Origin of the sequence: Streptomyces sp. NPDC007189 (assembly GCF_040703635.1) — a bacterium.
Lineage (GTDB): Bacteria > Actinomycetota > Actinomycetes > Streptomycetales > Streptomycetaceae > Streptomyces.
The window spans coordinates 112,498-225,680 of sequence record NZ_JBEYEY010000008.1; the positions used below are offsets into that span (position 1 = coordinate 112,498).

The window sequence follows — 113,183 nt, forward strand, 5'->3', positions numbered from 1 at the left end:
CCCTCGGCAGTGGTGGTGGACCGGGCTCCGGTCACCTCGAAGATGCGACTGGTGATCTCCAGGGCGACCTCGGTGGCGCGGGCCTTGACGGCCGCCACACGCACCTCGAACGCGCCGCGGGCCTGCTCGGTGACCGCGTCGGGGTCGTCGTGCAGCTTCTGTCCCTCGGCGGCGACGGCGTCGGCGAGCGCCTCGGCCGCCCAGAGCTTCGCGGTGAGGTCACCGTAGGCGTCGATGACGTGGGGCTCGTCGACCGCGCGCTCGTGGCCGCCGTGCAGCCAGGGCCGGGTCCTGCTTCGCGTGTAGGCGGCCGCCGTCTCCAGCGCGCCACCGGCGATGCCGAGGTAGAAGCTGACGAAGACCAGCTGGATGGTGGGCACGTTGAGGGTGTTGTAGGTGCGCGGCTGGAACTCCCTGTCGACATAGCCGGCCGCAGAGGACCACGGTGTGCGGACGCCGTCGATGGTGACGCTCCCGCTCTCGGTGAGCCGTTGGCCGATGTTGTCCCAGTCGTCGTGGAAGGTCAGGCCCTCGCTGTCGGAGGGCACGATCGCGAAGACATGCTGGTCGGTGCCGTCCAGGACGCCTTCGAGGACGGTGACGTCGGAGACCTTGCTGCCGGTGGAGAAGGACTTGCGGCCGGTGAAGACCAGATCGTCGCCGTCCTCGGTGACGACGACGTCCTTGTCACGCGGGTTGACGGCTCCGCCGAAGAACCAGCGGTTGCGCGCGGCCTCGGCCTCGACGTGCTCCCACTGCTCACGGGTGCCGACCAGGCGGGCGGCCCAGTTCCACAGGTAGTGGTAGCCGAGGAGCTGGCCGATGGAGCCATCCGCCCTGGCGACCTCGCGTACGACGCGGTAGGCGGTGGTCCAGTCCTGGCCGGCTCCGCCGTGCTCGACGGGGCCGAGCAGGGTGACCAGGCCGGAGTCCTTGAGGAGCTGGACCTCGGCGTACGGGGTGGCGCCGGCCCGGTCGCGTGCGGCGGCGTCGGTGCCGAGGACCGCCGCGACCTCGGCGGCGCGTGCGATCCAGTCCTGGGCGGTCGTCGGGGCGGGGCGGGTCTGCCATTCGGTGGCCGTGGTGGCGCTCATGCGGGTGCCCTCTTTCGCGGTGCGGAGCGGTGTGGGAGAGGAGGTGCAGATCAGACCGGCGCGGGGACGGGGCGGGGCTCGTCCTCGGGAAGCTGCGCTTCCAGTTCCCGTACGAGAGGCAGCACGCGCTTGCCGAAGTACGCGACCTCCTCGTGGTAGTGAAGAAAGCCGAGGAGAAGGAGGTCGACGCCGAGCCTGCGGTAGGCGACGATGCGCTCGGCGATCTGCTCGGGAGTGCCGATCAGTCCCGTGCGGAAGCCGTCGTTGTACTGGACCAGGTCCTCGAAGGTCGAGTCCTGCCACATGCCCTTGCCGTCGGCGGTGGACCGGCCCGCCTGCTTCACGGCCGCACCGAAGCCCTCGACCGCGTCGGAGTCGGCCTTGGCGACGATCTCCCGGAGGGTGTCGCGGGCCTCGGCCTCGGTGTCGCGGGCGATGAGGAAGCCGTTGAGGCCGAACTTGGGTGCCGTGCGGCCCGCCCGGTCCGCCGAGGCGCGTACGTCGTTGATCTGCTCGACGACTCCGTCGAAGTCCTTGCCGTTGGAGAAGTACCAGTCCGAGACCCGGCCGGCCATCTGCCGGGCGGCGGTGGAGTTGCCGCCCTGGAAGATCTCCGGGTGGGGGCGCTCAGGGGTGTTGAGCGGCTTGGGCTTGAGCGAGAAGTCACGCAGCCGGTAGAAGTCACCGGCGAGTTCGGTGTGATCCTCGGTCCAGATCTGGCGCAGGGCGCGGATGAACTCCTCGGAGCGGCGGTAGCGCTCGTCGTGCTCCAGCCAGGGCTCGCCGAGGGCGGTGAACTCGTCCTTGAACCAGCCGCTGACGACGTTGACGGCGAAACGGCCGCCGGACAGGTGATCGGCGGTGGCGCCGAGTTTGGCGAGGACGCCCGGGTGCCACAGGCCGGGGTGGACCGCGGCGATGACCTTCAGGCGCTCGGTGGCGAGGAGCAGGGCGAGGCTGAAGCTGGTCGACTCGTGCTGGAACTCGGCACCGTAGCTGGCCATGTAACGGACCTGGCTGAGCGCGTACTCGAACCCGTTGTTCTCTGCGAGGACGGCGAGTTCGCGGTTGTAGTCGTACCCCCAGTCCGTGCGCTGCTCGATCTTGCTGGTGACCAGTCCCCCGCTGACGTTGGGGACCCAATAGGCGAATTTGACGGGCGCGGGCATGCGGAACTCCTGTTGCGGAATGCGTGGTGGAATGCGTGGTCATCCAGGGGATGCCATATCCCGGAAATGTGCGGGCGCGGCAGCGCACAGTTCGGGCAGCGCGGTGAAACGCGGCAGTGGCCTGTGCGGCGGCAGCTGTGGCGTGGAAGTGGAGCGGCGGATCGAGAGGATCAGGCCGCTGAGCAACAGGAGGCGCTGGAGACGCGCGCGAGGTCGACATGGCGTCGCCGCGTGAGGTCCAGTCGCATCTTCATGGCATCGATCGTGGCAGTCGCCGCTCGGGGCAGTCAAGGGAAATCCGACCGGTTTCGTATCGCGGACCACTGAATTTCACGAAGGTGTGACAGGGAAACCCTTGAACCGGTCCCGGGGCGAGGGAATTCTGCTGCCGTGCGGACAGAACAACTGGAATACATCGCCGCGGTGACGCGGCTGGGCTCGCTGCGAAGGGCCGCGGAGGAACTCCGCCTGTCGCAGCCCGCGTTGAGCGAAACGGTCCGGAACCTGGAACGGGAACTGGGAGTCGATCTGCTGGAACGCAAACGCACCGGGGCGACGATGAGTGCGGAGGGCCGGGAGCTGCTGCCGCACATCGTGGGCGTGCTGGAGGCGGTGGACCGGCTGCGTGCCGCAGCGGGCGAGCAGCACCGCATCAGCCGCATGGTGCGGGTCGGTACGGTCAACGCGGCTACCGTGCCGCTGCTCATTCCGGTGGTGCGCGCCTTCCGTGCCGCGCATCCCGTCACCCAGGTGGAGGTGGTCGCCGCGCAGCAGACGGACATCCACCGGGCCCTGATCGAGGGCGGTTTCGACCTCGGCCTCGTGAACCACCTGGAGGGCGACGACGTACCGGCCGCCCTGGAGTCGACGCAACTGCTGCACGGGCAGCCGGTGGTGTGCGTACGGCCGGACAGCCCGCTCGCCTCCCGTGCCGCGGTGAGCGTGGACGACCTGCTGACCCAGCCCCTGATCGCGATGCGCTCCGGTTACGTCATGAACCGCTATGTGCACCGGCTCCTGAACGGCCGCGCCCCGTCCTTCTCGTACTCCACCGACGGAGCGGAGATGGGCAAACTGATGGTCGCCGAGGGCCTTGGGGTCACCGTACTGCCGGACTTCAGCATCATCGGGGACCCGCTGGAACGGCTCGGCGCCATCACGTACCGGCCGCTGGCGTGCGCCCCGACCCGGGTGCTGCTGATGCTGCAAGGGCGCAGGGCCGAGTCCGTACCGCGGGCGGCGCGTGACCTGCGGGAGACGTTCGAACGCCGGGCCGGGGAACTGGGCGGGACGCTGAGTTCGTCACCGGACCAGGAGGCTGTGCAGTCGTCCTCCACCAACAGCGGGTAAGGCCGGTCCACGGGTTCGTGGCCGGGAAGGCGTGCGCCTCACGTCCCGGGCTATGTCGTGCTGGAATCGTCGTCGCGCGCCTCTGCGGATCCGCGCTGGCCTCGGTCCTGCGGAACCGCAGACGGTGGTGACGGCGGGACGCACAGGTCGAGCACCCGGTGGAACGGCCTGCGCAGGGCCACGGCAACGGCCTGCGGATCCTCGGTCCGGTACCGGTCCAGCAGCCGACGGGCTGCCGCGGCGTCCCCGGCCGGGTCCCGCCCCGCCAGCAGCCCGTCCACGACACGCCCGGTCGCCTCGACGACGGCGGGCAGTTCGGCCCTGGCCCTGCGCAGTGCTGGGCTCTGCCCGTCCCTGGCGCTCAGCGCCTCAGCCTCCACCGCGAGGAGGTCGGCGTAAGGGCCGGCCTGAGCGACCGTCCGCAGCCGGGCGGCAAGGTCGGCCACCTGCGCCCGCTGCTTCCTGCGCAGGGGATTGAACCGCATCGCCCGTTCCGCGTCGCGCGTCTGCTCGCGGAGGCGCAGGAGCCACTCCGCCTCGGCCGCGACGGCGATCCGGTTGTCCTGGGCCGCGGCGGTGTCACCGAGGGCCGCCACGCTGCCCATCAGCACCACCGGCAGCCTCTCGGCGCATTCCCGCGCCAAGGCCGTCAGCTCGCGGTGCGGATGCGGAGGCCACAGAAGCGGGGCGAGCACCATGGTGACCAGGCCGCCCATCGCGGTCTCCCAGACCCGGGTGATCCCATAGGCGTCGGGGGCCGGGTTGGACAGCACCAACAGGGAGGAGAGGCCGACCTGGGGGTTCAGCACCGGCCCGGGCCCGACAAACATCCCGACCAGCAGCGCCAGTCCCAGCACGACCACGAGGGCCGCCAGGGAGGGCGTGAGCAGGGTGACCACGGACAGGCCCAAGGCCACGCCCGCGATGACCCCGACGATGCGCAGCGCCACCGCCGTCAACGAGGAGAACGGATCGCTGCGCAACGCCATGAGCGGGGCGAACGCGGCGTAGATCGGCGGGTTGCGGGCGCCTGCCCACACCGTCACCTGCCAGGCGACGGTCCCGATGACCAGGACGCGAGCGGCCATGGGCACCTGGCCCCGCAGGCGACGCCCGATTCGGATCCACAACGAGGCGGGGAGTGCGGTCCTCACTGTGCAACCGTACGGCCCGGCCGCCCAGGCCGCCTTCCGATAGGGCGGCCCGCCGACGGCAGGCGTCCCGCTTCGTGCGGCGGCGGGTGGCACACCGTCGTGGATGGCCGTCTGGGTCCGCTCGGCGGCCGCCGATCCCAGGCGTAGGCGACGGTCGCAGCGATCAGCAGCCTGCAGCCGACCTCGACGCGGTCCGCCTAGCCGGATCGATGGTCGAAGATCTCCAGCGGTCAGTGCTCCCGAGCTCGCAGGCGGCGCAGCATGCGGGGGTCCGCGAAGCCGACCGCGCGGGCGGCGGCATCGACCGTGGCGCCGTGGCTGATGAGGTGCTCGGCGCGTTCGAGACGCAGGGTTTGCTGGTAGCGCAGTGGGGTCAGGCCGCCGGTGGCGCGGGTGAAGAGGCGGGTGAGGGTGCGTTCGCTCACGCCCACGGTCGCGGCCAGGGCGGACAGGGGCAACGGCCGGTCGAAGTGGGCGTCGAGCACGTCCTGGGCGTGGTGGACCGTGTCGTCGAGGTGGGACCGGTACCGGAGCATTGCGCTGGCCTGCGGTTCATGGCCGTTGCGCCGTGCGTAGACGACCATGTCCCGGGCGACCTGGGCGGCGACGGCGGGGCCGTGCCGGGACGCGATCAAGTGCAGGGCCAGGTCGATGCCGCTGGCGATGCCGGCCGAGGTCACCACCCGGTCGTCGGCGGTGTACAGGACATCGCGAACGACCGTCGTCCCGGGATAGCGGCGTGCGAGCTCGTCCTGCACATCGTGGTGGGTGGTGCAGCGGCGGCCGTCGAGCAGGCCGGCTTGGCCGAGCGCCTCGGCTCCGGCGCAGACGCTGGCTACGGTCCCTCCCCTGGCGTGGTGGTCCCGGAGAGACTCCAGGGAGGCCGTGCCGATGGCAGGGCCGCCGGCCAGGGTGGGCGCCCGCCAGCCGGGCACCACGAGCAGGTCCTCGGGGCCGAGCTCGGGCCACTCGAGACGGGCCACCAGGGGCAGGCCCTGAGCGGTGAGGACCACCGGCTCCTCGGAGAGGTAGCTGAGTGTGTAGGGGTGCCCGAAGTCGGAGGCGGTGGAAAAGACCTGCGCGGGGCCTGCCAGGTCCAGCAGATGGACTCCGGGCACCAGGAGAAAGACGATGTGGCTCACTATCCGGTCATCATGCCCGACGCCCGGCCGAGGCCTCCAGCTGCCCGACCGTGGTGATGGTGGCAAAGCGTCCGGCAAGGGCGTACTCAGTGCGCCTGATGATCTCCTCGGCGCTCAGGGTGCGGGGGTCCGCCAGCAGCTCGGCGACGCTCTGGTCGGCGGGAGCATCACGGTGCGGGATGGGATTCGTCGCGGTGGCGTCGATGACGAAGGTGACCCGGTAGCCGAGGTCGCTCGCGACGCGGGTGGTGGTCTCGACGCACTGCTCGGTTCGGATGCCGCAGACCGTGAGCTCCTGGATGCCGCGCTCGGTGAGGAGTTGCTGCAGGTTGGTGGTGGTGAAGGCGTTGTGCGAGGTCTTGTGGATCAGCGGTTCGGTGTCCCGGCGCTCCAGCTCCTCCAGCAGCCGGACATGGCCGAGGGCGGGGTCGAAGACATCGCCGCTGCCGGGCTCGGAATGCAGCACCCACACCACCAGGTCCCCGGCCTGGCGGGCGAGCCGGACCAGTCGGTCGACCTGGTCGGCGATCTTCGGGTTCGAGATGGTCTCCCACAGCGGGCGCGCGCGGAAGGATTCCTGGACGTCGATGACGATCAGTGCTCGGGTCATGCTCCCAAGCCTGACCGGCGGGGCGGGAGTGGCGACAGGCCTCATCGGGTCCGGGGACGGACCGATCCGGTCACAGCGGGAGCCCTGACCGCTCAACGCCGGGTGAACCGACGCTTCGGCCTGGCCTGCGCCGGAGCGGAACGGAAGGGCTCGTTTCAAGCGGCTCAACGAGCCGTATCGGCCGGTGCGTCCTGGCCGAAGTACAAGGTGCGGGTCACCCTGCCGGGGGCAGGCGGTGGGCCGGCATCCGGCCGCGCGGCGTCTTCGACTCGCTGATGTCCAGGCAGCGTGCGGTGAGCGCGGCGTCCATGATCCGCTTGTCAAGGTTCGGACCCGTTCAGGTCGACCGGCTGTCGGCCCGGCGAGCGCCGCCAGCCGGGGGCCGACAGCTTCGCACAAGGCACGTCATCGGGATGCGAGACGCCCCTGCCGCTGTTCACGCCGACGAAGGCGCGACAACTGCTGGGCGTCCTGCGGCACTTCGGCACGGTGGACCACGGCTGGAGCGCCCAGGACGCCGTGACCGCATCTCCGCACTGCGCCACCGCCGGTGCCCGAGTGGGCCCGGCCGCCTTCCCCCTCCCCCGATCTCACCGGCTCACACCGGCGGCAGCGACGACCGCACAACCGCGGTCGCACGGGTCCGTCCCGCCCCGCCGGTGCCGCACACCGAGGGGTGCTCACCGGTCCAGCGGCGCCCGGACCGCCGGGGTCTGTGGGGCGGCGGGCGCGGGTGGCGCGGTGGGGCGGCCGTGGCCGAAGGCGGCCTCGACGAAGCACTGGTCGTGGGCCGACTGCGTGCCGTGTTCCAGGGCGCGTTCGAGGCGGGGGCGGGACGGCGGGTTGCCGCGCGACCAGCCGTCGCGCAGCAGGGACACCGCGAAACCGGCGAGGAACGCGTCGCCGCAGCCCATGGTGTCGGCCATGGACCGCGCGTCCGCGGCGAGAGCCGGTGCCGTCACCAGGGTCCGGCCGTCGTACACGGTGGCCCCGGCCAGGCCCCGGGTGGCCAGCACCATGCGTGCTCCCCGCGCCGCCACCGCCTCCAGCAACCGCTGGGTGGCGGCTTCGTCCAGGTCCGAGCAGGACAGCAGGGCCAGGTCGAGGTGGGGGCAGACACGGTCGAGGTAGGCGGGGGCGCGGAACTCCTCGTCGTCGGAGAGGTCGAAGCTGACCAGCGGGCCGGCCGCGGAGAGCTTGGGCAGTTCGCTCTCGGTGCGCGAGTAGACGCTGGAGTGCACGAGCGAGAACGACGCCGCGTACGCCAGCAGTTCGCCGTCCAGGACCAGCGGTTCGCTTACGGTGACACCGCCGCCGTTGTAACCGAGGAAGACCCGGTCGCCGTCCCGTACATGGAGGGTGGAGACACCGGACTCGCCGTGGCGCACCACGCTGTGCTCGACGGCGACGCCCTGGGCCGCCACGGCCGTACGGAGGAAGGCGCCGAGGTCGTCGTCGCCGAACACCCCCAGATAGGCGGCGTCGAGACCGAGGCGGCGGGCGTAGACGGCCACGTTGACGCAGTTGCCGCCCGGATAGTCGATGCCGCGGTCCACGAAACGGTCCACGACGTTGTCGCCGAAACCGAGGATGTTCATCAAAGTCTCCAACGGGCGCGGGCGCCGCACGGGTGCGCGGCGCCCGCTTGGGGCGGATGGACGGGGGTGGGACGGACCGCGGTCAGTAGTCCATGACGCGGTAGTAGCGGCGCAGGTCCAGGGAGTGGTCGCGCACCCGCTCCAGGTGCTTGCTGACCCGGTCCATCACGGTGTCCATGACCAGCGGCGCCAGCAGCCCACGGAACTCGGGGCTGATGCCGTCCAAGGTGTAGTCGCGGGTGTCGAAGACGGTGACGTCCTTGGAGACGCGCCGGGCGAACGCCTCGGCCCGGTCGGTGAGCGGGCGGGTCTCGTCCTCGCCCTGGAAGAGGATCACGCTGGTGTCCTCCTCCAGCAGCTCCAGCGAGCCGTGGAAGAACTCGGCGCTGTGCACCCGGGTGGTGCGCAGCCACTGCATCTCCTCGAGGATGCACATGGAGTACAGGTAGGTGAACCCCCACAGGTTCCCGCCGCCGATGAGGAAGTGGTAGTCGGTGTCCTTGTGGGCCTCGGCGAAGTCGGAGGCCACCGGCTCGGCCTGGCGGGCGACGTCCACCAGGACGCGCGGCAGGGCGGCGAGTTCGCCGGCGAGGCGGTCGTAGCCCTCGAACTCCCCGCGCCGGGACAGCAGCCGGCCCATGAACAGCAGCATCTGGACGTCGAACGGCCACGCCTTGGGCGCCGAGACCAGCGCGGTGTCGACCTGCTGGGCGACGCGGCTGTCGGGGTGGCCGGTGAAGCCGATGGTGTACGCGCCGCGTTCCTTGCAGTAGTCGATGGCCTTGATGCTGTCCTCGGTGGTGCCGGAGACGGAGGTGAAGACGGCGGCGGTGCGCTCGCCCAGCCGGGCGTCGCCCGAGACGACCAGCTCCGCGGCGATGGCCGCCCGCACGGGCAGCACCGAGGTGCGCCGGGCGAGGTGTTCGTAGGGCCACATCTGCGCGTACGTGCCGCCGGCGCCCACGAGGAGGACGTTGTCGTACCCCTCGTCCACGAGACGGTCGACGACCTCCTCGATCCGGGGGCGCAGCGCCAGGAGGCTTTCCGTCTGGGCGACGAACTCGGCTTCGTTGAAAGAGAGCACGGTGATGGTTTCCTTCGAGGGGTTGTGTCCGCACCGGCCGTGGCCGGGCCGGTGTCCTGGGGGCGCGGGGATCGGTGTCAGGCCGCGCGACGCCGTGCGAACAGGACGTTCGCACCGGCGAAGATCAGGCCGCCGGCGAAGATCAGCGTTCCCATGACGTTGACCTGCGGGGGCACGCCGGTACGGCCGGCGCTGTACACCCACAGCGGGAAGGTGACCGTACGGCCGGCGTTGAAGCTGGTGATGACGTAGTCGTCGATGGACAGGGCGAAGCACAGCAGGGCGCCGGAGACCACGCCGGGCAGCAGCATCGGCAGGGTGACCAGCCGGAACGCCGTCCAGGGTCCGGCTCCGAGGTCGCGGGCGGCCTCCTCCAGCGTCGGGTCGTGCCCGGCCATGCGAGCCCGTACGGTGATGGCGACGTACGGGATGCAGAAGGCCACATGGGCGATGAGGACGGTCCCGTAGCCGCGGGGCACGCCGAGGACGATGAACAGCGACAGCAGGGCTGCGCCCAGGGCGATTTCGGGGGCGGCGATGGCGGCGAACAGCAGCAGGTCCACGGAGCCGCGGCCGCGGAAGCGGTGGCGGCCCAGGGCCAGGCCGATCGGGGTGCCCAGCAGGGTGGCGACCACCGCGACGACCAGCGCGATGGTGAGGCTGTTGACCAGCGCGGAGGTCAGGTTGGGGATGGCGAACAGGTGCCGGTACCAGGTGAGGGTGAAGCCCTGCCAGGTGAAGTTCACCTTGCTGCGGGTGTCGTTGAAGCCGAACAGGACCATGACGGCGATCGGCAGCAGCAGCCAGGCCAGCACCAGCCACGTGTAGACGGTGAGCGTGGGGCGGCGGCGCGGGCGGCGGCCGCTGCCCGGCCGGTGGGCGGTCGTCTCGTCGGCGGGGGCGACGGTGTGCGTGGTCATCGCGCGGCCACCTCCAGCACGTCCTCGGTGCCCAGGGCGCGGGCGTAGGCGAACACGGCCAGCAGAAGGGCGCCCATGAGCACGAAGGACAGGGCGGCGGCGGCCGGGTAGTCGAGGTTGGTGAAGTACTCGGTCTGGATGATGTTCCCGATCATGGTGGTCGAGGGACCGCCGAGGATGCCTGCGTTGACGTAGTCGGCGGAGGCGGGCACGAAGGTCAGCAACACACCGGCGAAGACTCCGGGCAGGGACAGGGGCAGTACGACGCGCCAGAAGGTCTGCGCCCGGGAGGCGTACAGGTCGGTGGAGGCCTCGATCAGCTTGGCGTCCACCCGCTCCAGGGCCACGTACACGGGCAGCACCATGAACGGCAGGAAGTTGTAGGTCAGTCCGCCGATCACCGCGTACGGGGTGGCCAGCACGTGGAAGCCGACGGGCAGCAGCCCCAGGTGCTTGAGCGGGCCGAGCAGGACGCCGTTGTCGGCGAGGACCACGTTCCAGGACTGGGTGCGGATGACGAAGGAGACGAAGAACGGCAGCAGGAGCAGGAAGAGGAACACCGACTTGTGCCGGCCGGCCCGGAAGGCGATCCAGTAGGCCACCGGGTAGCCCACGAGGGCGCAGCCGACGGTGGCCGCGGCGCCGTAGAGGAGGGAGCGGACCAACTGCACGTGGTAGGTCTCCACGACGGCCGCGTAGGTGTGGAAGTGGAAGGTCTGGCGGAAGCCGTCGATGAAGTCGCCGGTCTGCAGGGACAGCGACACCATGACGATCACGGGGGTCACGAAGAAGGCGGCCAGCCACAGCCAGCCGGGCAGCACCAACAGATACGGGGCCAGCGCCGCGCCGGGGCGCCGCCTTCGGCGGGTCAGGACTGGTAGATCGGTTCGAACAGCGCGTTCCACTGCTTCTCCTCCGCTTCGTCGAGCACCCGCAGGTGGCGCAGTCTGGATTCGTCGGCCTCGGTCGGGAAGACCAGGGGGCTGGTGCTCAGGGAGTCGAGCAGGGTCCGGCGCTTGCCGGTGGCGGCGGCCGCGTCGCGCGCGATGGCCGCCCGGGCGCCGGGGACGGGGCAGACGAACTGCACCGTCTCGCTGATCCTCGCCGCGACCTCGGGCCGGTAGACGTAGTCCATGTAGGTCAGGGCGTCGACGGGGTGGGCGGCCGTCGAGGGGATGCAGAGGTTGTCGGTCCACAGCAGTCCGCCCTCGTCGGGGATGACGAACTCCAGCCGTGAACCGCTCTGGTTGGCCTGGAAGACGTCACCGGAGTACACCAGCGAGGCGTAGAGGTCGCCGCGTTGCAGGGAGGACTGGTAGGTGGCGGTGCTGTAGGAGCGCACCAGGCCGGCGTCGCGCTGCCTGCGCAGCCAGGCGGCGGCTTTGCGCCAGTCGGCGTGGGTGGACTTCTCCGGGTCGACGCCGATGGCGAGCAGGGCGATGTTGCCCATCTGCACCGCGTCGTTCCACATGCCGATCTTGCCGCTGAGCTTCGGGTCGAGCAGGTCCTGCCAGCTGGTGATCTTCCGGCCCACCTTGGCCGGGTCGTAGCCGATGCCGGTCATGCCGGACTGCCAGGGCATGGTGTAGACGTTGCCGGGGTCGAAGGAGGAGTTCTTGAACGCGGCCCCGCCATACCTGGCGACATGGGGCAGGCGGCTGTGGTCGAGCGGGGCGAGGTAGCCGAGTTCGATGTACTTGGTCAGGTAGCTGTCGCCGCCGACCACCATGAGGTCGTAGCCGATGCCCTGTCCGGAGGCGAACTCCGGCTGGATCTTGCCGAACCAGGAGGCGCTGTCGTCGATCACCTCGTCATAGGCGACCTTGATGCCGGTCGCGCGGGTGAACGCCGTCAGGGTGGGGTGCCGGCTCTGGTCGCCGGGGTCGGTGTCGATGTACTGGGTGTAGTTGGCGAAGCTGAGCCGGCCCTTCTTCGTCCGTCCGGTCCAGAAGCTGTTGACCGCGGCGGCTATCTCGGCTGCTGTGCGGGGTACGGGCTTGCGGGCGCCCGGCACACTGCACGCGGCGAGCGGGGCCAGGGCGGCGGCGCCGAGCGCGGCGCGCAGCAGACCGCGCCGGGAGCAGCGGCGCTCGGTCAGTCCGCGCACCCAGGGCGCGGGAGGTGTGGGCTGCAGGGGCATGGTGGGTCGACCTGTCGTCAGCTCGGGGTGAGGGAACCGGAGTCGGGCATGACCCGGCCGGCGGTGGCGGGCGTGGCCGGGGCGGCGGGCGCGGCGCCGAGCGGGTAGGAGTGGGCGGTGGCCCAGGACAGCCAGACGGTGTCGCCGCGGGCCGGGACCACGCCGGCGGTGCCGTCGTTGGGCTGGAAGACGGTCATCTCCGCGCCGGTGCTCGTGGCCACCGTGTAGCTGGTGGAGGTGCCCAGGTACACCACCTCGCGCACGGTGCCGCGGATACGGCTGGCGGTGCCGGCCGCCCCGCTGGTCAGGGTGATCTTCTCCGGCCGTACGGTGACCTGGACGTCCGATCCGACGCCGGGCGCGGCGGAGGCCGGGACGGTGATGCGCTGGCCGTCGCCGAGGTCGATCACCCCGCCCTCGGGTCCGGTGCTGGTCAGGCGCCCGCTGATCAGGTTCGAGGTGCCGATGAAGCCGGCGACGAACGCGGTGGCGGGCCGCTCGTAGACCTCCTGCGGGGAAGCGACCTGCTCGATCAGGCCGCCGTTCATCACCGCGATCCGGTCCGACATGGTCAGCGCCTCGGCCTGGTCGTGGGTGACGTAGATGAAGGTGATGCCCACCTCGCGCTGGATCCGCTTGAGCTCCAGCTGCATGGACTGGCGCAGCTTCAGGTCGAGTGCGCCGAGCGGTTCGTCCAGGAGCAGGGCGCGGGGGCGGTTGACCAGGGCCCGCGCCAGGGCCACGCGCTGCTGCTGGCCGCCGGAGAGCTGCCGGGGGCGCTGGTCGGCCTTGTCGGCGAGTTCGACGGTGTTCAGGATGCGGTCGACCCGGTCGTGGATCTCGCCCTTGGCCACGCGTCGGCGGCGCAGCCCGAACGCCACGTTGTCCGCGACGCTCAGGTGCGGGAAGAGCGCGTAGGACTGGAACACCATGTTGATGTCCCGCTTGTTGGCCGGGACGCCGACCATGTCCCGGCCGTGCAGCAGGATCTGCCCGCTGCTCGGCTCCTCGAACCCGGCGATCATCCGCAGGGTGGTGGTCTTGCCGCAGCCGGACGGCCCCAGCAGTGAGAAGAACTCCCCCTCGGCGATGGTGAGGTTCACCCCTCGTACCGCCGCTGCGTCGCTCGCGCCGCCGAAGTCCTTGACCACGTCGACGAGGGTGATGGCCGGGCCTGCGGCGGCTGGTGGCGGCGAAAGGGTGTCGGTTGCCATCGCGGAGACCTCCGGAGTTCGGGTGGGAGAGGAGCGGGCGGCCGTCCGGCGGGGCGCGGGGACGGCCGTCCGGAAGACGGCGGGCGGATGCGTTCCGGCGAGAGTTGATAACGTTACCAACGCGGTCGTACCTTACCCACGGCCCGAGGTCTCGCGTCAATGGTTGAATGGCGCTGAATTCCACCGCCCCGTTGCCCGGAGTTCGCCGGGCCGACATGGAGAGAGCCGGACATGCCTCCAGAAGCGCAGCCGCGGCGCCGCGTGACCATCCCGGACGTCGCCCGGCACGCCGGCGTGGGACAGGCGACGGCCGCGCGCGTCCTCGGCGGGTACGGCTCGGCGAGCGCGGCCACCCGGGAACGGGTGCTGGCCGCCGCCGCCGAGCTCGGCTACAGCACCAACGCCGTGGCCCGCAGCATGATCAGCGGCCGCACCGACACTCTCGGAGTGGTCGTCGCCGACGTGGAGAACGCCTACTTCGCCCGCGCGGTGCGCGGCGTCTCCGACGTCGCGGCCAAGGCGGGGCTGCAGGCCATCCTCGCCAACAGCGACGAGGACAGCGACAAGGAGAAGGCCGCGGTCCAGCTGTTCATCGAGCGCCGCGTGGACGGACTCGTGGTGGCACCGGCCGCCACCGACGACGCACACCTCGCCCGGGCCGTCTCCGCCGGCATCCCGGTGGTCCTGCTCGACCGTGTCCTCACCGGAGCCGCGCTGGACACCGTGGTCGTCGACAACCGGGGCGCGGTCAAGGCGGCGGTGACCCGGTTCACCGACGCCGGACACACCCGCATCGCGGTGATCACCTCCGCCATGCCCGGCGACGACGGCACCAGTCTCGCGCCGGGCGCGGACATCTGGACGACCACGGAACGCGTCGCCGGCTACCGCCAGGCCCTGCGCGGGGCCGGCATCCCGCGCTCGGCGGAACTGATCCGGCACACCGGCTACGAGCGGGCCTGGGCACGCTCGGCCGTACTGGAACTGATGACCTCGGACGACCGCCCCACCGCCCTGTTCACCACCGACAACGTGGCCACCCTCGGCACCCTGGACGCCCTGCTCGACCTCGACGCGCGCATTCCCGGCGACGTCTCGGTCATCGGCTTCGACGACGCGGAGTGGACCACACTCATCCGGCCCCGGCTCAGCGTGGTCAGCCAGCCCGTGCAGGAACTCGGCGGACTGGCCGCGGACATCCTCATCCGCCGCATCAACGGAGCCACCGCCCGCCCCCGCCGGCACACCCTGCACACCACGTACATCGACCGCGAGTCGACGGGCCCGGTCCCCGCCCGCGTACGGCGCCTGCGCGCCCCGGTGAACCGCCCCTGAAACGACAACGGCGCCGGCTGCGCCCGCCTACCGGCCTCAGGCTGGAAAGCTTTTGCGTATGCCGCCGTCCGGATGTTGAGGTGGCACGGTGACCGACCACGATGAGGCGGCGGCTGTCCGACCGTTGACACTGGCTTGGGTGAGCCGGCACCTGGAGGCCGGCGAACGGATCGTCAGAACCGACGTGCTGTACGGCGGGATCACTGCGGAAATGCGGAGGCTGACCATCGGCACGCGGGAGGGAGGTACCCGTGACCTGGTGCTGCGGACCTTCGTCGACCCGTTCTACGTGGAGCGCGCCGAGGACTGGCTGAGCAGGGAGGCCGGCGCCCTGACCCTGCTCGCGGGGACCGGCGTACCGGCTCCTGGACTGGTCGCGGTTGATCCGACCGCCGCGCATTGCGAGTATCCGTCGCTGCTGATGACACATCTGGCGGGCCGGCCGGTCATCGACGATGCGGGAGTGGAGACGCGCGTTCCCCTGCTGGCCCGTCAGCTTGTGGGGATCCACGCGTTGCGACCTGCCGAGCGGCCCCGGGAGTATGTGACGTTGACGACCGCCGACACTGTCGTGGTTCCGAAGGGCGCCCACGCGGCGGCATGGGCCGCGGCGATCGACGTGATCCGCAAGCCCGCGCCGCACTATGAAGGGCGATTCCTGCACCGGGACTTTCAACCCGGCAACGTGCTGTTCGACGTGCCGCCCTCAAGCCCGGCAGGTGCCCGGATCACAGGGGTCGTCGACTGGGCGGCGACCTCCTGGGGCCCGGCGGACCTCGATGTGGCGCACTGCTCGACCAATCTCGCGCTGCTGCACGGACCGGGGTGGGGTCAGCGGTTCGCCGAGGCGTATGAGGAGGCCGGCGGGGTGCTGGCCGGGGCCGCGAGCGAGCGGCTGTACTGGCGGGTGCGGGATGCACTGGCGTGCTCGGAAGAGGTGCAGTTGGTGGCGCGGTCCTGGCGGGAGGCGGGGAGGACAGAGCTGACGGCGCGAGTCGTGGAGGAGCGGCTGGATGCCTATGTCACCGCCCTGATGGACGCGCTGGGTTGAACCACAGCGGCCTCGGGCGCGGGTGCGGTGGCGAGCGGCGGGTCCGGCTGCCGTGTCCGGGAGCGGAACCGTTCGCACACCGGCACTTGGGCACCCCGGGGTGAGGGCTGACTCCCGGTATGGGCTGGCTCCCGGGTCGATCTGTACGCGGCGAACCGCCGGACGCCAGGACCGGAATGTCGACGCGCGCGCTCATGGGTGCTGCTGCCGCGCGATGTCGATGCTCGGTCCTCGATCCTGGATGGGTCGTGTCCATACGTGTACGGCGGTGACGCCCGGGGCCGCGCTGCCCCAGACGATGCGGTCTCCGCTGCGGGCCTGCCGAACTCTGGGTGAGACGGCTGGGCGGGCTGGCGTTGCGGTGGGTGATCGGTGTGGTTACGGAATCAGGACGACCTTGCCGTTGACCGTGCCCGACTCGGCCAGGCGCAGGGCCTCGGCGATGCGGCTGAGGGGCAGTTCGGCGGCGATGGCCGGGGTGATGTCACTGCGGTGCAGGGCGGCGAAGACCTGGGTGAGGTCATTGCGCAGGCGGGCGCGGAAGCGGTTTTTGGACAGGGCCCTGCCCGCCCAGACGTTGAAGAAGTAGGCGTTGCGGCCGTTGGGGAGGGTGTTCCACAGCCATACGCGGGCCAGGAGTTTGAGCACGGGCCACTGCTTGGAGCCGGTGTCGTCGCGGGTCGCGGCGCTGCCGTAGGAGACGAGGGTGCCGCCGGGGGCGAGGAGGTGCCAGGAGTCGGTCACGCTGCGGCCGCCGACGTGGTCGAAGACCGCGTCCACTCCGCCGGGCGCCAGTTCACGGACGCGGGCGGGGATGTTCTCGGTGCGGTAGTCGACGGGGGTGACACCCAGGGCCCGGAGCGCTTCATGGTGGCGCGCGGAGGCGGTGCCGATGACCCGTATCCCGGCGGTGAGCGCGAGCTGGACGAGGATCGAGCCGACTCCGCCGTTCGCGCCGTGCACCAAGACGGTCTGGCCGGCCCGTACGCGTGCCTTGCGGTGCAGCATCTGCCAGGCGGTGATGCCGTTGACCACTGCGGTCTCCGCCTGGGCCGCACCGACGCCGTCGGGTACCTCGACCAGGTCCGCGGCCTCGAGCACGACGTGGGTGGCCCAGCCGCCAGTCTTCGTCAGCGCTGCCACGCGTGTGCCCACCAGGGCGGGGTCGACGTCGGCGCCGACCGCGTGGACGGTGCCGACCAGGTCGTAGCCCGGCACGAACGGGAACGGCGGCTGGTCGTAGTAGCGGCCCCGGCGCATCTGCTGCTCGGCGAAGGAGACACCGGTCGCCTCCATGCGAACGAGGGCCTGGCCCGGACCGGCGGCCGGAACGGCCCGCTGCCGCACCTGCAGCCCCTCCGGCTCGACCTTCCCGGGCAGCACGACCTCGACCATTTCTCCCACGTTCATGGCGACCTCCATCGGACACGGCAGTTAGCGGATGACACGTTCGTTAGAAGTTATAACTGACGCTTGCGTGACGGTCAAGAACATTCGTTATAGGCTCTAACTCGCGGCGGCGCGGACCGGCAGCCCTGTTCGGCTCCGCCAAAGCCGACGGCGAGGCCGACGAAGGGACAAGTACGTGACCGTTGCGGGCAAGGAGACACCACGCGAGCGCTACCGGGCCCAACTGCGGGCCGAGATCAAGGAACGCGCCTGGGAGCAGATCGCCGCCGCCGGGGCGCCAGGACTCTCCCTGAACGCCATCGCCAAGCAGATGGGCATGAGCGGCCCCGCCCTCTACCGGTACTTCGCCAGTCGCGACGAGCTGATCACCGAACTGATCCGGGACGCCTACCGCAGTCTCGCCGACTCCATCCGCGCCGCTGCCGCCTCAGGCGCGGATCTGGCCGGACTGGGACACGCGCTGCGCACATGGGCACTGGACGACCCTCAGCGCTACTTCCTCATCTACGGCACACCCGTCCCCGGCTACCACGCACCCGACGACACCACAGCGATCGCCTCCGAAATCATGGAAGCCCTCCTCGACGCCGCCCAGTCGAGCAGTACCGCCGTGGACATCCCCGACGACGCCCGCCTCGAAGACCACCTCGCCGAGCACCGGCAGTGGGCGGCCGACCATCCCGCACCCCCAGCCGCCCTGCGTCGCGCCCTCCTCTTCTGGACCCGCCTGCACGGCATCCTCTCCCTGGAACTGGCAGGCCACTTCACCGGCATGGGACTCGCCCCGGCCGAGCTGTACGACAGCGAACTACGGCACCTGACGCGATAAACGGTCGTCCTGTCGGCCGCCGGCTCCGGTCGTCGTCCTGAGCCGCTTGGAGACACTGCGTGAGCTGACCACACAACGCGCCGCACTCACGGCTGCGGATTGTTCCTCGATCTTGGGCATGCGTAGATCACTGATCTTGACTCGTTGCCCAGGAGGGAGCCCGATGGCCATACCGACGCGCCCCGTTCGCCGCGCACATCGAGAACGACGGTTCGATCTGCGCGCGACCGCTCTCTTCTTCACCCTGCTGGCGATCATCTTCTGCGTCCTGGCGTTCTTGGTGCGCACCGCGGCCGACGTCATCGAGCGCCGCCCCCTGTGGGCCGTAACCCTGGCCCTGCTCGGCCTCGCGGGCGCCTTGGTCTCCCGGTCCCGGTGGCGCAAGGCGTCTTTCACGCGCTGCGCCGGCCGGGCCACCCGGGCGCTGGAGGAAGCAGCCGAGCTGGCGTCCGACGACCTGCGCGAGACAGTGGTGGTGGAAGCCGGCCGGCCGACGGTACGGACCGGTGGAGCGGCAGAGCATGTCGCTGACGCAATGACAACGCCCACGTGCGCCTGCTTGGCCGACTACGCCGACCTGGACCCCGACGACTTCGAGCGCGCCATAGCCGACCTGTGCGCCGACCGTGGCTGTCGAGAGGTGGAAGTGGTGGGAGGCGCGGGCGATTTGGGGGCGGACGTCGTCGCGGTCACGCCGGACGGACGGCGCCTGGTCATCCAGTGCAAACAGTACGGCGACAGCCACAAAGTCGGCTCACAGGAGGTGCAGCGCTTCGGGGGTACCTGTTTCACCATTCACGAGGCCGATGTCGCAGCGCTTGTCACGACGAGCCAGTTCACCGAACCCGCTCTGGAGTACGCACGGCAGTGCGGAATCGTCTGCGTGGACGGCCCCCGCCTCGTGGCATGGTGCCACGGCACCGGCCCGAGCCCGTGGCAGCCCACCGGTACCGAGTCCTGAGCCCATCTCGCCCGGCGACACGGTAGTGACGTGCTGCCGAGACAGTGAGCAGACAACTGCCACATGGAAGGCCGCGACGTGGGCACCAGTGATCACACTCCGACTTCTGGAGAGGAGATCTTCGTGTACAAGGGAATACACAAGGGGAAGTGGATCACCGGTGGCGCACGCAAGGAACTGGCGGACGTCTTCGCCAGGGAATACCAGGAGGGCCGATCGATCCGGGCCATAGCCGAAGCACACGGTCGGTCCTACGGCTTCGTGCACCGCGTGCTCACCGAAGCGGACGTGCCGCTCAGAACCCGCGGGGGCGATGTGCGCACCGGCACCGCCCGGCAGGCGCGGTGACGACCGCCGCGCCTGCGCGGCCTCCTCGAGATCGCGGCGGCACGAACAGTGCGTACCGTGACCCCGCAGGGGCGGACGAGAGCCGCCGGGCCTTCCTGGAACAACTGCGCGCGGACCGCCATGCGCCCGGTAAAGCCACCTGGACCCTGACGGGCCTGACCGGCAAGCGCCCGGAGCGAACGCGCTGTTGACGCCGCGCGTGTCACTGACGGACGCGCCGGGCGAGGGATGACGCGGTGATCACCCGTACGGCCCCGCATACGGCGGCGTTCCCCGGGCAACCGCCGACGTGTCCCGGGGCGCGTTCCATCGTGGTGTTCCGGGGGAGGTGGGTGCCGTGGCCGAGCCCCGAGCAGGCCGCGGCACCCACCTCGTCATGGCACGGCCGACTTCGCACCCGCCCTGGGAGGCACCATGCGCCCGACCGACGAGCGCCCCCATCCGCGTACCGGACGCCTGCACCTCGACCAGACCATCCACCTGGTCGTCGGTGCCACGGAGGCTCTGCCGGTCACCGTCCGTTTCAGCTACGACGCCGCCGATCCGCTCGCCGTGCGCATGGACTTCACCGGCTGCGCCGACGTGCTCGCACCCTGGGTGTTCGCCCGCGACCTGCTGTACGCGGGCCTGCGCGGGTCGTCCGGCATCGGCCACGTGCGCGTCTGGCCCGACCGCCGCCGACGTGGCGCCGGGTCGGTCCGGATCCTGCTGAGCGACACCGAGGGCACGGCCATGCTGCGCGTGCCGGGCGCCCCGTTCGAGGAATGGCTGACGAAGACCTACTCGGTCGTACCCGCCGGCACGGAGAGGGATCACCTGTACTGGGACGACGTCGTGCGGCAGTTGCTGCGGCAGGACTGAACGGCACCCGGGCGCCGTCGCAGGCAGCAGCGTGGCAGGCGGTCGTGTCTCACGGTCACCGGGAAGCCGGGGCGACGGAGTTCTCGTCTGGCTGGTCGACGCCGCAGCAGGTACGGGCCCCGGCCGTCACTCGGCGTGCAGGACGCGGGCGATGGTCATCGTCCAGCATCCGGATCGGCCATGCCCATAGTCCGGCTCGGTCAGGACTGAAGGTGTGTGAGAAAGCCTTGCAGCGCTGCCGCGACGGCAGCGGGGGCTTCGGCAGGGAGCAGGTGGCCGACGGCAGGGACGGTGGTCAGGGTCGCCTGCGGGATGTGCGGCAGGAGGCACTCGCGCAGCACGGACGGCGGTTCCACCGCGTCCCTCTCCCCGGCCAGCACGGCCACCGGCACCTCGATGTCACGTACATCGCCGGTGATGTCCTGCGCGATCCCGTGCAGCGGCCACTCCCCCCTCGCCTCAGCAGCGGATGCGAGGCTGTCACGCACCGCGGTGGCCCGCACGGTCCCGGGCAGCGGTGTGACGGTCAGGACATGGTCGAGGGCGTCCGCCACCGTCTCGGGTGAGTCGTACGCGTGGGACAGACCCCGCTGGTACTCCTCGGTCACCGTGGCGGGCGGCTGCGGCGGCGCGGGCGCGACGAGCACCAGGCCGACCAGCCCCGCGGGCCGGCGGGCCGCGACCAGCTGGCTCGCCTTGCCGCCCATCGAGTGACCGACGAGGACGAACGGCCCCGGCACGCACGTGTCGGCCACGCGAGCGAGATCGTCGGCGAGCTGGTCGAGGTGCCAGGGCCCGGGAAGGGTGCGGGAGGCGCCCCAGCCACGCTGGTCGAAGCGCACCGTCGCCTGCCCGGACGGCAAGTGGGCGAGCACGCCGCTCCAGGTGTCGGCGGAGCCGCCCCAGTAGTGCGCGAACACCAGCGCCGGTCCGGTCCGGCCGCCGACCCGCGCGTCCAGGGTGCCGCCCGCCACGGGCACCGGCATGGTGAATTCCGTCATCGTCATACCTCTCACCTCGGCTGCGGGAAGCGACCGCCGTCCTGCGCCGCAGCCTCCAACAAGTAATCTGACATGGTCGTCAGATGCTCGTCCGACGGTATGAGCAGCGACGTCCACTCCTCGGTGAAAAGGGACCCGACGATTGTGGAAAACGGACTCACTCCCGTGCGGCAACTGCGCTACCTGCCTGCCGTCGGATCACCGTACGGCGTGGAGGTCCTCGACTTCGCCGCGCTGCGGGCCATGGACACCCACCGCCGTCGCGTCCTCCTGCAGCGCCCCGACTTCCACGTCTTCGCCCTGATCAGCTCCGGCACCGGCACGCACGAAGCGGACTTCCACAGCCACCGGTTGACGCCGGGAAGCGCCCTGTGGATCAGGCCCGGCATGGTGCACCGGTGGAGCGACATCGACGCCTGCGACGGCCCGCTCGTTCTCTTCCGGCCCGGCTTCCTCTCCGGCTTCACAGCGGCAGAGGCGACCGCGCCCGTCTGCTGGCACCTGGACCGGCAGCGCTTGAGCCTCGCCCTGCTCGCAGCCGAACACCTCGGCCGCGAGCACGACGCCGCGTCGACGACACCACGCCTGGCGTCCCCCGCGCTGCTGTCCCACCTGCTGGCCGCACTGATCCTGCGGGCCCTGCCGGACGCACCGGCCTCTGCCGACGCCGTTCGGGCCGGCGACCGGCACACGGAGGTGTTCCGCGACTACCGAGCCGCCGTCGAGGCCCACTTCAGCGAGTGGCACCACGTGGCCGACTACGCGCGGGCGCTGGGCTACGACGTGCGCACCATCACGCGGGCCACGCGCGCAGCCGCCGGTATCGGCGCCAAGGCGTTCCTCGACCAGCGCATCCTGCTGGAAGCCAAGAGACTGCTCGCCCACACCGACCTCCCGGTCACCGGCTGTGCCCGACGCCTCGGCTTCCGGGACGTCGCCAACTTCACCACTTTCTTCCGGCGCCAGGCCGACCTTCCCCCGGCCGCCTGGCGCGCCGCCTACGGCACGGCGCGACCGGCACACTGAGGATGCGCGGTCACTGCGCCGTACCCCTGTGGCCGCCGGGTCGGGCCGCCGTTCCGTGGCCCGAAGAACCTCCTGTCCCGGCAGACGGCCCGCGACGACCGGCGCCCGCGTCACCGCCTACGGCGCTGCAGGTGGGGTCGTCGTGGGACTTGATGTCGAGCAGCACCGAGCGATGCCCTCGACGGCCGACTTGAGGATCTTGGCGTGCTTCGGGCAGAACCGGGAGATGCTGCCCACCTAGGACGTCTCCTCCACCTCCTACCTGGTACCAGGGCGGCAACACGCCCTAATCGCCCTCCTGGTCGGCGGCTTCGTTGGCGCGGTCGATCTCGGCCATGTGCTCCTCCGCCCAGGTCCGCAGCCCCGCAAGCGCGACTTCCAGGGACAAGCCGAGTTCGGTGAGTCGGTAGAAGACCCGCGGCGGTACGGTCGGTTCGACCCGGCGCGACACCAACCCGTCGCGGGTCAGGCTTCGCAGTGTCACGGACAGCATCTTCTGCGAGACGCCGGGCATCCGGCGTCTCAGTTCCGCGAAGCGCACCTCGTCCGGTGCGGCATCGGCGAGCGTCTTGACGGCCATGGACGTCCACTTCGTACCGATGCGGTCCAGCAACTGCCGTGTCGGGCAGTGGGGATCGAACAGATCGCCGCGTACCCCGCGACCGGCGGCGCGGGCCCCTCGGGTGGTCACCTCTGGCTCACCACCTTCCCTGAAAGTGCCGTCTAGGAAGCGATCGGGCAGTTACCTATCGTTCTGTAGTCACCAATGGTAACCACCCCAAGGAGCCGTCATGCCCGTCATCACCGCACACCAACTGCACCGCATCACGACGAACGGCGTCCAACTCAACGTCGCAATCGCCGGGTCCGGACCCGCGGTTCTCCTCCTGCACGGCTTCCCGCACACCTGGCGACTGTGGAGCGGCATCATGGGCCGGCTGGCCGGGCAGTACCGGGTCATCGCCCCGGACCTGCGCGGTTTCGGTGCCAGTGCACGTGCCGTCGAGGGGTACGACGCAGGCACCCTCGCCGCCGACGCAGAAGGGCTGCTCGACGCACTCGGCGAGCCCTCGGCAGCGGTGGTCGGCATCGACGCGGGCACCGCGCCAGCCGTCCTGCTCGCGCTGCGCCGGCCCGCTCTCGTCCGGCGCCTGGTCGTGATGGAGGCACTGCTCGGCCGCCTGCCCGGCGCGGAACACGTCGTCGCGGGCGGCACCCCGTGGTGGTTCGGCTTCCACGCCGTCCCCGGCCTCGCCGAGACCGTCCTGGCCGGCAACGAGGCCCCGTACATCGACTGGTTCCTCGACTCGGGGACACTCGGGCGGGGAGTACCCGACGAGATCCGTACGGCCTTCGTTCAGGCGTACACCGGGAGCGAGGCCCTGCGCTGCGCGTTCTCCTATTACCGGGCCCTGCCCACCAGCGCGCAGCAGATCCAGGACGCCGTCGCGACGGCTCGGCTGACCATGCCCACCATGGCCATCGGCTCTCACCCCATCGGCACCGGGCTCGAAGGCCAACTCCGTCCCCTCGCCGATGACCTGATCGGACACCATCTCCAGGACTGCGGCCACATCATCCCCCTCGACCGCCCCGACGCATTGTTCGCGCTCCTTGCTCCGTTCCTCTCCGCTGATCTGCCGAAGTGACCGGAGCGGGGCGGAAGGATCACGGTCGGCGGTTCGGTGGGTGTACCGCGGCCCGGGACGGGGGCCGGGGCCTCAGCCTGTCGGTGTGCCGATCTGGTTTCCCTGGAGGACGGAGCGCAACGTCGCGAGTGTGTGCGCGGCGGCGGGCGCCGAACTGTCGAGCGCACTTCCCATGAACTCGGTCAGAGCGTCGGTGAAGGTTGTCTCCGCGGCGTTGACGAGTCGTGTGCCGTCTTGGGTCAGGGCCAGCAGTGAGGAGCGGCGGTCGGACGGGTTCGGTTGCCGGACGGCCCACCCCTTCTTCTCGAGTCGGTCGACGCTCTTGCTGGTCGCGCCGATGCCCACGGCGAACTCCGCGGCAAGGTCCGCCACCCGCGAGCCGGGGCGGTCGCGCAGGAAGCGCAGGAACTCGAACTGCGAGGTGACGATCCCGTGCCGTTCACGAAGACGGTCGTTGAGCGCGTTGTACAGACGCGTCTCGCACCGGACCAGGTCGTCGAAGAAGCTCGCGAGGTCGATCGCGTCATCACCCAACTTATATGCCATGGCATATAGTGTAGTGGAAGGTACTTGCGGCAGGAGGGCACGCATGAGCAGGGAACAACGAGTCAAGGTCGACGCAATGCTGCGGCGGCCCCGGGCCGAGGGCCCGCAATCTGTCGAGGTGCTGAGGGCCGGGTTCAGGGCGCTGATGGACCAGATGGTCGTACCCGACAGCATCCGCACCACGCAGACGACGCTCGGCGACCGGCCCGCACTCCACGTGGAACCGGACAACGGCGCCGAACCCGGGACGATCCTGTACTTCCACGGCGGCGGGTGGGTGTTCGGCTCACCGGAAACCGCCCTGTGCCTGACGGGACAACTCGTGACCAAGACAGGCTTCGAGGCGTATTCGGTGGACTACCGGCTTGCTCCCGAGCACCCGTTCCCGGCCGCGATCGATGACACGCTGAGCGCCTATCGCTCCATTCTGGACAGCGGAATCGACCCCTCGGCCATTGCGTTCGCCGGGGACTCCGCCGGCGGCGGCCTCACCGTCACCACCTGCCTCGCCGCCCGCGACGCGGGCCTGCCCCTGCCCGCCGCCATCGTGGCCTTCTCCCCAGGCCTCGACGCCACCCGTACGGGCGAGAGCATGGAAACCAAGGACGGCATCGACCCGATCTTCACCCGCGAGGCCGTGGAGCACACGGGGGCCATGTACCTCGCCGGAGCAGACCCGCACCAGCCCCTTCTCAGCCCGGCAGTCCTCGCCGACCTGACCGGATTTCCCCCGATGTTGATCCAGGTCGGCACCAACGAGATCCTGCTGGACGACTCCGCCCGCCTTGCCGCACGCGCAAGGGACGCCGAGGTGGACGTCATCCTGGACGTCACCGCCGACGTTCCCCACGTGTTCCAGTCGTTCGCCGGCGGCACCCTCGACGAAGCAGACGAAGCGCTGGACCGTGCGGCACTCTTCCTCAACCAGCGCCTCCGCACCAGGAACCCGGTACGAACCTCGGCACGATAGGGCCGGTCGCACACTCGACCAGCACAGCGCCCGCATGGCAGGGCTGCTCCACGACCATGGCGTGAAGCCCGGGGACCGGGTCGCGGTCATGCTCCCCAACGTGCCGGAGTTCGCCCTCGCCTACTTCGGCGTACTCCGGGCCGGCGGCATCGTCGTCCCGATGAATCCCTTGCTCAGATCCCGCGAGATCGCCTACTACCTCGCCGACTCAGGTGCCCGGCTCCTTTTCGCCTGGCACGACGTCGCCGACGAGGCCCACACCGGTGCGCAGCAGGCCGGGGCGGACACGGTCGTCGTCACTCCCAGCGCATTCCACGAGCTACTGGAGTCCACCCCGCCCCTTGAGGACCTGACCGACCGGCACGAGGAGGACACCGCGGTCATTCTCTACACCTCGGGAACGACCGGTCAGCCGAAAGGCGCCGAACTGACCCACGCCAACCTCACCCGCAACTGCCACATCGTGGCCACCGAACTGTTCCAACTCACCGCCGACGACGTGATTTTCGGAGGGCTGCCACTGTTCCACGCCTTCGGGCAGACCTGCACCCTCAACGCCGCCGTCTCCTCCGGGGCGTGCCTCACGCTGCTGCCGCGCTTCGACGCCGCGACGGCCCTGGGAATCCTCGATGAGCACGAGGTGACCGTCTTCGCCGGGATACCGACGCTGTTCAGCAGAGTGCTGCGGCAGCCCGACCGAGAGACCTACGACGTCTCCAGGCTGCGCGTGTCCCTCGCCGGCGGTGCGGCGATGCCGGTCCAGGTGCTGCACGACTTCCAGGCCGCGTTCGACTGCGTCGTGCTCGAAGGCTATGGGCTGTCGGAGACTTCGCCCGTCACCTCGTTCAACACCCTGCAGGCCGGACCCAGGCCCGGTTCGGTCGGCACCCCGATCCCGGGCGTCCAGATGCGGGTGGTCGACAACGGCACGGAGGTGCGGCAAGGGGAGACCGGTGAGATCGCGATCCGCGGCCACAACGTGATGAAGCGGTACTGGCAGCGCCCTGAGGAGACCGCCGCCACCATCCGGGACGGCTGGCTCTACACCGGCGACCTGGGCCGGGTCGACCAGGACGGCTACTTCTGGATCGTCGGGCGGAAGAAGGACGTGATCATTCGGGGCGGGTACAACGTCTACCCCCGTGAAGTCGAAGATGTCCTGTACGAGCACCCCGCGGTCGCCGACGCCGCGGTCATCGGCCTCCCCAACCCCGATCTCGGTGAGGAGGTCGGAGCGGCCGTGGTTCTCACACCGGGCGCCCGAACGACGGCCGAGGAACTGCGGGAGTACGTCAAGCGCCAGGTCGCCGCCTACAAGTACCCACGGAAGGTATGGATCGCGGACGCCCTGCCGAAGGGACCCACCGGCAAGATCCTCAAGAGGCAGATCGTTCCGCCCACCGAGCCGGAAAAGCGATGAGGCAGGGTACATTCGGGGCTCGGGTGCCCCAGGGCAGGCAGCGTTCTCGGACGTCGCGATGCGTCGCTGATGACGCCCAAGCAGCTCGCAGCGGCTGAACAGACACCCAGTCTGTCCAGCCGCTGACATACCGCCGGAACCTTCCCTCGTCACCCGGCAAGACCCGGCCCAACGCCTCGGCATCGCTGCCGGGCCGTGCCCTGCCGAGGCCCGTCTGGCGGCCGGTTTGGACTCAGCCGCCGCTCTTGCGTCGGAACGACCGCTGACTCGCAGCCGGGCCATGGGCGCCGCGGACCTTTGACCCGTCGGTGTTCGCAGCGAGGTCGGAGACGTCCGCCTGCATACCCCGCTTGCGCGCCAGCGCCTCCCGGAACTTGCGCTTCAGGTCGTACTGCCCGTCCTCGTCGGGCGAGAGGGAAGGGCTCTCGACGTCAGCCGACTCCGAACCTTCTTGTGACGGAGACTCTGCGGTCATGGTGACCTCCTGAGGTCGGCAGTGGAGGTCACAGCTTGTCATGCCCGGCGGCATGACGCGTCCACGGCCGGCATCGCCAGCCGTCGTCGCTCGTCGCCATCCCGCAGGCGGCCAGGCGAGCCGCCCCGGTCAACGGTCAGGCGGCGCTGAACTCATGGGCGTGGCCACCGCGCTATTCACCCATTCGGGAGATCGTCCAGGGTGGCCTCGGGATGGGTGATGCCAGGACCTTCGAGGAACACCACCAGGTCGTGGTCGCTGTAGGCGGCCTTAGGCTCTCGTCCTGGCCGTGGCTGTGCATGGTGCCCGCTCAGCTTCGGCTTGAGCCTTGAGGAGACCGCCGACAGCGGCCCGAGGCTGCCTGGCACGCGCGCATCCTCGGGAAGCTGAACAGCTCGTGACTTCGGCTTGATCAGGCGGAGGTCTTCGGCTGAGACACGCCGCCCTGGGTGCGCAATTGCTCGTTGATGCGCTGGGCTTCTTCGAGTTGGTCTTCGAGGATGATGATGCGGCAGGCGGCCTCTATGGGGGTGCCCTGGTCGACGAGTTCGCGGGCGCGGGCGGCGATGCGCAGCTGGTAGCGGGAGTAGCGGCGGTGGCCGCCTTCGGAGCGCAGGGGGGTGATCAGCCGGTGTTCGCCCAGGGCGCGGAGGAAGGCGGGGGTGGTGCCGAGCATCTCGGCGGCCCGGCCCATGGTGTAGGCGGGGTAGTCGTCATCGTCGAGGGGGGTGACGGGGCGGGTACTGCGAGGGGGCATAGACCTCTTCTTTCAAAGGACGCGTCGGGGGGCCCGGGTGCCGTGCGGCACCCGGGCCCCGAGCTTTCAACACCATCTACCGGCTGACTGCGCCAGCCTTCTGTTTCCGCAGGTTCCGCCTGGGAGGGCGGGGCTGCGGGGATCGCGGATGCGTGACCGGGGACCACCTTCCAATCCGGGGCCTGCGGTACCCGGGCGGACTTGTCCGCGCCCGGGCGATCCTGATGGCGTTCTGCTCCTTACCTTCGGTTACACGGTTGTACTGCTGGATAACGCGGGTACTGCTCGCTGCCCCTCTGGGGCCGCGTCCTGCTTGACCTGCATGTACGGCAGTTCGTCTCTGCCGTACCCTCTGCGACTTCCTGGGTACATCCAAAACGGTAAACCCGCGACAGCCCAATGTCTACTGCAGACACGATAGGTTTTCTGCAGAATCGGTGGGTGGAGTTCTGCCGCACATACACCCGGAAGGGCGCTGTCCCGGGTCGAAGCCCCGCCCCAGTGGGCACACGCCGGACCGGGCGGCACAACCGATCCGGGTCCAGGGACGGGATGGCACACGACCGACACGGAGACGCCCCCCGGGGCCCCTGTGGTGGAAGGATTTCAGCGGTCGCGGCGGGGTGAAGCACAACGCGACCTCCGGCCGGGCAGTACGGATCGATCGGCAGCCGGTGAGGACGCCGTTGTTCGGCCCAGCCCGAGCCGGCGGTGGGCCGGATTCAGAGCGGGCCGAACGCGTCGAAGGCGAAAGCCCGGTCCGGGAAGCGGTCAAGGGCGTACTCGATACGGTCCAGCTTCGTCTCCCGTTCGGGGGCCCGGGGACTGCTTCCAGGTCTTGGTGCGCTGGAAGGTAACGGCGCGGCGGGCGAGCAGGCACCGCAGGACTCACGGCCGATGCGGATCACCCCTCTGAGTAGGCCGCTTGACGCCGTCAGAGATGACGGCTGCATTCGCCACGCGGCGTTGGCGCTCCTCGACGGATGAGAAAACAGGTTGGCGGGCTGCCGCTCCGAGCTGGGACGATGCAGCTGTTTCCCCTACGGAGGGCTTTTGTTCGTTTTCGTTTGCGCGCGGTGCGATGCCGAGCTGACCGTCCCCTTGTCCGAGGTCTCCCTTCCGGCCCACGCTCGTCAGACGTACGGGAATGGGGTCCAGCTTCCGGTGCTCATGGAGTCAGGCACATTCGCCGTGGACCCGGACCCCTGGGGAGGGCCGTGGCGGATGTGGGACGAGATCGATCCGGGCGAGGCGGAGGCGCGCGGCATCTACGCGCCGGTCTACGCCCTGTCCGACAGCACGTCCGGGGCGATTGTCATCGCCCCCGGCGATATCCGCGGAACCCGGCTGATCCCCGAGAAGCGCGGCGGTGCCTGCTGTGGCCTCGACGGGGCCGACGGGCCCAACATGGCCTGCGAAGCGTGTGACCTCCCCGTGGCAACCAGGGTCGACGACTGCTCGCTCTGGCAGGCAGTGCGGCTCAGCTCAGACGCCGTGCGCCGCGTCCCCGTCGACGGCATCGATGCTGCGCCGTTCTCTTGGGCGGAGCTGGCAGAGAGAGGGGAGAGCACGCCTCCGTTGGAGCCGATTGCCACATGGGGAGGACGGTTCGGGTCGAGCCATTATTGGTCGTGGAGTCCGCGATGGGCGGCGGCAGCCGGCCAGGCGCTCGCCCACCTGCTCGTGGCCTCCGGAGGGCAGCCGGTCAAGGTCCCCGACGGTCTGACCGCGGACGTGTTCCAACGCGCGCTCGACGCCCTGCTGCCCGCAGGCTCGCCAACGCGGCGCGCCGTCCTGGCCGGACCAGGAGAACCCTCCCCCGACGCGGGCGTCGACATCCTGCTCGTACCGGTCCATCCCCAGACGGGTCAGACCTGGGCCCCCGCCGGCCCGGCTGCATCAGCATACCCGGTGCCCCTGCCGCTGGGGGTGTGGCTGTGGCTGGTCTCTCCCCAGCCGTACATGCCGGTTCCCGCGTCGGGCGGCATACCCCAAGACGTCCTCCGCGACGACCCGCTCCCGCCGCGCCCCAACCACCTTTTCCGGGCCGACCGGGGAACGTTCGAGCACACCTTGGTCCGGCTACCGGCCGTACGCAGCCCGTGGATGCGCACCGTCCTCGAATACCTCGCGCAGGACAGACGGGCCGACGTCTTCTAGGCCTTCTCTCGACTGCGCCATCATCTGCTGGAGGTGGCGCTGCCGGTGCGGGTCGGCAATGACCTGGTCGTGGAGTGGGCGACAAGCCCGCCCTGCCGGAAGGGAGAGGAAACGCCGGGCGACTGAAGCGACTCGAGCAGTTGACTGACGCCATGCGGCTGCGAGCGGTGCTGGACCTGGCTCCCGAGTCGGCGCCGTTTCGGCAGGCCCCGGGCCCGACGGTGTCCGTGGCGGTTCGCGCGGCCGCTTCGACGCCGCGACGGTGACGAAGAGGGCGATGCCGGACGGCGTCGCCCTCCTTGGTGTGCCTGCTGCGTGAACCACGTTCCCGACACTGCCCGTTCCCTGCTGAGGCAGTGACGCTCCGAGCGCGTGGGCAGGCACGGTCCCTTCCCTTCACCCTTGCCAGGAGTGCCTCGTGCCCGTGTCGCTTCCCCCTGCCCTCGAACTGTCCCTCGACCTGCTGCGCTGCCCGACGTGCCGCACGCGCCACCTGCACCCCGGCCGCGGCGCACTGCGCTGCCCGGTGGGCCACACCTTCGACATCGCCCGCCACGGCTACGCCAGCCTGCTGACGGGCAGCCGCGCCACCAGCGGCGACGACGCAGCCATGGTCCAGGCCCGGGAACGATTCCTGTCCACCGGCACCTACGCGCCCCTCCGCAAGGCCGTGGGCCGTCTGGCGGCCGACGCCGGGTCTGAGCAGGCCACGGTTGTCGACGTGGGGTGCGGCACGGGCTACTACCTGGCCGGCGTCCTCGACCAGCTGTCCGGCGGCCGTGGTCTGGGGCTGGACACGTCGGTGCGCGCGCTGCGCTCGGCAGCCCGTGCCCACGACGGAGCCGCCGCGGTGGCCTGGGACGTCTTCCGTCCCTTCCCGCTCGCCGACGGAGTGGCCGATGTCGTGCTGGACGTGTTCGCCCCGCGCAACCCGGCCGAGTTCCACCGCGTGCTGCGCCCGACCGGCCGGCTGATCGTGGTCCGTCCCACCGGGCGGCACCTGGCCGAGCTGCGCGAACGGTTGCCTACGATGGTCGCGATCGACCCGGCCAAGGAACAGCGCCTGCACCGGGCGCTGAACCCCTTCTTCGAGGCAACCGCCACCGAACAGGTGGAGTACCCCGCGACCCTGACCGGGCCGGATGCCCTGGACCTGGTGGCGATGACGCCGAGCGCACGCCACGTGAGCCAAGCAGACCTGAATGATGACGGCTTCCTGCCCGACCAGGTCACCGTCTCCGTGCTGGCCACCACCTACCAGCCTCGGTGGCCACGGTAGGGAAGCGTCATCGCAGGTGGGCAGCTGACGGCGCCCGGCCAGTTCTGGCGCAGCTGACGGCCCAGACGCCGCCACCTGCCCCAGCAGGAGCGGAGCTCCTGTGACCAGGGGTGAGCCAGCGGGCCACGGCGGCTTGCGGCGCCGCCGCGCGGAAGCCGGAGGCTACTTCAGGCCGATTTCGGCGCAGCTCGCCTCGTACTCCGGGGTGCAGATTTCTGCGACAGAGTAGACACCGTCCGCGACCACCGTGCTTTTGACGTTGGCCTTCGTGAGTGCCACCACCGGCAAGAGCAGCGCGGGAATCTTCTTCGTCGTCGGGCTGTGGACGGTGTCGCGAGTGAGCGCGTCGAACTGGATGTCCTTGCCCTGGACCTTGTCCACCGCGATCTGTGCGGCGCCGTCGGCCTCGTCCAGGAACGACTTGTACACGGTCATGTACTGTTCGCCCGAAACGATCCGCTGCACGGCGTCCAGATTTGCGTCCTGCCCGGTCACCGGTGGCATCTCGGTGACGCCGGCCTTCTTCAGCTGGTCGATGACGGCACCCGCCATGCCGTCGTTCGCCGAGTAGACGGCGGCGATGTTGTTCACCCCGATCGACCGGATCGCGTCCTTCATGTTCGCCTTGGCCACTGCGGGCGACCACTTGGCGGTGTCGTACTGCTTGGCGATCCGGACGTCGCCCTGGAGTTCGCCGAGGGCGCCCTTTTTGAACTGTGCCGTGTTCGGGTCGGCGGGGTCGCCGTTCATCATGACGATCTTGCTGTGCGCAGCCTTGGAGCCGAGTGCCTGGACGATGGCGCGGCCCTGCACCTGGCCGACGAGCTCGTTGTCGTGCGAGACGTAAGCGTCGATCGGCCCCTGGGCAAGACGGTCATAGGCGATGACCGGTATACCCGCCTCTTCGGCCTTCTGTACGTCCGGTGCGATGGCTCTGGCATCCACCGGGTCCACCACGATGACGTCGACCTTCTCGTGCACCATCTGCTGGAACTGTCGAGCCTGCGTGGTCGTACTCGCCTCGGCGTTGGCGTAGAGGACCTTTCCCTTGCCGTGTGTGAGGGAAGCGACCTCCTTTTTGAAGATGGGGTAGTCGGACTTCTCGAAGCGTGCCGTGTTCTTGTCGGGGAGAAGCAGGCCCACCGAGACGTCGTCCCCCTTCTTCGATGATGCCGAACTGCCGCTCCCGACGACAGTGCCGGTTACGCCGCATGCGGTGAGTGCGAGGGCCGACGTGGAGGCGGCCAGGACGACCGCGACATGACACGCGGCGGTCCTGTGGTTCGTAGGGGTGTTCACATCACGTGCCTTCCGAGACGGGGATCACGGCAACCCAAGCACGGAAGCAAACACGGCAACGTCAGCGGAGTCCAACGTCTAGGGATAACACGGCAGTTCCACACGTGACCGTCACATCTCCGCCTGCTGAACGGCCGTAGAAGTGTTCCTGCATGTCGGGGGTAACGCTGACGGGGAACGGGCCCGCGAGGCATCGGCCTTCGCCGCTCTCGCGGTAGTGGGAGTCCTCACCTCGGTGCTGGGCAGGGAGCGACCGCCGCACCGTGCTCGGGCAGCCGGCCACCTGGCAGCTGGGGACTGCTGGTCAGCGAGTTGGTCACCCTTGTCGTCCGGCGCGGCGCCGCTCATCGGCCAGTGCGCCCTCGGGGCTCAGGAACCCGCTTCGTTGTATGCGCCCGCGGCCTCCTTGCCGTAGTACGGGTGGTACTCGTAGTCGCCGGCCCCGATGCTGATGTTGCCGATCTGCATGCCGGTGCCGTTGCCGGTGTCGAAGCGGGCCAGGAAGGGGCCGCCGCTGGAGCCGCCCGTCTGCACGCAGTCGATCCCCCAGATGCCGCCGCCGGCGTGCCCGCTCTGGAAGACCTCCGTTCCGGCGCACCAGTTCATCTGCTCGCCGCCTCCCTCGGCCGCGGAGCCGCCGTAACCGAACGAGTACACGTACTGTCCGGGCGTCTGGTCGAAGCCGATGCCCTCGCCGCCCACCGTGTCCACCAGCCTGCGGCCGTTCACCGTGCCGACCGTGGCGAAGGCCGCGTCCCAGGCCGCGTCCGAGTCGCCGATGCGCTGCGGTTCCCAGTGCAGCGACGTCGCGGCGAAGGTGCCGAAGGGGCGGTTGCCGTGGTCGTAACCGGGGATGAAGACCCAGTTCGTGTACGCGGTGCCGTCCGTGTCCACGACGCAGTGGCCCGCCGTGGCCACCACGGACTTGTTGCCGCTGTTCACCGCGTCGCCACTGCAGGCGTACGTGCCGCCGTTCTTCGGGTTGGTGAAGAAGACTTTGCCTGCGGTGGTGGAGATCAGGCCGCCACCGGTCCAGCGCTGCGGTGCGGAGGCCGCGATGTGCGCCGTATGGCCGACACGGTCGCGGGCCCGGTCGGTTCTGGGCATCGCCGCCGGAACGGAGAAGGGCTTGGCGAGGTGGCCGGGTGTGCCGACGGCACTGCCGTGCCGCCCGGCGGCCGTGGGAGCCGCCGCGTCGAGGTCGACGGCGTGCGCCAGGCGGTCGGGGGTCCAGAACTTCAGGGCTGCGGCCTGCTGTACGGCGCTGACGCGCGCCGATGAGGCGGGAGCCTGGCTGGCGGAGGCCTGGGGGGCGGCCAGCGCAACGGACGCGATCACTGCTGCGAGGGCGGCCAAATGCCCTCCACGAAGCGTTGACAACGTTTACCTCCTGGGACTCCGACAACGTTGTCGGAGAAATGTGGGGGCCGATTCGCGAAGGCGTGCGCGGCGGGCTGGCCGGCCAACGGCGACCGGGCCACGCGAAGTCGCGCCCTCGGCGAGCCGGGCGGTGTGCAGGATCATCGAGATGAGAGCATGGTCATGTCAATACTTGGTCTGGTCCTTTGACCCCAGAACGCGTCACTGACTGAAAACCACTGCACCCGTCGACCGCCTCAGCACCACGGTGTTGGGCGCTGGAGACGGCCAACAGCCTGTTGCCATACGCAGGTTCACCGATGCAGTCGGCACCGCACCGCGGCTCTGGACAGACGGACCCGGCCGTGCTGTCATGCCTACGCCACGCTTCTTCCAACGTTGTACGCAACGCCGCAACGGTGCACCGCGAACCGGGAGGAGACCTCAAAGCCATACCCACACCACCACCCGGCCCCGCGAACGCCGGAAGGCAGGTCGACCGTATGTCCCTCAGCAGAAGAACGATCCTCGGTGCGGGCGCCCTGGGGCTGGGTGCCTCGGCGCTCGGCATGCCGTTCGCCCCTGCCGCGCAGGCGGCGCCCGGCCCGAGCGCCGCGGGCCCGGTGCCCGACCGCTTCGAGAAGCTTCCCCCTGGCAGCGTCACCGCGCGCGGCTGGCTGGCCGGCCAGCTCAGGCTCCAACTCGGCGGTCTGTGCGGCCAGTACGAGCGCATATCCCATTTCCTCGACTTCTCCTCCTCCGGCTGGGTGCACCCCGAGAACGGCGCTTGGGAAGAAGTGCCGTACTGGCTGCGCGGCTACCTGCCGCTGGCGATCGCCACCGGCGACAAGACCGCGCTGGCACGCTCGCGCACCTGGGTCGACGCGATCCTGGCGACCCAGGACAGCGACGGCTTCTTCGGGCCTCGCGCCCTGCGCACTTCGCTGAACGGGGGCCCCGACTTCTGGCCCTTCCTGCCGCTGCTGCAGGCCCTCCGCACCCATGAGGAGTATTCCGGGGACCAGCGCGTGCTGCCGTTCATCACCCGCTTCCTGCACTTCATGAACGCGCAGGGGCCGGGCGCCTTCGACTCCAGCTGGGTTTCCTACCGTTGGGGCGACGGCCTCGATGTCGTCACCTGGCTGTACCGCCGCACCACGGAGAGCTTTCTGCTCGACCTGGCCGCCAAGATGCACGCCTACGGCGTCGACTGGACGGGCCCGACACCGACCCGCCACAACGTCAACATCGCCCAGGGGTTCCGGGAGCCCGCCCAGTACGCACAGCTGGCCGGGTCTGCCGACCTCGTCCAGGCGACCTATCGCGCCTACGACGCCGTCATAGGCGTGTACGGCCGGTTCCCGGGCGGCGGGATGGCCGGTGACGAGAACTACCGGCCCGGGTTCGGTGACCCCCGGCAGGGCTTCGAGACGTGCGGCATCGTCGAGTTCATGGCCAGCCACGAACTGCTCACCCGGATCACCGGCGACCCCGTGTGGGCCGACCGCTGCGAGGAACTGGCCTTCAACATGCTGCCGGCCGCCCTCGACCCCGAAGGAAAGTCGACCCACTACATCACCAGCGCCAACAGCATCGACCTGGACAACCGGCCCAAGACGCAAGGGCAGTTCCAGAACGGCTTCGCCATGCAGGCGTTCCAGGCCGGCGTCGACCAGTACCGGTGCTGCCCGCACAACTACGGCATGGGCTGGCCGTACTTCACGGAGGAACTCTGGCTCGCCTCTCCCGACAAGGGCCTGGCCGCCGCCATGTACGCCCCGAGCACGGTCCGAGCCCAGGTCGGCCACGGCACGACGGTGACGCTCACCGAGGAGACCGGCTACCCCTTCACGGACACGGTCACCCTGACCCTGTCCACGCCCCGTCCCGTGTCCTTTCCGCTGCGGATGCGGGTGCCCGGCTGGTGCACGGATCCTGAACTACGGGTGAACGGCACACCGGTCCCCGTCCAGGGCGGCCCCTCCTGGGCTCGCGTCCAGCGCACCTGGAAGGACGGCGACGTCGTCCTGCTGCGGCTGCCTCACCACGCCCGGCTTCGGCAGTGGCCCGACCAGCACCACGCCGTCAGTGTCGACCGGGGCCCGCTGACCTACTCCCTCCAGATCGGCGAACGCTACGACCGCTACGCGGGAGACGACGCCTTCCCCTCCTACGAGGTCCACGCGACGACACCGTGGAACTACGGCCTCCTCGCGGACACGGAGCTCAGTGTCACCCAGGTCGCCGGCGACGTACCGGACCAGCCCTTCACGCACGACGCCACGCCGCTGCGCATCTCCGCCCGGGCCCGGCGGATCCCCGAGTGGATCGCGGACGACGAGCACGTCGTCGCCCCGCTCCAGGACGGGCCCGCCGCGAGCGACTCCCCGGTGGAGACGGTCTCTCTCGTCCCGATGGGCGCGGCACGGCTGCGCATCACCTCCTTCCCCGTGGTGGCGGCCGACGGCCGCAGGTGGGTCCCGGAGCCGCCCTTCCGCAGGATCCTCAACAAGAACAGCGGCAAGGTCCTCGCCGTGGACGGCATGTCGACCGAGAACAGCGCACGTGTCGTCCAGTTCGACAACACCGGAACCGGTGATCACGCCTGGCAGCTCGTCGACAAGGGCGACGGCTGGTACCTGATCCGCAACGGAAACAGCGGCAAGGTGCTCGGCGTGGACCGCATGTCGACCGAGAACAGCGCAATCGTCGTGCAGTACGAGGACAACGGCACGGGCGACCATCTGTGGAGCCTGGTGGAGGACGGCACCGGCTGGTACCGCATCCGCAACAAGAACAGCGGCAAGGTGCTCGGCGTCGACCGCATGTCGACCGAGAACAGCGCGCAGGTGGTGCAGTACGACGACAACGGCACCGCCGACCACCTGTGGCAGTTCCTCTGACCGACGCGCCGGGGCCGGCCTGTGGGCGGTCACCGTCCGGCACCGGCCGCGCCGTCGTTGGTTGCAGCATCCTCGCACGCCGACCGGCTGTGCCGCGCGGACTCGTATGCAGACGGCTTGGACCGGATGCCCTCGGTGAAAGTGGCGAAGATGCGCCGCTTGAAGTTGCGGGCGGGGGTGCAGGGCGCCGATGTCCTGGCGGTCCCTGTCGGAGATGTCCGCATACCCCGATACCGAGGACGTCGTACTCGACACCTGCGGTGACGAGCGCGACTTCCGGTTCCATGAACTCGGGGGGCACCCAATTTCCTGCACATCACGGTGCGCGCCGTGTCCTCCCGCCCGTTCCGTGCCGTTCGACAACGTAACCACTGACGTCTCGTCAACCCCGCCCAGCGCTACGGCTTGCAGGCCGGCCTCTGTCGTCTCGACTGTTTCGTCCCGCCCCATTGTGGTGAGGCTTGTGGCGCTTTACTGTTCGACTTTGCCTGAGTCTGTTTGGTGCTGATTACTCAGTCCTTATGGAGGCCGCAGTGCGGAGTCATCGGATCGGCCCAGAGGTGGAAAGACCCGGTCGCCCTCGCCGACGGAGTGCGCTCCTCGCGGCAGCGGCGACGATCGCCCTCGTCACGGGCATGACGGCGCCCGCTGCGGCACAGGACGCCGGCGGGCGGGCATCCGCCGCCGCGTCGGCCGCCAGTCCGCAGGCGCACACGGTGAGCATCGACGGCTACTCGTTCCTCGTCGACGGCAAGCGCACCTACCTCTGGTCCGGCGAGTTCCACTACTTCCGGCTCCCCAGTCCGGACCTGTGGCGCGACATCTTCCAGAAGATGAAGGCCGCCGGGTTCAACGCCACCTCGCTGTACTTCGACTGGGGATACCACTCGCCGAAGCCGGGCGTGTACGACTTCAGCGGCGTGCGTGACGTCGACAAGCTGCTCGACATGGCCCAGGAGGCCGGGCTGTACGTCATCGCGCGCCCGGCGCCGTACATCAACGCGGAGGTCGACGGCGGCGGCCTGCCCGGCTGGATGACCACCAAGGCCGGGCACAACCGCAGTGACGACCCGCAGTTCCTGGAGTACGCGGACGAGTGGCTGACCCAGATCGACCGGATCATCGCCCGCCACCAGCTGACCAACGGCACCGGGTCGGTCATCGCCTACCAAGTCGAGAACGAGTACTACAACGGCTCGGCCGCCGGCCGCTCCTACATGAAGCACCTGGAGGACAAGGCCCGCGCCGACGGCATCACGGTCCCGCTGACCGGCAACAACAACGGCACCTTCAACTCCGGTACCGGCGCCCTGGACGTGGACGGACCGGACTCCTACCCGCAGGGCTTCAACTGCTCGAACCCCTCGAAGTGGAACGGCGTCCCGGACATCAGTTACGACCACCCGGCCGGCAAGCCGCTGTACTCGCCCGAGTTCCAGGGCGGCGCCTTCGACCCCTGGGGCGGACCCGGCTACGACAAGTGCGCCCAGCTCATCAACGACCGGTTCGCCAACGTCTTCTACAAGCAGAACATAGCCGTCGGCGCCACCGCGCAGAGCTTCTACATGACCTACGGCGGCACCAACTGGGGCTGGCTGGGCATGCCGGAGAACTACACGTCGTACGACTACGGAGCCGCGATCCGCGAGAACCGCCAGCTCGATCCGAAGTACTACGAGGACAAGCTGATCGGCTACTTCACGCAGTCGGTCGCCCCGCTGACCAAGACCGAGGCGATCAGGGCCGTACCGCCGGACGACTCCTCGGTCGTCGACACCGCGCGGATGAACCCCGACACCAAGACGCAGTTCCACGTCCTGCGGCACGGCAACTCCACGTCCACGGCGGTCGACAAGACCCACATCTCGCTCGACTTCAACGCCCAGCCGTCCGCGGACACCACCTACACCTGGGACGACCCCGACTCCGCGCTGCAGTACGCCGGTTCGTGGTCGCACGTGGCCGACCAGAGCTACACCGGCGGCGACTACAAGCACACCGAGTCGTTCTCCAACAAGGCCGGCGACTCGGTCACCGTCCCCTTCGACGGCACCGCGATCCGCTGGATCGGTTCCAAGACCGACAACCACGGCTACGCCGACGTCTATCTCGACGGCACCAAGGTGACGACGGTCGACGACTCCGGCGGCGAGAGCCAGGCGGTGATCTTCCAGAAGACCGGTCTGACGCCCGGCGCGCACACGCTGAAGATCGTCGTCAACGGGAATCACAGCTCGGGGTCCACGGACGACTACGTGTCCATCGACGCCATCGACGTGCCGACGGCCGAGACAGCGACGCCGACCTACCCGGTGGTACCGCAGCAGCCCGGGACCGCGATCACGCTCGACGGGCGCGACTCGCACGTGATCGTGGCGAACTACCGGCTCGGGGACTCGCAGCTGCAGTACTCGACGTCGGAGATCATGACCCAGGCGACCATCGGCAACCGGGACGTCGCCGTGCTCTACGGCGACTCGGACAGCGACGGCGAGACCGTGCTGCGCTACTCCTCCAGGCCCACCGTGACCAGCAGCGGCGGCACGGTCACGACCACGTGGGACGCGGCCACCGGTGACCTTCGGCTCAACTACACGCACAAGGGCCTGATCCGCATCGGCATCACCGGCGGCGGATCGCACCCGCTGCTGCTGCTCGCCGGCGACAAGGCGACGGCGGAGACCTTCTGGCGTCAGGACACGGCGACCGGCCCGGTGCTCGTGCGCGGCTCCCACCTGCTGCGGACGGCGACCAGCGCGGACGGCGGCCACACCGTGGCGCTCAGCGGCGACAACGCCGACGACAAGAACATCGAGGTGTTCACCTCCGCCGACCACGTCACCTGGAACGGCAGGGCAGTGGACACCCGGGCCACCGGCACAAGGAGCCTCACCGGGACGATCCCGGTGGCCGCGCCGATCCACCTGCCGACGCTGACGGACTGGAAGCACGCCGAGGAGTCCCCGGAAGCGGCCCCCGGTTTCGACGACTCCGGCTGGCAGGTGGCCGACAAGACGACCACCAACAGCGTCTCCGGCGTCAACTCGCTGCCGGTGCTCTACGCGGACGACTACGGGTTCCACACCGGCAACACCTGGTACCGCGGCCGCTTCCGCGCCACCGGCAAGGAGACCGGCGTCCACCTGGTCTCGGATTCCGGCGGAAAGGCGCAGGCGTTCTCCGCCTGGCTCAACGGCACGTTCCTGGGCAGCTCCACCACAGGCAGCGCCGACTTCGCCTTCCCGGCCGGTTCGGTGAAGTCCAAGGGGGACAACGTCGTCTCCGTGCTCACCGTGAACATGGGGCACGAGGAGGACTACAACTCGACCAACGGCAACAAGACCGCGCGCGGCCTGACCAGCGCCTCCCTCGTCGGGGCGCCGCTGACCACCGTCACCTGGCGGTTGCAGGGCGTACGGGGCGGCGAGGACCTGCAGGACCCGGTGCGCGGACCGCTCTCGACGGGCGGCCTGTACGGCGAGCGAGCCGGCTGGTCCCTGCCGGGCTACCCGGACGGCACCTGGAACCAGGTGTCGCTGCCGACGACCGACACCCGCCCCGGGGTCTCCTGGTACCGCACCGACGCCGGCCTGGACCTGCCGCACGGCCAGGACACCTCGCTCGGGCTGACGTTCACCGACGACCCGTCACGCAAGTACCGTGCCACGATCTTCGTGAACGGATGGCAGGTCGGCAACTACGTCAACTACCTCGGCCCGCAGCACACCTTCCCGGTCCCCAACGGAATCCTGCACCCGAACGGCCGGAACACCATCGCCATCGCCGTGTGGAACCTGGACGGCAGCACCGGCGGGCTCGGCAAGGTCTCGCTCGTCGACTACGGCAGCTACGCCTCGTCCCTGCACGTCGCGCAGAACGACAGCCCCGGCTACGACCACCACAAGTACGCCATGCCGAAGCGCCCGGGAGCGGATGTCACCCTGGACGTGCCGGACACCGCACAGTCAGGACGGTCCTTCACGGCCGAGGCGACGGTCCAGGTGCCGAAGGACCGGCCGTCTGCATCCCGGCTGACGGCCTCGCTCTCCACGCCCGACGGCTGGAGCGCGCATGCCACGAGCCCCACGTCGGTCAAGCGCCTGCAACCGGGCGCATCGGCCACCTTCACCTGGGTGGTCCAGCCGCCGACCGGAACGCTGCCATCCGCCTCCGCGCTCACCGCCACGGTGCACTACCTGCAGAACGGACGCCGGTCCGCCGACGCTGACGAGCGCATCGTCGGCGGGATCCCACCGGCTCCGCCGGCCGGGAAAAGCGCCCTGAGCGATCTGCCGTTCCTGTCGTCCACCAACGGGTGGGGTCCGGTCGAGCGCGACACCAGTGTCGGCGAGCAGGCCGCCGGGGACGGCCGTCCGATCAGCATCGCCGGCGTCGGTTACGCCAAGGGCCTCGGCACCAACTCGGTCAGCGACGTCGAGTTGTACCTCGGCGGGCAGTGCTCGCGGTTGACAGCGGACGTCGGCGTCGACGACGAGACAGGCGGTGCCGGCACGGTGACCTTCTCCGTGATCGCCGACGGCAAGACCTTGGTGACCACACCGACGATCCGCGGCAAACAGGCCGCACTGCCGATCGACGTCGACGTCAGCGGCGCCCAGGTCGTCGACCTCAAGGTCGGAGACGCCGACGACGGCAACGGCAACGACCACGGCGACTGGGCGAAGCCGACACTGACGTGTGGTTAGACCCGGAAAGCGAGCTCCTTACCGCAAGGGCGACGCCGGGCGGCTTCTTGGACAGCCCGCGGCGGGGGTCGGGGACGCCGGGATCGGGCCCCGTTCCTCGCCGCCTCCCTCGTTCCGTACCCTGGGCGCATGCGCATGCGCCCCACCCTGAGCTGGACCCCTACGGAGGCCCTGCCGCCGGGCACCACGGATCTGGAGCCGGTCGCCGAGGTGCTGAGCACCGGAGGTGTCCTGGTCCTCAGTGGGGCGGGCATTTCCACGGAGTCGGGCATCCCCGACTACCGGGGCGAGGGCGGGAGCCTGGGCCGGCACACTCCGATGACGTACCAGGAGTTCACCGCGAGCGCCCGGGCCCGACGCCGGTACTGGGCGCGCAGCCACCTCGGCTGGCGCACCTTCGGCCGTGCCCGCCCCAACGCCGGGCACCGGGCGGTGGCCGCGTTCGGGAGGCACGGTCTGCTCTCGGGGCTGATCACCCAGAACGTCGACGGCCTGCACCAGGCCGCCGGCAGTGAGGGTGTCGTGGAGCTCCACGGAAGCCTGGGCCGGGTCGTCTGCCTCTCCTGCGGCGACTCCAGCCCCCGCAGTGAACTCGCCCGGCGGCTGGAGGAGGCCAACGCGGGCTTCGAGCCGGTGGCCGCCGGGATCAACCCGGACGGTGACGCCGACCTCACGGACGAACAGGTCGGGGATTTCCGTGTGATGCCCTGCGCGATCTGTGGCGGCATCCTCAAGCCGGACGTGGTCTTCTTCGGCGAAGCCGTTCCGCCTCAGCGGGTCGAGCACTGCCGCGAGCTCGTCCGTGAGGCGGCGTCGCTGCTGGTCCTGGGTTCCTCGCTGACGGTGATGTCCGGGCTCCGGTTCGTCCGCCAGGCGGCCCAGGCCGACAAGCCGGTCGTGATCGTCAACCGGGACCCCACCCGGGGAGACCGGCATGCCCTCACTCGGGTCGCGCTCCCCCTCGGAACCTCCCTCACGACCGTGGCCGCCCGGCTGGGCATCACTGTCGATGCCATCCCCGGCAAGGACTGACCTGGGCGAGGCGGCAGGATGGCGAACCGTGTCTGTACCGTGGGGCACTCGACGCGCGACTTCGGCGAGATGCTGGAGATGCTGCGGAACAACGAGATCACCTGCCTGGTCGACGTCCGTTCCTTCCCGTCGTCCCGGAAGTTCCCGCAGTGGAACCAAGCCGCGATCACCGACGCGCTGCCTCCCGACATCGCATACCGGTGGATTCCGAAGCTCGGCGGCCGGCGGCACACTCCCGGGGGCGTGCCGAGCGAGAACGGCGCATGGCGGGTCAAGGCCTTCCGTGACTATGCCGACTACATGGCCGGTGATGAGTTCGCGGAGGGCCTTGACGAGCTGCTCGAGCTGGCCGAGCGGGAACGGCCGGCGATCATGTGCAGCGAGGCGGTTCCCTGGCGCTGCCATCGCAGGCTGATCTCCGACGCGTTGATCGCCGCCGGGGTGGAGGTCGTGCACATCATGTCGATCACGACCGCGAAGCCCGCGGTCCTGGACAGGCACGCGCGGGTCCGGCACGGGCACCTGACCTACCCACCCGAGCCCGACCCCTCGTCATCTCCGAATGAGCCTCATCGGCGACGTCCGTGACACGGTCCTCGCCGTCCCGGCTGGTTCCGTCGCCGCCCGCCGCGTTGCTGCGGGCTACGACGCCGGGTCGTCGACCTTGAGCCTTGCTCCGGTGTTGGAGACGAAGACGACCAGGAGCTTGGCCCGTTCGGTCCGGCTGGTGTTCTCGGTGAGGACGTGGTGGGCGCCCGGCGGCTCGACCCAGTTGTCGCCCTGGTGGTAGGTGGTCACGGGCTTCCCGGCGAGTTGACTGCGCACGGTGCCCTGGAGGACGTAGGCGTAGACGAATGCCTGGCCGTGCCGGTGCGGCATCGCGCGTGCGTGGGGTGGGAAGTCGACGATCACCGAGGTGAACGTCTTGCCCCTCACATTCGGAAGGGCCTGCTGGAGCAGCGGCTTGAGGGTTTCGGTGGGGCGTGTCGACGCCATGGCCGCAGGAGACGCCGCGGCCGCGGTCGTCCCTTCGGTGTGGGCGGGCTGGTCCGAGGTCGAGCAGGCCGTGGCCGCGGCCAGCGTGGTGACGGCCAGCAAGCCCCCGGCGAATCGCATTCCGATCATGATCGGTCTCCTGTTCAGTCTTCCGTGACGCGGATGATCGTCTTGCCCGGGCTGTGCGTGCCGGGCGCGAAGGCGGAGGGTGCTTCGGCGAGCGGCCGCACAGCGCCGACGGCCGGCTTGAGCCGGCCGTCCCTCACCCGCGCGGCGAGATCGGTGAGCCGGGCGCGGTCGGGTTCGACGACGAAGAAGACGGCCCGCCCGTCCTTGGGCCGGACCTTGGGCGGCATGACGATGGTGACGAGCGTGCCGCCCGGGCGGACCAGGGCGGCCGAGCGGTCGAGGATGTCGCCGCCGATCACGTCGAACACGACGTCGGCCTCGCCGGCGTCCTCCAGCTTCTCGTTGTCCAGGTCGATGAAGGTGTCGACGCCGAGTGCGAGTGCCCTGTCCCGGTCGGAGGCCCGCCCGGTGCCGATGACGCGGGCGCCGGCCTCGTGGGCGAGCTGTACCGCGATCGAGCCGACGCCGCCGGCGGCACCATGGATCAGGACCGTCTGGCCTGTGGTGAGGCGGCCGTGGTCGAACAGCCCCTGCCAGGCGGTCAGCCCCGAGATCGGCAGCGCGGCGGCCACGGTGTGGCCGATGTCCGCCGGCAGCGGAGCGAGGTTGCGGGCCTCCACCGCGGTGTACTCGGCGAGCGTGCCGTTACGGGCCCAGTCGGCCAGGCCGAACACCCGCTGTCCGACGCTCAGGCCGGTGGTGCCGTACCCCAGCTCGGCGACGACACCGGACAGCTCGTGCCCGGGCACGCTCGGCGTCCGGTCGCGGCCGGCGCGGTCGGTCCACGTGGCGGGCCAGTCCAGCTCGCCACGGGTGAAGCCGGCGGCGTGCACCCGCACGATGACGTCGTTCTCGGCCGCATGGGGGTAGGGCATGTCCGTCAGCGACATCCCGGCAAGGCCGGCGTTACGGTCCCGCACAGTAATGGCTTGCATAGAGGTCCTTACGGCGGAGGGGATGCGAGCGCACAACCCGTTCGCGGGCAGGGCTCGTATCGACTGCAGGTGGATGTATGCCGTGCTGCACGCTCGATCTCACCTCCTGCCCTCCGCCTGTGACCGCTCAGACGCGCGGCCTGTTCACGGCGCCACGTCCTCCAGCCGCTGTCCGCTCGTCTCCTCCGCGCCCGCCGCCGCCATGACCGATCCGGCGAGGGCCACTACAGCCAGGGTCACGAAGACGGTGCCGAGCGCGCCGTCCGCGTAGACCGCGCCGACCACGATCGGGCCGAGGATGACGCCGACGCGGTTGAGGGCGCCGCCGACGCTCGCTCCCAGGGCACGCATGCGGGTGGGGAACAGTTCGGGGGTGTACAGGTACAGGCAGATGTTCGCGCCGAAGAGGAAGACGCTCCCCAGCGAGGTCCAGATCAGCACGCCCGTTGCGGAGCCGGCGGAGAGGAGGCCGAGGAGCAGCAGGACGGCGGCGGAAGCGCCCAGGGACCAGATGAGCGTGCGGCGGCGGCCGGCGCGGTCGACGGTCAGGGCCACGGCGAGGCAGCCGACCAGCCCCGCGCAGGACGTCACGGTGGAGTAGCCGAGCGCGGTGGACAGGCCCAGGTGGAAGTGGGTGCGGTAGATGGTGGGCAGCCAGGACGTGATGCCGTAGTTGACGAAGTAGCCGGCGAACCACAGGACGCCCACGACCAGGGTGCGCTTGCGGTAGCGGCCGGAGAGGAGTTCGCGCAGGCCGCCCTTGCCCGCGGTCCGGTGCGTGACAGGGGCCGAGGGTACGGGTTCGGGGAGCGGGCCGCCGGTGATCTTCTCGACCTTCTTCTCGATCGCGGCCATGGTGTCGAGGGCCTGCTCGTGACGTCCGTGGTCGGCGAGCCAGCGCGGCGACTCGGGCACGTATCGGGCGACGACGAGGCACAGCACGCCGGGGATCGCGGCGAGCCCGAACATCCAGCGCCAGCCGAACAGTGGCACCAGCCACGAGGCGAGCAGCGCGCACGCCGTCAGACCGGCCGGGAACACCAGCTCGTACAGCAGGACGAAGCGCCCCCGCTGGTGGGTGCGGGTGATCTCGGCGATGAAGGTGGCCGCGACCGGCACCTCACCGCCGATGGCCAGTCCCTGGACGAACCGGGCGGCCATGAACGGTGCCGGTGAGGTGCACAGGGTGAGCGCCAGGTTGCACAGGCTGGACACGGCGATGCAGACCGCGATGACCTTCACCCGGCCCACGCGGTCGGCCAGGCGGCCGGACAGCAGCGCGCCGGCGAGCATGCCCACCGAGCCGACGGTCATCAGGGCGGTGGTCTGCCCGGTGCCGAGGTGCCACGCGGCGCGCAGCTGGGGCAGGGCATAGGCGATGAGGAGCTGGTCGAAGGCTTCGAAGAAGGTCACCGCGCCGATGACGAGGCGGACGGTGACGTGCCAGCGGCACAGGGGCAGGCGCTCGAAGCGGGCGCCGATGGCGGCGGCGAGCGCCGCGCTGTCCGGGTGGCGGCCCGCGGCGGCATGAGGGGCGTCGATCGTCATAGAGGGGTCCTCCGGCTCCCGCGCGGTGTGTCGGGGACGAGCAGGGTGCGCGCGGGAGGGTTCGGGCCGTGCGGGGCGGGGCCGGGCCGGCCCAGCGTACGCGTGGCGGTGAGGGACGGGGTGGGGACGGCGGTGGGGACGGAGGCCCGGGTTGCGCCGGCAGAACTGGCTGCCGGCCCGATCGGACCGACCCTTATCAGTAAGGGCTGAATCTCTTAGTGCTTAGGTTCTATCCCCTGCACGTCGGGGGTCGTCAAGGGTTGGGCGTCAGCCGGGAGGAAAAAGTTGCCGGGCGCCACCCCTTGCGGCGCATATATTTAAGCCCTTAGATTTCGAGCACTTCGTCATTGCGGCTCCCGGCCCATGAGCCGGCCGCCTGCGGAGGTTTCCCGTACCCACCCCTGTCCGGAGGTTTCGCCATGCCGCGCATCCCAGCCGACGAGATCCTCATCGCGGGCCGGTTCCGGCGCGGCGCGGGCAGGCCGATACGGACCGTGAACCCGGCCGACGGCGCCCTGATCACCACCGTGCACGCCGCCTCGCCCGCCGACGTCGACGAGGCGGCCCGCGCCGCCGCCGACGCCGCGGCCACGCCCGCCTGGCGCGACCTGCTGCCCCACCAGCGCGCCCGCGTCCTGCACCGGATCGGCGACCTGATCGAGGAGCACGCCGCCGAGCTGTCCGCGCTGCAGACCGCCGACACCGGCAAGACCCTCACCGAGACCCGCGCGCTCGCCGTCAGCGCCGCCGGCACCTTCCGCTACACGGCGGCCGCGCTGGAGACCGCCGAGGACTCCCTCACCCCCGCCCGCGGCCCCTACGTCACCATGAGCGTGCACGAGCCGATCGGCGTGGTCGGCGCGATCAACCCGTGGAACTCGCCGATCGCCTCCGACGCGCAGAAGGTCGCCCCGGCTCTCGCCGGCGGCAACGCGGTCCTGCTCAAACCCGCCGAGTGGACGCCGCTGGTCTCCCTCGTCTTCGGCCGCCTGGTCCACCGTGCCCTCACCGAGGCGGGCCTGCCGACCGCGCTGCTGTCCGTGCTGCCGGGCAAGGGCAGCGTCGTCGGGGACGCCATCGTCACCCATCCGCTGGTACGGCGGATCGGATTCACGGGCGGCACCTCCACCGGCCGGAACATCGCCCGGGCAGCCGCCGACAAACTCGTCCCCGCCTCCCTGGAACTCGGCGGCAAGTCACCGACGATCGTCCGGGAGGACGCCGACGTCGAACAGGCCCTCGCCGGCGTCATGTACGGCGTCTTCTCCTCCAGCGGCCAGTCCTGCATCGCCGGATCGCGGCTCTTCGTACACCGGTCGCTGTACGACTCCTTCCTCGGCGAACTCGTCCAGCGGGTGCGGAAACTGCGCGTCGGACCGGGCACCGACCCCGGCACCCAGGTCGCCCCGCTCGTCCACCACCGCCACCGCGACGCGGTCGCCGCCTACGTGGACCTCGCCCGCGCGGAGGGCGGCCGCGTCCTGTGCGGCGGCGCCGCCCCGGAGGGCCCGGAGTACACCGCCGGCGCCTTCTACCTGCCCACCGTCATCGACCACCTGCCCAACTCCGCCCGGGTCTGCCAGGAGGAGATCTTCGGCCCCGTCCTCGTCGCGCTCCCGTACGAGGACGAGGACGACCTCGTACGGCAGGCGAACGACAGCGTGTACGGGCTGGCCTGCGGCATCTGGACCCGCGACGCCCGCGCCGCCTGGCGGCTGGCCCGCCGCATCGAGGCCGGCACCGTCTGGATCAACACCTACAAGCAGTTCTCCATCTCCACCCCGTTCGGCGGGATGAAGGACAGCGGCCTCGGCACCGAGAAGGGCCGCGACCTCATCCGCGCCTACCAGCGGCAGAAGTCCCTGTACTGGGGCACCGACACCACTCCCCTGCCCTGGGCCAACTGACGCACCCCCGGAGACCTCACCATGACACACCCCCCTCGTCCGCCGATCGCCCGCCTGCGCGCGCTGCGCTCGGTCGAACTGCTCACCCCGGACTTCGCCGAGGCGACCGACTTCTACGAAGAGGTGTGGGGACTGGAGGTCGTCGAGTCCGAGCACAGCGCGAGCTGGCTGCGCGGCACCGGCGAGGAGCACCACGCCCTGCAGCTCACCCGCGCCGACCGGATCGGCCTCGGACGGCTCGCCTTCGCCGTCGCCACCCCCGCCGAGATCGACGAGGCGGCACGCCGGCTCGAAGCACGCGGCATCACCCCGGTCACCGGTCCCGGACCGCTCGACCAGGTGGGCGGCGGCTACGGCCTCAGGTTCCACGACATCGACGGCCGGCTGATCGAACTGTCCGCCGAGACCTGGGCGGTCGCGGCCCGCGGAGGCGACGCCGCCGTGCCGGTGGGTGTCACCCACGCCGTGCTCAACACCCCCGACATCGACGCCTCGGTGGCCTTCTACCAGGACGTCCTCGGCCTGCGCGTCTCCGACTGGTCCGAGCACCAGATGGCGTTCCTGCGCTGCAACGCCGACCACCACTGCATCGCCTTCAACCAGGCGCCGTGGGTGTCGCTGAACCACGTGGCGTACGAGATGAGTTCCGTCGACCACTTCATGCGCGGTCTCGGCCGCCTCCGCCACCACGGCATCACCCCGCAGTGGGGTCCCGGACGGCACGGGCCCGGCAACAACACCTTCTCCTACTTCACCGACCCCACGGGCCTGGTGTGCGAGTACACCTCGGAGGTCGCCCAGGTCGTCGAGGACACCTGGATCTGCAAGGTGTGGCGGCGCACCCCCGAACTGTCCGACGTGTGGGGCACCGCCGGGCCGCCGTCCAAGCTGATCCGCGCCCACATGGCGGGCACCCCCGACGGCAGCCCCGTCGTCCCGCCCCTCGATGCCGAAGGAGTCCCCGCATGAGCACCCCCGCCCCGCGCCGTATCGGCCTCATCGGCTGGGGCGCCATCGGCCGCGTCGTCGGCGGCGCGCTCGCCGCGGGCCAGATCCCCGGCGCCGAGCTGGTGTGCGTGGTCGACAACCGGCCCCTCGGGGACTCGGCGCCCGTCCCGCAGTACGCCGTCGAACAGGCCCTGGACCACTGCGACCTGATCGTGGAGGCCGCCGGGCAGGGCGTGGTGCGCGAGTGGGGCGAGACGATCCTCGCCTCCGGCACCGACCTGCTCGTCGCCTCCACCGGCGCCCTCACCGACGACGACCTCGCCAAGCGGCTGTTGCACACCGGACCCGGCCGCGTCTACTTCACCGGCGGCGCGGTCGGCGGCCTCGACCTGTTGCAGGCCGCACGTGCCATGGGCCCCCTGGACGAGGTCCGCCTGACCACCACCAAGCTGCCCTCCACCCTCGAACAGCCCTGGATGGACGAGGAGTTGCTCTCCCGGATGCGGTCGGCCGGCGGGCCGGTGGAGGTGATGGCGGGCACCGCCCGGGACGTCCCGGCCAAGTTCCCCAAGTCGACCAACGTCGCCGCCTCCGTGGCCCTCGCCATAGGCGACCCGGACGCGGTCCGTGTCAGCGTCGTCGCCGACCCGGCGGCCCGGCACACCTCCCACGTGATCGAGGCCAGCGGCGCGCACGGCTCCTACCGCTTCGAGGTACGGCACCTGCCCGACACCGCCAACCCGGCCACCAGCCAGGTCGTCCCGTACGCGGTGCTGCGCTCGCTCGCCGCGCTCGCCGGACGGACGGGGCACATCCTGTGAGCGCCCACGACATCGGCGGACTCCACCTGGAGGAAGCAGGCCACAGCGGCCCGCTGGTGCTGTGCCTGCACGGCATCGGATCCTCCTCGGCTGCCTTCGCACCCCAGCTCGCTGCCCTGAGCGCCGGCTTCCGGGTGGTCGCCTGGGACGCCCCCGGATACGCCAAGTCGGCCGATCCGCAAGGGCCGTTGACGATGGACGACTACGCCGACGCCGCGGCCGAGGTCATTCGCGCGCGCGGGGGCAGCGCCCATGTCCTCGGCGTGTCCTGGGGCGGCGTGATCGCCCTGCGGCTCGCCGTGCGCCACCCGGACCTCGTCGCATCGCTGATGGTCGTCGACTCCACCCCCGGCTCCGGCACGGATCCCGAGAAGGCCGCCGGAATGCGCGCCCGCGCCGACGAGCTGGCCCGGCTCGGCCCGGAGGCCTTCGCCGCCGCCCGCGCCCCGCGTCTGGTGTCCGCCGACGCGCCCGCGGAGCTGGTCGAGCGCGTCACCGCCACCATGGCCGCCTCGATCCGCCTGCCCGGCTACGGATACGCGGCCGAGGCCATGGCCGCCACCGACCTGCGCGGCGAACTGCACCGCATCACCGCGCCCGCCCTCGTCCTGTGCGGCGACCGGGACCACATCACCGGTCCCGGCAGCTCACAGGTCCTGGCCGGCGGTCTGCACAAGACCGCGTACGTGATCGTCAAGGACGCCGGTCACCTGGCCAACCAGGAGCAGCCCGAGCGTGTCAACGCCTGGCTCCTGTCGCATCTGCACATCGCCACCGACCACCGCACGGCCCACCGGAAGGACTGACACACCATGCCTCTGACCACCACCGAGTACGACAACGGCGGCGACCTCGCCAGGTACACCGACTCCCTGATCGCCACCAAGGACTCCCGGGAGCCCGACTGGAACACCCTGTCCTTCCAGGAGAAGGCCGGCCCGCAGTACAAGCGCGCGCAGATCCGCTACGTCGGCTCGGGCGCCACCGGAAACCACGAGAACGACAACCGGATCATCCCCTCCGGCGGCTTCACCTTCTCCAACATGCTGCTGCCGCCCGGCGCCGAGGGCCCCGCGCACACCCACCACGACGTGGAGGAGGCGTTCTTCGTCCTGGAGGGCAAGGTCCGCGTCGGCATCCACCGCGGCCCCGACGAGGTCGAGTACCGGACCCTCGGCTACCGCGACATGATCGTGGTGCCGGCCGGCGTCACCCGCTCGCTGAAGAACGAGGGCGACACCGACGCCCTGTTCTGCGTGATCATCGGCACGCAGAAGCCGCAGGTGCCGACGTACCCCGAGTACTCGCCGCTGTACGGCGTCACCCGTGACTGAGCCGTCGGCCCGGCGCACCGTCGTCGTGACGGGGGCGGGCCGTGGCCTGGGGGAGGCCATGGCCCGCCGGGCGGCGGCGGACGGCTTCCGGGTCGTGGTCGCGGAGCTGAACACCGAGTGGGGCGCACGGACCGCCGAGACGATCCGCGCGGCCGGCGGAGACGCGCGGTTCGTCCCGCTGGACGTGGCCGACCCCGCCTCGGTCGCCGCGCTCGCCGACCGGCTGGCCACCTCCGGCCTCGTGTACGGCCTGGTCAACAACGCGGCCCTCGCCAACGGAGTGGGCGGCAAGGAGTTCCAGGACATCGACGTCGAGGTCTGGGACCGGCTCATGGCCGTCAACGCGCGCGGCCCCTGGCTGGTCGCCAAGCACCTGCTGCCGCTGATGACCCGCCCCGGCCGCATCGTCAACATCGCCTCCGACGCCGCCCTGTACGGCTCGCCGCGCCTGGCCCACTACATCGCCTCCAAGGGCGCGGTCATCGCCCTCACCCGGGGCATGGCCCGCGAGCTGGGCGAGCAGGGCATCACCGTCAACGCCGTCGCCCCGGGCCTCACCGAGGTCGAGGCCACCGCGACCGTACCGGCCGAGCGCCGCGCCCTCTACGCCACGAACCGGGCGATCTCCCGGCCGCAGCAGCCCGAGGACCTCCTCGGCCTGGTCTCCTTCCTGCTCGGCGAGGAGTCCCGCTACCTGACCGGACAGGTGATCGCCGTCAACGGCGGATTCACCATGCGCTGAACCCCCACCCGCACCACTGGATCTGTCTGCAAGGAGTACGTCATGGATCTCGGCCTCGCCGACCGCACGGTACTGGTCACCGGAGGCAGTTCCGGCGTCGGCCTGGCCACGGTCCGCGCCCTGCTCGGCGAAGGCGCCCGCGTCGCGACGTGCGGACGCGACGGCGACCGTCTCGCCAAGGCCGCCGCCCGGCTCGGCGCCGGACCCGACCGGCTGTTCACCGGCGTCTGCGACGTCCGCGACGCCGACGCGGTACGCCGCTTCGCCGACGCCGCCGCCACCCACTTCGGCGGCCGCCTCGACGGCCTGGTCAACAACGCGGGCCAGTCGCGCATGAAACGCCTGGACGACACCACCGCCGAGGACTGGCGAGACGAGCTGGAGCTGAAGTTCGCGGGTGTCCTCAACCCCCTTGCCGCGACCCGTAGTTACCTGCGGGCCTCGGACGCCGCGTCGGTCGTCAGCATCAACGCGGTGCTCGCCAAGCAGCCCGAGACCCGGCTGATCACCACCAGCGCCGCCCGGGCCGGCACCCTCAACCTCTCCAAGTCCCTCGCCCAGGAACTCGCCGCCGAGGGCATCCGCGTCAACTCCGTCTGCCTCGGCCTGATCGACACCGGCCAGTGGACCCGCCGGCACGCCGCCGCGGACAGCGGCCTCACCTACGAGGAGTGGCAGGCCGAGCTGGCCGCCGACCGCGGCATCGCCCTCGGCCGGCTCGGCCGCGCCGAGGAGGTCGCGTACGCCGTCGTCACGCTGCTCTCCCCGCGCGCCTCCTACATCACCGGTACCAGCATCGACGTCTGCGGCGGAGTCGGCCGCGGCATCCTGTGAGGAGCCTCCCCATGCACCACGGGCAGTACGACAACGGAGGCGATCTCCTCGTCGCCCATCTCAAGTCCCTCGGCATCGACACCGTCTTCGGCATCGTGTCGGTGCACAACCTGCCGCTGGTCGAGGCGGTCGACCGCGAGCTGCGGTTCGTGCCGGTGCGCCACGAGGCCACCGCCGTCAACGCCGCCGACGGCTACGGCCGGGCCCGCGGCTCCATCGGCTGCGCCCTGACCTCCACCGGCACGGGCGCGGGCAACGCGGCCGGCTCCCTGATCGAGGCCCTGTCGTCCGGCACGGCCGTCCTGCACGTCACCGGCCAGGTGGAGTCGGCGTACCTCGGCAGCGGACGCGGCTTCATCCACGAGACCAAGGACCAGCTCGGCATGCTGCGGGCCGTGTCGGCGTACGCGGCCACCGTCACCTCTCCGCGGGACGCAGGAAGGCTGCTGCGGGAGGCGTCGGCCGCCGCGCTCACCGCGCCCGGCGGCCCGGCGAGCATCGAGTGGCCCATCGACCTGCAGTACGCCGCCCAGCACGACGACGGCGAACCCCTCCCGGCCACGGCCCCACCGGTGCCCGACCCCGCCGCCCTCGACGCCGCCCGCGAACTGCTGGCCTCCGCCCGCCGCCCGCTGATCTGGGCGGGCGGCGGCGCCACCACCGCACGCGGGGAGCTGCTCGCCCTGCTGGAGGCCACCAGTGCCGGCCTGCTCACCTCCAACTCCGGCCGCGGCAGCGTCCCCGAGGACCACCCGCTGGTCGTCGGCAACTTCGCCACGACCCCGGCCGGCCGCGCCCTGCTCGCCGACGCCGACGTGCTGCTCACCATCGGCACCCACTTCCGCTCCAACGAGACCGCCGACTACACGCTGAAGCTGCCCGCCGCGCACATCCAGATCGACCTCGACGCGGCCGCGCTCGGCCGGGTGTACCCGGCACGCCACGCCCTGCACGGCGACGCGGCCGCCGTCCTGCCCGCGCTGACCGAGACGGCCGTACGCGCCGACGCCGACTGGTCGGCCCGTGTCACCGCGGTCCGCGAGGACGTACGCGCCGCCCTGAACGACAACATCGGCCCGCAGGCCGCCGTGTGCGACGCGCTCGCCGCCGCCCTGCCGCGCGGCGCGGTCGTCGCCCGCGACGTCACCATCCCCTCCTCGTCCTGGGGCAACCGGCTCCTGCCGATCCACGACCCGCGCGCCAACGTCTTCCCGCGCGGCGGCGGCATCGGCCAGGGCCTCGGCATGGGCATCGGCGCCGCGCTCGCCCGGCCGGAGGAGCCGACCGTCGTCATCGCCGGCGACGGCGGGCTCGCCGTACACCTCGGCGAACTGCTCACCGTCGCCCAGGAACGCCCCCGCCTGACCCTGATCGTCTTCAACGACGGCGGCTACGGGGTGCTGCGCAACATGCAGGACAGGTACGGCGAACGCCGCTCCGGCGTCGACCTGTTCACCCCGGACTTCGCGTCGCTGGCCGCCGCCTGCGCCCTGCCCTACGCACGCATCGCGACCGAGGCCGACGCCGCACCGGTCCTGCGGGCCGCCCTCGCCTCCGACGGACCGACCCTCGTCGAGGTCGACCTCGACGCGCTCGGCCCGATGAAGCACCCGTTCACCCCGCCCGTCTCGATCCCCACCGCGTAGGGAGGCCACCGCCATGACCGCCGACCGCGAACACGAACTCGACCTTCTCGTCCGCCGCATGACCTGGGAGGCGGACGGCGTCCTCTCCGTCGACCTGGTCCACCCCGAGGGCAAGCCGCTGCCCGCCTGGACGCCGGGCGCACACCTCGACCTGCACACGGGCGGGCACGTGCGCCAGTACAGCCTGTGCGGCGACCCCGCCGACCTCACCACCTACCGCCTGGGCATCCTCGACGAGCCGTCCTCGCGCGGCGGTTCACGGCACGTGCACACCAGGCTGCGCCCCGGCCAGAGCGTCCGCGTGACCGGCCCGCGCAACCGCTTCGCCCTGGAACCCGCAGCCTTCTACGTGTTCCTGGCCGGCGGCATCGGCATCACCCCGATCCTGGCGATGGCCCGCCAGGCCGACCGGGACCAGGTGCCCTACCGGCTCGTCCACGGCGGCAGGTCCCGCGCCACCATGGCGTTCGGCGCCGAACTGGCCGCGCTGACCGCCGGTGAGGTGACCGTCGTACCGCAGGACGAGCAGGGCCACATCGACCTGGCGGCCGCCCTGCGGGATCTCCCGGATGATGCCCTGGTGTACTGCTGCGGCCCCGAACCGCTGCTGAAGGCCGCCGAAGAGGCCTGCCCGGCCGGCCGGCTGCGCATCGAACGCTTCGCCGCACCGGCGTCCGCCCCGCGCGACGACGACACCGCCTTCGAGGTCGAGTGCCGCTCCTCCGGCATGACCCTGACCGTCGACGCCGGCACCTCCATCCTCGAGGCCGCCGAGAACGCCGGCCTGGCCGTCACCTCCTCCTGCCGCGACGGCATCTGCGGCTCCTGCGAGACCCGCGTCCTCGCCGGCACCCCCGACCACCGCGACCACCTGCTCAGCGAGGCCGAGCACGCCGCCGGCGAGACGATGATGATCTGCGTCTCCCGCTGCGCCTCCGACCGCCTCGTCCTGGACCTGTGACCCGCACGGAGAGCGAGAGACCCATGACCACCGACACCACCGCCTGGCCGTACCTCGACCCGCACCAGAGCCGCGACCACGAACCCACCCCCTACGAACTGAAGCTCGCCCGCACCCTGGAGGAGATCTTCACCGACGACGGCCACGAACTGGCCGACGTCGTGGCCGGGCTCAACGCCCGCCAGGTCCGCACCCCCGGCGGCGAGCCGTGGACCGAGGACACCTTCCGCGCCGAGATGCACCGCCTGGGAGCCTGACATGACCCTCACCACCCGCGACACCGCAGAGCACATCTACGCCCACGGCCTGCGCAACCAGTGGCACCCCGTGGTGCCCTCCCACTTCGTCGAGCCGGGCGGCCTGCGCAAGGTCACCGCACTCGGCGAGAACTGGCTGCTGTTCCGCAGGGCCGACGGCACCCTCTCGATGCTCGCCGACCGCTGCCCGCACCGCGGCGCCCCGCTCTCCCTCGGCAAGCACCTCGGCGACCGCGTCGCCTGCTGGTACCACGGCGTCGAAGTCGACGGCTCCGGCACCGTCACCTCCGTGCCCGGCCTGCCCGGCTGCAACCTGGAGGGCAAGACGCTCGTCACCTCCCTGCCGGTCCGCGAGGTCGGCGGCGCGATCCTCGCCTACTTCGGCGACGAGGAGCACCCCGAGCCGGCCGACCTGACCCTGCCCGAACCGCTCACGAACCCCGGCATCTCCGCGATCCTCTGCTACGCCGAGTGGAACGTGCCGTGGCGCTTCGCCATGGAGAACCTGCTCGACCCGATGCACGGCGCGTTCCTGCACCACGAGTCGCACACCATGTACGACGGCGACACGACGGCCAAGTTCCGCATCCGCGAGACCGACCGGGGCTACTTCTTCGAGAAGACCGACCAGCGCGGCGTCAACTTCGACTGGGTCGAACTGTGCCGCACCGGTGTCGACTGGGTGGACCTGTCCATCCCGTACCCGCCGTCGGCCGGCCCGGGCGGCCCGTTCGGCATCGTCGGCATGGCCTGCCCGGTGGACGCCGAGCGCACCGGCGTCTTCTTCTGGCGCTACCGGAACGTCTCCGGCTGGCAGCGCGACACCTGGCGCTTCCTGTACAAGACCCTCATCGAGGAACGCCACTGGGAGGTCCTGGAGCAGGACCGGGTCATGCTGCAGGCCATGCCCGCCGACGCCGACCAGCAGGAGAACCTCTACCAGCACGACCTCGGTGTGGTCCGGCTGCGCCGCCTGTACCAGGCGCAGGCCCGGCAGCAGTCCAAGGCGGGCGCGGCGGACCCGGCGGCATGAGAGCGACAGCCGCCGCGCGGCGGTGGCCGGGCGTCCTGAGCCTGCTGGTGATCGTCCTGATCAGCTACGTGGACCGGGTGAACGTCTCCGTGCTCGTCACGGACAAGGCGTTCACCGACCACTTCGGCATCACCGGCGACACCGTCGCCCAGGGCGCCCTGACCACCCTGTTCCTGGCCGGCTACGGCATCGCGGCGTTCTTCCTGACCCCGCTGTACGAGACGGTGCTCGGCGTGCGGCGTGGCCTGTTCGTCAGCGTCGGCCTGTGGGCGCTGCTGACCGTCGTCTCCCCGTACGCCTCCGGCGCGCTCGTGCTGGTGGTGTGCCGGGCGCTGCTGGGCGCGAGCGAGGGCCCGCTGTTCTCGCTGAAGACGATGTACGTGCGCGAGCACTTCCCGCCCGAGCAGGCGGGAAAGCCCAACGCGGTCAGCTCCATGGGGGTGTCGCTGGGCACGGCGGCCGGGCTGCCGCTGGTCACGTACCTCGTCTACCGCTTCGACTGGCACGCGTCCTTCCTGCTGCTCGGCCTGCTGAACGCGGCTGTCGGCCTCCCCCTGGTGTGGCTGTTCATCAAGGGCCGAGGGGCGCGGGCGAGGGAGCGGACGTCGTTCGGCCAGACCCTGAGGCTCGCGCTGCGCACCCCGCGGCTCGGGGTGATCCTGCTCATCGAGATCGCCACGCTCGCCTACCTGTGGGGCTCGACGGCCTGGCTGCCCTCGTACCTGCTGCGGGAGCGGCACTTCTCGATCGCCGCGATGGGCGCCGTGTCGTCGCTGCCGTTCCTGATGAGCCTCGCCTCCGGCTTCCTGGGCGGCTGGCTGCTGGACCGGCTGCCCGCCCGGCGCCTGCCGGTGCTGTTCGTGACCGGCTCCCTCGGCACCGCCTGCTGCGTCGTGTTCGTCATCGGCGCGGACACGGCGTGGGCGGCGGCGACCGGGCTGATCCTGGCCAACGGCTTCTGGGGACTGCAGGGCCCGGCGATCCCGACCCTGGTCCAGAGGTGTGCACCGGCCGGCTCGGTGGGCAGCGCCTACGGGACCGTCAACGGCGTCGGCAACCTCGTCTCCGCGCTGATGCCCACGGCGATGGGCTGGGCGATCGCGGCGGGCGGCGGCAGCGGCTTCGGCGCCGGGTTCGGTCTGCTGGCCGGGACCCAGCTGCTGACGCTGGCCTGCGGGATCTGGCTCCTCCTCCGGCCGGCCGTGACTCAGCCCGCGGCCTCCTCCTCCGGCTCGGCCCCGTCGGACTCGACGATGGAGCGCTCCAGCTTGGACAGCAACCGGGCCAGCTGACGGCGCTCGGCGGGTGAGACCCCGCCGAGCATCCGCCGCTCGTTCTCCAGGTGCTCGGCGAACACCTCGTCGACCTTGCGCAGCCCTGCGTCGGTCAGGCGCGAGTAGACGACGCGGCGGTCCTCGGCGTCGCGCTCCCGCACCAGCAGCCCGTCCTTCTCCAGCCGGTCCAGGCGCAGTGTGACGCCCGCCGAGGAGATGAGACCGGAGGCCGCCAGCTGTCCCGCGGTCAGCCGGTACGGCGCCCCGGACCGGCGCAGCGCCGTCAGCACGTCGAAGCCGGCCACGGACAGCCCGTGCCGCTCGATCTGGGAGGTCAGCCGCGAGTGGTACTGCAGGTACGCGCGGTGCAGCCGGGCCAGCACCTCCAGCGGCGCGGTGTCGAGACCGGGCCGTTCACGCGCCCAGTCCTCCACGATCCCCGCCACGGCATCCGGTCGCCGCCCCGCCCTGCGCTGAGTCATGTCATCCCCTCGCGGCTCGTCCCGTCGCGAGTCGCGGACTCACGTGCCCGCGCACCCGCTGAAATCTTAGCCCTAAGAGAAGACGGGACCCTCACTCGCCCGTCGCCCGGTCCGGGGGAAGACGACGCCGTACTCCCGGCCGAACTGGACTCTCAACGGCCGCCACGAACACACCTCCGTGGCCGCTACTGCCCCTTCACTCGTGAAGAGTCCCTTTGATGACCGTCAGTCCACGAGTAGCACGAGTTTGCCGCGCACAGTTCCGGCTTGGCCGACGCGGTGCGCGTGGGCCACCTCGGTCAAGGGGAAGGTCTGGCCGACCTGGATGGAGAATCGTCCCGTTTCGGCCATATGAGCGACCTGGGCCAGCGCGTAGGTGGCGCGGCCGGTGTCGCCGCGGCTGAAGCGGATGCCCGTCTGCTGCGCGCCGCGGAAGTCGGCGACCGTGATCACGTGCTCGGGCGCGCCCGCGAGCCCCACGAGTTCGGGAAGGACGCCGCTGCCGGCGACGTCCAGTGCGAAATCGACACCCGACGGCATGATGGCCCGGACGCGTTCCGGCATCCCGTCGCCGTATGCCACCGGCTCGGCGCCGAGCGCGCGGAGGGCATCGTGCGTGCCTGGACTGCCCGTGCCGATGACGCGCGCGCCGCGCTCCACGGCGAGTTGGACAGCGGCACTCCCGACGCTGCCGGATGCCCCGTTGATGAGCAGGGTGCTGCCCGCTGTTACGCCAAGCTGGTCGAGCGAGCGCGCTGCGGTCTCGGCCGCCGCGGGGATCGCTGCAGACCGCGCATAGTCGAGCGAGTCCGGGATCGGGGCCCAGTAGGACAGCACGGCCAACTCCGCTTGGGCGGCTCCGTATGGTGAGGCTCCGAAGACCCGGTCGCCAACCGTGACACCCGAGACGTCGTCGCCGATCTCGTCAACGACGCCCGCGGCCTCGTAGCCCAGGGTCTGTGGCAGTTCCTGGTCCATCAGGCCCTGACGCTTCTTCCAGTCGCTCGCGTTGATGCCCGCGGCACGGACCTTGATCCGTATCTCCCCGGCGCCGGGATGGGGATCCGGGAGGTCAACGATCTCAAGAACCTCCGGGCCGCCGAACCGGCTGAACTGTGCCGCCCTCATCACGCACTCCTTCCGCGGAAGGAGTGGCGGATCGTCCGATACCGCGTGTGCGCGTACTCCCTGTCCGGCCATCTGCTCGGCCCCAGAGCACGTTTCTACTCCGATACCTCCACACTACGTCATGACCGCCCACGCGTGGCGGGCTGCCTCGTCACCTGATGTGACGTCACCTGACGTCCGTACCGCCCCGGAACGCCCCCGGCGTCACGCCCGTCCGCAGTCGGAAGAACTTGGTGAAGTCGCTGGCGTCGACGAAACCGAGGCGGTCCGCGACCTCTTTCGCCGCAAGACCGCTGTGCCGCAGCAGCCGCTTGGCCTCCAGCAGCACCCGATCGTCGATGTACTGCTTGGCCGTGCGGCCCGTCGCCGCGGACGCGGCCCTGGTCAGCGTGCGCGGACTGTAGCCGAGTGCCGCCGCGTAGTCCTCCACGCGGCGCGTCACCGCGTGGTCTCGCTCCACGGCCGCATGGAAGCGGCGGAACACCTCGGACGGGGCGGCGGGCCGTGGTGCCGGGCCCCGGGCCTGCGCCAGACGCATCACGAGGACGGACAGCAGGGCGCGCAGCACCTCGGCGTGTGTCTGCAGCGGCAGCGAGGCCAGCTGTCCGTACTCGTACCTGAGATGGTCGAGGGCGCGGCGCACGCCCTCCGCGTCCGGGCCCTCGGGTGTGAGCGGCCGCTGCTCGTACGGGGGATCCATGTGCGCTGCCGCCACGGTCGCGGGCGGCAGGAACCCCGCCTCGAACAGCACGACCACCCCGTCCGCCGCCCTCAGATCCGGGCCGAACCGCTGCACCTGCCCCGGCCGGATCCACAGCCACGAGCCCGGCCGCAATGCGTACTCGACGAAGTCCACCGCCATCAGCAGCGGCCGGTCGCGGGCGCCGATCAGCTGGTGGAAGGACGGGCGCAGCGGCGCGTACGGGTCGTTGCCGTGGCGGCGCGCCCGCTCGTACAGGTCGGCGAGCTCCATCACCTCGACCCCGGCCGGTGCGCCGACGGTCGGGGTGTAAACCAGGTCCCTGACGTCAGGGTGCCGATCGTGTCCGTTTTTCCCCATCGCTAGTCCCGAGCGTACCGCCGCCGCGGCCGGACCGCCTCATAGCGTGAAAGCACAGGTCAGCAACGGGTGAGGAGTGGTCCTGTGCGGTTGGTCGTGGGAATGACCGGGGCGACGGGCGCCCCGTTCGGTGTCCGGCTCCTGGAGAATCTGCGGGAGCTGCCGGACGTGGAGACGCATCTCGTCCTGTCCCGGTGGGCGCGCACGACGATCGAGCTGGAGACCGGTCTGTCCGTGGCAGAGGTCTCCGCGCTCGCGGACGTCACGCACCACCCCGACGACCAGGGCGCCACCATCTCCTCCGGCTCCTTCCGCACGGACGGCATGGTGATCGTGCCGTGTTCGATGAAGACCCTCGCCGGGATCAGGACCGGCTACGCGGAGGGGCTGGTCGCGCGCGCCGCCGATGTCGTGCTGAAGGAGCGGCGCAGGCTCGTCCTCGTCCCGCGAGAGACCCCGCTGAGCGAGATCCACCTGCAGAACATGCTCGAACTCGCTCGCATGGGCGTGCAGTTGGTGCCGCCCATGCCCGCCTTCTACAACCACCCGCGCACCGTCGACGACATCGTCGACCACGTGGTGGCCCGCGTCCTCGACCAGTTCGAGCTGCCCGCGCCCGCCGCCAGGCGCTGGGCCGGAATGCGCGCGGCCCGCACCGCTTCCCGCGACGCCGCCTGAAGTCCCCACACCGCCCGAAGTCCCGTAGCCCGCAAAGGAGTTCCCCATGGCTTATGACGATCTGCGCAGCTTCCTCGACACCTTGGACAAGGAGGGGCAGCTGCTGCGCATCACCGACGAGGTGCTGCCCGAGCCCGATCTCGCGGCCGCCGCCAACGCGACGGGCCGCATCGGCGAGAACGGGCCCGCCCTCTACTTCGACAACGTCAAGGGCTTCACCGACGCCCGGATCGCGATGAACGTGCACGGCTCGTGGGCCAACCACGCGCTCGCGCTCGGGTTGCCGAGGAACACCCCGGTCAAGGAGCAGGTGGAGGAGTTCGCGCGCCGCTGGGACGCCTTCCCCGTCGCGCCGGAGCGTCGCGAGGACGCGCCCTGGCGGGAGAACACCCAGGAGGACGACGACGTCGACCTGTTCTCGGTGCTCCCGTTGTTCCGTCTCAACGACGGCGACGGCGGCTTCTACCTCGACAAGGCCGCCGTCGTCTCCCGCGACCCCGACGATCCCGACCACTTCGGCAAGCAGAACGTCGGCACGTACCGCATCCAGGTGATCGGCACCAACCGTCTCGCCTTCCAGCCGGTCCCCATGCACGACGTCGCCCAGCACCTGCGCAAGGCCGAGGAGAAGGGCGAGGACCTGCCCATCGCCATCACCCTCGGCAACGACCCGGTGATGGCGATCGTCGCCGGGATGCCGATGGCCTACGACCACAGCGAGTACGAGATGGCCGGCGCACTGCGCGGGGCGCCCGCCCCGATCGCCACCGCGCCGCTCACCGGCTTCGACGTGCCGTGGGGCAGCGAGGTCGTCATCGAAGGCGTCATCGAGTCGCGCAAGCGGCAGATCGAGGGCCCCTTCGGCGAGTTCACCGGCCACTACTCGGGCGGGCGCCGCATGCCCGTCATCCGCGTCGAGCGCGTCTCGTTCCGTACGAACCCGGTCTTCGAATCGCTCCACATCGGCATGCCGTGGACCGAGTGCGACTACCTCGTCGGCCCCAACACGTGTGTGCCGCTGCTCAAGCAGCTGCGCGCCGAGTTCCCCGAGGTGAAGGCTGTCAACGCCATGTACACGCACGGTCTGTTGGTGATCATCTCCACGGCCAAGCGGTACGGCGGCTTCGCGAAGGCCGTCGGCATGCGCGCCATGACGACACCGCACGGACTCGGCTACGTCGCTCAGGTGATCGTCGTCGACGAGGACGTGGACCCCTTCAACCTGCCGCAGGTCATGTGGGCGATGTCGGCCAAGGTGAACCCGAAGGACGACGTCGTCGTCATCCCCAACCTGTCCGTCGTGGAGCTGGCCCCGGCGGCCCAGCCCGCCGGCATCACCAGCAAGATGATCATCGATGCGACGACGCCGGTCTCACCTGACGTTCGCGGCAACTTCTCCACACCCGCCAAGGACCTGCCGGAGACCGCGCAGTGGGCGGCCCGGCTGCAGAGCATGCTCGCTGGCCGTGCCTGAACGACCTCCCCGATCTTTTCGAAAGGACCACCCCATGAGCAATCCGCCTGCTGAGTGCCCCCGCTGCGCCTTCGAGACGGTCACCCGGCTCGCCACCTCACCCGTCCCCGGAGTGTGGGACGTGCTCCAGTGCGGCCGCTGCCTGTACACCTGGCGCACGACCGAGCCCGCCCGCCGTACGCGGCGCGACGCCTTCCCCGAGAACTTCAAGCTGACCCCGGCCGACATAGCGAACGCTATCGAGGTACCGGAGGTGCCGCCGCTTCTCAAGTAGGGGTCGGCTTCCTCTCTGCGAGGCCGGCCCGGCCAGCGCAGAAGGGCCCCGGCCGGCGAAACGGCCGGTCACGTCATCGGCCGGTCCCGCGGCGGACTGACCAAGAAGGTCGGCCTGCCGCCGATGGGAACTGCCGACCGCCGGCCCTGGTCCTCACCGCCGGGCAGGCCGGTGATGCGCCACTGTGTGGTTCAGTGTCCGATGCTGTCCAGGTCGGCCAGATCCTCCTGGGAGAGGGAGAGCCCGGCGCCCGCGATGTTCTCGCGCAGGTGGGCGGTGGACGAGGTACCGGGGATGAGCAGGATGTTCGGCGAGCGTTGCATCAGCCAGGCGAGCGCGACCGACATCGGCGTCGCCTCGAGCCGGCTCGCGACCCGGGAGAGGGCCTCGGACTGCAGCGGCGTGAAGCCTCCCAGCGGGAAGAACGGCACGTAGGCGATACCGTCGGCGGCGAGGTGGTCTACGAGGTCGTCGTCGTGGCGGTGGGCGAGGTTGTACATGTTCTGCACGCACACGATCGGGGCGATGCCGCGCGCCTCGACGACCTGCTCCGCGGTGACGTTGCTGACGCCGAGGTGGCGGATCAAGCCCTCTCGCTGGAGGTCGGCGAGCGTCTCGAATGCTTCGGCGATCGAGCCGGGCTGGGCACCCTGAGCGTCGCCCATGCGCAGGTTGACCAGGGCGAGGGCCTCGACGCCGAGGGATTCGAGGTTCTCGTGGACCTGCTTGCGCAGGTCTTCGGGGCGCCGAGCCGTGGGCCAGCCGCCCTGTGCGTCGCGGGTCGCGCCCACCTTGGTGGCGATGAAAAGCGACTCCGGATAGGGGTGCAGCGCTTCGCGAATCAGCTCGTTCGTGATGCGCGGTCCGTAGGCGCCGCTGGTGTCGATGTGGGTGATTCCGAGGCTGACTGCCTCGCGCAGGACGGCCAGGGCGCCGTCGTGGTCGGCGGGCGGCCCCACGACCCACGGACCGGCGAGCTGCATCGCTCCGTAGCCGAACCGGGTGACGGTCGAGTCACCCAGCGTCCAGGTTCCGCCCGGAAGCGGTGTGGAGGGCGCGGTCATCGAGTCCCTTTCGCTTCGTCCCAGGGGATGGTGTCTCCAGCCCCCTTGCAGCAGTCTTGAAGAGTCGCTTCCCCTTGGGAAGTAGGCACTCAAAAGTGCGTAACTAACCCAGAGAGTGGGGCGTGATCGGTGACGACGACGAAGGCCGACAGGAAAGCGCAGGCCAAGGCGGAGTACAACGCGTTCCTCGCGGTGTGCCCCAGCCGTCAGCTCCTCGACCGGATCTCCGACAAGTGGGTCGTCCTGATCCTGTGCGCACTGGGCGGTGACGCGTCCGAACAGCCCGGCGCTGCGCACACCCCGAAGGCGATGCGCTACTCAGAGCTCGCCCGGCTACTGGCCGGCGTCAGCCAGAAGATGCTGACCCAGACCCTACGAGCCCTCGAACGCGACGGCTTGCTCGTCCGCACCGTGACGCCCACGGTCCCGGTCACCGTCACCTACGAGCTGACCGACCTCGGTCTCTCACTCCACCACATGACACGCGGGCTCAGACAGTGGGCGCAAACCCATATGGACCGAGTCCTCGCCAACCACGAGAAGCACGACGCACAGGCTTCCTAAGCGGTCGTCGCGACGCGGCCTCGGTCGGTCGGCAGTGTCGCGATCTCACCTTGCTGCCGATAGCGCTGATAGTGCGAATGATTTCGGTGCGGCACTACTGCTCCGAGAGACATTGCTACACGGTCACGGGGTACTCGCGAAGGCGGAGGTTCACCGTGTTTGAGGCAAGCGACATCCGTGAATGGCGTGGCCATGATGTACTCGATCCCGGTCGCCACAAAATCGGCGCCCTAGAGGCGGTATACGTGGACACCGCGACAGACAAGCCGATCTTTGCCACGGTCATGACCGGTTTGCCCACTCGCCGTCGACTGGTGTTCGTGCCACTCGTGGAAGCGACCGTTGGCCCTGGGTACGTGAAGGTCGCCTACGACAAAGGCCTGGTCAAGAAGGCCCCCGCGATAGACACGGACGGCGAGCTCCCGGCTCCGGCCGAGCCCGGTGTCTTCGCCCACTACTCGCTCGATTACGCCCCGGGTGCGGGCGGCGAACGCCGCCTGGCCCGGCGCTGAACCACCGAGGTCACCGGGAGAGTCGATGGTCCTGTTTCTGCTCGTGATCCTCGCAGCCCTCGTACTGGGCATCATCGGATTCGCCGTACACGGCCTCTTCTATCTGCTGATCATCGGGGCCGTCGTACTGCTCGCCGACCTCATTTTCGGCGCGATCCGCTTTCGGCACCGAGGGCAGCGGATCGCTCGCTGAGTGTTGAGGAAGCCCTGCGGAAATCGGGCGGTCACAAGCTGGGCGCGTGAATCTCCCTGTCGAGGACGCTGGCCGTACGGCTGCCTGACGGCCGTACGGCCATGACGCAGCGCTCGGGGCATAGCTGGCCGCTCAGGCCGACTCGCACCTGGCGGCCGCTGACGTCCGAGGTCAGCCTGGGTCGGCAGTTGGGAGCGGACCCTGTCGTTCGGGGCGTCGTCCTGGACCTCTGACACCTGGTTGGCCTCACAGCCTCACACCTTGGACGTACCTGGAATGCCGGTTATGTGAGCTGTCGGTACGTTCATCGCAGGTCGGTCGTCCGGCCAACGCACATAGGAAAGAGAGAGTGCCCATGCCCTCGCGTGCTTTCGTGGTCGGTGCCGGAATAGGCGCGACCGTCCTTGCAGCTGCCGGCATCACCTATGCCTCGCCCGTCGAGTCCACGTCGGCCTCCCCGAACCCCCACCGGGCCTCCCAGCCACTGCACCACCCCACCCGGCCGGCCCACCACGCCACCCTGCCTGTGCAACTCACCGCATTCGCAGCCTCTGCCTCTTCAGCCACGGCACCCTCGGGCGCCAAGACCGGGGACGGAGGCGGAAACCGGGGCCGCGACGGCAACGGTGGACGCGACGGCGGCGGACGTCACGACGACGGTGGACGCGACGGCGGCGGACGTCACGACAGCGGCGGACGCGACGGTGGTGGACGTCGTGGCGACAGTGGACGTGACGGCGGTGGACGTTACGGCGGCGGTGGACGCGGTCACGGCCACGCGAGAGTCGGAAGGATCTTCGTCAACGAACGTTCGTACCCGGCCTTCGTGGAAGGCTGCATCACCGTGGCCAGCGGATTGGGCGCGCACAGCTTCAATGTTCTCAACGAAAGCTGGAGGACCGTCGAGGTCTTCCGGGGCTTCAACTGCGACGGTGGCCCTCCGATCGCCACCGTGGGCCCCCGCAGCGAGACCTTCGGCGTGGTGCCCCGTGACCACGGCGACGGCGGCGACGGCGAGTTCGGATTCCACGGCGACGGCGGATTCGGTCACCACGGCGTCGTGGGCAGCTTCCGGGTGGTCTGCGACCGCGGCTGGCGGTGGTGACGGCACCAGTCGACGCACGGGAAGGCCCCTGGACCGATCACGGTCCGGGGGTCTCCCCCATCCGCTGCTCACCGGCCGCCCGGAGCAGTATCAAGCGCCTTGTTCAGCGGTGCCGGTGACACATCACTCGATGTCCAGAGGACCGATGCCCAGGTCCTCACGCATGAGGCGACGCATCTCAGCCATGGCCGTGCGCCGCCGAGCTATCAGGGGCGCCGATTCGGCGGAATCGACAGCCACCCCTTGGGCGTAGGCGTCACGTATCGCCCGAAGGCTGTGGAACGCCTCGTTCCCCGCGGCCACAACCTGCGGCGGGCCCACGAGCCACAGGCGCTCGCTTGCCGTGTAGATGCCCGTGCCACGGACGGCTTCCCGCACAGCCGCATCACGCGCCGAGTCGGACATGTGATCACCCAGAGCGACCGCACGCATCTCCTCACCTGCGGTTTTGAGGGCAGAAACGAACTCCGTGTACACCCCGCGTCTGACTTCCAGCGCGTGTCTGGCCTCCTCCCGTTTCCACCGGTTGCGATCGGCGATCACAGTGGCCGCGATGCCGATGACGGCACCGGCCAGCGTAGAGAGCAAGGGCATCCAGTCCATGTGCCGAGCTTGTCCGACCCCGCCGCGTCGGCACCAGTGGCTCTGCCGACGACGGCCGGCTGTGTCGCGGGGCGCTGATGGGGATTCTCGAAAGGACCAGGGCCATTAGGCTTGGGTGCTCCGACGGGCGGTCGCATGCCGGCCAGCGACGGTACGGCGCTCGTGCGGCTGCCCCGAACCACCACACCAAGGACGGCAACGAGTGTCCTTCTTCACCATCGGCCACCGCGGTGTCATGGCCGCCGAGCCGGAGAACACCCTGCGCTCCTTCCTCCGGGCCGAACGCGAGGGGCTGGACGGCATCGAACTGGACTTGCACCTGAGCAAGGACGGCGAGCTGGTCGTCATGCACGACGAGACCCTGGACCGCACGACGGACGGCTCCGGTCCCATCGCCGACCAGACGTTGCAGCAGCTCAAGAAGCTCGACGCCGGCCGCGGCGAGCGGATCCCCACGTTCGAAGAGGTGCTGGACGCCGTCGGGCCGACGCTGCCGATCCAGGCGGAGATCAAGGACGCGGCCGCCGCCCGGTCGCTGGCCAAGGTGCTCGCCGACCGCGACCTGCTGCACCGCGTCTCGGTGCTGTCGTTCCACGACGTGGCCCTGATCGAGATCCACACACTGCTGCCGCAGGCCCGCACCGTGCTGGTGGCAGGCCCCAGCGCACACCGCGACACCTTCGTCGGCCGCGCTCAGAAGGTCGGCTCCACCTTGGTCAGCGTGGAACTGCGCCAGCTGAACCGGGCCATCGTGGAGAAGTGCGGCGCCGCCGGCATCGACGTGATGGCCTGGACCGTCAACGACGAGCGCGACCTGGCGCTGGCCCGGACGCTCGGCCTGGTGGGCTGCGTGACCGACCGGCCCGACATGAAGCGGCTGGTCGAGGCGGCCTGACTTGGGGAGGTCCGGCTCGGCCGCCGCCCTGTTCCTTGCGGGTCAGTCATCGTGTCCCTGGGGACGCCTTGCGGGCGTGAGAACAACGTCTGGTTCCCCGGCGATCCCTGGTCATTGGGCCCGGGGAATCCAGGTTCGTGCGAGGTCCGTGACCCAGGTGGCCGCTGCGCGCGGGGTCGGCGGGGCTGCGCTGACGACGACGAGTTCGGTGACGCCCGCCGCACCGAGTGCGGGGAGGTGCTCCGGGGTGCCGTCGCTCAGCGCGACGGCGACCGTGAGCTCGTCAAGAGCGCGGCCGTGGCGGGCGCACTCGTCGGCGAGAACGGAGATCCGCGCCGGTACGTCGGCCGCCGGGACGTTGAAGCCGTACCAGCCGTCTGCGAGCGTGACCGCACGGCGCAAGGCGGCGTCGCTGTTGCCGCCGATCACCACCGGGAGGCGGCCGCCGCGCACCGGCTTGGGGTTGACCCGGATCGCGTCGAAGCGGGTGAACTCCCCGGTGAAGGAGGCCGGGTCCTCGGTCCAGAGGGTGCGCATCGAGGCCAGGTACTCTTCGGTCCGGCGCCCTCGCCCGGCGAAGGGGACACCCAGCGCGGCGAATTCCTCGGCCGACCAGCCGACTCCGACCCCCAGGCTGAACCGCCCGGCGGAGAGTACGTCGAGTGTGGCGGCCTGTTTGGCGACCATAATCGGGTTGTGCTCGGGCAGCAGGAGAACGCCGGTGGCGAGCTCGATCCGGCTGGTGACCGCCGCCGCGAAGCTCAGGGCGAGCATAGGGTCCAGCCAGTCCGCGTCCGCGGGCACGGCGATCCGTCCGTCGAGTGAGTAGGGATAGCGGGAAGCGGGCGCGTCCACGAGCACCACGTGCTCACCACACCACAGCCTCGCGAAGCCGTGCACCTCCGCGGCCATGGCCACCGCGCGGATCACCTCGGGACGGGCGCCGTCACCGATACCGAGCGCGTGCAACCCCACTCGCATTCTCCACCTCCGGGCGTCACCTTAGGCACGGACGCACTCGGGTGACGTGGCACGCCGCGCGGCTGGTGCCCATCCGGTGGACTCCGCCTGCCTCTTGGGGCCTTGAGCCCATACGTCAGTCCGATGCGAGGGCTGTTGAGGGATCACACACTGTTGCCTCCGAGCACACCGGTCGGAATCTTGACTTCCCTCGGCCCCTGCGGGGCGGCCACCGCTGAAGGGCACCCGCACGGTGCCGCCCGCACCCTGGTGATGCCGTGGGTGCGGGCGGATTCGATGTTGTTCCGCTCAATGCAGGGGGCGGACGCGGCGTGGGCTGGTGTTCGTGCGTCGATGGTTCGCCCTGCACGACCGGCAACGGGTGGTTCTCACACCGTTCGTGGTCGGTGAAGGTCCCGCAGTCTCGGAGCCGGGTCGCTGGGGGTTGGCCTGTGCGCTGCGCGATCACGGGCTTCCGAGCGTCGGGCGCGGCGGCGGGGAGGTGCGGAGTCGGCCGGGGGGAGTTGGCCGCCGCTCACCTCGCGCCACACGCTCTCGGCGAACCGGGCCGCCTGCGGGTGCGAGCCGTGCGACGGATAGGCGAGGTGCAGGCGGACGGTGGGGGCGTCGCGCAGGGGGACGAACCGTACGGCGGGATGGTGGTAGCGGCGCGTGGAGTCCTCCGGCGCGGTTCCCACACCCAGTCCCGCCGCCACCTTCTCGAGCCACTCGTCGTAGTTGGAGCATTCCGCGCCCACCACCGGGCGCCGGTCGGCGGGCCACATGTGAGGGAACGTCACCCCGCTGACGGTGTTGACGATGAGAGGCCACTCGGCCAGTTCCTCCCAGGCGAGTTCGTCCCGCTCGGCCAGCGTCCAGTGCGCGGGAACCGCCGCGACCCGCCTCTCCTCGTAGAGGAAGACACCGCGCAGATGCTTGGGCAGGGAGTCGCCGCGCAGGAGTGCGAGGTCCGCCGCTCCGGTGTCCAGTCCGGCGAGCGGTGTGTCGCAGCGGACGTACTCCACCCGGACGCCGCCCTCCTCGGCGAAGGAGGCCGCCATCAGGGACAGGCCGTCGGGCAGTCCCCAGCTGAAGCCCAGCCGCAGCTGCTCGCCCACCCGTATGCCGTCCAGGGTCGCCTGTAACGTCCTGAGGACCGGGACCAGTTCGTCGTGGAGCCGCTGGCCCTTGGGCGTGAGCTGAGTTCTTCGCGTCGTACGGTCGAAGAGCCGGACGCCCAGGGCGTCCTCCAGGGATCGGATGCAGCGGGTCAGGGTCGGCTGGGCCACGTGGAGTCTGCGGCCGGCCGCGCTGAATCCGCCGTCCTCGGCAACGGCGAGGAAGTACCTCAGGTGGCGAAGATCTACATCCATACTTCCAGAGCATAGGTGATCCGGCATAGCTATTTCTCCTCCGTGCGTGGCACATCTAGTGTTTTCGACGGCGCCACGGCCAGAGGGACGATGCGGCGGCGGAGATCGCATCCGCAGCCCCCATCAATCGTCCGTCCGGGCATTGGCGTCGGCATTCGAAGCACTGAGACGGGGGTCGCAGATTTTGTCTATTCCTTACCTATCGGCGTCCTTGTGTGGGCTGCCGACGGCGGGCGGCGCATGCGGCGCCGGCCCGACCGCGGAAGACCGCGTGGACCGCGGACGGCAGTCGGACCGGACTGCCCCGAGTGGACAAATGCACAGGTAGCAGCCGACCTGTGGCGGACCGGCCATGGGGAGTGCGCACGCCGCGCGGTGCACGGTCGCGGCGCTCGACGGCGCTCCGGTGCGGATGCGACCTGGCCGATTCGGCACGTGCCGCGACTGGCCCACCCGGCTTTGCCGCCTATTCTCGGCCGAGCCGCGATAACTCCGTTCCACTAATTGGTTGAACACTGAATCGACCCTGTACTCGATTCAGCGATTCCCTTCCCGGGGATCCGGTGTGCCCTATTTATCAGGGAACGCGCTCCGGGTAATTCATCCTGCCGAAAACCGGGCAGGCACCCTCTTCTCGAAGGAATTGATGTGCCGGTAGCAGACACCCGACACGGACCGATCGAACACGTTGTCATCGACGGCGACCCGTCCCGTTCACCGCTGGTCTTCCTGCACGGCGGTCTCGGCTGTGTCGCCGCCTGGGGGCGCTTCCCCGCCGCGGTCGCCGCCGCGACCGGGCGCCGGGCCCTGGTCTACTCACGTCCCGGCAACGGTGGCTCCGGCCCCGCCAAGTCCCCCCACACCGCGCGCTACATGCACGAACAGGGGCAGCAGTTCCTGCCCGAACTGCTCGACCTGCTCGGCATCCACGACCCGGTCCTGATCGGACACAGCGACGGCGCCTCCACAGCCCTGCTGTACGCATCCGTCCGGCCGGCCGAGGCCGTGATCGTCATGGGGCCGCACCTGTACTTCGAAGAGGCCAACCGCACCGGTATCGAGGCCGCACGCGCCGCCTACGCGGCCGGACCGCTGTACCGCAGGCTCGCCCTGGTCCACGACGACCCGCACGGCGTGTTCACGAACTGGAGCGAGCTGTGGCTCTCCGACGAGTTCCGGTCCTGGTCCATCGAGAACGACCTGAACGTCACCGCTCCGGTCCTCATGATCCAGGGCGACCGTGACGAGTACGGCACGCTCGGCCAGCTCGACGCCCTCGAGCGGGCGGTACGCGGTCCGGTGCGACGCCTGGTGCCCGAAGGGGTCGACCACTACCCGCACCTCGTCTGCCCCGACCTCGTCATCGAAGCCATCACCGGTTTCCTCGCCGAGCACACGACGGGCCTGCCCGCCACCGGAGGGATCCGATGACGACGTGGACCACCACACCACGGCTCGACGACCTGCTCGCCGATGCCGCCCGGCGCCACCCCGACCGCCCCGCCCTCGCCGGGCAGGGCGCCACCTGGACGTACGCCGAGCTGGAGCGGGCCGTGGCCGCACTCGCCGCCGAACTGACGGCGGCCGGCGTCCACCGGGGACAGCGCGTCGGCGTCTACGCGCCGAAGACCCCCGCGACCGTCATCGCGCTGTACGCGGCGCTGCGCGCCGGTGCCGTGGCCGCCCCGATGGACGTCGCCGACCCTGCGCTGCGTACGGCCCGGATGCTGCGCAACGCGGGCATCTCCCTGCTGCTCACCACGGAGCGGTTCCGGACCGCCGCCCGCACCGCCGCGGCCGGGGCCCGCGACGCCGTACCCGACGGCGACCGGCGCGTCCCCGCCGAGCGCGAGTTCGGCCACGGGCTCGCCGCCGTCGAGGTGCTCCGGCCGGCCGAGCAGCCGGTGACGCTGCCCGCGCCGGCCGACCGCGGCGGGTACATCCTGTTCACGTCCGGCAGCACGGGCTGGCCGAAGGGCGTCCTGCTGTCCCACGAGAACGTGGCGCACTACGCGCTCTGGGCGGCCGAGGAGTTCGGGCTCACGCCCGAGGACCGCATCGGGTCGCAGGCCGCGCTCACCTTCGACCTGACCACCTTCGACCTGTACAGCGCCGCCGCGGCCGGAGCGTGTGCCGTGCTGCTGCCCGACATGCTGCGCTCCTTCCCCCGGGACGTCGTCGGCTGGCTGAACGAGCAGCGCATCACCGCGTTCATGGCGGTGCCCTCCCTCTACCACAACCTGCTCCAGCAGGGCGGTATCGCCGACGCGCTGCCTGCCTCGTTGCGGATCGCGGCCTTCGGCGGAGAAGCCTTCGCCCCGCATCTGCTGGAGCACTACCTCCGGCTGCTGGGCGACCGGCCCTTCTACAACCTGTACGGCCCCACCGAGACCAACGCGTGCACCTACTACCGGGTGCCGCGCGACTGGACGGCCGAGCAGGAACTGACCATCGGCCGGGGCATCGGCGGCGTGCACATCGAGGTACTGGACGCCGACGGCCGCCCCACCGACGGCGAGGGTGAGATCCACATCGCCGGGCCGACCGTCTTCCAGGGCTATCTGCGCGACGGCCGGCTCACCGACCCGACCGTGCGGGTGCCCTTCCGCGACGGCGTCGTGCGCCGCGCCTACGCCAGCGGCGACCTGGGCCGCATCACCGCCGACGGCCGGGTCTTCCTGCGTGGCCGCCGCGACTTCCAGGTCAAGCGCCGCGGCCATCGCATCGACCTGCTCGACATCGAGAGCGCCGCTCTCGACCTTCCGCAGGTGACGACGGCCGCGGCCGTGGCCAAGGACGGCGCCCACGCCGGGCAGATCTGGGTCTACGCCCAGACCACCGCCACCGAACGGGAGTTGCTCGCGGAGCTGCGCACCGCCCTGCCGCACCGCATGCTTCCCGACCGGATCGTGCCGGTGCCGTCCCTGCCCGTCACCGTCAGCGGCAAGGTCGACCGTCGCGCCCTCGCCGACGACCTTCCGGCCACTTCCGTTCCGCACGCGGCCCCGACCGCGAACACCGCCCTCACCACCCTTCAGGAGAACCCCTCATGAGCGCGATCAACAGCGTGGAAGACCTCTGCGCCCTCGTCCAGAGCCGGATCACCTGGGCGCGCGGCGAGGAGCCGCAGACCCTGGCCCCCGACACCCCGCTGCTGGAGAGCGGACTGCTCGACTCCCTGGCGATCATGGAGATCGTCGCCGCGCTGGACAAACAGGCCGGCATCGAGCTGCCCGAGACGGAGATCGTCGCCGCCAACTTCCGTACTCCGCTGGCCCTGTGGGCCGTGGTCCAGAGCGCACCACGCGGGGCGCAGGCATGAGCGACGCCCTCACCCGGATGCTGCGCTGTGCCCCGGCGCCGGCCGAGGGCCTCGTCGACGCGTTCCGCGAACGCGCCGCGCAGGTGGCGGACAAGACAGCGGGGGACGACTTCCGCGCGCAGTGGCGCGCGCTGGCCGCACTCGGGGTGCTGCGCCGCACGGGCGGCGGCCCGGACGGGCCAGGACCGGTCACCCGCGGCCTCGCGGCGATCGAGGGGATCGGCCTGGCCGGGATCGACCCCGGGCTGTGCTACGCGCTGACGTCGCAGCTGTTCGGCATGCAGCACCCGCTGCACACCACCCTCTCGGGACCCGGTCAGGACATCACGGAGTCCGTCGAGGAGGGCCGGACGCTGCTGTGCCACGCGCTGACCGAGCGCATGGGAGGCAGCGACCCGTTCTCCATGTCCACCCGCGCCGAGCGGGACCAGGACGGCTACGTCCTCACCGGGGCGAAGACCTTCGTCACGGCCGCTCCGGTCGCCGACCTCGCCGTCGTCTTCGCCCGTACGGCAGCGGGACGGACGCCGTTCGCCCTGACCGCCTTCCTGGTCCCGCTGGACACCCCGGGCGTCTCCCGCGGTGAGACCTTCGACAAGACGGCCCTGCGCTCGGCCCCCATGGGCGAGCTGCTCTTCGAGGGCGCCCGGCTCCCCGCCACGGCCGTCATCGGTCAGGAGGGCTCCGGGCTGGGCATCATGTCGGCCACGACCGCCTGGGAACGCGCCCTGATCCTCGGCTACGCGCTGGGGCCGATGCGGCTGCTGCTGGACCGTACGGCGCGGTGGGCCCGCGAGCGGGAGCACTTCGGCCGCCGGATGGGCGCCAGTCACCAGGTGGCCGCCCGCATCAGCGACATGGCGATGGCGCTGCACCGCTCGCGGATCCAGCTCTACACGCTGGCCGCCGCCCTCGACACGGGAACCAGCGCGCGCCGGCTCGCCGCCGAGGCCGCCCTGACGAAGATCTCGGTCTCCGAGGACTACCTGCGGATGACCGAGCACGCCACCGCGCTGGCGGGCGTGCGCGCCTTCCTGCCGGACACCGACCTCGCGGCCGACCCCCTCAGCCCGCTGGCGGCCCTCACCTACGCGGGACCCAACGACCTGCTGAGGGTGGGCGTCGCGCGCCAGCTCGGCCTCCCCGTCGAGAACTGATCCGAGGAGAACGATGACACCGATCCATCCGGACGACGTCCTCAAGCGGGCCGCGGAGACCGGCGAGGCCCTGGCGCCGCTGGCCGCCGACGTCGACGCCGGGCGCGTCGGCCTGGACCGCCCCTACGCCGTCCTGCGCGAGTCGGGCCTGCTCGGCGCCCTGGTCCCACGGGACGCCGGCGGCCTGGGCCTGAGCTTCGGCGAGTACTGGAAGCTGCTGGCCACGCTGGGGTCCTACAACGGCGCCGCCGCCGTCGGGTTCAACATGCACCACGTGGTGCTGGGCGCGCTCGCCGACTCGGCCGGCACCCCGCTGCCGTCCGCCGCCGAGAAGTTCCGCACCTGGATGCAGCACGAGGTGGTGCACGGCCGGAAGCTGTTCGCGTCCGCCACCTCCGAGACCGGCCGCGGCGCCCGGCTGTGCGGCATGACCACCCGGTACCGGCTCACGGACGACGGCGAGCACTACGTCCTCAACGGGGCGAAGTCGTTCGTCTCGCTGGCCGGCGTCGCCGACTACTACGTGGTGGCCGCCGCGGCCGAGGGCCCCGAGGACACGGCGGAGATCTCCCACTTCGTCGTCGCCGCCGACGACCCGGGCGTCGGCTTCGGGCAGGTGCACAACCTGTCCGCGATGTACGGGACGAGCACCGCGCCGATGACTCTCACCGACGTCGTCCTCCCGCGCTCCCGGCTGTATCTCGGCGTTGAGGGCATGTCGCTGTTCAAGGTGGTGCGCGAGCCGCACTGGATGGTGGCGGGCTACACCGGCGCCTACCTCGGCATCGCCGAGGCCATCTTCGACTACACCGTCCGCTGTGTGACGGCGGCGCCGTCCCGCGCCGAGTCGCCCGTGGTCCAGCAGGAACTGGGCCGGATGTCGGCGCGCTTGCGGGCCGCCCGGGCACTCGTCCACGAGGCCGGTGCCGCCGTGGACCGCGAGCGCGGCAGCCTGAAAGCCAACGCCCTGGTCCACGCGGCCAAGTACCTGGTCGGCGAGGTCGGGCCGCAGTTGGCGCAGGACGCGACACGGGTGTGCGGCTCTGCCGCGGTCAGCCGGTCCCAGCCCTTGGAGCGGCTGATCAGGGAGGCCTCCTTCGCCTCCGTGATGCCGGCCAAGCCGCACGACTGCCTGGAGTACCTCGGCAAGGCCGCCGTCGGGGTCAATCTCTACGACGCCCGGGCCTTCGCATGGTGACGCCGGTGGCGGACGAGACCGCCGTGGCCGCGGCCGCCTTCCGCGCGCTGATGGCCTCCCATCCCGGCGGGGTGGCCGTGATCACCACCGCCGACGAGCAGGGGGTGCCGTACGGCTTCACCTGCACGGCGTTGTGCTCGGTGTCGCTGGACCCGCCCCGGCTGCTGGTGTGCGCGGCCCACACCGGCCGCACGCTGCCGGTGCTCACCGAGCGCGGCGCGTTCGTCGTCAACCTGCTGCACGCGGCCGGCCGCGGCGCGGCGGAGGTGTTCACCAGCCGCACCGCGGACCGGTTCGGGGAGGTGTCCTGGCGACCGGGGCCGGCCACCGGGCTGCCGGTGCTCGCCGACGACGCGCACGCGGTCGCGGAGTGCCGGGTCGCCGCCCTGCACCCGTGCGGTGACCACACCATCGTCGTCGGTGACGTCCTGCGCAGCGAGGTACGGACCGCGGCCCCCGCTCCCCTGCTGTACGGCCGGCGCCGGTTCGCCGCCTGGCCGGCCGAGACCTGACCGCGCCACAGGGTCCCCCTCCCCCGTCAACACCTACGAGAAAGCGACACGCTGATGCAGCGCACCATGATGAAATCCAAGATCCACCGGGCCACCGTGACCCAGGCGGACCTGCACTACGTGGGGTCCCTGACCATCGACGCGGAGCTGATGGCGGCCGCCGATCTGCTGCCCGGCGAGAAGGTCGACATCGTGGACATCGACAACGGCAACCGGCTGTCCACGTACGTCATCGAGGGCCCCGCCGGTTCGGGTGTCATCGGCATCAACGGCGCCGCCGCCCGGCTGATCAGCCCCGGTGACCTGGTGATCATCATCTCCTACGCGGACATGGCCGACGCCCAGGCGCGTTCGTTCCTCCCGAGCGTCGTCTTCGTCGACGAAGACAACCGCATCGTGCAGCGCGGCGACGACCCGGCCGACGTACCCGCCGGATTCGGGCTGCTGCGCGGCGACGTACCGGCGGAGGGGACCCCGGTGTGACAGCCGTGGCACAGTCCAGGCCGCTCGCCGTGGTGACCGGCGGCACGCGGGGCATCGGCGCGGCCTTCAGCCGGCGTCTCATCACCCTGGGACACCGGGTGATCGCCCTGTACCGGGGCGACGGCAAGGCGGCTGCCGAGGCCGAGCAGGCCGGCCGTGGCGATCTCGTCGCCCTGCGCGCCGATCTGTCCCGCCCCGGCGAGGTCCGCGCGGCCGCGGCCCGCATCCTCCACCGGTACGGACCGCCCGCCGTGCTGGTGAACAACGCCGGCGTCAACCGGGACCGGCCCTTCCTGTCCATGACCGAAGAGGACTGGGACGAGGTGCTGGCCACCAACCTGTCCGGCCCGTTCCACCTCACCCGCGCGCTGGCCCCGGCCATGGTGAAGGCCCGGCGCGGCACGATCGTCAACATCGCGGCCACCACGGCCATCAGACCGCGCGTCTCGGGCGCGAACTACTGCGCGGCCAAAGCCGGCCTGCTGCAGCTCACCAAGTGCCTGGCGCTCGAACTCGCTCCCCACGTCCGGGTCAACGCCCTGTTGCCCGGTTTCACCGACACCCGCGAGGTCGTCGAACGCTACGGCCTCGAGGACCCGCGACGACTCCAGGAGGTGCTGGCCGCCATTCCCCAAGGCCGCACCGGCACGCCGGAGGACATCGCCGACGCCCTGGAATACCTCGTCAGCGACCACAGCCGGTATGTCACCGGGCAGCAACTCGTGGTCGACGGCGGCCATTTCATGGGCTGAGCCCCCCACAAGCCCCTCGGACGAAGGAACAAGGAACAGCTATGCGTTTGACCCAGCAGCAGGTGGACGAGTACCGCGCCAACGGATTCCTGCTCGTGGAATCGCTTCTCGGCCGCGACGAGGTACGGCAGTTGACCGACGCCTTCCGACGTGACGGCGACGTGCCCGGCCCGCACCTCGTCACCGAGGACGGCGGCAGCCAGGTGCGCGCCGTCTACGCCTCGCACCGCCGGCAGCCGGAGTACGCCGGCCTGGTCCGCGATCCACGGATCCTTCCGGCGGTCCGCCAGTTGCTCCCGCAGGACGTCTACGTCTACCAGTTCAAGATCAACGCCAAGCCGGCGTTCGGCGGCGACAAGTGGGCCTGGCACCAGGACTACCTGGCCTGGCGGATCGCCGACGGCCTGCCCGCCCCGCTCCAGGTGAACATCGGGGTCTTCCTCGACGACGTGACCGAGTTCAACGGGCCCGTCATCTTCCTGCCCGGTTCCCACCGCGCCGGGCTGGTGCACCGGGAGCGCAAGGCCGACGCGAAGTCGGCGCAGCACCTCGACCCCGACGACATCTCCCTGAACCCGGAGCAGCTCGCCGCGCTCGTGGATCGGCACGGCATGACCAGCCCTAAGGGCCCTGCCGGTTCCGTGGTGTTCTTCTCGCCCGAGATCGTGCACGGCTCCGCGCCCAACATGTCGCCGTGGGCCCGCCGGCTGCTCATCGCCACGTACAACGCCTGCTCCAACCCGCCCCGCCCGCAGGGCGAACCGCGGCCCGACTACGTGGTGTGCCGCGACACCGCGCCCCTGCAGCCGCTGGAGCACCGTTTCTCCGACGCCCTGGGGATGGTGACCTCGTGACCGGACGCACCGGACGGGCCGTGGTGCTGGAGGAGTTCGGCGCACCGCCCGTGCTACGCGAGTTCCCCGTGCCGCCGGCGCCCGCCGAGGGGATGGTCCTCGACCGCCTGTACGGCGGGATCTGCGGGACGGACCTGCACCTGCAGCAGGGCCATCTGCCCATACCGACACCGCTGGTCCTCGGCCACGAGGGGTACGGCTGCGTCCTCGAACTCGGCGCGGGCGGCGGCCGGGACGCCCTGGGCGAGCCGCTGTCGGTGGGGGACCCTGTGATGTGGGCGTCCTCCATCGCCTGCGGCCTGTGTCCGCCGTGCCGGCTGCACCGCGAGCCCACCCTGTGCCAGAACCGGCGCACCTACGGAGTCAACCGCGCCCTGACCGACGGCGTGGCTCTCTCGGGTTCGTGGGCGGACCACATCGTCCTCCAGCCGGGCACCACCGTGGTGCGGGCGGCGCCGGGCGTGTCCGCCACCGCGGCGATGGCCCTGGCCTGCGCCGGTCCCACGGTCGTGCACGCCTTGTACGAGCGGCGGCCCGTGCGACTGGGAGAAACGGTGATCGTCCAGGGCAGCGGCCCGGTCGGGCTGGCCGCGGCGGCCTTCGCCCAGCTCGCCGGAGCGGCACGCGTGATCATCGTCGGCGGTCCCGAAGGGCGACTGGCCGCGGCGGCCGCGGCCGGCATCGGCGACCTGCACCTGGACATCGTGGGCGCATCGGACCCCGAGGCGGTGCTGCGCGAGGCACGGGCCGCGGCCGGTCCGGACGGCGCCGACCTCGTCATCGAGTGCGCCGGGGTTCCCGACGCGGTGGCCCAGGGCCTGACGCTGGCCCGCAGGGGCGGGTCCTACCTGGTCATCGGCCAGTACACCGACGCCGGTGACACCAAGCTCAATCCGCACCAGATCGTGTACCGGCAGCTCGACGTGACCGGCTCGTGGGCCTTCACCGGCGCGCATCTGGTCGAGTACGTGCGGCTGCTGCCCGCCCTCGCCGCGCGCTTCGACCTGGAGAGCATGGTGGCGGTCTACCCGTTGGACAACCACGCCGAGGCCCTGGCCGACGTGGCGGCGGGCGCCGTCCTGAAGGCCGTACTGACCGGCTGACCGGCCGCGCGGTGAGCGCCCCCGCTCACCGGGCGCCGAAGGGCACGTCTCCCCTGCGTGCTTCAGGCGCCGCCGGCACGCCGAGGTGAGCCCCGCGGGTCCGGGTCCCCGTACGACCGGGCCCGCGGGGCTCATTCGCCTGCCTGCATGCGGCGCAGGGCGTCCTCGGAGTCCCGGTCGTCGGGCAGGTAGGCGAGGAAGTGGTGACCGGGCTCGTCCACGGCGGCCAGCTTCACGTAGCGCAGGCGCAGTTCGCCGACGGCCGGGTGCCGGAAACGGCGTACCGAGGGCTGGAATCCGGCTGTCTCCCGGCGCTCGTACCAGCGGGCCGCGTCGTCGTCGGACAGCAGCTCGCCGATGAGTTCGGCGAACCGCGGGTCGTTCGGCCGGCGAGCCGCCCGGGACCGGAACTGGCCGAGCAGGGCGCGGGCCTCGTGTTCCCAGTCGGCGAGCAGGGTGCGGGCCGGCGGCCAGCGGAACACCAGCCAGAGGAGGTTGCGCTGCTTGGGGTGCAGCCGTGCCGGATCCGTCAGCAGCGCGGCGTACCCGGCGTTCCAGGCCAGCAGGTCCCAGTGCGGGTCGAGCACCACGGCGGGGTGCGGTGTCATGGCCTGCACGAGCGTGAGCAGGTTGCGTGACACCCAGGTGGGGGCGTCGGCGGGCGGCCTGCTCTCCTCCACGAACGACAGCACGTGCGCGGTCTCCGCGGCGTCCAGCCGCAGCACCCTCGACACCGCGCGCAGCACCTGCTCCGAGGTGCGCACCCGGCCCTGCTCCAGCCAGGTGTACCAGGACAGGCTGATACCGGCGAGTTCCGCGACCTCGGCCCGCCGCAGCCCCGGTGTCCGGCGGCCCGGGGCGTACGGCAGGCCCACGTCCTTCGGCGTCAGCCGTTCCCGGCGGGACCGCAGGAAGGCCCCCAGTTCGCGGCGGGGGGACTCGCCCGGCGGTGTGGGTGCGGTGCTCACCGGCCACCGTGCCGGCGGCCGGCCGTGGCCGGCCCGGAACCGTGGTGCACGGCGAGGCCCGGGCGCACGTCCAACTCGGCCGGCTGGCACCGTGGTTGGCCGACGTACGGCGCGCGGAGACCGAACTGCGCGCCGCCCTGGGCCGCGGTGGGCCGTGCGCAGGTGTCCAGGGGCGACAGCCTGCCGCGCGTCATGGTGCCTCTCCTCCGCGTGGCGGGCGTCCGCCCGGCCGCGGGCGCCCTCTTGTGATGCTGCCGTCACCAGGCGCGATGCCGAACCGGCAGGCTGTGAGTGATGGTAATAGCCAGCGGTCTCCGCCCCGAGGGGCCCGGTGCTGGACTGGGTGGCGGACCGGATCCGCCCAGGGTCGGTCGTCTCTGTCACCCGTTCTCGTCGAACCCTCTCGGAAGGGAGCGTCCACCCCGTGACCACCACCGCGTCGGTACCGGTGGCGACCTTGCCCGCGTCCGCCTTGCGGCTGTTGCGCACCGCCGGATTCGTCAGCAACTTCGACCGCTTCTGCATCGCGCCCATGCTGGTTCTCATCGGCCCCCGGCTCGGGGCCCCGCTCCCCACCGTGGTGCTGGCCGCGAGCGGCTACTACCTCACCTACGGGCTGATGCAGCCGGTGTGGGGGGTGGCCAGCGACCGATGGGGCCGCGTGTGGGTGATGCGGGTGTCGCTCACCGGCGCGGCACTGGCCGCCCTGGCCTCGGCCCTCGCTCCGAACGCCCCCGTGCTGATCGGGGCCCGCGCCCTGGCCGGCGCGTTCTTCGCCGCCTCCATCGCCGCGTCCTTGACGTACGTGGGCGACACGGTGCCCGCCGCCATCCGGCAGCGCCCCCTCAGCGAGCTGATGACCGCGTTCGCACTCGGCACCGCCGTGGCCACGGTCGTCGCCGGGGCGCTGGCGCACTACCTCACGTGGCGGCTGGTGTTCGCGCTGCCCGGCGCCCTCGCCGCCTACCTGGCGGTGGCCCTGCGCCGCCTGCCCGAGCCGGAGCGGGCCGCCTCCGGATCACTGCTGGCGCCCTTCCGCGTGGTCCTGTCCTCGCCCTGGCAGTGGTACGTCATGGCGGTGGCGATGCTGGAGGGTGCGGTGCTCCTCGGCTTCCTGACCTATCTGGCCCCGGCCCTGGAGGCGCGCGGAGTTCCCACCACCCTGGCCGGTGCGGTCGCGGCCTTGTACGGGGTCGGTTCCATGGCGGCGGCGCAGGTGGTCAAGCGGCTCGTCGGGCAGTGGTCTCCGGTGGGCCTGATCGTGGCGGGCGGGGTGCAGATGGCTGCGGCGTACCTGCTCGCCGGGTACAGCCAGTCCACCGGGGCGCTCGTCGTGGTCGCCCTGCTCCTCGGGGGTGGCTGGTCCTTCATGCACTCCACGATCCAGTCGTGGGCGACCGCGCTGTCCCCGACGGCCCGCGCAACGGGCGTGGCCATGTTCGGCGTCGCCCTGTACGTGGGCAGCGCCGTGGCCAGCGGGCTGGCGGCCTCCACCGCTCAGGCGCACGACTACCGGCCCCTGTTCTGGCTGGCGGCGCTCCTGACCGTGCCCCTGACGGTGGCCGCGGCGGTGGGCCGGGCACGCTATCGCTGAGGGGCGGTCTGGTACGTCGGCCGCGGCTGGGGCCGAGCGTCGGCGCAAGCGCCAGCGCCTTACGTGCCTTCGCCGAGGTCGACGGTGAACTCTGTGTCTCGCACCAGCACGGGGGCTCCCGTTGCACAGCGAAGGCGCTTCCCCAGTGGCATCGGTCAGTCCAGTGACGCCGCTGCCGCGCGCAGCTCCTCCAGGGCTGCCAGGGCATGAGGTGCGAGCCCTTCCGTGTCATCACGGTCGCTCGCGCACCAGCGGGCGTAACCGCGCTTGAACGCGAGGACGCCCAGTTCGCCCGCGAGGTGTGCGGTCGGCTCAGGGACACCGCGGGCGATGAGCGCGGCTGTCATGGCGGCCGCGAGACCGACGCTCTTGAGGGCGTCGCGTTCCTGAAGTTCGGCGCTGGCCGCCACGGCCGCTTCGAGGCGGGGGCCGAGTTCACGGTTCGCCGGCCCCATGGCGCTCGATGCGCGCTCGAGACCGGCCGCCACCGCCTGAAGCGGGCCGGCGCTCGCGGGCGCCTCGGCGATGCCGTCGGCGAGCAGCCTGCTGAGCGTCTCCTGACCGGCGACCAGCACCTCGCGCTTGTCGGAGAAGTGCCGGAAGAAGGTGCTCTTGGTGACGCCGGCGCGCTCGGCGATCTGCGCCACCGTGGTGGCGTCGTACCCCTGCTCGGTGAACAGGTCGACGGCCGCAACGACGAGTCGCTGGGCTGCCCCCGGTTGCCATCTAGCCATGAGACCAGAATAGGTGATGGGACTGTTGTCCCATCACCGTGTATGGTCAGTGATGGGACAACAGTCCCATCACTTCAGGGAGCGCTCATGCATGTCTTCGTCACCGGCGGTACCGGCACCATCGGCTCCGCCGTCGTCGCCGAACTGCTCGGCAACGGCCACACCGTCCTGGCGCTGGCTCGCTCGGACGGCTCCGCGCAGGCCCTCGAAAGCGCCGGCGCCAAGGTGCTGCGGGGAGAGCTGGCGGACCTCGACGTCCTGCGGTCCGGCGCCGCACAGGCCGAGGGCGTGATCAGCCTGGCATTCGGACGCGACTACAGCAGTCCGGACACGCTCGCGCGGGCCATCACCGAGGAGAGCGCCGCTCTCGCCGCGCTGGGGCAGGAACTCGTCGGAAGCGACCGCCCGCTCGTCACGGTCTCGGGTACGCCGTGGGTGCCGGGGCGCGCCTCCACCGAGGCCGATCCGCTGCCGACCGACGGACCGGTGGGCGGCCGGGGCCGTTCGGTCACAGCACTGCTGGACCTCGCCTCACGCGGCGTGCGCAGCACGGCTGTCCGCATGCCGCGCACGGTCCACAACGAGGGCCGGGGCGGATTCGCCGGCCTGTTGGTCGATGCGGCGCGCCGCACCGGGGTGGCCGGCTACCCGGGCGACGGCACCCAGCGCTGGCCGGCCGTGCACGCGCTCGACGCGGCGGTCCTGTTCCGCCTGGCCCTTGAGTCGGCACCGGCCGGGACGTCCTGGCACGCCGTCGCCGACGAGGGCGACGCGGTGCGGGACATCGCCACAGTCATCGGCCGGCGACTGGGCCTGCCGGTCCAGCAGGTTCCGCAGGAAGACTTCGGCCCGTTCGGCCCGATCTTCGCCATGGACCAGCCGGCCTCCAGCGCCCACACCCGCGAGGCCCTGGGATGGCAGCCGACCCACTCCAGCCTGCTTGAGGACTTGGAGAACGTTCAGCCCTGACAGGCAACGCAGAGCACCCTAGGCGCGCCGATCTCCTGTCCAACGCTGCTGTGCGGAACCGAAGTTGCTCATGCAGAACCCGGACACACATCGGATCATCACGTCTCGCCGCCCGTTCCGCCCGTCTTCTCCTGGCCGCCGCAGCCGTGACGGCCCTCGCAACCACCGCCGCCTGCGACTCCGACGACGCGGGGGACGCCGGAAGCTCCGCGGACGCCAGCAGCTCCGCGACCCCCTCCCCCACCGCCCCCGCCCTACGCCAGCGCCAACGTCATCCCGGCCGCCCTGCAGGACGACTTCCAGGAGACGTTCACCCGAGCCCACCGCGCCGCCCGCGAGGCGATCAAGGCTCGCCGCGCCGACCTGCCCGTCGGCGTCTCCATCGCCGTCGCCGACGAGGTGGCACTCCCCGGCGGCGAGAAGCACCGGGACGCCACGCGCGCCGCCGTGTACGACCACTGGCTGCGCGAGGCACGCCAGGACGACTTCATCGGCGTACAGAACTACGAGCGCGTCGTCCACGGCCCCGACGGCGAAGTGGTGCCCGACGGGGAACTCAACGGCATGGGCACCGCCATCGCGCCCGCCTCCCTCGCCGGCGCGGTGCGCTACGCCCACGAGGTGGCGGGCGTGCCGGTCCTCGTCACCGAGCACGGAATCCAGACCGCCGAACGACACCCAGCGCGCCGCCTTCATCCCCGCCGCGGTACGCGAGTTGGCGGCCGAGATCGCCGCCGGCACGCCCGTCCTCGGCTACTGCCACTGGACCCTCATGGACAACTTCGAGTGGATCTTCGGATACGGCGCCCAGCTCGGCCTCCACGAGGTCGACCGCGCCACCTTCCAGCGCCACCCGAAGCCGAGCGCACGGGCGTACGCCGACGTGGTGCGCGACTACCGGGGGACGGCGGCGCACTGACCTGGGCGGGGCCCGGTACGACGCGTATGCCGTCCGGACCAGGACGGTGCCGAGGGCGAGGATCGGGGCCGCCGGGAGTGCGGCCAGACAGCCACCGGTCACCGCCGGAGGGAACCATCGGCGCTGTGCCGTGGTGAGTCCCGCAGGCCGCCGAGCGCCAGAGCCGTCATCGCCACCGCGGCCCCCGCCGCGACACCGAAACCACCGTGCGAGCCCGCCGTGTCCACCACCCGGCCCGCGACCGCCGCGGCGCCCGCTGATCCTGCCGCACTGGCGGAGTTGCCCCAGGTGAAGGCCTGGGTGAGGACGGCGCGCGGGACCGACGACTCTGTGAGGACGGAGGCGAGGATCAGGAGGACGGGCACGACGAGTCCGGTCAGGGCGAGGGTGGCGCCGACCGCGAGAGGTGCGTCGAGGAAGGTCAGCGGGAGGCTCGCGAGGGTCAGGCAGGCGGCGGCTGCGGCCTGGTGGCGCCGGGGTGAGCCGCCGTGGCGCCACGCTCCGTATGCCCAACTCCCGAACAGGTTGGTGCAGTTGGAGGCGGCGTAGAGCGGCGCCGCCGCATCCGGCGTGCCGCGGCCGACGGCGTACGCGGTGACCGACACCTGCATCGCGCCGAAGAACACCCCGAGCGCGAGGCCGAGCGCGACCTGCCGCAGGAATGCGGGGTGAAGCAGGGCGCGTCCGGCGTGCCGGTGCTCGGTGCGGCCGGTGAGGGACGGCGTGGTGCGGCGCTGGGCGGCGAGGGCGAGCCCGCCACCGACGACGAGGGCGGCGGCGAGCAGCAATCCGGCGCCCGGGCGGCCCGCTGCCCCGAGGACGCCCACCAGGGCCGGTCCTGCCAAATAGGACACGCCGTTGGCGAGGGCCTCCAGTGCGAAGGCGGTGGGCAGTGCGGCAGCCCGTTCGCCGGACAGCAGGGCGGACCAGCGAGCGGCCGACAGGGCACCGAGCTGGGGCAGCGTTGCCCCGACGAGCACTCCTGCGACCAGGTCCGGAACGGCGCCGGCGAGCAGCAGCACCACGGCGGCGGCATGTGCGCCCAGCGCGCAGGGAAGCACCCGCGTCTGCCCGAACCGGTCGACAAGACGGCCCAGTTGGGGCCCCGCGACGGCGTCCGCGACAGCGAATCCGCCGGTGACGAGACCCGCGGCGGCATACGACCCGGTGCGTGCGTGCACCAGCCAGACGATGCCGATCCCCGTCATGGCGATGCCCAGACGCCCGACGGCAGCGGGAAGGAAGAAGGCCGCGGCACCCGAAGTGCGCAGCAAAGTCCGGTAGTTCGCCGAAGCCGAAGGCACGGCGCATCCCTTTCGCCGCCCGGCGGGACGCGCCGCACGAGGTCGTCGGCGTCCGGATGTGCCGACCCGTGGCTGCGCCTGAAGCCGTCCAGTGGTGGCGTGGAGCGGGGACGCGCACCCCACGCCGACTCCGTCACCGGGCAGATGTCATGCGGTAGTTGGTGACCTCCTTGAGCGTAGAGGAACGGCACGCGGAAACGAACAGGCCGCAGACCGCTTGCCAGGGACCCAGCGGGCCGCGTGGCTCACAGGGGAGCCGCTCACCACGGCACCTTGGTCCCGTCCCACGAGAAGAACGCGCCCGTCGGCCCGTCGTCCGGGAGGAGGGCCAGGCGTACGGCGCCTGCCGCAGCCTCCGCCGGGTCGCCGCCCGTGGCCATCGCTCCGGGGACCAGGTCGGTGGCGCGCCGGCCGGGGGCGAGGGCGTTGACCTTGACGCCCTCCTCGGCGAGCGTCTGGGCGTAGAGGAGCGTGAGGGCGTTGAGGGCGGCCTTCGAGGAGCGGTACGCGGCGGAACCCGGACGGCCCGGCGGGAACTGGGGGTTGGGGTGCGTGCTCCAGGTCAGGGAGGCCGTGCCGCTGGAGATGTTGACGATGCGGGGGTGCGCAGAGCGGCGCAGGGCCGGGAGGAAGGCGTTGGTCACCTCCACCACGGCGACGACGTTCGTCTCGTACGCCCGGCGGAACTCCTCGGCGTGGGACTCGGTCGGCGGGGCGAGGGACGGGTTGATGCCCGCGTTGTTGACCAGGACGTCCAGGCGGTCCACCCGCGCTGCGGCCTTCGCGACACTGTCGGCGTCGGTGACGTCGAGCACCAGGAGCCGCGCGTCGCCGCCGATCTCCTCGACGGCCTGCCGCCCCCGCGCGGCGTCACGTGACCCCACGTACACGGTGAAGCCCTCCGCGACCAACCCGCCCGCGATGTGCCGGCCGATTCCCTTGTTGGCACCGGTGACCAGTGCTGTGCGATCGTTCATGACAGCCACGGTCCTCGCGGCGCGACGGCCGTGCCAGGGATCACCTGTACCAGGCAGCCCGAGGAAGAGCAGGCCCGGGCAACGGCAGTCCCAGGAGAACCCGAGGACGACGGCCGCCTAAGGAGGCGTTCATGCCGAGGCAGGAGCTGGCCCGCTTTCTGCGGGAGCGTCGGGCGGCGCTGCGTCCGCACGCGGTGGGGCTGCCGGCCGGCACACCTCGCCGCACGCCGGGCCTGCGGCGAGAGGAGCTGGCGGAACTGGCCCACATGTCGGTCGACTACTACGTACGGCTGGAGCAGGCCCGCGGGCCCCGGCCGTCCGCCCGGATCCTGGACTCGCTCGCGCGGGCCCTGCGGCTCACGCCCGCCGAGCGCGACCACCTCTTCCGTCTCGCGGGATCGGCCGCGCCGCCCGGCGCCGGACCCGTGCGACAGGTGCGCCCGCATGTGGCCCGGATGCTCCAGCGGCTGCCGGAGACCGCCGCGATCGTCACCGACGCCGCCTACGGTGTCGTGGCGTGGAACCCGCTGGCACAGGCGCTGCTCGGCGGTGATCCGGGGCGCGGGACGACGAACCTCGCGCGGCGCCGGTTCCTCGGCGAGGGGCCGATGTACGACCCGGCCGGTGCCGAGGAGTTCGGGCACGTCCTGGTGGCACGGCTACGGCGCGCCGCCGACCGCTATCCCCATGACAGCGCGCTCGCCGCCCAGCTGGCCGAACTGCACGAACGCAGCGAAGAGTTCCGCCGGCTGTGGCAGGCCCGACCCGTGCACGCGCCCGGCCACCGCACCAAGACCGTCGACCACCCGACGGCGGGCAGACTCCGGCTGAACTGCGACGTCCTGCTGGTGCCCGAGGACGACCAGGAAGTCGTGCTGATCACCGCGGACCCTGGCTCGCCCTCCGCACGTGCCCTGCGCGAGCTCGCCGAGGCGAGCCGGTCAGCCCCCGCCGGCGTAGCGTCCGATCAGTAGCACCTCATGCTCGGCTCGCCTTGAAGACGAGCCGGGCCGGCCGTGGCGTCAGGGGGCCAGTGCGGTCAGGCAGAGGTCGACGGCGGTGTCCTCGTAGGCGGCATCCACCGGTTCGCCGTTCCCCATCCTCATGAACCCCGGGCGGCGGCCGAGGCGTTCGCCGCCCGGCCGTGGTGCCTGCGCCGGCACTGGTGCAGCCGGCTGGAGAACCCGCACCGCGGCTCCGGGCTGAAGGACCCGTGGGACGAGCCCTACCAGGACCTCACCCGCGCGGTGGCCGAGACCAACCACCGGCTGGCCGGACTGGTGCGCCGGCGTTCCTACGGCGCGGCAGGCGCCGACCGCGTCGGCTAGCCGACCGCGTGGCAGCGGATGCGGTCGATCATCGCGTCCAGCACCGCCTCCAGGGCGGCGGTGTCGCGGTGGGTCTGGGTCATGAGCAGGCCGCCCTGGAGCGCCGTCAGCAGCGCGAGGGCGAGCCGGCCCGCGTCGGCGTCCCCGTCCAGCTCGCCCCGCTCCTGCATGGTGCGCAGCCCGTCGCGGATGGCGTTCTCCCACTGGCCGTACGCCGCCACGAGCTGGGCGCGGGCCTGTGGATCGAGGTCGGAGAGCTCGGCGGCCAGCGAACCGAGGGGGCAGCCGCCCCGGCAGCCACGGGCATGCTGCACCTGGATGACGGCATCACGCCAGGCCTCCAGGGCCTCGAAACTGTCCAGTCGGCTCAGCAGCGGCCGCTGGAAGCCGAGCACCTGCTCGGTCTGGTGCCGGATGACGGCCTGGACGAGGGACCGCTTGTCGCCGAAGTAGTGGTAGAGCTGCGAAGCGCTGGTCACCTGGGCGGCCTTGAGGATGTCCTCCGTGCTGGTGCCCGCCACGCCGCGCTCGTACATCAGCTTGGCCGCCGCCGCCACGATGCGGTCACGAGTGGCCCGCCCCTTGGCGGTCAGACGGCGCTCCTGGGTACTGCGGGACTCCTCGGTACTGCTGCTCATCACTCGCTCACGCTAACAGAGGGCGCGACTTTTTTTAGAGTTGACAATCTAATGCGTGAGAATAGAGTGGTCGCTCTAGAGATGAGGGGGTGGGGGCACAGCCGTGCCGAGGCGTGCGCGCACGGCGCGTGAGCCGAACTTCTTTCCGATCGGAGCGGATGGTGTTCCTGAACGGCAAAGTCGCACTGGTGACGGGCGCGGACCGCGGAATCGGGCGGGCCATCTCCCTGACATGGGGCGTGTCCGACCCCAGCTGACCCCCTCCCCCGCGCTCCCGCGCGGTACCCCGCCTCCCACCACCGACCATGGAACGGAACCACCCGTGACCCGGATTCTGGCCTTTGATGTCAACGAGACGCTGCTGGACCTCAAGATCCTGGACGGGCCCTTCGAGGCCCTCTTCGGTACCGCGAAGCTGCGGCCGCAGTGGTTCGGCCAGATGCTCCAACTGTCCTTCGTCGGCGGTCTGACCGGCGCCTACGTGGACTTCACCACCGCCCAGCGGGCGGCCCTGCGCATGCTCGCGCAGCGTGAGGGCGTGTCACTGACCGAGGAACAGATCGAGGAAACCGTCGGCCTGATGGCCTCGCTGCCCCCGCACCCCGAGGTACCGGCGGCCCTGCGCAGACTCGCGGGCACCCCCCTGCGCCTGGTGGCCCTGACGAACTCCGTCGAGGAGGTGGCGGAACGGCAACTGCGCCACGCCGGCATCCGGGACCTGTTCGACCGGGTGATGTCGGCGCATGCCGTCCGCAGCCTCAAGCCCGCCCCGGAGCCGTACCACGCGGTCGCCGCCGCCTTCGGTGTGCCCTCGGCGGAAGTGCGCCTCGTCGCCGCCCATGCCTGGGACGTCACAGGTGCCCTGCACGCCGGCTGCAAGGCGGCATTCGTGAGCCGCCCAGGCGCGGTCCTCAGCCCCATCGGTCCCCAGCCCGACATCGTCGCCGGCGACATCAGCGACATCGCCGACCTCATCATCGAACGCGACTGCCCCTGAACGAGGCCGCACTCGAGTCGGTGCCGGGTCGCTTCCTCCTGTGCCCGGTGTACCCCGAGCCGATCAGCTTCCTGTCGCAGCGGTGAACCGGGCCGAGGAGAATGAAGTGCGCCGGTCGCTGTCGGACGACGTCCGCCGGAAAGGGGAATGTCCCCATGTTCGACATGAAGAACCTTCGCCACCTCAAGGACCTGGACCGGAACGCTCCGCAGGCCATGGAAGCCTTCTGGGCGTTCGACAAGGCCGTGTTCACCGACGGCGCCCTGACCACGCAGCAAAAGCAGCTGATGGCCGTCGCCGTGGCGCTGACGACGCAGTGCCCCTACTGCATCGAGCTGCACACCAAGGCGGCACGGGAGGCCGGCGCCGATGACGCCCAGCTCACGGAAGCCGCACTCGTGGCCGCCGCGATCCGAGCCGGTGGTGCCGTGGCACATGCGACACACCTCTTCCACGACGCTTCTCCCTGAGCCGGCCCATTGACCCACGGATGTCGGGCTCGGACCGCCGGAGTGGGCCGCCGCGGTTTGCTCGTGATGATCGGTGGCCGTGCGCGGGGCTTATCGGCTTTCAGGCTGCGCCTGTGCCGGTGGGACGGTCGCGGAGAGGGCGCGCAGATCGTCGAAGGCTTGCAGGAGATGCGTGTCCAAGCTCTGTGAGGGGTCGTCGATCCAGGCTTGGGCCGCTTGGTGGAAGGCGGCCCAGCCGGTGTGGGCAGCCAGGCCGGCCAGCCGGTCGGGGACTCCGCGCTGCCGCAGCGCCTCCGCTACGGCTTCGGTGAGCGACGCGGCCTTGGCCAAGTCCCGTTCGCGGAGCGCTGGTGTCACCGCGATGATCTTCAGTCGCGGTTCCGAGAACGGGCGGTTCTCCTCGAGGATCCGTCCGGCTTTCCGGAAGGCGCCAAGCAGTACGTCGAGCGGTCGCAGGCCATCCGGGGCGTCGGCGACTTCCTGCATCAGCGCGGCACGGAGGTCGGCTTCGCCGTCGAAGAGCACCTCGCGCTTGTCCGGGAAGTGCCGGAAGAACGTGCGCTCGTTGACGCCGGCCCGGGCGGCGATCTCAGCCGTGGTGGTCTGGTCGAACCCGCGTTCCCGGTACAGCTCCAGGGCCGCCTGCTGAAGGCGGCGGCGCGCTTCTGCTCCGCTCCGTGGCATGCCTCGAGGATACCGGAAATGTCAGTCACCGGCGCTACTTGACGCCAGTGACTGGCGCTACCTAGAGTCTCGCGCCAGGTAGTGCCAGTCACTGGCGTTTAAACGGGGGGCGTCATGCATGTCTTTGTCACCGGTGGTTCCGGCCAGACCGGCCCGGCAGTCGTCGCCGAGCTCGTCGCGGCCGGCCACTCGGTCACCGGTCTGGCGCGCTCGGATGCCGCCGCCGCCCGGCTGGAGTCACTGGGGGCCACCCCACACCGCGGCTCCCTGGACGACCTCGACAGTCTGCGCCGCGGTGCCGCAGCCGCCGACGGCGTCCTGCACATGGCCTACGGCGGCGACTTCTCCGACCTCGGCGACATGAAGCGGCGCGACCGGAACGCGATCGAGACGCTCGGCAGGCCGTTGGCACACTCGGGCAAGCCGCTCGTCATCACCTCGGGCACCCTGGTGATGCCCGCCGGCCGGGAGACCACCGAGATGGACGAGCCCGACACGGCCGGGCTCGCCGCCTTCCGCATCGCCGGAGAGCGAGCGTGCCTGGGCTTCGCCGCCAGTGCGGTGCGCGCGAGCGTGGTCCGCCTCGCTCCGACCGTCCACGGCCCCGAAGACCACGGTTTCATCCCCATGCTCATCGCCACCGCCCGGAAGACCGGCGTCTCGGCCTACGTCGGCGACGGCAGCAACCGGTGGCCTGCCGTCCACCGGCTCGACGCGGCGGTCCTGTTCCGCCTCGCACTGGAGAAGGCCCCTGCAGGCAGCGTGCTGCACGGAGCAGCCGAGAGCGGGGTCACCCTCAAGAGCATCGCAGAGACGATCGCCCGGGGCCTGGATCTGCCCACCGTCTCGCTGACCCCCGCCGAGGCCGCCACGCACTTCGTGAGCCCGTTCATGGCCGCCGCCTACGGCTTCGACGGGCCCGTCTCCAGCGCTCACACCCAGGAGCTGCTCGGCTGGTCTCCCACCCACCCGACGCTGCTCGACGACCTGGAGCACGGCGATTACCTTGCCGCGCCGGCGCCCTGACAACCTCACACGGAGACGCGCTGACGCGGCGGCCCGGCTCGGTGCGTGAACCAGCATCACTCGCCGCTGGGACGGACCACCTGCGCTTTAAGAGAGAGACCCGGACCGCATCCCGGACCGGCTGAGCAGCAGCGCTTCTACCGTCCCTCCGTTCGCGCACGCATCACGGTCCTCGAACCGAGCCGCTCGTCTCACTCCGGGCGGACCGGCCGGTGGCTGTCGCCTCGTAGTCGGCCGCCAAGAGACGATAGAAAGGGTGTATGGGTGTAGTTTCGGGTCAATCCGGGCGCGATGCGCCTGGTGCGTCCGGGCGCGCTGTCGGGCCGGATCGGCGGCGGGGTGAGGCGTGGCGGTCGCTGCTGAGCGTGCGCAGCCTCGCCGGCCAGGTCTTTCTCCTGCAGCTGGCGGTCGTGGCCCTGCTCGTCGGCGCCGCCCTGTCGGTCCTGGTGGTACAGGCTCAGCGGGACATCATGGCGGACGCCCGGACCCGGACACTCGCCACTGCGCAGACCTTCGCCCACTCGCCGGGAATCGTGGCGGCACTGCACAGCGCGCACCCGACCGAGGTGCTGCAGCCGCATGCCCAGGCGGCCCGGAAGGCCGCGGGCGTCGACGCCATCATCGTGTACGGACTGAACGGGATCACCCTCACCCACAGCGACCCCCACCAGGTCGGCAAACGGGTCATCGGGCCTTACGCACAGGCGGCGAGCGGCAAGCCGTTCACGAGCACCTTCCAGGGCACCCTGGGGCTGTCCGTGGTCTCGGCGGTCCCCGTCAAGGATCCTGACGGCTCGGTCATCGGCATCGTCTCCGTCCCCGTCACGGTCGAGAAGGTGCAGCACAGGGTGAACCGGCAGTTGCCCGTCCTCTTCGGAGGCGCCGCCACGGCCCTTGCCGTCGCGGCGGGCGGGTCGGCCGTGGTGAGCCGCCGGCTGCGGCGGCAGACCCATGGCCTGGGGCCGGTGGAGATGACCCGGATGTACGAGCACCACGACGCGGTTCTGCACGCCGTGCGGGAAGGAGTGCTGATCGTCGGCGGTGACGGCCGGCTGCTGCTGGCCAACGACGAGGCGCGGCGGCTGCTGGGCCTCCCGGCAGAGGTGGAGGGGCGGCGCGTCACCGATCTGGGGCTGGCGGAGAACCTCGCCGCGATCCTGGCCTCCGACCGTCCCGCCACCGACCAGGTGTACCGGGCGGGCGACCGGCTGCTCGCGCTCAACAAGCGGCTCACCGCGCCTCACGGACCGGGCGGCAGCGTGGTGACGCTGCGGGACACCACCGAGCTCCAGGCGCTCACCGGCCGCGCGGAGGTGGCGCGCGAACGGCTGAAGTCGCTCTACGACGCCGGGCTGCGGATCGGCACCACGCTCGATGTGAAGCGGACGGCCGAGGAACTGACCGAGGTGGCGGTCCCCCGGTTCGCCGACATCGTCACCGTCGAGCTGCTGGACCAGGTCCTGCGCGGCGAGGAGGCCTCCGCTGCCACCGTCCCGATCACCGAGCTGCGCCGCATCGCCGCCTCCGGCCTGGACGCGGGCCGGCCCCTGTACTCGGTCGGCGAACGGATCCGGTTCGTCCCGGAACACCCTGTCACCACGGCGATGACCGAAGGCCGACCGGTCCGGGCCGGTGACCTGAGCGTCTGCGAGGGCTGGCTGGCCCAGCACCCCGAACGCGCCCGGCGGATCCTCGACCGGGGCATCCACTCGCTGCTCGTGGTCCCCCTGCGGGCCCGCGGCGTGGTGCTGGGCGTCGTGGACTTCTGGCGCGCCGACGGCTCCCCGCCGTTCGAGGACGACGACGTGTCCTTCGCCGAGGAGCTGACCGCGCGGGCGGCACTGTGCATCGACAACGCCCGCCGGTACACCCGTGAGCACGCCATGGCCGCCACCCTGCAGCACAGCCTGCTGCCCCGCGCGCTGCCCGAGCAGTCCGCCCTCGACGTGGCCTACCGCTATCTGCCGGCCCGGTCCGGGGTGGGCGGGGACTGGTTCGACGTCATCCCGCTGTCCGGCACCAGGGTGGCGCTGGTCGTGGGCGATGTCGTCGGCCACGGTCTGCATGCCGCGGCGACCATGGGCCGGCTGCGCACCGCCGTACACAACTTCTCCAGTCTGGACCTGCCGGTGGAGGAGCTGCTGGCTCGGCTGGACGAGCTGGTGGCCCAGATCGACACCGAGGAGATCGCTCCCGCGGAGGACGGACAGGGCACGATCACCGGGGCGACCTGCCAGTACGCCGTCTACGACCCCACCTCCGGGCAGCTGGCCCTCGCCACCGCCGGCCATCCTGGACCGGCGATCGTCCGGCCCGACGGAACCGTCGACTTCCCCCAGCTGCCCGTCTCCCCGCCGCTGGGACTCGGTGCCGGCCTTCCGGTCGAGACCGCCGAACTCAGCGTGCCCGAGGGTTCCCGGCTGGTGCTGTTCACCGACGGCCTGATCGAGGACCGCAGCCGCGACCTGGACGCCGGCCTGGAGTCCCTGCGCGAGGCTCTGTCAGGGCCCGAGCGCACCCCGGAGGCCACCTGCGCGGCGGTGATGGAGGCCATGCTGTCCGACCGGCCCAGGGATGACATCGCGCTCCTGGTGGCCCGCACCTGCCGCCTCGGAACGGCGCAGATGGCCGAGTGGGACGTGCCCCGCGACCCGGCGGCGGTGGCCCCGGTACGCAGCGCCTGCGCCCGCCGGCTGACCGAGTGGGGCCTGGAGCACGTCGTCTTCACCGCCGAACTCATCCTCAGCGAACTGATCACCAACGCGATCCGCTACGCCACCGAGCCCATCACCGTCCGGCTGCTGCGCACGGCGTCGTCCGACGGCCCCGCCGCGGGCACCCTGATCTTCGAGGTCTGCGACGGCAGCAGCACCTCGCCGCGGCTGCGCCGGGCGAAGGCCACCGACGAGGGCGGCCGCGGCCTCTTCCTGGTCGCCCAGTTCGCCCAACGCTGGGGCACCCGCTACACCCCCATCGGCAAGGTCATCTGGGCCGAACAGTCCCTCCGCGACGTCGCCACGCCGGAAGCGGAGGGACTCGGCGACGTCCTGCTCGACCAGTGGGACGACACGGCGCTGTGAGAAGGACACGGCCGTGGAGGGATGGCCAGGGAGTATTCCGCCCAGCAAACACGCTGATCGCAGGCCCCCCGGGCTGGCATCCGCCATCGAGGCTGCCGGGTACTCTGGCGTCGATGACCACTTGGTCGACGCAGGAGACCCACGGACGCCAGGAGGCACGACGCAGGGCCCGCCGCTTCGGGCCGGCCGCGTGCCCCTCCCCGGGAGCAGTCGTGACCACATCCCGTGCCCGAGCAGGGATCGCTCTCGCCTGCTCCGCTCTCGTGGCGCTGGGCCTGAGCGCCTGCGAGCACGCACCGCCCGCCAAGCCCCAGAAGCCGTCGACGGCCACCTCCGCAGCGAACGCCGGCGGCATGCGCGCACTGACCGCCGCGGCGAGACACGAGGGCAGGCTCACAGCGATCGCGCTGCCACACGACTGGGCGAACTACGGCGGCCTGATCCAGGGCTTCGAGAAGAAGTACGGGATCAAGGTCACCGTCGAGGATCCGCAGGGCCACAGCGAGGACGAGATCGACGCGCTGAGGAAGAGCGGGAACAAGCCGACAGCCCCCGACGTCGTCGACGTGGGCGACACGTTCGCGCGGAGCGCGGCGCAGCAGAACCTGCTCGCGCCGTACAAGGTCGCCGACTACGACTCGATCCCCGAGAGCCAGAAGGACTCCGAGGCCCGCTGGTCCAACAACTACGGCGGCTACATCTCCATCGGCTGTGACGCCAACCGGGTGAAGACCTGTCCGCAGACCTTCGCCGATCTGCTGAAGCCCGCTTACAGGGGCAAGGTCGCGCTCGAAGGCGACCCGCGCCGGTCGGCCACCGCCTTCGACAGCGTGTACGCCGCCGCGCTGGCCAACAACGGGTCGTTCGACAACATCCAGCCCGGCCTCGACTTCTTCGCCGAGCTCAAGAAGATCGGCAACTTCAACCCCCTCAGCTCCAGCACGACGTCGGTCGTGGACGGCCGTACCCCCATCAGCATCAACTGGGACTACATCAACCTCCACTACGCCGACCAGCTCGGCCGCAAGGGCGTCGACTGGCAGGTCGCGATCCCCTTCGACGGCAGCTTCGCCCAGTACTTCGCCTTGGCCGTCAACAAGTACGCCCCGCACCCGGCGGCCGCCCGCCTGTGGCTGGAGTACCTCTTCAGCCCGGAGGGCCAGAACCTCCGGCTGCGCGGCTACGCCCGTCCGGTGCTCATGGAGGTCATGCGGCAGAACGGCACCCTCGACACGGCCGCGGCCGCACGACTGCCGACCGTCGAGGGAACGCCGCAGTTCCCGACGGACGCACAGCTGGAGAAGGCGAGGAACACGGTCGACCAGGGCTGGGCGAAGACCATGTCGAAGCGGTAGCGCTCCCGAAGCGCCACGCATCACGCCCGGCGCGGTCTCGCGCCACTCCTTCAATGTCAGGTAGCCTGACATAACTGTCGAGGAAGTCGGAGGCTCCGCATGACCATCGAGTACGCCACCCAGTACCGCACCCGCTCGCACATCCCGCCGGAGCCGGGCAAGCCGTACTTCGTCGAGAAGGGCCAGGGCGACCGGGCCCACCTTTTCGGTGACCTCTTCACGATCTACGCCGGCGGCGAGCAGACGGAGAACACCTTCAACTTCTTCACCTGCGAGGGCCCCAAGGGCGACATCATCCCGGCGCACTCCCACCCCGACACCTACGAGGTCTTCTACGTCACCCAAGGCGCGGTACGCCTCTTCGTGGAGGACCTGCAGGGCGAGCAGTACGAGAAGCTGCTCACCCCCGGCGACTTCGGCTTCGTGCCGAAGAACTGCCCCCACGCCTACCGGATGGAACGGCACCACACCCAGATCGTCGGAGTGGCCGCAGGGCCGGGCGGCACGTTCGAGCGGTTCTTCGAGAACCTGGGCACGCCGACCGACGAACTCACCCTGCCCGTACAGCCGTTCGTGCCCGCACCGGGGAAGTTCGCCACCGTGCCCGCCGAGTACGACGTGCGTTTCCTCGCCGACCACAAGTGGCGCACCGAAGGCTGACCGCCCATGGCCTACCTCAAGGCACTGCTGGCCGGCGTGCTGGTGGGCGTGCTGTACGTGGCGGTGCGGGTGAAGTCGCCGGCGCCGCCGCCGATCGCCCTGTTCGGACTGCTCGGCATGGTGCTGGGCCAGATGCTCCCGGCGGTGCTGTGAACGACCGCCCGGCCAGGACTCTCGCCTTCCTGCGCGCCGCCGCGCTGTCCTTCGCCGCGGGCCTGCTGATGGGCGCCGTCTACTGGGCCCTGGACATCCGCTCACCGGCTCCTCCCCTGCTGGGGCTGACCGGACTGTTCGGCATCGTCCTCGGCGAGCGCGCCGCCTCGGCGATCCGCTCTCGCGCGGGCGGCCGCGCCAGGCCGTCACGGTCCGCACCTTCCGCAGCAGGCCGCCGTCCCCTCCCACCGCACGAGGAGTACGACCATGACCGCACCCTCTGACGACGCCGGGCTCATCGACGTCCACGCCCACTTCGTCACCGACTCCTACATCCGCCAGGCCCGGGCCGCCGGCCACGACAAGCCCGACGGCATGCCTGCCTGGCCGGCCTGGTCCGCCGAGGCCCACCTGGAGATGATGGACCGCAGCGGCATCGACACGGCCCTGCTGTCGGTGTCGTCGCCGGGAGTCTTCTTCGGCGACGCCGAAGCCGCCCGGCGCCTGGCCCGAGAGGTCAACGAGGACGGTGCCGGCATCGTGCGCGCGCACCCGGGCCGCTTCGGGCTGTTCGCCTCACTGCCGCTGCCGGACGTCGACCGAGCCCTCACGGAGATCGCGTACGCCTTCGACGTGCTCGGCGCGGACGGTGTCGTACTGGAGACGAACACCGACGGCGTGTACCTCGGCGATGAGCGCCTCCAGCCGGTCTTCGCGGAGCTGGCGCGGCGCAAGGCCGTCGTCCTGCTGCACCCCACCTCACCGGTGTGCTGGCAGCAGACGGCCCTGGGCCGCCCGCGCCCCATGGTGGAGTTCATCTTCGACACCGCGCGCACGGTGACCGACCTGCTGTTCGCCAAGACGCTGGAACGCCACCCGGAACTGAAGGTCGTCGTGCCCCACTGCGGCGGTGCGCTGCCCGTACTGGCCGACCGGATCAACGGGTTCCTCAAGCTGTTCACACCGGCCGAGCAGGACGTCCCAGACGCCGTCGCCCAACTACGGTGCCTCTATTACGACTTGGCCGGGCCGGCCTTCCCCCGCCAGGTTCCCGCCCTGCTGGGCCTCGCCGATCCCGAGCGCCTGCTCTACGGCAGTGACTACTGCTGGACGCCGGCCCCCGCCGCCGAGGCGCACGCCGCGGCCTTCACCGATGCTCCCGCGCCCGTCGAGGGCACGACATGGCGGTCGCTCACCACCGCCAACGCGCGCGCCCTGTTCCCCCGCCTCACCCGCTGACCTCGTACCGGAGTCTCCCATGTCCCTGCCGGAAGCCTTCCCGGCGGAGTTGCTCGCCCCGCCCGACCCGGCCGCTCTGCCCCTGCCCCGCGCCACGCCGGGAGTACGGCATCTGCGCGGTGTCGTCTACGCCGTGCGCGAGGGCAGCCGCCCCCTGGAGATGGATCTCTGGCTGCCCGCACAGGCGCCGGGCCCTGTGCCGGTGATCGTCTTCGTGCACGGGGGCGCCTGGCGCACGGGACTGCGCGACGATCTCGGCCCCCGCTTCCGTCACTGGCAGCCGGGCCCCTTCGCCCGTCTGATCCGAGCGGGGTTCGCCGTCGCCTCCCCCGACTACCGGCTCAGTGGTGAGGTCACCCACCCCGGCCAACTGCGAGACCTCCGGGCCGCGGTGGCCTGGCTGCGCACCAGGTCCGCAGAACTGGCTCTGGACGCGGACCGCACCGTCCTGTGGGGCGAGTCGGCCGGCGGGCATCTCGCGGCCCTCCTCGCCCTCACGGCCGACGCTGTCCCGGCACGCGGCTGCGTCACCTGGTACGCGCCGACCGACCTGACCCACCTAGCCGAGGACCAGCCGGCCGGGGGCTACGACCCGACCGACCCCGGCACCTTCGAGGCCCTGCTGATCGGCGGCGCGCTCACCGACCTTCCCGACCGCGCCCGGGACGCCAGTCCCGTCAGCCACGTGACATCGGGCGCACCGCCCTTCCTCGTCCTGCACGGCACCCACGACGTGATCGTCCCTTACGCCCAGGGCGGCCGTCTCGTCTCCGCCTTGCGCGGCGCCGGTGCGCACGCCGAACTCGTCCCCGTGCAGGGCGGCGATCACCTCTGGGTGGGAATACCGGACGACGAGGTGGAACGGTGCTTCACCGCGAGCCTCGACTTCGCCGTGCGGTGCGTCCGCTGAAGGCACCGCACGGGGCACCGGGTACGACGGCAGGGATAATCCCGCCTGTCACCGACCCCCTTGAAGGAGCCATGAGCCACCGCACGGCCAATCTGCCCCAGCTGTTCGCCGAATCCCGGCGCTGGTTCGAAGAGGCCCTCTTCGCCAGTATGGAAGCGGCGGGCGAGCAGCCGGTCACCTCCACCCAGGCGTCGGTGTTCGCGCTGCTCGACCCGGAGGGAACGACCGTGTCGGAACTCGCCCGCCGTATCGGCGTCACCCGGCAGACGGCCCATCAGGTGGTCCACGCCCTGATCGGCATGGGCCTGCTCGAACAGGTCCCCGACCCGGACTCGGCACGCAGGATCCTCATCCGCACCACGACCGAGGGCCGGCGGGTCCACGAGCGGGCGCAGGCCACCATAGCCGTCATCGAGTCGGTCCTCGCCGACCGCATCGGCCGCCCGGCCGTCGACGCGCTGCGGCAGACCCTCACTGCCGACTGGGGCGAGCCCCCACTCGTCGCCGCGCCCTGACCGCAGGCGCCTTCACCCGTCTCCGGCCCGGGCCTCATGCCACCGCGCTCGGTGTGTCAGCGCGCGATCACCTGCCGCCGTCCGGTCCAGGGCCCTGCCCGTCAGTGCGCGCCGGCCGTGCCCGCACCGCGTGCTGCCGTGCCCGGTCCGCGAGGGTTCGATGGCAGATCTTGCCGGTGGGGCCGAGCGGCATCTGGTCGACCAGGAGCAGCAGTTCGGGGAGTTTGCGCCGGGACAGGCTGCGGGTGAGCAGGTGGGCGGTGAGGGCGGACAGGGTGGGTGCGGGGGTGCCGGGGGCCGGGCGGACGCAGGCGCACACGCGTTCACCCAGGTCCGGGTCGGGTACGGGGACGCAGACCGCCTCGGCCACCGCGGGATGGGTGCCGAGTTCGCGTTCTACCTCGGCGAGACTGATGTTGAGACCGCCGCGCACCGCGATGCGCTTGAGCCGGTCCAGCACGTGCAGCCGTCCGTGCTCGTCCAGCAGGCCCAGGTCGCCGGTGCGCACCCAGCCGTCAGCGGTGCGGTAACGGGCGTCCAGTTCAGGGGCGTTGACGTAGCACATCGGGGTCATGGGGCCTCTGGCCTCGATCTGGCCCGCCTGCCCGGTCGGCAGCGGGGTGCCGTCGGGCCCGGTGATCCGGATGCGGGCGACCGAGGGGTCGGGGGTGCCGGTGCTGCCCTCCGGTGGGCGGCTTTCGCCCGCGGTGTGGCAGTTGACGCCGTCCGAGGAGCCGTAGACGGTCACCACCGGCCGGGCGAACCGCCGGCGGCAGGCCTCGGCCGTGGCCTCGGGCAGCGCCGCGCCGCTGGAGACGACGGCGCGCAGCGAGGAGGTGTCCTCTCCGGGGCGGGGCGGCAGGTCGGCGATGCGGCGGAGCATGGTGGGCACCGCGAAGAGGTGGGTGGGCCGGTGATCGGCGATCAGCCGCGGTGCGCCGGCCGCGTCGAACGCCGACTGCACGATCAGGGTGCCGCCCAGGGCGGCGAGGGTGACCGGCGTGCCGAGGGAGCCGAAGGAGGAGGCCAGCGGTACGAGGACCAGGTGGCGGGGCGGCACCGAGGGGTCCGGGTGGAGGGCGCGGACGTAGCGGGCCCGGCCGCCGGCCAGGGCGTGATGGCTGTAGGCGACCATCTTGGGTTCGGCCTCCGAACCCGAGGACACCAGGATGCGTGCGGGGCCGTACGGATCGACCGGCCGGCGCGGTCGCGCGGGAAAGGGCCCGGGGTGTGGGGGGTGCAGACCCGGGGTCCGGTCGTCACCGGGGCCGGGGACGAGCACCGTGCGCAGATGAGGCAGGTTCGCGACTGCCTCGGCCTCCTGCGGTGCGGTGAGGACGACGCCGGCGGCCCGGGAGCGGGTGAGCAGGGCCCGCAGGTCCCGGTCGTCGCCGCCCGGAGGCAGCGGGAGGGCCGCCGCGCCGAGCGCGTAGAGGGCGAGTTCGGCGGCCACGGCGTCGCGTCCGTTGGGCAGCCGCACCGCGACGACGTCCCCGGCCACCAGTCCCGCCCGGTCGAACGCGGCGGCGACACGGCGCACTTCGGCGGCGAGGTCCGCGTACGACAGCACCCCGGCGTCGTCCACCAGCGCGTCCCGGCGCGGGTGTGCCCGGACCTGGGCGGTGAACAGGGTGTACAGATCGGTGTCCGGGCACAGGCCGGCCCTCACCCAGGCGCGGCGCCGGTCCCGTGGCACGAGGTCGGGGAAGGGGATTCCGGCACACGAGGTCCACACCGGCGGCACGGCACGTCCGGCCTCCGTGGCGGCCGGGGCGGTGGTCATGCGAACTCCTCCGACGAGGCGGTGGTCAAGCGAACTCCCAAGGAGGCGCCGGACGGGCGTAGCCCGTGGCCGGGTCCGGCGGCAGGACGGCGGTCCGGAAGGCGGGATTGTGCGCCAGGCCGGTCAGGTCGGTCAGCACGGGTGTCGCCGTCAGGCCCGCCTCGGCCAGCCGCGCCAGCCACTGGCCGGTCGTACGGCGGGCGAGGCGGGCCGCCGCGTCCGCCGGGAACGCGGGGTCGGCGCCGTCCAGCAGGCGGCACACCGACTCCGGGTCCCGCCGGGCGCCGGGGCCGAGGTACAGGTGGCCGTCGGCGGTGCGCAGCGGCCGGTTCAGCGGCGTCCAGTGGACCCGGTGCGCGGGGCGGGGCACCAGGACGCCCGCGGAGAGCAGGGAGGACCGGACATGGCTCCCCCGGCCGGTCGCCTCGCGGAGCGCGAGCGCCGCCACCACGCCCTGGGCGCACAGCAGTCCGCCGAGCACGTCGGTGAGGGTCATCAGGGAGGGCGCCGGGGGTTCGTCGGCGGGCCGCACCGCGGCAGCGAGGCCGCTGTGCACCTGGGCGAGGTAGTCGGTGCCCACGGGAGGCCGGGCGCCGCAGGCGTCGCCGAAGCCGGACGCCTCCGCGTACACCAGGGACGGGCGTCCGGCGAGCAGGTCGGCTGCGGCCAGGCCGAAGCGGGAGGCCTTTCCTGGCGCCCAGTTGTGCAGGAACACGTCGGCGTCGGCGGCCAGGGCGCGGACGGTGTCGCGGCCCTGAGTGGTCGTCAGATCTGCCTCGATGACGGGCTTATGGGCGTTGAGCGCCAGGAAGCGGGCCGAGCACTCCCCCGCCAGCGGGGGGAGCCAGCGCATCGGGTCACCGCCGGGCGGCTCGACCCGTACGACGTCGGCGCCCAGCATCCGCAGCACATGCCCGGCGAGCGGCCCCTGCACCCGGCGGGTGGACTCCACCACGCGCAGTCCCGCCAGGGGCAGGACGGTGTCCGGGGTGGTGGTGCGCGGGGCGGGCAGGCGGTGCGCCCGGGCCGGCGTCGGGCCCGGGGTCAGTTCCCATGGAGCCGGGCGCACGGCGGGGGCCGGGTCATTGTCTACGACGAGAAGGCTGACGCCGGCCCGGTCCGCGGCGGCGCGCAACTGCTCCGGGGTGCACCGGCGCGCGGCCTGCCGGAGGGCGTCGGGCAACGGGCAGACGGCGGTGGCGAACCGCTGCTGGAAGGGCAGCCAGCCGCGGCCCGCGAGCGCGGGGGGCGCCCCGAGCCGTACCCAGAACTCCCGCCAGGCGAAGGGGTCCAGGGTCTCGATCTCCACCCGGGTGCCGTCGCACGCCACCAGGGTCGCCAAGCCCTCCGCGCCCCTTCCGGAGGGGGCCGACGGCGGTTGCGGCAGGTCCGGTTCGGGCGGTCCGGAACCGCCGTCGGCCGTCGCGGCGGCGAGGTACTGGCCGACCGCCAGCAGCGCGCCCTGGGCCACCGAGGTCCGCACCTCGCTCAGGTCCAGGCCGCGGGCCCGGCCGACGCGCAGCGCGGTGGTGCCGAGAGCGGCCAGTGCTCCGGCGACGACCGAGGCGTAGTCCACGGCCAGCGGGACCGGGGCGCCGATGGCCCGGCCGTGGACGTGCATCACGCCGCAGGCGGCCTGCACGGCCCGCTCGTCCGGCAGGTCCGCCGTGACGGGACCGGCCCAGTCGAGGACGGGCCGCTCCGGTTCCGGTCCGGCACCGTCCGGCAGGGCCTGGGCGGTGTGCCGCAGCAGCCGTTCCGCGACCGCGGTGGCGGTGTCCGGCCGGGTCTCGGTGCCGAGCCGCGGCGTCACGGCCGCTCCCGCGCCGGGCGGCGGCCCTGCACCGAGTAGAAGACGCTGGAAGCGGCCCGGAAGGACGGGTCCCGCATCAGCCGTGCCACCCGGTCGAGTTCGTCGTCGGTCATGCCCTGTTCCTTGAGCCGGTCCCGCAGGTTGCGGGTGTGGTTCAGCTGGAGCGCCAGCCCGGGGTCCTGCGCGTGCCGTACGCCGATGTGCATCCGCACGTCCAGGTCGGTCAGCCCCGCCGCGCGCATCGCGGCCGGCGCCCGCCGTCCCCAGTGCGGGTCGCCGCCCGCGGCACGCAGGGCGGCCGTCTTCGCGTGGAGGAACCGGACGTACAGGGCCTCGGACAGCGGGTCCGGGGCGAGCAGCGGGGGTTCGTAGGAGGCGTCGATCTCGTCGATCTGCAGCAGGCCGCCGGGTTTGAGCGAGCGCACCAGCGTGCGCAGCACGGCGTCCCGGGTGGGCACGTGCTGGAGCACCAGTCGGGCCACCACCAGGTCGTACGCCGCTTCCGGGAGCGGGTCGCGGGCCACGTCCAGCGCGGCGACTTCCAGGCCCGGTCCCGGCACCAGGTCGCGGGGGTCGCGGTCGGTGGCGAGGACCGAGCCGCCCGGGAGGACCCGCTGCGCCAGCCAGCGCGCGATGCTGCCTCCGCCGGCGCCGATCTCCAGGCACCGCCAGCCGGGTCCCACACCGGCGGCGGCCAGCCGGGGCAGGGTCACCGGGTCGTACGAGGCGGCCAGGCAGCGGTGCTGGTCGCGGCTGTGCGCGGTGCCGTTGCCGAAGACCGCGCGGGTCCCGTCGGGGGCGGGGGGTGGCTGGGGCACGGTTTCCTGCGGGGGGAACGGCTGGGACACGAAAGGACTCCTCTTCCTCTCACGGACAGGGCGTCTGACGCACCGTCAGGTCCAGCGTCCCGTGCCGGTGGCCGCGGCGCCGGTGAGCCGGCGGGCGAGGGCCGTGCGGCGGACCTTGCCGGTGCCGGTGCGCGGGACGTCGTCCCAGGCGAGGACGGTGGGCGGGGGCAGCGCCGGCAGCCGTTGGGCGGCGTGTTTCCAGGCGTCCGGGTCCAGCCGGCCGTCGGCGGTGACGACGACCGGCAGCGGGGCGCCGTCCGGGTCGCGGAGGATCACGCACTCCAGGGCCTGCGGCAGCCGGTGCTCCAGCATGTCCTCGGTGTGCAGGCAGCTCATGCCGGGCAGGCGGTCGGCCTCCCGGTCCAGGACGCTGACGCTGCCGTCGCGGTGCAGCACCCCCACGTCGCCGGTGGCCCACCAGCCACCGACGTGCTTGGCGTCCCAGCGGTCCGGTTCGCCGACGTATCCCTGGGCGAGGGCCGCGGTGCGCACCAGGAGCAGGCCGGGGCGGCCGCGCGGCACCGGGTGCAGGGTGTCCGGGTCCACGACGCGCAGCCGGGTCCGGCCCGGGACGGGACGGCCGAGCCGGCGGGTGGTGGACGCGGCGTCCGGGGCGAGCGCGGAGCGCCGGGTGTGGAAGCGGAACGTCAGCGGCCCGGTCTCGGTCTGGCCCCAGCCCTGCATCCACAGCGGGCGGTCGCGGCGGCTGGCGCTCAGGTAGGCGCGAAGGACGGGCGGGTGCACGGCGTCGTAGGTGCTGATGTACAGCCGGACGCGCCGGAAGGGGTTGTCCAGCCGCGCGGTGAGCGGGCGCAGCCGGGTGTAGGTCGCGGGCAGGGCCTCGACCACGGTGGGCCGGTGCGCCCGCAGCAGCGGGTCGGCGGTGTCCGGGTCGTCGCCGGTGAGGACCAGGATCCCGGCGGGCGCGAGCGAGAGCACCACCGCCGTCCAGCAGAAGGTGCGCCCGTGGCCGTAGGCGCTGGCCGTGCACAGCACGTCGTCGCGGCGGATGCCGATGCCCGGGTAGCGCACGGCCTCGAAGCGGGCCAGTTTGTGCACGAGGGTCCGGGTGGAGTGCACGACCAGTTTGGGGACGCCGGTCGTCCCGGAGGTGTGGTGGATGACCAGGGGTTCGTCGGCGTGGCGGCGTACCGGTCCGCTCGGGCCGGAGGCGTCCAGCGCGGGGAGGTGGGCGGCGCCGGGCACGGCGGTGTCGACGGTGACGCAGACCGGCGCCGGCGGGCCGGCCGCGGCCTCGCGGCAGCGGGCCAGCACCGCGGAGGTGGTGACCAGCGCGGCCGGCCGCAGCCGGTCCAGCAGGGTGGTGAGGTCCGCGGTGTCGAGCCGGGCGGACAGCTGGGCGGGTACGGCGCCGATCCGGACGGCGGCGCAGGCCAGCAGGTCGTAGTCCCAGTGGTTGTCCTTCACCACGGCCACGCGGTCCCCGGGCCGGACCCCGGCGGCGGCGAGCCGGGCGGCGGTGGCCCGGACGAGCACGGCGAGCGAGTCGACGGTCCACCGGGTGCCGGCGTCCGGGGCGATGTCGAAGGGCCGGTCCAGGTGGAACACGGTCCGGGCACCGCCCGCCGCCGCCTCGTCGAACAGGGTCCCCATGTCATGCGGTCGCACGGCTCTCCTCCGCTCGCTCCACGGCCGGCCGGTGCCGCCCCAGCCTGCTCAGCACCCGCGAGGCGGCCAGGGCACCCGCGCGCACGGCGCCCTCGGACGCGGGGCGCAGCATCACCCAGTCCCCCGCGTACTCCACGGCCCGTGCCGGGCGGGCCAGGAAGCCGGGGCGCTCCCTCAGGGCTTGCGGGGTGGCCTCCGGCAGGCCGTGGCGGAAGGCGTGCACGAGGTGGTGGCGGCGGGCGCCGGTGATGCCCGGCACGTACCGTTCCGCCGCGCGGACGAGCACGTCGGCGGCGTCGTCGGCCGAGGCGTCCAGCAGGTCGCGGACCCGGCGCGGACCGGCCACCAGGGTGATCAGCCCGCGGCCGGCCGGGGCCCGGCCGGGATCCTTGGCGTGGTCCACGACGACCCCGGAGAGCACGTCCTCCTCGACAGCCGGGGTGAGCAGGATGTGCAGCGGGCGACGGGCCGGCGGGGCCAGCGGGCGCTCCAGCAGGTAGCTGACCTTCAGCATCGGGGTGAAAGTGCAGGCCGCGAGGAAGGGCCGCTCGTCGGCGGGGGCGTCCGGGCGGAGCGCCGCGGCGACCGGCGCCGGTACGGCCAGCACGGCGGCCCGCGCCCGGACCTCGCCGTCGTCGAGCCGCAGTACGGCGTGGTCGCCCGCGTCGGTGACCTCCCGTACGGCGCACCCGGCCTCCACATCGATGCCCTCGGCGAGCCGCCGGGCCAGGAAGTCCATGCCGTCGCGGTAGGTGCGCCAGCCGGACGGGGCGCCCGCCTCCAGCAGCAGGCTCACCAGCGGCGCGGCGGCGGAGCGTGCGGTGTCCCAGCCGAAGAAGCAGCCCGCGACCGGCTGGAGGAGGTAGTCGTGCAGGTCGGGGTGGTAGCGGGCGGCCGCCTCCCGCACGGTCGCGGCACCGAGCGGGCTGGCCTCGGGGCGGTCGCCGTCGAACCGGGTCCGGTGGCGTCCGGTCCAGGCCGAGAAGGCGGCCAGGTCCAGCCGGGCGCGGGCGGACAGGCCGGCACCGGTCAGCACGGCCGAGGGCTCGCCGACGCCGAGGCGGGCCCGTCCGCCGCGCCACACGGCCGGCACTCCGCCGACCCGGGGCACGTCCGCCGGTCCGGCGCCCAGCCGGCGCAGCAGTTCCCAGGTGGCGCGGTAACCCCGCGGGGCGATCTGCTCGGCGCCGGTGTCCACGGTCCAGCCCTCGTGGCGGACACTGCGCATCCGGCCGCCCACCTCGGGCAGTTGCTCGTACACCCGCACGGTGAGTCCGGCGCGGCGCAGTTCGTGGGCGGCGGTCAGCCCGGCGATGCCGGCGCCGACCACCGCGACGTCGAGGCCGGCCCTCATCCCGCGGCCCCCGTTCCCACCAGGACGTCGGCCACGGTCATCAGCACCACGCTCAGCCGGTGCACCGCGAAGCCGGTCCGGCGGGCCGTCATGACGTCCCCGCGGACGAACCCGGTCAGGTACTGGCGGGCGCGCAGCGCGGTCGCCGGCAGCATCAGCAGCACGAACCACCACGGGGCCACCCCGGTGGCCGAGGCGAGGGCGCCGATCAGGAACTCGGTGACCGAAAGCGCCCCGATGAACACGGCGTTGCCCCGCTCCGACACCAGGGCGGCCACGGTGGGACGGCCCACGGCCCGGTCACCGGCGACGTCGTTGGTGTTGGAGTACACCCCGAACATCAGCGGCCCGAACCCGAAGAGCACCGCCTGCACCATCAGGAACCCCGACCAGCTCCCCGTCACCAGGCCGTACGGCACGACCACCAGCACGGCGCCGAGCGCGACGAGGAACGCCTCCTGGAAACCGTGGTAGCTGATCTTCAGGCCGTACGAGTACTGCAGCGACACGGCGAACAGCGTCCCCGCCGCGACCAGCGCCCACAGCGGGCGGTGCGGTGCCAGCGCCGCGGCGCCCGCCCACAGCACCGCGCCGGCCGCCGCCGACGTCCAGGCGAACCGCAGTGCCTGAGACACCGTCAGCGTTCCGGCGACGAGGGGTTTGCGCGCCTTGCTGCGCAGCGGGTTGTCGGGGCCGTAGTTGGCGAGGTCGCTGCCGTCCCGGAAGCCGGTGACGTCGTCCAGGGCGACCATCGCCATCAGGACCGCGATCTGCCCGGCCAGGAACACCGCCAGCACCATCGCCTGCCGGGCGGTGAAGTCGCCGACCGGGAACAGGGACGCGGACAGGGCGAGGAAGATGCCGAGGTAGTAGTCGTACACGTCCAGCTTGCCGAGCCGCGCGTAGACGCGCAGCCGGCTGCCGGAGCGCGCGGCGGACGCCGGACGCCCGGCCGCGATGCTGTCCGTCATGGTTGACCTCTTTCCGTTTCTGTGCGTCGGGGTTCCGTCGGTGCGTGTCGGAGGACGCCCTTGGACACAAGCGCCGCGTGCCGTCCGCGCGTTGGGGGCGGTCCGCGCCGTGACCGTGGGTCAGTGGTGCTCGTGGGCGAAGGCGCACACGAGGTCGGCGACCTGCTCGACCTGGGCGTCGGTGAGCAGGTGGTGTACGGGGAGCGACAGATGGCGGCGCGCGGCCTGCTCCGCCCGCGGCCAGCGGGCACCGGGCGGCGCGTAGGGCGCGAAGGCGGCGTGCGCGGGCAGTGGACGCGGATAGTAGACGTGCGTGGCAACGCCCCGCTCGGCCAGGTACGCGCCGAGCGCGTCGCGGTCGGCGGCGAGCACGGTGTAGACGTAGAAGCACCGGCCGTCCTCGTCGGGCGGCGGCGGTACGACACCGCGGTCGGCCAGCGGTGTGAAGCGCTCGGTGTAGTAGGCGGCGATCTCGGCCCGCCGCGCCAGCCGCGCCGGGAAGCCGGCGTAGCGGTGCAGCTGGAAGGCGGCCTGGATCTCGTCGAAGCGGCTGTTGAGCCCGATGGCCCGGTGCAGGAAGCGCCGCCCGGCGGGCTGGCCGTGGTTGCGCAGCATCCGCACCGTCTCACCCAGCGCGGCGTCGCGGGTGACGACCACACCGCCCTCGCCGGGCATGCCGCAGGTCTTGACCTGCACGAAGGAGTAGACGCCCGCTTCGCCCCACAGCCCGGCCGGGACACCGCGCAGCACGCCGCCCTGGGCGACCGCCGAGTCCTCCAGCAGGCGCAGGCCGTGCCGGCGGGCCAGCTCGGTGAACCGGGGCATGTCGGCCATCACCGAGAACATGTGGGCCGGCATGACGACCCTGGTCCGCGCGGTCACGAGGTGTTCGGCGTGGTCCGGGTCCATGGTCAGGGTGTCCGGGCGGATGTCGGCGAAGACCGGGACGGCGCCGGTGCCGGCCACCGACGCGGCGAGCGGTGCGCAGCCGAAGGCGGGCACGATCACCTCGTCGCCGGGGCCGATGTCGAGGGCCCGCAGCACCAGGGAGAGCGCCGAGGTGCCGCTGGAGCAGGCGACCACGTCGGCGGCCCCGAGGTCGTCGCGCAGCAGTTCCTCGAGGGCGGCGGTGCGCCGGCCCAGGATGAAACGCTGCTCCGGGTCCAGGCCGATCTCCCGGACGAGACGGATGAGTGCGGCGCGGTCGGCTTCGAAGAGGTCGGGCGGGAAGAAGGGGACGGCGGCAGGGGGCGATACGGTCATGCGGTCGTCCTCGATCCGGCGAGGAAGCAGCGGAGGGCGTCGCACATGCGGTCCACGTCGCCGGGACTGAGATCGGGGTGGAACGGCAGGGCCACGGCGTGCCGAGCCGCCGCCTCGGCGTGCGGGAAGTCGCCCGGCCGGTGGCCGAGATGGGCGAAGGCGGGCTGGTGGGGCAGCGGCAGCGGGTAGTAGACCTCGGTGCCGATGCCGTGCCGGCCGAGATGCGCGACGAGGGCGTCGCGGTCCTCCGTCTCGATCAGATAGACGTAGTACACGTCGCGGTCGTCGGGGTCCTCCGCGCGGGCCTGCGGCAGGCGGAGGACACCGGGTACGTCCCGAAGGCGGGCGGTGTAGGCGGCGGCCAGCTCGGCGCGGCGCGCGATGTGCCCCTCCAGGAGCGGCAGTTTGGCGAGCAGCACGGCAGCCTGGATGTCGTCCATCTTGCTGTTCACGCCCGGCCACACGGTCTCGGTGGAGATGGCCCGGAAGTCGTTCAGCGTGCGGCCGGCGCGGCCGTGGTGGCGCAGGGCGTCGACGGTGCGCGCCACCTCGGGGTCGTCGGTGAGCACGGCTCCCGCGTCCCCGAGGGCGCCCAGCGTCTTGGAGGGGAAGAAGGACAGCACCCCTCCGGCGCCGTGCAGACCCGCGTGCACACCGCCCCGGCGCATCCCGATCGCCTCGGCGCTGTCCTCGACGACGGTCAGCCCGTGCCGCCGCGCGACCTCGGTGACGGCCGCCATGTCGGCCATGGTGTGGAACAGGTGCACCGGCATCACGAACCGGCTCCGCTCGGTGACGGCCGCCTCCAGCGCCGCCGGGTCCATGGCGTACGTCGCCGGGTCGATGTCGACGAACTCCGGCCGCCCGCCCGCGAGGACGACGGCGGAAGCGGTGGCGAAGAAGGAGTACGCCGGCACCAGCACGCCGTCGCCGGGCCGCAGCCCGCAGGCGCGCAGCAGCAGGACGAGCGCGTCGGTGCCGCTGTTCACGCCGATCACATGCCGGGCGCCGGTGTAGTCCGCGAGCGCTTCTTCCAGTTGCCCGACCTGTTTTCCGTGGGAGAACTTGCCGCTGTCGAAAACCTCCTCCAGGGTCTTTTCAAGAGAAGGCCACAGCTGTTCGAAGGTTTTGGCCTGGGAGAAGAAGGGAATCGCGTGCGGCGCTTCTTCCGTGTCCGCTAATCCACCCCCGGACCGTGCCGAAAAATCTGTGCCGGACGTCATTTGTCACCCGCCCCGTCGAACTGTTCCGAATCACAACGCTAAGCGCATTCAGGGGCCACGGAGTACGGAAAGGATCATGTTCACACTTTATGGGTAATGGCATTCCGGATCTCTTGACCATTTCCTCCGGGCACGGCAATAGTCCTGCGTCGCAAGGAAGTTGGCGCACGGACTAGGAGGCCCTGTGCTGCAGCCCCTCGTGGTCGGGCTCGGCCGTTCCGGATCCGGACTGCATCTGAGGACGCTCACCCGGCTGGCCCGGCGCAGCGGAGGCAGCGGTGGCACCGGTGACCTGCCGGTGGCCCTGCCCGCGGTGGGCTGCGACCCACGCGCCGCCGCTCTCCGGCCGGCCTGCGTCGCGGGCGAGGTGACCGTCGTCGCCACCCTGGAGGAGGCCGTCGCGCACGTGGAGCCCGCCACCGCCGTGGCCCACGTGTGTACACCGCCCGGCGTGCGGCACGCCGTGGTCGCCGCACTCGCCGGGCACGGCGTGCGCCGGATGATCGTGGAGAAGCCCCTGGCCGCGTCCCGCGCCGAACTCGACGCGCTCGTCCGGCTCCGCGACGAGGAGGGCCTCGACCTGGTGCCCGTCTCCCACTGGACCGCCTCCCGGCTCACGGCCCGGCTGCGCCGCCTGATCCACGACGGCCGGCTCGGCCGGCTCCGCCGGATCACCGTCGACCAGCACAAACCGCGTTTCTCGCGATCCCTGGCCACCGACAGCCACAGCACCGCCCTCGACGTGGAGATCCCCCACTCCCTGGCGCTCGCCCTCGACCTGGCCGGCCCGGCCGAGCTACGGGCCGCGCACTGCTGGGACCTGCTCTGCGAGGACCGGCGGCTGCCCGGCCTGGGCGGTGCGCACCTGGAACTGGAGCACCACTCCGGGGTGTTCACGCTCCTGCGCTCCGACCTCGGCGCACCCGTACGGCAGCGCAGCGTCCGCTGCGAGTTCGACGCCGGCACCGTCACGGCCCACTTCCCCCTCAGCGAGGACGACGACCATGCCCAGCTGGTCGTGACGGCCTACGGGGGTGGCGCGCCGGTGCCCAGTGGCGGTGCGCCCGCGTCCTCTGGCGCACCCGGGACCTGCGCGGTGGGCGTGACCGGACGGACGGGGGCGTTGGCCGCGGGCGGGGTCCCCGCGTGGCCGGGGGCCTCGGGCGGGGACGGCATGCCCGCATGGCCGGGAAGGCCGGTCGCGGACGCGGGGCCCGCGCGGGCGGTCGGCCCTGCCACGGGCACGGTCCCCGCGTCGTCGGGGGCCCCGGTCACGGGCGGCACGCCTGCGTCGGCCAAAGTCCCGCTCGCCGACGGTGTGCCGGGCCCCGGTCGGCAGGTCTTCCGGGACGACGCCCTGACCGATTTCCTGGCCGGCGTCTACCGCCGCTTCGCGTCCGGAACCGTGGACGCAGGCGGCTTCACCGGCACCGCCGGTTTCGAACTCGCCTGCGCCGCCGCCCGGTTGCTGTGCGAGGCCCGGGACCAGTGCGCCACCGCCCCGCCCGCCTGCACCGGGAGCCGCTGACATGCCCTCACACCGCTCCCCCGCGTTCGGTCCCTTGGCCGGCATCGGCGACGAGGCCGCGCCCGGTGCCGACGGCCAGCTGGCCGCCCTGCGGGAGCTGGGCTGGCGCGCCCTCGAACTGCGCACGGCCGACGGCACCGCCCTGGCCGATCTGCCCCCGCCCGACTTCCTCACGCTGACCCGGCGGCTCCAGGACGCCGGCGTCACCGTGGTCGCCGTGGCCTCCAGGATCGGCAACTGGTCCCGGCCCGTCACCGGCGACCTCGCCGTGGACCTCGCCGAACTGGA

General features: G+C 71.4%; 110 protein-coding genes and 2 pseudogenes (2 of these 112 only partly in view). 65 read left to right on the forward strand and 47 right to left on the reverse strand.

Going from position 1 to position 113,183, the window contains the following annotated elements:
• The 3 genes from AB0950_RS18475 to AB0950_RS18485 form a co-directional block, all read right to left on the reverse strand.
• A protein-coding gene (locus tag AB0950_RS18475; protein ID WP_366778949.1) for an acyl-CoA dehydrogenase family protein crosses the window boundary here: on the reverse strand, positions 1-1,094 show its 5' portion. Its footprint begins 124 nt before the window's first position; only the first 1,094 of its 1,218 coding nucleotides appear in the window; its start codon is at positions 1,092-1,094; the stop codon falls past the left edge of the window.
• A gap of 50 nt (positions 1,095-1,144) precedes the next feature.
• Positions 1,145-2,263 (reverse strand): dimethylsulfone monooxygenase SfnG, encoded by a 1,119-nt coding sequence (sfnG, locus tag AB0950_RS18480; RefSeq protein WP_366778950.1) that lies wholly within the window; start codon positions 2,261-2,263, stop codon positions 1,145-1,147.
• A gap of 170 nt (positions 2,264-2,433) precedes the next feature.
• Positions 2,434-2,517: a putative leader peptide gene (locus AB0950_RS18485; RefSeq protein ID WP_351532065.1), complete on the reverse strand. Its 84-nt coding sequence runs from the start codon at positions 2,515-2,517 to the stop codon at positions 2,434-2,436.
• Between the two features lie 136 nt (positions 2,518-2,653).
• Here AB0950_RS18485 and AB0950_RS18490 point away from each other — a divergent pair, with 136 nt between their 5' ends.
• Complete coding sequence (locus tag AB0950_RS18490; RefSeq protein WP_360571975.1) at positions 2,654-3,613, forward strand: LysR family transcriptional regulator; 960 nt, start codon at positions 2,654-2,656, stop codon at positions 3,611-3,613.
• A 50-nt stretch (positions 3,614-3,663) separates the two neighbouring features.
• Here AB0950_RS18490 and AB0950_RS18495 read toward each other — a convergent pair whose 3' ends face one another.
• The 9 genes from AB0950_RS18495 to AB0950_RS18535 form a co-directional block, all read right to left on the reverse strand.
• Positions 3,664-4,701: an FUSC family protein gene (locus AB0950_RS18495; protein WP_360158320.1), complete on the reverse strand. Its 1,038-nt coding sequence runs from the start codon at positions 4,699-4,701 to the stop codon at positions 3,664-3,666.
• A gap of 296 nt (positions 4,702-4,997) precedes the next feature.
• Entirely contained in the window at positions 4,998-5,909 is a 912-nt protein-coding gene (locus tag AB0950_RS18500; protein WP_366778951.1) for a DJ-1/PfpI family protein, read from the reverse strand.
• 10 nt (positions 5,910-5,919) lie between these two features.
• On the reverse strand, positions 5,920-6,519 hold the full coding sequence (locus tag AB0950_RS18505) for an isochorismatase family protein (protein ID WP_360158326.1): 600 nt from the start codon (positions 6,517-6,519) through the stop codon (positions 5,920-5,922).
• Between the two features lie 680 nt (positions 6,520-7,199).
• Positions 7,200-8,117, reverse strand: a complete 918-nt coding sequence (locus AB0950_RS18510; RefSeq protein ID WP_366778952.1) for a PfkB family carbohydrate kinase — start codon at positions 8,115-8,117, stop codon at positions 7,200-7,202.
• Between the two features lie 82 nt (positions 8,118-8,199).
• Positions 8,200-9,201 (reverse strand): SIS domain-containing protein, encoded by a 1,002-nt coding sequence (locus AB0950_RS18515; protein WP_366778953.1) that lies wholly within the window; start codon positions 9,199-9,201, stop codon positions 8,200-8,202.
• A 77-nt stretch (positions 9,202-9,278) separates the two neighbouring features.
• The gene (locus tag AB0950_RS18520; protein ID WP_366778954.1) at positions 9,279-10,121 is read right to left on the reverse strand and encodes an ABC transporter permease; all 843 of its coding nucleotides are present in this window, start codon (positions 10,119-10,121) and stop codon (positions 9,279-9,281) included.
• Positions 10,118-11,026, reverse strand: coding sequence for an ABC transporter permease (locus tag AB0950_RS18525; protein ID WP_360571986.1), 909 nt, complete (start codon positions 11,024-11,026; stop codon positions 10,118-10,120). Before AB0950_RS18525 ends, AB0950_RS18520 begins: the two co-directional genes overlap by 4 nt.
• Positions 10,990-12,261: a spermidine/putrescine ABC transporter substrate-binding protein gene (locus AB0950_RS18530; protein WP_366778955.1), complete on the reverse strand. Its 1,272-nt coding sequence runs from the start codon at positions 12,259-12,261 to the stop codon at positions 10,990-10,992. The genes AB0950_RS18525 and AB0950_RS18530 overlap by 37 nt, the downstream gene beginning before the upstream one ends.
• Positions 12,262-12,278: 17 nt before the next feature.
• A complete protein-coding gene (locus AB0950_RS18535) occupies positions 12,279-13,475 on the reverse strand; it encodes an ABC transporter ATP-binding protein (RefSeq protein ID WP_360571991.1) in 1,197 nt (398 codons plus the stop codon).
• Between the two features lie 231 nt (positions 13,476-13,706).
• Here AB0950_RS18535 and AB0950_RS18540 point away from each other — a divergent pair, with 231 nt between their 5' ends.
• Complete coding sequence (locus AB0950_RS18540) at positions 13,707-14,810, forward strand: LacI family DNA-binding transcriptional regulator (protein ID WP_366778956.1); 1,104 nt, start codon at positions 13,707-13,709, stop codon at positions 14,808-14,810.
• An 88-nt stretch (positions 14,811-14,898) separates the two neighbouring features.
• Complete coding sequence (locus AB0950_RS18545) at positions 14,899-15,861, forward strand: aminoglycoside phosphotransferase family protein (RefSeq protein ID WP_366778957.1); 963 nt, start codon at positions 14,899-14,901, stop codon at positions 15,859-15,861.
• Positions 15,862-16,239: 378 nt separating this feature from the next.
• Here AB0950_RS18545 and AB0950_RS18550 read toward each other — a convergent pair whose 3' ends face one another.
• Entirely contained in the window at positions 16,240-17,271 is a 1,032-nt protein-coding gene (locus tag AB0950_RS18550; RefSeq protein WP_366778958.1) for a medium chain dehydrogenase/reductase family protein, read from the reverse strand.
• 175 nt (positions 17,272-17,446) lie between these two features.
• On the opposite strand from AB0950_RS18550, the gene AB0950_RS18555 reads away from it, so the two are divergent.
• The 4 genes from AB0950_RS18555 (at position 17,447) to AB0950_RS18570 (ending at position 20,270) form a co-directional block, all read left to right on the forward strand.
• Positions 17,447-18,100 carry a TetR/AcrR family transcriptional regulator gene (locus tag AB0950_RS18555; protein WP_360158355.1) on the forward strand — a complete coding sequence of 218 codons (654 nt, stop codon included), beginning with the start codon at positions 17,447-17,449 and terminating at the stop codon, positions 18,098-18,100.
• A gap of 163 nt (positions 18,101-18,263) precedes the next feature.
• Positions 18,264-19,061, forward strand: a complete 798-nt coding sequence (locus tag AB0950_RS18560; RefSeq protein ID WP_366778959.1) for a restriction endonuclease — start codon at positions 18,264-18,266, stop codon at positions 19,059-19,061.
• Between the two features lie 135 nt (positions 19,062-19,196).
• A complete protein-coding gene (locus tag AB0950_RS18565) occupies positions 19,197-19,409 on the forward strand; it encodes a helix-turn-helix domain-containing protein (protein ID WP_360158795.1) in 213 nt (70 codons plus the stop codon).
• Between the two features lie 414 nt (positions 19,410-19,823).
• On the forward strand, positions 19,824-20,270 hold the full coding sequence (locus AB0950_RS18570; protein ID WP_366778960.1) for an SsgA family sporulation/cell division regulator: 447 nt from the start codon (positions 19,824-19,826) through the stop codon (positions 20,268-20,270).
• 200 nt (positions 20,271-20,470) lie between these two features.
• Here AB0950_RS18570 and AB0950_RS18575 read toward each other — a convergent pair whose 3' ends face one another.
• The gene (locus AB0950_RS18575; RefSeq protein WP_366778961.1) at positions 20,471-21,277 is read right to left on the reverse strand and encodes an alpha/beta hydrolase; all 807 of its coding nucleotides are present in this window, start codon (positions 21,275-21,277) and stop codon (positions 20,471-20,473) included.
• A gap of 93 nt (positions 21,278-21,370) precedes the next feature.
• On the opposite strand from AB0950_RS18575, the gene AB0950_RS18580 reads away from it, so the two are divergent.
• Complete coding sequence (locus tag AB0950_RS18580; RefSeq protein WP_366778962.1) at positions 21,371-22,297, forward strand: AraC family transcriptional regulator; 927 nt, start codon at positions 21,371-21,373, stop codon at positions 22,295-22,297.
• 286 nt (positions 22,298-22,583) lie between these two features.
• Here AB0950_RS18580 and AB0950_RS18585 read toward each other — a convergent pair whose 3' ends face one another.
• Entirely contained in the window at positions 22,584-22,988 is a 405-nt protein-coding gene (locus AB0950_RS18585) for a helix-turn-helix domain-containing protein (protein ID WP_360158370.1), read from the reverse strand.
• A 100-nt stretch (positions 22,989-23,088) separates the two neighbouring features.
• Here AB0950_RS18585 and AB0950_RS18590 point away from each other — a divergent pair, with 100 nt between their 5' ends.
• On the forward strand, positions 23,089-23,946 hold the full coding sequence (locus tag AB0950_RS18590; RefSeq protein ID WP_366778963.1) for an alpha/beta hydrolase: 858 nt from the start codon (positions 23,089-23,091) through the stop codon (positions 23,944-23,946).
• A 72-nt stretch (positions 23,947-24,018) separates the two neighbouring features.
• Here the strand turns inward: AB0950_RS18590 and AB0950_RS18595 are convergent, their stop codons facing one another.
• Entirely contained in the window at positions 24,019-24,492 is a 474-nt protein-coding gene (locus AB0950_RS18595) for a MarR family transcriptional regulator (protein ID WP_360158376.1), read from the reverse strand.
• 43 nt (positions 24,493-24,535) lie between these two features.
• On the opposite strand from AB0950_RS18595, the gene AB0950_RS18600 reads away from it, so the two are divergent.
• Both AB0950_RS18600 and AB0950_RS18605 read left to right on the forward strand, forming a co-directional pair.
• Positions 24,536-25,462, forward strand: a complete 927-nt coding sequence (locus AB0950_RS18600) for an alpha/beta hydrolase (protein WP_366778964.1) — start codon at positions 24,536-24,538, stop codon at positions 25,460-25,462.
• Entirely contained in the window at positions 25,398-26,882 is a 1,485-nt protein-coding gene (locus AB0950_RS18605; protein WP_366778965.1) for a long-chain fatty acid--CoA ligase, read from the forward strand. Before AB0950_RS18600 ends, AB0950_RS18605 begins: the two co-directional genes overlap by 65 nt.
• Before the next feature lie 232 nt (positions 26,883-27,114).
• Here the strand turns inward: AB0950_RS18605 and AB0950_RS18610 are convergent, their stop codons facing one another.
• From AB0950_RS18610 to AB0950_RS18620, 3 genes and pseudogenes are all read right to left on the reverse strand, one after another.
• On the reverse strand, positions 27,115-27,357 hold the full coding sequence (locus AB0950_RS18610) for a DUF5302 domain-containing protein (RefSeq protein WP_360158385.1): 243 nt from the start codon (positions 27,355-27,357) through the stop codon (positions 27,115-27,117).
• Positions 27,358-27,769: 412 nt separating this feature from the next.
• Positions 27,770-28,114 (reverse strand): MerR family transcriptional regulator, encoded by a 345-nt coding sequence (locus AB0950_RS18615; RefSeq protein WP_360158388.1) that lies wholly within the window; start codon positions 28,112-28,114, stop codon positions 27,770-27,772.
• A 725-nt stretch (positions 28,115-28,839) separates the two neighbouring features.
• Positions 28,840-29,031 (reverse strand): annotated as a pseudogene (locus AB0950_RS18620) (IS630 family transposase); the annotation flags it as partial.
• A gap of 136 nt (positions 29,032-29,167) precedes the next feature.
• On the opposite strand from AB0950_RS18620, the gene AB0950_RS18625 reads away from it, so the two are divergent.
• Positions 29,168-30,274 (forward strand): hypothetical protein, encoded by a 1,107-nt coding sequence (locus AB0950_RS18625; RefSeq protein WP_366778966.1) that lies wholly within the window; start codon positions 29,168-29,170, stop codon positions 30,272-30,274.
• Between the two features lie 418 nt (positions 30,275-30,692).
• Positions 30,693-31,553 carry a methyltransferase domain-containing protein gene (locus AB0950_RS18630; RefSeq protein ID WP_366778967.1) on the forward strand — a complete coding sequence of 287 codons (861 nt, stop codon included), beginning with the start codon at positions 30,693-30,695 and terminating at the stop codon, positions 31,551-31,553.
• Between the two features lie 162 nt (positions 31,554-31,715).
• Here the strand turns inward: AB0950_RS18630 and AB0950_RS18635 are convergent, their stop codons facing one another.
• Both AB0950_RS18635 and AB0950_RS18640 read right to left on the reverse strand, forming a co-directional pair.
• Positions 31,716-32,801, reverse strand: a complete 1,086-nt coding sequence (locus AB0950_RS18635) for a substrate-binding domain-containing protein (RefSeq protein ID WP_366779065.1) — start codon at positions 32,799-32,801, stop codon at positions 31,716-31,718.
• 420 nt (positions 32,802-33,221) lie between these two features.
• Positions 33,222-34,190 carry a hypothetical protein gene (locus AB0950_RS18640; protein ID WP_360572020.1) on the reverse strand — a complete coding sequence of 323 codons (969 nt, stop codon included), beginning with the start codon at positions 34,188-34,190 and terminating at the stop codon, positions 33,222-33,224.
• Between the two features lie 524 nt (positions 34,191-34,714).
• Between AB0950_RS18640 and AB0950_RS18645 the strand changes: the two genes are divergently transcribed.
• The gene (locus AB0950_RS18645; protein WP_366778968.1) at positions 34,715-37,114 is read left to right on the forward strand and encodes an RICIN domain-containing protein; all 2,400 of its coding nucleotides are present in this window, start codon (positions 34,715-34,717) and stop codon (positions 37,112-37,114) included.
• Positions 37,115-37,227: 113 nt separating this feature from the next.
• Here the strand turns inward: AB0950_RS18645 and AB0950_RS18650 are convergent.
• A pseudogene (locus AB0950_RS18650) lies at positions 37,228-37,409 on the reverse strand (diguanylate cyclase); the annotation flags it as partial.
• 340 nt (positions 37,410-37,749) lie between these two features.
• On the opposite strand from AB0950_RS18650, the gene AB0950_RS18655 reads away from it, so the two are divergent.
• The 3 genes from AB0950_RS18655 (at position 37,750) to AB0950_RS18665 (ending at position 43,440) form a co-directional block, all read left to right on the forward strand.
• Positions 37,750-41,820 carry a beta-galactosidase gene (locus AB0950_RS18655; protein WP_366778969.1) on the forward strand — a complete coding sequence of 1,357 codons (4,071 nt, stop codon included), beginning with the start codon at positions 37,750-37,752 and terminating at the stop codon, positions 41,818-41,820.
• Between the two features lie 129 nt (positions 41,821-41,949).
• Positions 41,950-42,852 carry an NAD-dependent protein deacetylase gene (locus AB0950_RS18660; RefSeq protein WP_366778970.1) on the forward strand — a complete coding sequence of 301 codons (903 nt, stop codon included), beginning with the start codon at positions 41,950-41,952 and terminating at the stop codon, positions 42,850-42,852.
• An 18-nt stretch (positions 42,853-42,870) separates the two neighbouring features.
• Positions 42,871-43,440, forward strand: a complete 570-nt coding sequence (locus AB0950_RS18665) for a DUF488 domain-containing protein (RefSeq protein ID WP_360158409.1) — start codon at positions 42,871-42,873, stop codon at positions 43,438-43,440.
• A 54-nt stretch (positions 43,441-43,494) separates the two neighbouring features.
• Here AB0950_RS18665 and AB0950_RS18670 read toward each other — a convergent pair whose 3' ends face one another.
• From AB0950_RS18670 to AB0950_RS18680, 3 genes are all read right to left on the reverse strand, one after another.
• Positions 43,495-43,977: a cupin domain-containing protein gene (locus tag AB0950_RS18670; protein ID WP_366778971.1), complete on the reverse strand. Its 483-nt coding sequence runs from the start codon at positions 43,975-43,977 to the stop codon at positions 43,495-43,497.
• A gap of 14 nt (positions 43,978-43,991) precedes the next feature.
• Complete coding sequence (locus tag AB0950_RS18675) at positions 43,992-44,912, reverse strand: NADP-dependent oxidoreductase (RefSeq protein ID WP_366778972.1); 921 nt, start codon at positions 44,910-44,912, stop codon at positions 43,992-43,994.
• A 144-nt stretch (positions 44,913-45,056) separates the two neighbouring features.
• Complete coding sequence (locus AB0950_RS18680) at positions 45,057-46,460, reverse strand: MFS transporter (protein ID WP_366778973.1); 1,404 nt, start codon at positions 46,458-46,460, stop codon at positions 45,057-45,059.
• A gap of 419 nt (positions 46,461-46,879) precedes the next feature.
• Here AB0950_RS18680 and AB0950_RS18685 point away from each other — a divergent pair, with 419 nt between their 5' ends.
• The 12 genes from AB0950_RS18685 to AB0950_RS18740 are packed head-to-tail and all read left to right on the forward strand — an operon-like array spanning position 46,880 to position 58,235.
• Positions 46,880-48,367 (forward strand): aldehyde dehydrogenase, encoded by a 1,488-nt coding sequence (locus AB0950_RS18685; protein ID WP_366778974.1) that lies wholly within the window; start codon positions 46,880-46,882, stop codon positions 48,365-48,367.
• Positions 48,368-48,388: 21 nt separating this feature from the next.
• On the forward strand, positions 48,389-49,336 hold the full coding sequence (locus tag AB0950_RS18690) for a VOC family protein (RefSeq protein WP_360158424.1): 948 nt from the start codon (positions 48,389-48,391) through the stop codon (positions 49,334-49,336).
• Positions 49,333-50,136 (forward strand): aspartate dehydrogenase domain-containing protein, encoded by an 804-nt coding sequence (locus AB0950_RS18695; RefSeq protein WP_366778975.1) that lies wholly within the window; start codon positions 49,333-49,335, stop codon positions 50,134-50,136. Before AB0950_RS18690 ends, AB0950_RS18695 begins: the two co-directional genes overlap by 4 nt.
• Positions 50,133-50,942, forward strand: coding sequence for an alpha/beta fold hydrolase (locus tag AB0950_RS18700; RefSeq protein ID WP_360158430.1), 810 nt, complete (start codon positions 50,133-50,135; stop codon positions 50,940-50,942). The genes AB0950_RS18695 and AB0950_RS18700 overlap by 4 nt, the downstream gene beginning before the upstream one ends.
• A gap of 6 nt (positions 50,943-50,948) precedes the next feature.
• Positions 50,949-51,470, forward strand: coding sequence for a cupin domain-containing protein (locus tag AB0950_RS18705; RefSeq protein ID WP_360158433.1), 522 nt, complete (start codon positions 50,949-50,951; stop codon positions 51,468-51,470).
• Entirely contained in the window at positions 51,463-52,212 is a 750-nt protein-coding gene (locus AB0950_RS18710) for an SDR family oxidoreductase (RefSeq protein WP_366778976.1), read from the forward strand. The genes AB0950_RS18705 and AB0950_RS18710 overlap by 8 nt, the downstream gene beginning before the upstream one ends.
• A gap of 42 nt (positions 52,213-52,254) precedes the next feature.
• On the forward strand, positions 52,255-53,046 hold the full coding sequence (locus AB0950_RS18715; RefSeq protein ID WP_366778977.1) for an SDR family oxidoreductase: 792 nt from the start codon (positions 52,255-52,257) through the stop codon (positions 53,044-53,046).
• A gap of 11 nt (positions 53,047-53,057) precedes the next feature.
• A complete protein-coding gene (locus AB0950_RS18720) occupies positions 53,058-54,692 on the forward strand; it encodes a thiamine pyrophosphate-binding protein (RefSeq protein ID WP_366778978.1) in 1,635 nt (544 codons plus the stop codon).
• A 13-nt stretch (positions 54,693-54,705) separates the two neighbouring features.
• The gene (locus AB0950_RS18725; protein WP_366778979.1) at positions 54,706-55,653 is read left to right on the forward strand and encodes a PDR/VanB family oxidoreductase; all 948 of its coding nucleotides are present in this window, start codon (positions 54,706-54,708) and stop codon (positions 55,651-55,653) included.
• Positions 55,654-55,676: 23 nt separating this feature from the next.
• Positions 55,677-55,910 carry a recombinase-like helix-turn-helix domain-containing protein gene (locus tag AB0950_RS18730; RefSeq protein ID WP_360158448.1) on the forward strand — a complete coding sequence of 78 codons (234 nt, stop codon included), beginning with the start codon at positions 55,677-55,679 and terminating at the stop codon, positions 55,908-55,910.
• Position 55,911: 1 nt separating this feature from the next.
• Positions 55,912-56,943 carry an aromatic ring-hydroxylating dioxygenase subunit alpha gene (locus tag AB0950_RS18735; RefSeq protein ID WP_360158451.1) on the forward strand — a complete coding sequence of 344 codons (1,032 nt, stop codon included), beginning with the start codon at positions 55,912-55,914 and terminating at the stop codon, positions 56,941-56,943.
• Positions 56,940-58,235 (forward strand): MFS transporter, encoded by a 1,296-nt coding sequence (locus AB0950_RS18740; RefSeq protein WP_366778980.1) that lies wholly within the window; start codon positions 56,940-56,942, stop codon positions 58,233-58,235. Before AB0950_RS18735 ends, AB0950_RS18740 begins: the two co-directional genes overlap by 4 nt.
• On the opposite strand, the gene AB0950_RS18745 is transcribed toward AB0950_RS18740, so the two are convergent.
• The 3 genes from AB0950_RS18745 to AB0950_RS18755 form a co-directional block, all read right to left on the reverse strand.
• Complete coding sequence (locus AB0950_RS18745; RefSeq protein WP_366778981.1) at positions 58,151-58,699, reverse strand: MarR family transcriptional regulator; 549 nt, start codon at positions 58,697-58,699, stop codon at positions 58,151-58,153. The genes AB0950_RS18740 and AB0950_RS18745 overlap by 85 nt on opposite strands.
• Before the next feature lie 225 nt (positions 58,700-58,924).
• Complete coding sequence (locus tag AB0950_RS18750) at positions 58,925-59,827, reverse strand: NADP-dependent oxidoreductase (protein ID WP_366778982.1); 903 nt, start codon at positions 59,825-59,827, stop codon at positions 58,925-58,927.
• A 166-nt stretch (positions 59,828-59,993) separates the two neighbouring features.
• Positions 59,994-60,800, reverse strand: coding sequence for a helix-turn-helix transcriptional regulator (locus AB0950_RS18755; RefSeq protein ID WP_366778983.1), 807 nt, complete (start codon positions 60,798-60,800; stop codon positions 59,994-59,996).
• Positions 60,801-60,971: 171 nt separating this feature from the next.
• Between AB0950_RS18755 and vdcB the strand changes: the two genes are divergently transcribed.
• The 3 genes from vdcB to AB0950_RS18770 are packed head-to-tail and all read left to right on the forward strand — an operon-like array spanning position 60,972 to position 63,313.
• Complete coding sequence (gene vdcB, locus AB0950_RS18760; protein WP_360158466.1) at positions 60,972-61,565, forward strand: non-oxidative vanillic acid decarboxylases subunit B; 594 nt, start codon at positions 60,972-60,974, stop codon at positions 61,563-61,565.
• Between the two features lie 46 nt (positions 61,566-61,611).
• A complete protein-coding gene (locus tag AB0950_RS18765; protein WP_366778984.1) occupies positions 61,612-63,039 on the forward strand; it encodes a non-oxidative hydroxyarylic acid decarboxylases subunit C in 1,428 nt (475 codons plus the stop codon).
• Positions 63,040-63,073: 34 nt separating this feature from the next.
• Entirely contained in the window at positions 63,074-63,313 is a 240-nt protein-coding gene (locus AB0950_RS18770; RefSeq protein ID WP_360158472.1) for a non-oxidative hydroxyarylic acid decarboxylases subunit D, read from the forward strand.
• A gap of 191 nt (positions 63,314-63,504) precedes the next feature.
• On the opposite strand, the gene AB0950_RS18775 is transcribed toward AB0950_RS18770, so the two are convergent.
• Positions 63,505-64,377 carry an aldo/keto reductase family oxidoreductase gene (locus AB0950_RS18775; RefSeq protein ID WP_366778985.1) on the reverse strand — a complete coding sequence of 291 codons (873 nt, stop codon included), beginning with the start codon at positions 64,375-64,377 and terminating at the stop codon, positions 63,505-63,507.
• A gap of 129 nt (positions 64,378-64,506) precedes the next feature.
• Between AB0950_RS18775 and AB0950_RS18780 the strand changes: the two genes are divergently transcribed.
• From AB0950_RS18780 to AB0950_RS18795, 4 genes are all read left to right on the forward strand, one after another.
• Positions 64,507-64,941: a helix-turn-helix domain-containing protein gene (locus AB0950_RS18780; RefSeq protein WP_366778986.1), complete on the forward strand. Its 435-nt coding sequence runs from the start codon at positions 64,507-64,509 to the stop codon at positions 64,939-64,941.
• A gap of 155 nt (positions 64,942-65,096) precedes the next feature.
• Positions 65,097-65,453, forward strand: a complete 357-nt coding sequence (locus tag AB0950_RS18785) for a PRC-barrel domain-containing protein (RefSeq protein WP_360158481.1) — start codon at positions 65,097-65,099, stop codon at positions 65,451-65,453.
• A gap of 25 nt (positions 65,454-65,478) precedes the next feature.
• Positions 65,479-65,646, forward strand: a complete 168-nt coding sequence (locus AB0950_RS18790) for a hypothetical protein (protein WP_366778987.1) — start codon at positions 65,479-65,481, stop codon at positions 65,644-65,646.
• 844 nt (positions 65,647-66,490) lie between these two features.
• The gene (locus tag AB0950_RS18795) at positions 66,491-66,751 is read left to right on the forward strand and encodes a hypothetical protein (RefSeq protein WP_360572070.1); all 261 of its coding nucleotides are present in this window, start codon (positions 66,491-66,493) and stop codon (positions 66,749-66,751) included.
• Between the two features lie 123 nt (positions 66,752-66,874).
• Here AB0950_RS18795 and AB0950_RS18800 read toward each other — a convergent pair whose 3' ends face one another.
• Positions 66,875-67,354, reverse strand: a complete 480-nt coding sequence (locus AB0950_RS18800) for a hypothetical protein (RefSeq protein ID WP_360158490.1) — start codon at positions 67,352-67,354, stop codon at positions 66,875-66,877.
• A 202-nt stretch (positions 67,355-67,556) separates the two neighbouring features.
• On the opposite strand from AB0950_RS18800, the gene AB0950_RS18805 reads away from it, so the two are divergent.
• A complete protein-coding gene (locus tag AB0950_RS18805) occupies positions 67,557-68,249 on the forward strand; it encodes a glycerophosphodiester phosphodiesterase family protein (RefSeq protein ID WP_366778988.1) in 693 nt (230 codons plus the stop codon).
• Between the two features lie 111 nt (positions 68,250-68,360).
• Here AB0950_RS18805 and AB0950_RS18810 read toward each other — a convergent pair whose 3' ends face one another.
• Together AB0950_RS18810 and AB0950_RS18815 are read right to left on the reverse strand one after the other, a co-directional pair.
• On the reverse strand, positions 68,361-69,230 hold the full coding sequence (locus AB0950_RS18810; RefSeq protein WP_366778989.1) for an LLM class F420-dependent oxidoreductase: 870 nt from the start codon (positions 69,228-69,230) through the stop codon (positions 68,361-68,363).
• Between the two features lie 368 nt (positions 69,231-69,598).
• The gene (locus AB0950_RS18815; RefSeq protein WP_360158498.1) at positions 69,599-70,582 is read right to left on the reverse strand and encodes a LysR family transcriptional regulator; all 984 of its coding nucleotides are present in this window, start codon (positions 70,580-70,582) and stop codon (positions 69,599-69,601) included.
• A 648-nt stretch (positions 70,583-71,230) separates the two neighbouring features.
• Here AB0950_RS18815 and AB0950_RS18820 point away from each other — a divergent pair.
• From AB0950_RS18820 to AB0950_RS18865, 10 genes are read left to right on the forward strand one after another with little or no spacing between them, the layout of a single operon-like run.
• On the forward strand, positions 71,231-72,013 hold the full coding sequence (locus AB0950_RS18820; RefSeq protein WP_366778990.1) for an alpha/beta hydrolase: 783 nt from the start codon (positions 71,231-71,233) through the stop codon (positions 72,011-72,013).
• The gene (locus AB0950_RS18825) at positions 72,010-73,635 is read left to right on the forward strand and encodes an amino acid adenylation domain-containing protein (RefSeq protein ID WP_366778991.1); all 1,626 of its coding nucleotides are present in this window, start codon (positions 72,010-72,012) and stop codon (positions 73,633-73,635) included. Before AB0950_RS18820 ends, AB0950_RS18825 begins: the two co-directional genes overlap by 4 nt.
• Entirely contained in the window at positions 73,632-73,904 is a 273-nt protein-coding gene (locus AB0950_RS18830; protein WP_360158507.1) for an acyl carrier protein, read from the forward strand. Before AB0950_RS18825 ends, AB0950_RS18830 begins: the two co-directional genes overlap by 4 nt.
• Entirely contained in the window at positions 73,901-75,061 is a 1,161-nt protein-coding gene (locus tag AB0950_RS18835; protein ID WP_366778992.1) for an acyl-CoA dehydrogenase, read from the forward strand. Before AB0950_RS18830 ends, AB0950_RS18835 begins: the two co-directional genes overlap by 4 nt.
• A gap of 13 nt (positions 75,062-75,074) precedes the next feature.
• The gene (locus AB0950_RS18840; RefSeq protein ID WP_366778993.1) at positions 75,075-76,259 is read left to right on the forward strand and encodes an acyl-CoA dehydrogenase family protein; all 1,185 of its coding nucleotides are present in this window, start codon (positions 75,075-75,077) and stop codon (positions 76,257-76,259) included.
• Between the two features lie 5 nt (positions 76,260-76,264).
• Positions 76,265-76,771: a flavin reductase family protein gene (locus AB0950_RS18845; RefSeq protein ID WP_360158516.1), complete on the forward strand. Its 507-nt coding sequence runs from the start codon at positions 76,265-76,267 to the stop codon at positions 76,769-76,771.
• 54 nt (positions 76,772-76,825) lie between these two features.
• Complete coding sequence (gene panD, locus AB0950_RS18850) at positions 76,826-77,254, forward strand: aspartate 1-decarboxylase (protein WP_360158519.1); 429 nt, start codon at positions 76,826-76,828, stop codon at positions 77,252-77,254.
• Positions 77,255-77,259: 5 nt separating this feature from the next.
• Positions 77,260-78,006, forward strand: a complete 747-nt coding sequence (locus tag AB0950_RS18855) for a glucose 1-dehydrogenase (protein WP_360158522.1) — start codon at positions 77,260-77,262, stop codon at positions 78,004-78,006.
• A 41-nt stretch (positions 78,007-78,047) separates the two neighbouring features.
• On the forward strand, positions 78,048-78,860 hold the full coding sequence (locus AB0950_RS18860) for a phytanoyl-CoA dioxygenase family protein (RefSeq protein WP_360158525.1): 813 nt from the start codon (positions 78,048-78,050) through the stop codon (positions 78,858-78,860).
• The gene (locus AB0950_RS18865) at positions 78,857-79,963 is read left to right on the forward strand and encodes a zinc-binding dehydrogenase (RefSeq protein ID WP_366778994.1); all 1,107 of its coding nucleotides are present in this window, start codon (positions 78,857-78,859) and stop codon (positions 79,961-79,963) included. The genes AB0950_RS18860 and AB0950_RS18865 overlap by 4 nt, the downstream gene beginning before the upstream one ends.
• A 131-nt stretch (positions 79,964-80,094) precedes the next feature.
• On the opposite strand, the gene AB0950_RS18870 is transcribed toward AB0950_RS18865, so the two are convergent.
• The gene (locus AB0950_RS18870; protein ID WP_360572090.1) at positions 80,095-80,931 is read right to left on the reverse strand and encodes a helix-turn-helix transcriptional regulator; all 837 of its coding nucleotides are present in this window, start codon (positions 80,929-80,931) and stop codon (positions 80,095-80,097) included.
• On the reverse strand, positions 80,928-81,125 hold the full coding sequence (locus AB0950_RS18875) for a hypothetical protein (protein WP_360158534.1): 198 nt from the start codon (positions 81,123-81,125) through the stop codon (positions 80,928-80,930). The genes AB0950_RS18870 and AB0950_RS18875 overlap by 4 nt, the downstream gene beginning before the upstream one ends.
• Positions 81,126-81,355: 230 nt before the next feature.
• Here AB0950_RS18875 and AB0950_RS18880 point away from each other — a divergent pair, with 230 nt between their 5' ends.
• Positions 81,356-82,525 (forward strand): MFS transporter, encoded by a 1,170-nt coding sequence (locus AB0950_RS18880; protein WP_360158537.1) that lies wholly within the window; start codon positions 81,356-81,358, stop codon positions 82,523-82,525.
• A gap of 155 nt (positions 82,526-82,680) precedes the next feature.
• Here AB0950_RS18880 and AB0950_RS18885 read toward each other — a convergent pair whose 3' ends face one another.
• A complete protein-coding gene (locus AB0950_RS18885) occupies positions 82,681-83,259 on the reverse strand; it encodes a helix-turn-helix domain-containing protein (protein ID WP_360158540.1) in 579 nt (192 codons plus the stop codon).
• An 87-nt stretch (positions 83,260-83,346) separates the two neighbouring features.
• On the opposite strand from AB0950_RS18885, the gene AB0950_RS18890 reads away from it, so the two are divergent.
• Both AB0950_RS18890 and AB0950_RS18895 read left to right on the forward strand, forming a co-directional pair.
• Positions 83,347-84,228: an SDR family oxidoreductase gene (locus AB0950_RS18890; protein WP_360572095.1), complete on the forward strand. Its 882-nt coding sequence runs from the start codon at positions 83,347-83,349 to the stop codon at positions 84,226-84,228.
• 70 nt (positions 84,229-84,298) lie between these two features.
• Complete coding sequence (locus tag AB0950_RS18895) at positions 84,299-85,147, forward strand: family 1 glycosylhydrolase (protein ID WP_366778995.1); 849 nt, start codon at positions 84,299-84,301, stop codon at positions 85,145-85,147.
• A gap of 98 nt (positions 85,148-85,245) precedes the next feature.
• On the opposite strand, the gene AB0950_RS18900 is transcribed toward AB0950_RS18895, so the two are convergent.
• Positions 85,246-86,451 (reverse strand): MFS transporter, encoded by a 1,206-nt coding sequence (locus AB0950_RS18900; RefSeq protein WP_366778996.1) that lies wholly within the window; start codon positions 86,449-86,451, stop codon positions 85,246-85,248.
• A 260-nt stretch (positions 86,452-86,711) separates the two neighbouring features.
• Positions 86,712-87,428: an SDR family oxidoreductase gene (locus AB0950_RS18905; RefSeq protein ID WP_360572101.1), complete on the reverse strand. Its 717-nt coding sequence runs from the start codon at positions 87,426-87,428 to the stop codon at positions 86,712-86,714.
• A gap of 131 nt (positions 87,429-87,559) precedes the next feature.
• Here AB0950_RS18905 and AB0950_RS18910 point away from each other — a divergent pair, with 131 nt between their 5' ends.
• Positions 87,560-88,402 carry a helix-turn-helix transcriptional regulator gene (locus AB0950_RS18910; protein ID WP_366778997.1) on the forward strand — a complete coding sequence of 281 codons (843 nt, stop codon included), beginning with the start codon at positions 87,560-87,562 and terminating at the stop codon, positions 88,400-88,402.
• Between the two features lie 42 nt (positions 88,403-88,444).
• Complete coding sequence (locus AB0950_RS18915) at positions 88,445-88,756, forward strand: hypothetical protein (RefSeq protein ID WP_360158558.1); 312 nt, start codon at positions 88,445-88,447, stop codon at positions 88,754-88,756.
• Here AB0950_RS18915 and AB0950_RS18920 read toward each other — a convergent pair.
• Positions 88,753-89,394, reverse strand: a complete 642-nt coding sequence (locus tag AB0950_RS18920; protein WP_366778999.1) for a TetR/AcrR family transcriptional regulator — start codon at positions 89,392-89,394, stop codon at positions 88,753-88,755. The genes AB0950_RS18915 and AB0950_RS18920 overlap by 4 nt on opposite strands.
• 322 nt (positions 89,395-89,716) lie before the next feature.
• Between AB0950_RS18920 and AB0950_RS18925 the strand changes: the two genes are divergently transcribed.
• Both AB0950_RS18925 and AB0950_RS18930 read left to right on the forward strand, forming a co-directional pair.
• A complete protein-coding gene (locus tag AB0950_RS18925) occupies positions 89,717-90,391 on the forward strand; it encodes a haloacid dehalogenase type II (protein WP_360158564.1) in 675 nt (224 codons plus the stop codon).
• 155 nt (positions 90,392-90,546) lie between these two features.
• Positions 90,547-90,861 carry a carboxymuconolactone decarboxylase family protein gene (locus AB0950_RS18930; RefSeq protein WP_360572107.1) on the forward strand — a complete coding sequence of 105 codons (315 nt, stop codon included), beginning with the start codon at positions 90,547-90,549 and terminating at the stop codon, positions 90,859-90,861.
• A 90-nt stretch (positions 90,862-90,951) separates the two neighbouring features.
• Here AB0950_RS18930 and AB0950_RS18935 read toward each other — a convergent pair whose 3' ends face one another.
• Positions 90,952-91,545 carry a TetR family transcriptional regulator gene (locus AB0950_RS18935; RefSeq protein ID WP_360158570.1) on the reverse strand — a complete coding sequence of 198 codons (594 nt, stop codon included), beginning with the start codon at positions 91,543-91,545 and terminating at the stop codon, positions 90,952-90,954.
• A 114-nt stretch (positions 91,546-91,659) separates the two neighbouring features.
• Between AB0950_RS18935 and AB0950_RS18940 the strand changes: the two genes are divergently transcribed.
• The 9 genes from AB0950_RS18940 to AB0950_RS18980 all read left to right on the forward strand — a co-directional run bounded on the left by AB0950_RS18940 (position 91,660) and on the right by AB0950_RS18980 (position 100,483).
• Positions 91,660-92,571: an SDR family oxidoreductase gene (locus tag AB0950_RS18940; protein ID WP_360158573.1), complete on the forward strand. Its 912-nt coding sequence runs from the start codon at positions 91,660-91,662 to the stop codon at positions 92,569-92,571.
• Between the two features lie 365 nt (positions 92,572-92,936).
• A complete protein-coding gene (locus AB0950_RS18945; protein ID WP_360158576.1) occupies positions 92,937-95,651 on the forward strand; it encodes a SpoIIE family protein phosphatase in 2,715 nt (904 codons plus the stop codon).
• 212 nt (positions 95,652-95,863) lie between these two features.
• Positions 95,864-97,006 carry an extracellular solute-binding protein gene (locus tag AB0950_RS18950; RefSeq protein WP_366779000.1) on the forward strand — a complete coding sequence of 381 codons (1,143 nt, stop codon included), beginning with the start codon at positions 95,864-95,866 and terminating at the stop codon, positions 97,004-97,006.
• 99 nt (positions 97,007-97,105) lie between these two features.
• Complete coding sequence (locus AB0950_RS18955; RefSeq protein WP_360158582.1) at positions 97,106-97,666, forward strand: quercetin 2,3-dioxygenase; 561 nt, start codon at positions 97,106-97,108, stop codon at positions 97,664-97,666.
• Between the two features lie 6 nt (positions 97,667-97,672).
• Positions 97,673-97,819 (forward strand): DUF1427 family protein, encoded by a 147-nt coding sequence (locus tag AB0950_RS18960; protein ID WP_360158585.1) that lies wholly within the window; start codon positions 97,673-97,675, stop codon positions 97,817-97,819.
• Complete coding sequence (locus AB0950_RS18965) at positions 97,816-98,103, forward strand: DUF1427 family protein (protein WP_360158588.1); 288 nt, start codon at positions 97,816-97,818, stop codon at positions 98,101-98,103. The genes AB0950_RS18960 and AB0950_RS18965 overlap by 4 nt, the downstream gene beginning before the upstream one ends.
• Positions 98,087-99,058 (forward strand): amidohydrolase family protein, encoded by a 972-nt coding sequence (locus tag AB0950_RS18970; RefSeq protein WP_366779001.1) that lies wholly within the window; start codon positions 98,087-98,089, stop codon positions 99,056-99,058. Before AB0950_RS18965 ends, AB0950_RS18970 begins: the two co-directional genes overlap by 17 nt.
• Positions 99,059-99,077: 19 nt before the next feature.
• Positions 99,078-99,968: an alpha/beta hydrolase gene (locus AB0950_RS18975; RefSeq protein ID WP_366779002.1), complete on the forward strand. Its 891-nt coding sequence runs from the start codon at positions 99,078-99,080 to the stop codon at positions 99,966-99,968.
• A 71-nt stretch (positions 99,969-100,039) separates the two neighbouring features.
• Complete coding sequence (locus AB0950_RS18980) at positions 100,040-100,483, forward strand: MarR family transcriptional regulator (protein WP_360572120.1); 444 nt, start codon at positions 100,040-100,042, stop codon at positions 100,481-100,483.
• Positions 100,484-100,550: 67 nt separating this feature from the next.
• Here AB0950_RS18980 and AB0950_RS18985 read toward each other — a convergent pair whose 3' ends face one another.
• The 8 genes from AB0950_RS18985 to AB0950_RS19020 all read right to left on the reverse strand — a co-directional run bounded on the left by AB0950_RS18985 (position 100,551) and on the right by AB0950_RS19020 (position 111,367).
• Positions 100,551-102,266 carry a class I adenylate-forming enzyme family protein gene (locus tag AB0950_RS18985; protein WP_366779003.1) on the reverse strand — a complete coding sequence of 572 codons (1,716 nt, stop codon included), beginning with the start codon at positions 102,264-102,266 and terminating at the stop codon, positions 100,551-100,553.
• Between the two features lie 25 nt (positions 102,267-102,291).
• Positions 102,292-104,079, reverse strand: a complete 1,788-nt coding sequence (locus AB0950_RS18990; protein WP_366779004.1) for a CoA transferase — start codon at positions 104,077-104,079, stop codon at positions 102,292-102,294.
• Positions 104,076-104,927 carry a class I SAM-dependent methyltransferase gene (locus tag AB0950_RS18995; RefSeq protein ID WP_366779005.1) on the reverse strand — a complete coding sequence of 284 codons (852 nt, stop codon included), beginning with the start codon at positions 104,925-104,927 and terminating at the stop codon, positions 104,076-104,078. The genes AB0950_RS18990 and AB0950_RS18995 overlap by 4 nt, the downstream gene beginning before the upstream one ends.
• Positions 104,928-104,972: 45 nt before the next feature.
• Positions 104,973-106,556: a class I adenylate-forming enzyme family protein gene (locus AB0950_RS19000; RefSeq protein ID WP_366779006.1), complete on the reverse strand. Its 1,584-nt coding sequence runs from the start codon at positions 106,554-106,556 to the stop codon at positions 104,973-104,975.
• A complete protein-coding gene (locus tag AB0950_RS19005; RefSeq protein WP_360572130.1) occupies positions 106,543-107,910 on the reverse strand; it encodes an FAD-dependent oxidoreductase in 1,368 nt (455 codons plus the stop codon). Before AB0950_RS19005 ends, AB0950_RS19000 begins: the two co-directional genes overlap by 14 nt.
• The gene (locus tag AB0950_RS19010; protein WP_366779007.1) at positions 107,907-108,881 is read right to left on the reverse strand and encodes a UbiA family prenyltransferase; all 975 of its coding nucleotides are present in this window, start codon (positions 108,879-108,881) and stop codon (positions 107,907-107,909) included. Before AB0950_RS19010 ends, AB0950_RS19005 begins: the two co-directional genes overlap by 4 nt.
• A 120-nt stretch (positions 108,882-109,001) precedes the next feature.
• Complete coding sequence (locus AB0950_RS19015) at positions 109,002-110,144, reverse strand: DegT/DnrJ/EryC1/StrS family aminotransferase (RefSeq protein WP_366779008.1); 1,143 nt, start codon at positions 110,142-110,144, stop codon at positions 109,002-109,004.
• The gene (locus tag AB0950_RS19020) at positions 110,141-111,367 is read right to left on the reverse strand and encodes a DegT/DnrJ/EryC1/StrS family aminotransferase (RefSeq protein WP_366779009.1); all 1,227 of its coding nucleotides are present in this window, start codon (positions 111,365-111,367) and stop codon (positions 110,141-110,143) included. The genes AB0950_RS19015 and AB0950_RS19020 overlap by 4 nt, the downstream gene beginning before the upstream one ends.
• A gap of 184 nt (positions 111,368-111,551) precedes the next feature.
• On the opposite strand from AB0950_RS19020, the gene AB0950_RS19025 reads away from it, so the two are divergent.
• Positions 111,552-112,895 carry a Gfo/Idh/MocA family oxidoreductase gene (locus AB0950_RS19025; protein ID WP_366779010.1) on the forward strand — a complete coding sequence of 448 codons (1,344 nt, stop codon included), beginning with the start codon at positions 111,552-111,554 and terminating at the stop codon, positions 112,893-112,895.
• A 1-nt stretch (position 112,896) separates the two neighbouring features.
• Positions 112,897-113,183, forward strand: the 5' end (the start) of a protein-coding gene (locus AB0950_RS19030; RefSeq protein WP_366779011.1) for a sugar phosphate isomerase/epimerase family protein. 589 nt of this gene lie beyond the right edge of the window; the window shows 287 of its 876 coding nt (coding positions 1-287); it begins with the start codon at positions 112,897-112,899; its stop codon lies beyond the right edge, outside the window.

Bases quoted from the DNA above. Each gene is read 5' to 3' on its own strand.
- sfnG (WP_366778950.1), bottom strand. From the start codon at position 2,263: ATGCCCGCGCCCGTCAAATTCGCCTATTGGGTCCCCAACGTCAGCGGG.
- AB0950_RS18485 (WP_351532065.1), bottom strand. From the start codon at position 2,517: ATGAAGATGCGACTGGACCTCACGCGGCGACGCCATGTCGACCTCGCG.
- AB0950_RS18495 (WP_360158320.1), bottom strand. From the start codon at position 4,701: ATGGCCGCTCGCGTCCTGGTCATCGGGACCGTCGCCTGGCAGGTGACG.
- AB0950_RS18505 (WP_360158326.1), bottom strand. From the start codon at position 6,519: ATGACCCGAGCACTGATCGTCATCGACGTCCAGGAATCCTTCCGCGCG.
- AB0950_RS18510 (WP_366778952.1), bottom strand. From the start codon at position 8,117: ATGAACATCCTCGGTTTCGGCGACAACGTCGTGGACCGTTTCGTGGAC.
- AB0950_RS18520 (WP_366778954.1), bottom strand. From the start codon at position 10,121: ATGACCACGCACACCGTCGCCCCCGCCGACGAGACGACCGCCCACCGG.
- AB0950_RS18530 (WP_366778955.1), bottom strand. From the start codon at position 12,261: ATGCCCCTGCAGCCCACACCTCCCGCGCCCTGGGTGCGCGGACTGACC.
- AB0950_RS18535 (WP_360571991.1), bottom strand. From the start codon at position 13,475: ATGGCAACCGACACCCTTTCGCCGCCACCAGCCGCCGCAGGCCCGGCC.
- AB0950_RS18540 (WP_366778956.1), top strand. From the start codon at position 13,707: ATGCCTCCAGAAGCGCAGCCGCGGCGCCGCGTGACCATCCCGGACGTC.
- AB0950_RS18550 (WP_366778958.1), bottom strand. From the start codon at position 17,271: ATGAACGTGGGAGAAATGGTCGAGGTCGTGCTGCCCGGGAAGGTCGAG.
- AB0950_RS18560 (WP_366778959.1), top strand. From the start codon at position 18,264: ATGGCCATACCGACGCGCCCCGTTCGCCGCGCACATCGAGAACGACGG.
- AB0950_RS18570 (WP_366778960.1), top strand. From the start codon at position 19,824: ATGCGCCCGACCGACGAGCGCCCCCATCCGCGTACCGGACGCCTGCAC.
- AB0950_RS18575 (WP_366778961.1), bottom strand. From the start codon at position 21,277: ATGACGATGACGGAATTCACCATGCCGGTGCCCGTGGCGGGCGGCACC.
- AB0950_RS18580 (WP_366778962.1), top strand. From the start codon at position 21,371: ATGAGCAGCGACGTCCACTCCTCGGTGAAAAGGGACCCGACGATTGTG.
- AB0950_RS18590 (WP_366778963.1), top strand. From the start codon at position 23,089: ATGCCCGTCATCACCGCACACCAACTGCACCGCATCACGACGAACGGC.
- AB0950_RS18595 (WP_360158376.1), bottom strand. From the start codon at position 24,492: ATGGCATATAAGTTGGGTGATGACGCGATCGACCTCGCGAGCTTCTTC.
- AB0950_RS18600 (WP_366778964.1), top strand. From the start codon at position 24,536: ATGAGCAGGGAACAACGAGTCAAGGTCGACGCAATGCTGCGGCGGCCC.
- AB0950_RS18610 (WP_360158385.1), bottom strand. From the start codon at position 27,357: ATGACCGCAGAGTCTCCGTCACAAGAAGGTTCGGAGTCGGCTGACGTC.
- AB0950_RS18615 (WP_360158388.1), bottom strand. From the start codon at position 28,114: ATGCCCCCTCGCAGTACCCGCCCCGTCACCCCCCTCGACGATGACGAC.
- AB0950_RS18645 (WP_366778968.1), top strand. From the start codon at position 34,715: ATGTCCCTCAGCAGAAGAACGATCCTCGGTGCGGGCGCCCTGGGGCTG.
- AB0950_RS18655 (WP_366778969.1), top strand. From the start codon at position 37,750: ATGACGGCGCCCGCTGCGGCACAGGACGCCGGCGGGCGGGCATCCGCC.
- AB0950_RS18660 (WP_366778970.1), top strand. From the start codon at position 41,950: ATGCGCATGCGCCCCACCCTGAGCTGGACCCCTACGGAGGCCCTGCCG.
- AB0950_RS18665 (WP_360158409.1), top strand. From the start codon at position 42,871: ATGGCGAACCGTGTCTGTACCGTGGGGCACTCGACGCGCGACTTCGGC.
- AB0950_RS18670 (WP_366778971.1), bottom strand. From the start codon at position 43,977: ATGATCGGAATGCGATTCGCCGGGGGCTTGCTGGCCGTCACCACGCTG.
- AB0950_RS18675 (WP_366778972.1), bottom strand. From the start codon at position 44,912: ATGCAAGCCATTACTGTGCGGGACCGTAACGCCGGCCTTGCCGGGATG.
- AB0950_RS18680 (WP_366778973.1), bottom strand. From the start codon at position 46,460: ATGACGATCGACGCCCCTCATGCCGCCGCGGGCCGCCACCCGGACAGC.
- AB0950_RS18685 (WP_366778974.1), top strand. From the start codon at position 46,880: ATGCCGCGCATCCCAGCCGACGAGATCCTCATCGCGGGCCGGTTCCGG.
- AB0950_RS18690 (WP_360158424.1), top strand. From the start codon at position 48,389: ATGACACACCCCCCTCGTCCGCCGATCGCCCGCCTGCGCGCGCTGCGC.
- AB0950_RS18695 (WP_366778975.1), top strand. From the start codon at position 49,333: ATGAGCACCCCCGCCCCGCGCCGTATCGGCCTCATCGGCTGGGGCGCC.
- AB0950_RS18705 (WP_360158433.1), top strand. From the start codon at position 50,949: ATGCCTCTGACCACCACCGAGTACGACAACGGCGGCGACCTCGCCAGG.
- AB0950_RS18715 (WP_366778977.1), top strand. From the start codon at position 52,255: ATGGATCTCGGCCTCGCCGACCGCACGGTACTGGTCACCGGAGGCAGT.
- AB0950_RS18720 (WP_366778978.1), top strand. From the start codon at position 53,058: ATGCACCACGGGCAGTACGACAACGGAGGCGATCTCCTCGTCGCCCAT.
- AB0950_RS18725 (WP_366778979.1), top strand. From the start codon at position 54,706: ATGACCGCCGACCGCGAACACGAACTCGACCTTCTCGTCCGCCGCATG.
- AB0950_RS18730 (WP_360158448.1), top strand. From the start codon at position 55,677: ATGACCACCGACACCACCGCCTGGCCGTACCTCGACCCGCACCAGAGC.
- AB0950_RS18735 (WP_360158451.1), top strand. From the start codon at position 55,912: ATGACCCTCACCACCCGCGACACCGCAGAGCACATCTACGCCCACGGC.
- AB0950_RS18740 (WP_366778980.1), top strand. From the start codon at position 56,940: ATGAGAGCGACAGCCGCCGCGCGGCGGTGGCCGGGCGTCCTGAGCCTG.
- AB0950_RS18745 (WP_366778981.1), bottom strand. From the start codon at position 58,699: ATGACTCAGCGCAGGGCGGGGCGGCGACCGGATGCCGTGGCGGGGATC.
- AB0950_RS18750 (WP_366778982.1), bottom strand. From the start codon at position 59,827: ATGAGGGCGGCACAGTTCAGCCGGTTCGGCGGCCCGGAGGTTCTTGAG.
- AB0950_RS18755 (WP_366778983.1), bottom strand. From the start codon at position 60,800: ATGGAGCTCGCCGACCTGTACGAGCGGGCGCGCCGCCACGGCAACGAC.
- AB0950_RS18765 (WP_366778984.1), top strand. From the start codon at position 61,612: ATGGCTTATGACGATCTGCGCAGCTTCCTCGACACCTTGGACAAGGAG.
- AB0950_RS18770 (WP_360158472.1), top strand. From the start codon at position 63,074: ATGAGCAATCCGCCTGCTGAGTGCCCCCGCTGCGCCTTCGAGACGGTC.
- AB0950_RS18775 (WP_366778985.1), bottom strand. From the start codon at position 64,377: ATGACCGCGCCCTCCACACCGCTTCCGGGCGGAACCTGGACGCTGGGT.
- AB0950_RS18790 (WP_366778987.1), top strand. From the start codon at position 65,479: ATGGTCCTGTTTCTGCTCGTGATCCTCGCAGCCCTCGTACTGGGCATC.
- AB0950_RS18800 (WP_360158490.1), bottom strand. From the start codon at position 67,354: ATGGACTGGATGCCCTTGCTCTCTACGCTGGCCGGTGCCGTCATCGGC.
- AB0950_RS18810 (WP_366778989.1), bottom strand. From the start codon at position 69,230: ATGCGAGTGGGGTTGCACGCGCTCGGTATCGGTGACGGCGCCCGTCCC.
- AB0950_RS18815 (WP_360158498.1), bottom strand. From the start codon at position 70,582: ATGGATGTAGATCTTCGCCACCTGAGGTACTTCCTCGCCGTTGCCGAG.
- AB0950_RS18825 (WP_366778991.1), top strand. From the start codon at position 72,010: ATGACGACGTGGACCACCACACCACGGCTCGACGACCTGCTCGCCGAT.
- AB0950_RS18830 (WP_360158507.1), top strand. From the start codon at position 73,632: ATGAGCGCGATCAACAGCGTGGAAGACCTCTGCGCCCTCGTCCAGAGC.
- AB0950_RS18835 (WP_366778992.1), top strand. From the start codon at position 73,901: ATGAGCGACGCCCTCACCCGGATGCTGCGCTGTGCCCCGGCGCCGGCC.
- AB0950_RS18840 (WP_366778993.1), top strand. From the start codon at position 75,075: ATGACACCGATCCATCCGGACGACGTCCTCAAGCGGGCCGCGGAGACC.
- panD (WP_360158519.1), top strand. From the start codon at position 76,826: ATGCAGCGCACCATGATGAAATCCAAGATCCACCGGGCCACCGTGACC.
- AB0950_RS18860 (WP_360158525.1), top strand. From the start codon at position 78,048: ATGCGTTTGACCCAGCAGCAGGTGGACGAGTACCGCGCCAACGGATTC.
- AB0950_RS18875 (WP_360158534.1), bottom strand. From the start codon at position 81,125: ATGACGCGCGGCAGGCTGTCGCCCCTGGACACCTGCGCACGGCCCACC.
- AB0950_RS18885 (WP_360158540.1), bottom strand. From the start codon at position 83,259: ATGGCTAGATGGCAACCGGGGGCAGCCCAGCGACTCGTCGTTGCGGCC.
- AB0950_RS18890 (WP_360572095.1), top strand. From the start codon at position 83,347: ATGCATGTCTTCGTCACCGGCGGTACCGGCACCATCGGCTCCGCCGTC.
- AB0950_RS18895 (WP_366778995.1), top strand. From the start codon at position 84,299: ATGCAGAACCCGGACACACATCGGATCATCACGTCTCGCCGCCCGTTC.
- AB0950_RS18905 (WP_360572101.1), bottom strand. From the start codon at position 87,428: ATGAACGATCGCACAGCACTGGTCACCGGTGCCAACAAGGGAATCGGC.
- AB0950_RS18910 (WP_366778997.1), top strand. From the start codon at position 87,560: ATGCCGAGGCAGGAGCTGGCCCGCTTTCTGCGGGAGCGTCGGGCGGCG.
- AB0950_RS18920 (WP_366778999.1), bottom strand. From the start codon at position 89,394: ATGAGCAGCAGTACCGAGGAGTCCCGCAGTACCCAGGAGCGCCGTCTG.
- AB0950_RS18930 (WP_360572107.1), top strand. From the start codon at position 90,547: ATGTTCGACATGAAGAACCTTCGCCACCTCAAGGACCTGGACCGGAAC.
- AB0950_RS18935 (WP_360158570.1), bottom strand. From the start codon at position 91,545: ATGCCACGGAGCGGAGCAGAAGCGCGCCGCCGCCTTCAGCAGGCGGCC.
- AB0950_RS18940 (WP_360158573.1), top strand. From the start codon at position 91,660: ATGCATGTCTTTGTCACCGGTGGTTCCGGCCAGACCGGCCCGGCAGTC.
- AB0950_RS18955 (WP_360158582.1), top strand. From the start codon at position 97,106: ATGACCATCGAGTACGCCACCCAGTACCGCACCCGCTCGCACATCCCG.
- AB0950_RS18960 (WP_360158585.1), top strand. From the start codon at position 97,673: ATGGCCTACCTCAAGGCACTGCTGGCCGGCGTGCTGGTGGGCGTGCTG.
- AB0950_RS18970 (WP_366779001.1), top strand. From the start codon at position 98,087: ATGACCGCACCCTCTGACGACGCCGGGCTCATCGACGTCCACGCCCAC.
- AB0950_RS18975 (WP_366779002.1), top strand. From the start codon at position 99,078: ATGTCCCTGCCGGAAGCCTTCCCGGCGGAGTTGCTCGCCCCGCCCGAC.
- AB0950_RS18980 (WP_360572120.1), top strand. From the start codon at position 100,040: ATGAGCCACCGCACGGCCAATCTGCCCCAGCTGTTCGCCGAATCCCGG.
- AB0950_RS18985 (WP_366779003.1), bottom strand. From the start codon at position 102,266: ATGACCACCGCCCCGGCCGCCACGGAGGCCGGACGTGCCGTGCCGCCG.
- AB0950_RS19005 (WP_360572130.1), bottom strand. From the start codon at position 107,910: ATGAGGGCCGGCCTCGACGTCGCGGTGGTCGGCGCCGGCATCGCCGGG.
- AB0950_RS19010 (WP_366779007.1), bottom strand. From the start codon at position 108,881: ATGACGGACAGCATCGCGGCCGGGCGTCCGGCGTCCGCCGCGCGCTCC.
- AB0950_RS19015 (WP_366779008.1), bottom strand. From the start codon at position 110,144: ATGACCGTATCGCCCCCTGCCGCCGTCCCCTTCTTCCCGCCCGACCTC.
- AB0950_RS19020 (WP_366779009.1), bottom strand. From the start codon at position 111,367: ATGACGTCCGGCACAGATTTTTCGGCACGGTCCGGGGGTGGATTAGCG.